Annotated in this window: 106 protein-coding genes and 2 pseudogenes (2 of these 108 only partly in view); 62 read left to right on the forward strand and 46 right to left on the reverse strand. The window is 59.1% G+C overall.

The window, feature by feature from the left end; genetic code table 11:
* Positions 1-397: the start of a GlxA family transcriptional regulator gene (locus QVF59_RS11420; protein ID WP_287879928.1), read on the reverse strand. The gene continues 632 nt to the left of window position 1, outside the view; 397 of the gene's 1,029 nt are visible here — the first part of the coding sequence; its start codon is at positions 395-397; its stop codon lies off the left edge, out of view.
* Positions 394-600, reverse strand: coding sequence for a hypothetical protein (locus tag QVF59_RS11425; protein WP_159877599.1), 207 nt, complete (start codon positions 598-600; stop codon positions 394-396). The genes QVF59_RS11420 and QVF59_RS11425 overlap by 4 nt, the downstream gene beginning before the upstream one ends.
* Positions 601-1,054: 454 nt before the next feature.
* Between QVF59_RS11425 and QVF59_RS11430 the strand changes: the two genes are divergently transcribed.
* From QVF59_RS11430 to QVF59_RS11465, 8 genes are all read left to right on the forward strand, one after another.
* Positions 1,055-2,317, forward strand: coding sequence for a quaternary amine ABC transporter ATP-binding protein (locus QVF59_RS11430; RefSeq protein ID WP_287879931.1), 1,263 nt, complete (start codon positions 1,055-1,057; stop codon positions 2,315-2,317).
* The gene (locus QVF59_RS11435; RefSeq protein ID WP_287879933.1) at positions 2,314-3,195 is read left to right on the forward strand and encodes an ABC transporter permease; all 882 of its coding nucleotides are present in this window, start codon (positions 2,314-2,316) and stop codon (positions 3,193-3,195) included. The genes QVF59_RS11430 and QVF59_RS11435 overlap by 4 nt, the downstream gene beginning before the upstream one ends.
* A gap of 108 nt (positions 3,196-3,303) precedes the next feature.
* Positions 3,304-4,185, forward strand: a complete 882-nt coding sequence (locus QVF59_RS11440) for a glycine betaine ABC transporter substrate-binding protein (protein ID WP_159877593.1) — start codon at positions 3,304-3,306, stop codon at positions 4,183-4,185.
* An 87-nt stretch (positions 4,186-4,272) separates the two neighbouring features.
* Positions 4,273-5,547, forward strand: a complete 1,275-nt coding sequence (locus tag QVF59_RS11445) for a serine hydroxymethyltransferase (protein WP_287879936.1) — start codon at positions 4,273-4,275, stop codon at positions 5,545-5,547.
* A gap of 147 nt (positions 5,548-5,694) precedes the next feature.
* The gene (locus QVF59_RS11450) at positions 5,695-6,579 is read left to right on the forward strand and encodes a dihydrodipicolinate synthase family protein (RefSeq protein ID WP_287879938.1); all 885 of its coding nucleotides are present in this window, start codon (positions 5,695-5,697) and stop codon (positions 6,577-6,579) included.
* A 5-nt stretch (positions 6,580-6,584) separates the two neighbouring features.
* Positions 6,585-7,916 (forward strand): NAD(P)/FAD-dependent oxidoreductase, encoded by a 1,332-nt coding sequence (locus QVF59_RS11455; protein WP_287879939.1) that lies wholly within the window; start codon positions 6,585-6,587, stop codon positions 7,914-7,916.
* A gap of 24 nt (positions 7,917-7,940) precedes the next feature.
* Positions 7,941-9,434 carry an aldehyde dehydrogenase gene (locus tag QVF59_RS11460; RefSeq protein ID WP_287879941.1) on the forward strand — a complete coding sequence of 498 codons (1,494 nt, stop codon included), beginning with the start codon at positions 7,941-7,943 and terminating at the stop codon, positions 9,432-9,434.
* A 153-nt stretch (positions 9,435-9,587) separates the two neighbouring features.
* Positions 9,588-10,577 carry a LysR substrate-binding domain-containing protein gene (locus QVF59_RS11465; protein WP_159877584.1) on the forward strand — a complete coding sequence of 330 codons (990 nt, stop codon included), beginning with the start codon at positions 9,588-9,590 and terminating at the stop codon, positions 10,575-10,577.
* 128 nt (positions 10,578-10,705) lie between these two features.
* On the opposite strand, the gene QVF59_RS11470 is transcribed toward QVF59_RS11465, so the two are convergent.
* The gene (locus tag QVF59_RS11470; RefSeq protein WP_287879945.1) at positions 10,706-10,999 is read right to left on the reverse strand and encodes a hypothetical protein; all 294 of its coding nucleotides are present in this window, start codon (positions 10,997-10,999) and stop codon (positions 10,706-10,708) included.
* A gap of 246 nt (positions 11,000-11,245) precedes the next feature.
* Positions 11,246-11,686 (reverse strand): winged helix-turn-helix transcriptional regulator, encoded by a 441-nt coding sequence (locus tag QVF59_RS11475; protein ID WP_287879947.1) that lies wholly within the window; start codon positions 11,684-11,686, stop codon positions 11,246-11,248.
* Between the two features lie 149 nt (positions 11,687-11,835).
* On the opposite strand from QVF59_RS11475, the gene QVF59_RS11480 reads away from it, so the two are divergent.
* The 3 genes from QVF59_RS11480 to QVF59_RS11490 all read left to right on the forward strand — a co-directional run bounded on the left by QVF59_RS11480 (position 11,836) and on the right by QVF59_RS11490 (position 13,949).
* Positions 11,836-11,997, forward strand: a complete 162-nt coding sequence (locus QVF59_RS11480) for a hypothetical protein (RefSeq protein WP_287879949.1) — start codon at positions 11,836-11,838, stop codon at positions 11,995-11,997.
* Positions 11,998-12,070: 73 nt separating this feature from the next.
* Positions 12,071-13,072, forward strand: a complete 1,002-nt coding sequence (locus QVF59_RS11485) for an NADP-dependent oxidoreductase (protein ID WP_287879951.1) — start codon at positions 12,071-12,073, stop codon at positions 13,070-13,072.
* A gap of 91 nt (positions 13,073-13,163) precedes the next feature.
* Positions 13,164-13,949 (forward strand): SDR family NAD(P)-dependent oxidoreductase, encoded by a 786-nt coding sequence (locus tag QVF59_RS11490; protein ID WP_287879954.1) that lies wholly within the window; start codon positions 13,164-13,166, stop codon positions 13,947-13,949.
* Between the two features lie 285 nt (positions 13,950-14,234).
* Here the strand turns inward: QVF59_RS11490 and QVF59_RS11495 are convergent, their stop codons facing one another.
* Positions 14,235-14,432, reverse strand: a complete 198-nt coding sequence (locus tag QVF59_RS11495) for a hypothetical protein (RefSeq protein ID WP_287879956.1) — start codon at positions 14,430-14,432, stop codon at positions 14,235-14,237.
* Here QVF59_RS11495 and QVF59_RS11500 point away from each other — a divergent pair.
* The 10 genes from QVF59_RS11500 to QVF59_RS11545 all read left to right on the forward strand — a co-directional run bounded on the left by QVF59_RS11500 (position 14,431) and on the right by QVF59_RS11545 (position 23,660).
* Complete coding sequence (locus QVF59_RS11500; protein WP_045847830.1) at positions 14,431-14,649, forward strand: TOBE domain-containing protein; 219 nt, start codon at positions 14,431-14,433, stop codon at positions 14,647-14,649. The two genes, QVF59_RS11495 and QVF59_RS11500, sit on opposite strands and share 2 nt — an antisense overlap.
* 9 nt (positions 14,650-14,658) lie before the next feature.
* Positions 14,659-15,249, forward strand: coding sequence for a malonic semialdehyde reductase (locus tag QVF59_RS11505; protein ID WP_287879959.1), 591 nt, complete (start codon positions 14,659-14,661; stop codon positions 15,247-15,249).
* Positions 15,250-15,444: 195 nt separating this feature from the next.
* Positions 15,445-16,257: a MetQ/NlpA family ABC transporter substrate-binding protein gene (locus QVF59_RS11510; RefSeq protein ID WP_287879960.1), complete on the forward strand. Its 813-nt coding sequence runs from the start codon at positions 15,445-15,447 to the stop codon at positions 16,255-16,257.
* Between the two features lie 11 nt (positions 16,258-16,268).
* Complete coding sequence (locus QVF59_RS11515) at positions 16,269-17,399, forward strand: methionine ABC transporter ATP-binding protein (RefSeq protein WP_287879962.1); 1,131 nt, start codon at positions 16,269-16,271, stop codon at positions 17,397-17,399.
* Complete coding sequence (locus QVF59_RS11520; protein ID WP_287879963.1) at positions 17,392-18,045, forward strand: methionine ABC transporter permease; 654 nt, start codon at positions 17,392-17,394, stop codon at positions 18,043-18,045. Before QVF59_RS11515 ends, QVF59_RS11520 begins: the two co-directional genes overlap by 8 nt.
* 14 nt (positions 18,046-18,059) lie before the next feature.
* Positions 18,060-19,265 (forward strand): SfnB family sulfur acquisition oxidoreductase, encoded by a 1,206-nt coding sequence (locus QVF59_RS11525; protein WP_287879964.1) that lies wholly within the window; start codon positions 18,060-18,062, stop codon positions 19,263-19,265.
* 12 nt (positions 19,266-19,277) lie between these two features.
* Positions 19,278-20,513: an SfnB family sulfur acquisition oxidoreductase gene (locus QVF59_RS11530; RefSeq protein ID WP_287879966.1), complete on the forward strand. Its 1,236-nt coding sequence runs from the start codon at positions 19,278-19,280 to the stop codon at positions 20,511-20,513.
* A 1-nt stretch (position 20,514) separates the two neighbouring features.
* Positions 20,515-21,870, forward strand: coding sequence for an LLM class flavin-dependent oxidoreductase (locus QVF59_RS11535; protein WP_287879969.1), 1,356 nt, complete (start codon positions 20,515-20,517; stop codon positions 21,868-21,870).
* Between the two features lie 44 nt (positions 21,871-21,914).
* Complete coding sequence (locus QVF59_RS11540) at positions 21,915-22,724, forward strand: MetQ/NlpA family ABC transporter substrate-binding protein (RefSeq protein WP_287879971.1); 810 nt, start codon at positions 21,915-21,917, stop codon at positions 22,722-22,724.
* A 213-nt stretch (positions 22,725-22,937) separates the two neighbouring features.
* Complete coding sequence (locus QVF59_RS11545; RefSeq protein ID WP_287879973.1) at positions 22,938-23,660, forward strand: SDR family oxidoreductase; 723 nt, start codon at positions 22,938-22,940, stop codon at positions 23,658-23,660.
* 119 nt (positions 23,661-23,779) lie between these two features.
* Here the strand turns inward: QVF59_RS11545 and QVF59_RS11550 are convergent, their stop codons facing one another.
* Together QVF59_RS11550 and QVF59_RS11555 are read right to left on the reverse strand one after the other, a co-directional pair.
* Positions 23,780-24,949 carry a sigma-54 interaction domain-containing protein gene (locus QVF59_RS11550; RefSeq protein ID WP_287879975.1) on the reverse strand — a complete coding sequence of 390 codons (1,170 nt, stop codon included), beginning with the start codon at positions 24,947-24,949 and terminating at the stop codon, positions 23,780-23,782.
* A complete protein-coding gene (locus QVF59_RS11555; RefSeq protein ID WP_045847822.1) occupies positions 24,904-26,112 on the reverse strand; it encodes an acyl-CoA dehydrogenase family protein in 1,209 nt (402 codons plus the stop codon). The genes QVF59_RS11550 and QVF59_RS11555 overlap by 46 nt, the downstream gene beginning before the upstream one ends.
* 408 nt (positions 26,113-26,520) lie before the next feature.
* On the opposite strand from QVF59_RS11555, the gene QVF59_RS11560 reads away from it, so the two are divergent.
* Both QVF59_RS11560 and ribB read left to right on the forward strand, forming a co-directional pair.
* Positions 26,521-27,702: an acyl-CoA dehydrogenase family protein gene (locus QVF59_RS11560; RefSeq protein ID WP_287879977.1), complete on the forward strand. Its 1,182-nt coding sequence runs from the start codon at positions 26,521-26,523 to the stop codon at positions 27,700-27,702.
* A gap of 7 nt (positions 27,703-27,709) precedes the next feature.
* Positions 27,710-28,390, forward strand: a complete 681-nt coding sequence (ribB, locus tag QVF59_RS11565; protein ID WP_287879978.1) for a 3,4-dihydroxy-2-butanone-4-phosphate synthase — start codon at positions 27,710-27,712, stop codon at positions 28,388-28,390.
* 154 nt (positions 28,391-28,544) lie between these two features.
* On the opposite strand, the gene QVF59_RS11570 is transcribed toward ribB, so the two are convergent.
* From QVF59_RS11570 to QVF59_RS11580, 3 genes are all read right to left on the reverse strand, one after another.
* Complete coding sequence (locus QVF59_RS11570; RefSeq protein ID WP_287879980.1) at positions 28,545-29,777, reverse strand: acyl-CoA dehydrogenase family protein; 1,233 nt, start codon at positions 29,775-29,777, stop codon at positions 28,545-28,547.
* Between the two features lie 59 nt (positions 29,778-29,836).
* On the reverse strand, positions 29,837-31,093 hold the full coding sequence (locus QVF59_RS11575) for an SfnB family sulfur acquisition oxidoreductase (RefSeq protein WP_287879982.1): 1,257 nt from the start codon (positions 31,091-31,093) through the stop codon (positions 29,837-29,839).
* A 172-nt stretch (positions 31,094-31,265) separates the two neighbouring features.
* A complete protein-coding gene (locus tag QVF59_RS11580; RefSeq protein ID WP_089084208.1) occupies positions 31,266-31,994 on the reverse strand; it encodes a GntR family transcriptional regulator in 729 nt (242 codons plus the stop codon).
* A 212-nt stretch (positions 31,995-32,206) separates the two neighbouring features.
* On the opposite strand from QVF59_RS11580, the gene ssuD reads away from it, so the two are divergent.
* The 12 genes from ssuD (at position 32,207) to QVF59_RS11640 (ending at position 43,934) form a co-directional block, all read left to right on the forward strand.
* The gene (gene ssuD / locus QVF59_RS11585) at positions 32,207-33,358 is read left to right on the forward strand and encodes an FMNH2-dependent alkanesulfonate monooxygenase (protein WP_287879984.1); all 1,152 of its coding nucleotides are present in this window, start codon (positions 32,207-32,209) and stop codon (positions 33,356-33,358) included.
* Positions 33,355-34,197, forward strand: a complete 843-nt coding sequence (locus QVF59_RS11590; RefSeq protein WP_287879985.1) for an amidohydrolase family protein — start codon at positions 33,355-33,357, stop codon at positions 34,195-34,197. Before ssuD ends, QVF59_RS11590 begins: the two co-directional genes overlap by 4 nt.
* A 49-nt stretch (positions 34,198-34,246) precedes the next feature.
* The gene (locus QVF59_RS11595; protein WP_287879987.1) at positions 34,247-35,209 is read left to right on the forward strand and encodes a sulfonate ABC transporter substrate-binding protein; all 963 of its coding nucleotides are present in this window, start codon (positions 34,247-34,249) and stop codon (positions 35,207-35,209) included.
* 303 nt (positions 35,210-35,512) lie between these two features.
* Positions 35,513-36,103, forward strand: a complete 591-nt coding sequence (gene msuE, locus QVF59_RS11600; RefSeq protein ID WP_062788818.1) for an FMN reductase — start codon at positions 35,513-35,515, stop codon at positions 36,101-36,103.
* 54 nt (positions 36,104-36,157) lie between these two features.
* Positions 36,158-37,261: a dimethylsulfone monooxygenase SfnG gene (sfnG, locus tag QVF59_RS11605; RefSeq protein ID WP_287879990.1), complete on the forward strand. Its 1,104-nt coding sequence runs from the start codon at positions 36,158-36,160 to the stop codon at positions 37,259-37,261.
* A 14-nt stretch (positions 37,262-37,275) separates the two neighbouring features.
* Entirely contained in the window at positions 37,276-38,445 is a 1,170-nt protein-coding gene (locus QVF59_RS11610; protein ID WP_287879993.1) for an AMP-binding protein, read from the forward strand.
* Positions 38,446-38,467: 22 nt separating this feature from the next.
* Positions 38,468-39,250 carry an ABC transporter ATP-binding protein gene (locus QVF59_RS11615; RefSeq protein WP_287879995.1) on the forward strand — a complete coding sequence of 261 codons (783 nt, stop codon included), beginning with the start codon at positions 38,468-38,470 and terminating at the stop codon, positions 39,248-39,250.
* Positions 39,251-39,354: 104 nt separating this feature from the next.
* On the forward strand, positions 39,355-40,236 hold the full coding sequence (locus tag QVF59_RS11620; RefSeq protein ID WP_287879997.1) for a branched-chain amino acid ABC transporter permease: 882 nt from the start codon (positions 39,355-39,357) through the stop codon (positions 40,234-40,236).
* A gap of 119 nt (positions 40,237-40,355) precedes the next feature.
* Entirely contained in the window at positions 40,356-41,423 is a 1,068-nt protein-coding gene (locus QVF59_RS11625; RefSeq protein ID WP_287880000.1) for a branched-chain amino acid ABC transporter permease, read from the forward strand.
* Positions 41,424-41,484: 61 nt separating this feature from the next.
* On the forward strand, positions 41,485-42,819 hold the full coding sequence (locus QVF59_RS11630) for an ABC transporter substrate-binding protein (protein ID WP_287880003.1): 1,335 nt from the start codon (positions 41,485-41,487) through the stop codon (positions 42,817-42,819).
* 83 nt (positions 42,820-42,902) lie between these two features.
* Positions 42,903-43,658 (forward strand): ABC transporter ATP-binding protein, encoded by a 756-nt coding sequence (locus tag QVF59_RS11635; RefSeq protein ID WP_045848236.1) that lies wholly within the window; start codon positions 42,903-42,905, stop codon positions 43,656-43,658.
* Positions 43,659-43,664: 6 nt separating this feature from the next.
* Entirely contained in the window at positions 43,665-43,934 is a 270-nt protein-coding gene (locus QVF59_RS11640; RefSeq protein WP_287880006.1) for a hypothetical protein, read from the forward strand.
* Positions 43,935-44,097: 163 nt separating this feature from the next.
* On the opposite strand, the gene QVF59_RS11645 is transcribed toward QVF59_RS11640, so the two are convergent.
* The 5 genes from QVF59_RS11645 to QVF59_RS11665 all read right to left on the reverse strand — a co-directional run bounded on the left by QVF59_RS11645 (position 44,098) and on the right by QVF59_RS11665 (position 48,400).
* The gene (locus tag QVF59_RS11645) at positions 44,098-44,862 is read right to left on the reverse strand and encodes an amino acid ABC transporter ATP-binding protein (protein ID WP_287880008.1); all 765 of its coding nucleotides are present in this window, start codon (positions 44,860-44,862) and stop codon (positions 44,098-44,100) included.
* A complete protein-coding gene (locus tag QVF59_RS11650; protein ID WP_287880009.1) occupies positions 44,859-45,539 on the reverse strand; it encodes an amino acid ABC transporter permease in 681 nt (226 codons plus the stop codon). The genes QVF59_RS11645 and QVF59_RS11650 overlap by 4 nt, the downstream gene beginning before the upstream one ends.
* Before the next feature lie 87 nt (positions 45,540-45,626).
* Entirely contained in the window at positions 45,627-46,385 is a 759-nt protein-coding gene (locus QVF59_RS11655) for an amino acid ABC transporter substrate-binding protein (RefSeq protein WP_287880011.1), read from the reverse strand.
* 206 nt (positions 46,386-46,591) lie between these two features.
* Positions 46,592-48,046 (reverse strand): SidA/IucD/PvdA family monooxygenase, encoded by a 1,455-nt coding sequence (locus QVF59_RS11660; RefSeq protein ID WP_287880014.1) that lies wholly within the window; start codon positions 48,044-48,046, stop codon positions 46,592-46,594.
* 132 nt (positions 48,047-48,178) lie between these two features.
* Complete coding sequence (locus QVF59_RS11665) at positions 48,179-48,400, reverse strand: hypothetical protein (protein ID WP_287880017.1); 222 nt, start codon at positions 48,398-48,400, stop codon at positions 48,179-48,181.
* On the opposite strand from QVF59_RS11665, the gene QVF59_RS11670 reads away from it, so the two are divergent.
* The 5 genes from QVF59_RS11670 (at position 48,399) to QVF59_RS11690 (ending at position 53,081) form a co-directional block, all read left to right on the forward strand.
* Positions 48,399-49,517, forward strand: a complete 1,119-nt coding sequence (locus tag QVF59_RS11670; RefSeq protein ID WP_287880019.1) for an ABC transporter substrate-binding protein — start codon at positions 48,399-48,401, stop codon at positions 49,515-49,517. The genes QVF59_RS11665 and QVF59_RS11670 overlap by 2 nt on opposite strands.
* Positions 49,518-49,755: 238 nt before the next feature.
* On the forward strand, positions 49,756-50,679 hold the full coding sequence (locus QVF59_RS11675; protein WP_199102634.1) for a branched-chain amino acid ABC transporter permease: 924 nt from the start codon (positions 49,756-49,758) through the stop codon (positions 50,677-50,679).
* Positions 50,672-51,619, forward strand: a complete 948-nt coding sequence (locus QVF59_RS11680) for a branched-chain amino acid ABC transporter permease (protein ID WP_287880023.1) — start codon at positions 50,672-50,674, stop codon at positions 51,617-51,619. Before QVF59_RS11675 ends, QVF59_RS11680 begins: the two co-directional genes overlap by 8 nt.
* Entirely contained in the window at positions 51,616-52,377 is a 762-nt protein-coding gene (locus QVF59_RS11685) for an ABC transporter ATP-binding protein (protein WP_287880024.1), read from the forward strand. Before QVF59_RS11680 ends, QVF59_RS11685 begins: the two co-directional genes overlap by 4 nt.
* Positions 52,377-53,081, forward strand: a complete 705-nt coding sequence (locus tag QVF59_RS11690) for an ABC transporter ATP-binding protein (RefSeq protein ID WP_287880026.1) — start codon at positions 52,377-52,379, stop codon at positions 53,079-53,081. Before QVF59_RS11685 ends, QVF59_RS11690 begins: the two co-directional genes overlap by 1 nt.
* Before the next feature lie 157 nt (positions 53,082-53,238).
* On the opposite strand, the gene QVF59_RS11695 is transcribed toward QVF59_RS11690, so the two are convergent.
* Positions 53,239-53,547, reverse strand: coding sequence for an H-NS histone family protein (locus tag QVF59_RS11695; protein ID WP_287880027.1), 309 nt, complete (start codon positions 53,545-53,547; stop codon positions 53,239-53,241).
* Positions 53,548-53,631: 84 nt separating this feature from the next.
* Between QVF59_RS11695 and QVF59_RS11700 the strand changes: the two genes are divergently transcribed.
* Positions 53,632-53,859: a hypothetical protein gene (locus QVF59_RS11700; protein WP_159877510.1), complete on the forward strand. Its 228-nt coding sequence runs from the start codon at positions 53,632-53,634 to the stop codon at positions 53,857-53,859.
* A gap of 218 nt (positions 53,860-54,077) precedes the next feature.
* Here the strand turns inward: QVF59_RS11700 and QVF59_RS11705 are convergent, their stop codons facing one another.
* The 4 genes from QVF59_RS11705 to QVF59_RS11720 form a co-directional block, all read right to left on the reverse strand.
* Positions 54,078-54,473 (reverse strand): DUF1398 family protein, encoded by a 396-nt coding sequence (locus QVF59_RS11705; RefSeq protein ID WP_159877508.1) that lies wholly within the window; start codon positions 54,471-54,473, stop codon positions 54,078-54,080.
* Positions 54,474-54,497: 24 nt separating this feature from the next.
* The gene (locus QVF59_RS11710; RefSeq protein WP_287880031.1) at positions 54,498-54,965 is read right to left on the reverse strand and encodes a MarR family winged helix-turn-helix transcriptional regulator; all 468 of its coding nucleotides are present in this window, start codon (positions 54,963-54,965) and stop codon (positions 54,498-54,500) included.
* Between the two features lie 109 nt (positions 54,966-55,074).
* Complete coding sequence (locus QVF59_RS11715; protein WP_287880034.1) at positions 55,075-55,386, reverse strand: YciI family protein; 312 nt, start codon at positions 55,384-55,386, stop codon at positions 55,075-55,077.
* Positions 55,387-55,476: 90 nt separating this feature from the next.
* Positions 55,477-56,298, reverse strand: a complete 822-nt coding sequence (locus tag QVF59_RS11720; RefSeq protein WP_287880037.1) for an alpha/beta fold hydrolase — start codon at positions 56,296-56,298, stop codon at positions 55,477-55,479.
* A gap of 114 nt (positions 56,299-56,412) precedes the next feature.
* On the opposite strand from QVF59_RS11720, the gene QVF59_RS11725 reads away from it, so the two are divergent.
* A complete protein-coding gene (locus tag QVF59_RS11725) occupies positions 56,413-57,417 on the forward strand; it encodes a GlxA family transcriptional regulator (RefSeq protein ID WP_287880039.1) in 1,005 nt (334 codons plus the stop codon).
* Between the two features lie 185 nt (positions 57,418-57,602).
* Here the strand turns inward: QVF59_RS11725 and QVF59_RS11730 are convergent, their stop codons facing one another.
* The 6 genes from QVF59_RS11730 to QVF59_RS11755 form a co-directional block, all read right to left on the reverse strand.
* Positions 57,603-58,895, reverse strand: coding sequence for an MFS transporter (locus QVF59_RS11730; protein ID WP_287880041.1), 1,293 nt, complete (start codon positions 58,893-58,895; stop codon positions 57,603-57,605).
* Positions 58,896-58,964: 69 nt separating this feature from the next.
* Positions 58,965-60,098: a tricarballylate utilization 4Fe-4S protein TcuB gene (gene tcuB, locus QVF59_RS11735; protein ID WP_287880043.1), complete on the reverse strand. Its 1,134-nt coding sequence runs from the start codon at positions 60,096-60,098 to the stop codon at positions 58,965-58,967.
* 1 nt (position 60,099) lies between these two features.
* Positions 60,100-61,500, reverse strand: coding sequence for an FAD-dependent tricarballylate dehydrogenase TcuA (tcuA, locus tag QVF59_RS11740; RefSeq protein ID WP_287880046.1), 1,401 nt, complete (start codon positions 61,498-61,500; stop codon positions 60,100-60,102).
* Positions 61,501-61,579: 79 nt separating this feature from the next.
* Positions 61,580-62,506, reverse strand: a complete 927-nt coding sequence (locus QVF59_RS11745) for a LysR family transcriptional regulator (RefSeq protein ID WP_287880049.1) — start codon at positions 62,504-62,506, stop codon at positions 61,580-61,582.
* A gap of 338 nt (positions 62,507-62,844) precedes the next feature.
* Positions 62,845-64,143 carry an MFS transporter gene (locus tag QVF59_RS11750; RefSeq protein WP_287880052.1) on the reverse strand — a complete coding sequence of 433 codons (1,299 nt, stop codon included), beginning with the start codon at positions 64,141-64,143 and terminating at the stop codon, positions 62,845-62,847.
* A 13-nt stretch (positions 64,144-64,156) separates the two neighbouring features.
* Positions 64,157-64,945 carry a substrate-binding domain-containing protein gene (locus QVF59_RS11755; RefSeq protein ID WP_287880055.1) on the reverse strand — a complete coding sequence of 263 codons (789 nt, stop codon included), beginning with the start codon at positions 64,943-64,945 and terminating at the stop codon, positions 64,157-64,159.
* 90 nt (positions 64,946-65,035) lie between these two features.
* Here QVF59_RS11755 and QVF59_RS11760 point away from each other — a divergent pair, with 90 nt between their 5' ends.
* Positions 65,036-65,962 carry a LysR family transcriptional regulator gene (locus tag QVF59_RS11760; protein WP_287880057.1) on the forward strand — a complete coding sequence of 309 codons (927 nt, stop codon included), beginning with the start codon at positions 65,036-65,038 and terminating at the stop codon, positions 65,960-65,962.
* A gap of 349 nt (positions 65,963-66,311) precedes the next feature.
* Here QVF59_RS11760 and ampC read toward each other — a convergent pair whose 3' ends face one another.
* Positions 66,312-67,490, reverse strand: a complete 1,179-nt coding sequence (gene ampC / locus QVF59_RS11765; RefSeq protein ID WP_287880060.1) for a class C beta-lactamase — start codon at positions 67,488-67,490, stop codon at positions 66,312-66,314.
* A gap of 154 nt (positions 67,491-67,644) precedes the next feature.
* Here ampC and QVF59_RS11770 point away from each other — a divergent pair, with 154 nt between their 5' ends.
* From QVF59_RS11770 to QVF59_RS11790, 5 genes are all read left to right on the forward strand, one after another.
* Positions 67,645-68,520, forward strand: coding sequence for a LysR family transcriptional regulator (locus QVF59_RS11770; RefSeq protein WP_287880062.1), 876 nt, complete (start codon positions 67,645-67,647; stop codon positions 68,518-68,520).
* A gap of 861 nt (positions 68,521-69,381) precedes the next feature.
* Positions 69,382-72,780 (forward strand): ATP-binding protein, encoded by a 3,399-nt coding sequence (locus QVF59_RS11775; RefSeq protein WP_287880064.1) that lies wholly within the window; start codon positions 69,382-69,384, stop codon positions 72,778-72,780.
* A 162-nt stretch (positions 72,781-72,942) separates the two neighbouring features.
* A complete protein-coding gene (locus QVF59_RS11780) occupies positions 72,943-73,842 on the forward strand; it encodes a transporter substrate-binding domain-containing protein (RefSeq protein WP_287880066.1) in 900 nt (299 codons plus the stop codon).
* A gap of 67 nt (positions 73,843-73,909) precedes the next feature.
* On the forward strand, positions 73,910-76,933 hold the full coding sequence (locus tag QVF59_RS11785) for a hybrid sensor histidine kinase/response regulator (RefSeq protein WP_287880068.1): 3,024 nt from the start codon (positions 73,910-73,912) through the stop codon (positions 76,931-76,933).
* 13 nt (positions 76,934-76,946) lie between these two features.
* On the forward strand, positions 76,947-79,541 hold the full coding sequence (locus QVF59_RS11790) for an EAL domain-containing protein (protein WP_287880071.1): 2,595 nt from the start codon (positions 76,947-76,949) through the stop codon (positions 79,539-79,541).
* Between the two features lie 73 nt (positions 79,542-79,614).
* On the opposite strand, the pseudogene QVF59_RS11795 reads toward QVF59_RS11790, so the two are convergent.
* The 3 genes and pseudogenes from QVF59_RS11795 to QVF59_RS11805 all read right to left on the reverse strand — a co-directional run.
* Positions 79,615-79,773, reverse strand: a pseudogene (locus tag QVF59_RS11795) (IS5/IS1182 family transposase); the annotation flags it as partial.
* 18 nt (positions 79,774-79,791) lie between these two features.
* A pseudogene (locus tag QVF59_RS11800) lies at positions 79,792-80,016 on the reverse strand (transposase); the annotation flags it as partial.
* Positions 80,017-80,116: 100 nt separating this feature from the next.
* Positions 80,117-81,361, reverse strand: coding sequence for an MFS transporter (locus QVF59_RS11805; RefSeq protein WP_353851338.1), 1,245 nt, complete (start codon positions 81,359-81,361; stop codon positions 80,117-80,119).
* Between the two features lie 110 nt (positions 81,362-81,471).
* On the opposite strand from QVF59_RS11805, the gene QVF59_RS11810 reads away from it, so the two are divergent.
* The gene (locus tag QVF59_RS11810) at positions 81,472-82,479 is read left to right on the forward strand and encodes a LysR family transcriptional regulator (RefSeq protein WP_205677417.1); all 1,008 of its coding nucleotides are present in this window, start codon (positions 81,472-81,474) and stop codon (positions 82,477-82,479) included.
* A gap of 374 nt (positions 82,480-82,853) precedes the next feature.
* Here the strand turns inward: QVF59_RS11810 and QVF59_RS11815 are convergent, their stop codons facing one another.
* From QVF59_RS11815 to QVF59_RS11840, 6 genes are all read right to left on the reverse strand, one after another.
* A complete protein-coding gene (locus QVF59_RS11815) occupies positions 82,854-83,375 on the reverse strand; it encodes an SRPBCC family protein (RefSeq protein WP_159877474.1) in 522 nt (173 codons plus the stop codon).
* Between the two features lie 368 nt (positions 83,376-83,743).
* A complete protein-coding gene (locus tag QVF59_RS11820) occupies positions 83,744-84,070 on the reverse strand; it encodes a hypothetical protein (protein WP_287880075.1) in 327 nt (108 codons plus the stop codon).
* On the reverse strand, positions 84,048-84,332 hold the full coding sequence (locus QVF59_RS11825) for a hypothetical protein (protein WP_159877470.1): 285 nt from the start codon (positions 84,330-84,332) through the stop codon (positions 84,048-84,050). Before QVF59_RS11825 ends, QVF59_RS11820 begins: the two co-directional genes overlap by 23 nt.
* Positions 84,333-84,434: 102 nt before the next feature.
* Positions 84,435-86,042 carry a CYTH and CHAD domain-containing protein gene (locus QVF59_RS11830; RefSeq protein ID WP_287880077.1) on the reverse strand — a complete coding sequence of 536 codons (1,608 nt, stop codon included), beginning with the start codon at positions 86,040-86,042 and terminating at the stop codon, positions 84,435-84,437.
* Between the two features lie 289 nt (positions 86,043-86,331).
* Complete coding sequence (locus QVF59_RS11835) at positions 86,332-87,069, reverse strand: hypothetical protein (RefSeq protein ID WP_287880080.1); 738 nt, start codon at positions 87,067-87,069, stop codon at positions 86,332-86,334.
* A 13-nt stretch (positions 87,070-87,082) separates the two neighbouring features.
* Positions 87,083-87,478 carry a DUF3224 domain-containing protein gene (locus QVF59_RS11840; RefSeq protein WP_287880082.1) on the reverse strand — a complete coding sequence of 132 codons (396 nt, stop codon included), beginning with the start codon at positions 87,476-87,478 and terminating at the stop codon, positions 87,083-87,085.
* A 318-nt stretch (positions 87,479-87,796) separates the two neighbouring features.
* Between QVF59_RS11840 and QVF59_RS11845 the strand changes: the two genes are divergently transcribed.
* Entirely contained in the window at positions 87,797-88,987 is a 1,191-nt protein-coding gene (locus QVF59_RS11845) for an MFS transporter (RefSeq protein WP_287880085.1), read from the forward strand.
* A 45-nt stretch (positions 88,988-89,032) separates the two neighbouring features.
* Here the strand turns inward: QVF59_RS11845 and QVF59_RS11850 are convergent, their stop codons facing one another.
* Together QVF59_RS11850 and norV are read right to left on the reverse strand one after the other, a co-directional pair.
* Positions 89,033-90,142 (reverse strand): FAD-dependent oxidoreductase, encoded by a 1,110-nt coding sequence (locus QVF59_RS11850; RefSeq protein WP_287880086.1) that lies wholly within the window; start codon positions 90,140-90,142, stop codon positions 89,033-89,035.
* Between the two features lie 29 nt (positions 90,143-90,171).
* Entirely contained in the window at positions 90,172-91,566 is a 1,395-nt protein-coding gene (gene norV / locus QVF59_RS11855) for an anaerobic nitric oxide reductase flavorubredoxin (protein ID WP_287880089.1), read from the reverse strand.
* 260 nt (positions 91,567-91,826) lie between these two features.
* Here norV and QVF59_RS11860 point away from each other — a divergent pair, with 260 nt between their 5' ends.
* Positions 91,827-92,282, forward strand: coding sequence for an RrF2 family transcriptional regulator (locus tag QVF59_RS11860; protein WP_159877460.1), 456 nt, complete (start codon positions 91,827-91,829; stop codon positions 92,280-92,282).
* 255 nt (positions 92,283-92,537) lie between these two features.
* Positions 92,538-93,716, forward strand: a complete 1,179-nt coding sequence (locus tag QVF59_RS11865; protein WP_287880092.1) for a radical SAM/SPASM domain-containing protein — start codon at positions 92,538-92,540, stop codon at positions 93,714-93,716.
* Between the two features lie 66 nt (positions 93,717-93,782).
* Here the strand turns inward: QVF59_RS11865 and QVF59_RS11870 are convergent, their stop codons facing one another.
* Entirely contained in the window at positions 93,783-94,052 is a 270-nt protein-coding gene (locus QVF59_RS11870) for a hypothetical protein (RefSeq protein WP_287880093.1), read from the reverse strand.
* A gap of 224 nt (positions 94,053-94,276) precedes the next feature.
* On the opposite strand from QVF59_RS11870, the gene QVF59_RS11875 reads away from it, so the two are divergent.
* Together QVF59_RS11875 and QVF59_RS11880 are read left to right on the forward strand one after the other, a co-directional pair.
* Entirely contained in the window at positions 94,277-94,609 is a 333-nt protein-coding gene (locus tag QVF59_RS11875) for a hypothetical protein (protein WP_287880096.1), read from the forward strand.
* 153 nt (positions 94,610-94,762) lie between these two features.
* Positions 94,763-95,812 (forward strand): GGDEF domain-containing protein, encoded by a 1,050-nt coding sequence (locus tag QVF59_RS11880; RefSeq protein ID WP_287880098.1) that lies wholly within the window; start codon positions 94,763-94,765, stop codon positions 95,810-95,812.
* Here the strand turns inward: QVF59_RS11880 and QVF59_RS11885 are convergent.
* The gene (locus tag QVF59_RS11885) at positions 95,809-98,247 is read right to left on the reverse strand and encodes a diguanylate cyclase (protein ID WP_287880100.1); all 2,439 of its coding nucleotides are present in this window, start codon (positions 98,245-98,247) and stop codon (positions 95,809-95,811) included. The genes QVF59_RS11880 and QVF59_RS11885 overlap by 4 nt on opposite strands.
* 210 nt (positions 98,248-98,457) lie before the next feature.
* Between QVF59_RS11885 and QVF59_RS11890 the strand changes: the two genes are divergently transcribed.
* The gene (locus tag QVF59_RS11890) at positions 98,458-99,078 is read left to right on the forward strand and encodes a DJ-1/PfpI family protein (protein ID WP_159877452.1); all 621 of its coding nucleotides are present in this window, start codon (positions 98,458-98,460) and stop codon (positions 99,076-99,078) included.
* Positions 99,079-99,106: 28 nt separating this feature from the next.
* On the opposite strand, the gene QVF59_RS11895 is transcribed toward QVF59_RS11890, so the two are convergent.
* Positions 99,107-99,844, reverse strand: a complete 738-nt coding sequence (locus QVF59_RS11895) for a substrate-binding periplasmic protein (RefSeq protein WP_287880104.1) — start codon at positions 99,842-99,844, stop codon at positions 99,107-99,109.
* A gap of 475 nt (positions 99,845-100,319) precedes the next feature.
* Here QVF59_RS11895 and ccoG point away from each other — a divergent pair, with 475 nt between their 5' ends.
* The gene (gene ccoG / locus QVF59_RS11900) at positions 100,320-101,756 is read left to right on the forward strand and encodes a cytochrome c oxidase accessory protein CcoG (protein ID WP_287880106.1); all 1,437 of its coding nucleotides are present in this window, start codon (positions 100,320-100,322) and stop codon (positions 101,754-101,756) included.
* Between the two features lie 12 nt (positions 101,757-101,768).
* On the opposite strand, the gene QVF59_RS11905 is transcribed toward ccoG, so the two are convergent.
* The 4 genes from QVF59_RS11905 to copC form a co-directional block, all read right to left on the reverse strand.
* A complete protein-coding gene (locus tag QVF59_RS11905) occupies positions 101,769-102,686 on the reverse strand; it encodes an AraC family transcriptional regulator (RefSeq protein WP_287880109.1) in 918 nt (305 codons plus the stop codon).
* A 179-nt stretch (positions 102,687-102,865) separates the two neighbouring features.
* Positions 102,866-103,933 (reverse strand): NAD(P)-dependent alcohol dehydrogenase, encoded by a 1,068-nt coding sequence (locus QVF59_RS11910; RefSeq protein WP_287880112.1) that lies wholly within the window; start codon positions 103,931-103,933, stop codon positions 102,866-102,868.
* 191 nt (positions 103,934-104,124) lie between these two features.
* Entirely contained in the window at positions 104,125-105,009 is an 885-nt protein-coding gene (gene copD / locus QVF59_RS11915) for a copper homeostasis membrane protein CopD (RefSeq protein WP_287880115.1), read from the reverse strand.
* Positions 105,006-105,371 (reverse strand): copper homeostasis periplasmic binding protein CopC, encoded by a 366-nt coding sequence (gene copC, locus QVF59_RS11920; protein ID WP_159877440.1) that lies wholly within the window; start codon positions 105,369-105,371, stop codon positions 105,006-105,008. Before copC ends, copD begins: the two co-directional genes overlap by 4 nt.
* A 378-nt stretch (positions 105,372-105,749) precedes the next feature.
* Here copC and QVF59_RS11925 point away from each other — a divergent pair, with 378 nt between their 5' ends.
* Positions 105,750-106,760: a GGDEF domain-containing protein gene (locus QVF59_RS11925; RefSeq protein ID WP_287880119.1), complete on the forward strand. Its 1,011-nt coding sequence runs from the start codon at positions 105,750-105,752 to the stop codon at positions 106,758-106,760.
* An 11-nt stretch (positions 106,761-106,771) separates the two neighbouring features.
* Here the strand turns inward: QVF59_RS11925 and QVF59_RS11930 are convergent, their stop codons facing one another.
* Positions 106,772-108,109, reverse strand: coding sequence for a PepSY-associated TM helix domain-containing protein (locus QVF59_RS11930; protein ID WP_353851339.1), 1,338 nt, complete (start codon positions 108,107-108,109; stop codon positions 106,772-106,774).
* A gap of 282 nt (positions 108,110-108,391) precedes the next feature.
* Between QVF59_RS11930 and QVF59_RS11935 the strand changes: the two genes are divergently transcribed.
* The 5 genes from QVF59_RS11935 to efeB form a co-directional block, all read left to right on the forward strand.
* Positions 108,392-110,578, forward strand: a complete 2,187-nt coding sequence (locus QVF59_RS11935; protein ID WP_287880123.1) for a TonB-dependent siderophore receptor — start codon at positions 108,392-108,394, stop codon at positions 110,576-110,578.
* Positions 110,579-110,853: 275 nt separating this feature from the next.
* Positions 110,854-111,699 carry an iron uptake transporter permease EfeU gene (gene efeU / locus QVF59_RS11940; protein ID WP_159877434.1) on the forward strand — a complete coding sequence of 282 codons (846 nt, stop codon included), beginning with the start codon at positions 110,854-110,856 and terminating at the stop codon, positions 111,697-111,699.
* Positions 111,700-111,734: 35 nt separating this feature from the next.
* The gene (gene efeO, locus QVF59_RS11945) at positions 111,735-112,643 is read left to right on the forward strand and encodes an iron uptake system protein EfeO (protein WP_287880126.1); all 909 of its coding nucleotides are present in this window, start codon (positions 111,735-111,737) and stop codon (positions 112,641-112,643) included.
* 99 nt (positions 112,644-112,742) lie between these two features.
* Complete coding sequence (locus tag QVF59_RS11950) at positions 112,743-113,114, forward strand: cupredoxin domain-containing protein (protein WP_353851340.1); 372 nt, start codon at positions 112,743-112,745, stop codon at positions 113,112-113,114.
* 40 nt (positions 113,115-113,154) lie between these two features.
* Positions 113,155-113,672: the 5' end (the start) of an iron uptake transporter deferrochelatase/peroxidase subunit gene (gene efeB / locus QVF59_RS11955; RefSeq protein WP_287880128.1), read on the forward strand. 763 nt of this gene lie beyond the right edge of the window; only the first 518 of its 1,281 coding nucleotides appear in the window; the start codon lies at positions 113,155-113,157; its stop codon lies beyond the right edge, outside the window.

The following is a 113,672-nucleotide window of genomic DNA, read 5'->3' on the forward strand; positions in this document are numbered from 1 at the left end:
CGGCACGCGCCAGAATGAAACTGCCGGTGCAAACACCGATCAGCGTTACGCCAGCCTCGTCGGCCTGTTTCAGGTAGGCAGCAATTTGCGGCGATATTTTCTTGCCGGCATGCAGTAGTCCACCCACGACCACGATGTAGTCGAAAGCCTGAGGGTCTTCCAAGCCGGTGGTCGGGATGACTTCCAGCCCGCTGCTGGACTGGATGGGCCTGCTGTCGTGGCTGAGGATTTTCCATTTGCAACGGATTTGCCGGCTGAAATCACCTTCATCTGCCGCCAGGCGCAGTACATCAACAAAATTGGAAAAAGCGCTGAGGGTAAATTCCGGCGCCAGAATAAACCCGACTGACAAGGGTTTTTGTGGCGGGCGATTATCGGCGTGGGCGGGCTGGTTCATGTTATGTCCGTTTCAAGCGGGATCATGCAATTGATGGCTGAATGAAATAAATCATCTGGCAGCCATTTCCAATGACAGTTTTCACACAATGCAATGCGGCTTTTATCTTCAGGTGCAATTAATGACGTCCGCTGTGCTGCATGGGATTCAGGCAAATCATTGCAATCGCGGCATTGCCCAGTCAAGTTGCGATCAGGTGCCATTTGCTAGTCCTCTTTCGATCGATGACGACATCACCTTGTCGGCCATACGACACAAGCCCTGCTAAAAATCGATGCAAGTCATTGTTATGAAACAATAATATTTTTTGTCGCATTGTGATGGTGCAATGCGGCGAAATCTGCACATTACTAATGCATTACCAAAAGTAGGTGAAAGGGTGCAGAAAATGTAACTGGAGGTAATGAAGAGAATTGGTAGGCTTGTTGGCAAGCGTTACACACAGATGACGATGACCGGAATGGTCAGACAAATGTGCTGCGAATGCGGTTGGCGATTCCGGTTTTATTAAGTCATGCCAGATTTGTTGCACTGCATGATAAACCACGTTGCCAACCAATGCTGAATGAAGCCCCGGATGGGATATGCATGCAGTGGGTAAGCCTGGGGGCTTCGATTTCTTGAACTTGCAAGTTGGGATAAAGAATGACCCCAAATATGGCATACACACTGAAAGAAGCCGTCGCACCCGGTGCGGTGACGCAGCTTGCTCCACCGCAAAGTACCTATGGCAGCGATATTCTGACCGTGAAGAACCTGTCCAAGATTTTCGGCCCCAAGCCGGAACGTGCAGCTGCCTTGCTCAAGCAGGGTATGGGCCGCAATGAAGTGCTGGAACAGACCGGCAATATGGTGGCGGTAAACAATGTCAGCCTCAGTGTCAGGGCGGGGGAAATCTTCGTCATCATGGGCTTGTCCGGTTCCGGCAAATCCACCCTGGTACGTCTGCTCAACCGTCTGATCGAACCCACCTCGGGCCAGGTCATTCTGGAAGGGCGCGACATCGCTCCCATGTCCACGCTGGAACTGCGCGAAGTACGGCGCAAGAAAATGGCCATGGTGTTCCAGTCCTTTGCCCTGCTGCCTAACCGTACTGTGCTGGACAATATCGCCTACGGTCTGGAAGTGGCCGGTATCCCCAAGGCCGAGCGTTATGAAGTGGCGCGCAAGGTGCTGGTGCGGGTGGGGCTGGGTTCCTACGAGAAGTTCCTGCCCAGCGAACTGTCCGGTGGCATGCAGCAGCGGGTGGGCCTGGCCCGCGCCCTGGCGGTGAACCCGTCGGTACTGCTGATGGACGAGGCCTTCTCTGCGCTGGACCCGCTGATCCGTTCCGAAATGCAGAACGAGTTGTTGCGCCTGCAGAAGGAAGAACAGCGCACCATCGTGTTCATCTCCCACGATATCGAGGAGGCCATCAAGATTGGCGGCCGCATCGGCATCATGAAAGATGGCAGCCTGATCCAGGTGGGCACACCTGCCGAGCTGATCCAGTCTCCGGCTGACGACTATGTGCGGGACTTCTTCCGCAATGTCGACATCTCCCGTTTCCTCAAGGCTTCCAGCATGTTGAGCCCTGCAGGCAGGGCACTGCTCAACTGTACGCTGGCCAGCCCGGCATCCTCCCAGCTCAATCGCCTGATTGATAGCGGTGCCGAGTGTGGCTACGTCTGTGATGACACCGGCCGTTACCTGGGCTGTGTCACCCCGGCATCGCTGCATCAGGCCGGTGATGCTGCCGTAGCAGAAGCACTGCTGGCCGATGTGCGCACCGTAACGCTGGATGCCGACCTGAACCAGCTGGCCGCCATTGCGCTGGAGCAGGAACACGATGTCCCGGTGCTGGATGGCAGCGGCAAGCTGGCGGGTGTGGTGTCCTGCCGCAACATTCTGAAACAAGTGATGGAGCGCAGACAGTCATGAACTCTTCCGGAATCGGCAAGTTTGCCGAAGATTTCGTCAATTATCTCTTCCTCCATTTTCGTGGCGTGTTCGATGCCTTCTCGGCCAGCCTGGGCGCGGTAGTCAAGCTGCTGGAAGACACGATGCTGGCGCTGCCCTTCATTGTGGTGCTGGTGGCACTGGTGGTGGTGGCACTGTGGCGGCGTGGCGTGGTGTTTGCCGTGTTTGTCGGCCTGGCCATGCAGGCCATCCACTTCATGGGCCTGTGGACGCAAACCGCCTCCACGCTGGCGCTGGTGATTGCCGCCACCTGTTTCAGCCTGGCACTGGGTGTACCGCTGGGCATCTGGGGGGCGCGCAACAACCGGGTGGAAATGGTGTTGCGTTCCTTGCTGGACTTCATGCAGACCATGCCGGCCTTCGTCTACCTGATTCCCGCAGTCATCCTGTTCGGCCTGGGGCGCGTCCCCGCCGTGATGGCCACCATCGTGTTCTCCATGCCGCCAGTGGTGCGCCTTACCACGCTGGGCATCCGCCAGGTGCGTGAGGAGCTGATGGAAGCCGGGCGTTCCTTTGGCAGTACCGAGCTGCAACTGCTGTGGAAGATCCAGCTGCCCAATGCCCTGCCATCCATCATGGCCGGGGTGAACCAGACCATCATGATGGCGCTGTCCATGGTGGTGGTGGCTTCGATGATTGGTGCCGGTGGCCTGGGTGAATACGTGCTCAGCGGCATTCAGCGGCTGGATATCGGCATCGGCTTCGAAGGTGGCCTGGGCGTGGTGTTGCTGGCCATCGTACTGGACCGTCTGACCGAAAGCTTTGGCATGAAGGCCAAAAAGAAACCCAAAACCGTGCGTGCCAGCAAACCGGCAAGTGGCAAGGCAGTGCAGGGCTGAGAAGTGGTGCAAGCAGGCAGGGCTATCCGGCTGGCCTGTGGTGGTAAACGCGCGGTGTAGAGGACAGCGCGATTCAAAAAACCAAAGCGGTGACAAAGGAGAAACACGATGAAAAAGCATTTTTCCCAATCGATGGCACGCAAGCTGCTGGTATCCATGGTAGTGGCTGCCGGTGTCGGCACCGCGTCTGCTGCATCGGCCGAACCGGTCAAGATTGCCGTGACCAACTGGGCTGACGTACTGGCGGTGGCCAATGTGGCCAAGTACGTGATGGAAACCAAGCTCAAGCAGCCGGTGGAATTTGTCCAGGCGGCCATCGGCATCCAGTACCAGGGCGTGGCACGTGGCGATCTGGACCTGATGGTGGGCGGCTGGCTGCCAGTCACCCACGGTACTTACTACGCCAAGTACAAGGACAATCTTGATGATGTGGGCATCATCTACACCGGCGGCAAGAATGGCTGGGTAGTCCCTGCCTATGTGCCGGAGTCGGAAGTGTCCACCATTGCCGACCTCAACAAGCCCGCGGTCAAGAGCAAGCTCAACGGCATCATCCAGGGCATCGAGCCGGGTGGTGGCCTGATGCAGGCATCGGAAAAGACCATCAAGGACTACAACCTGGCTGGTTACAACCTGCAGTCCTCCAGTGAAGCCGGCATGCTGGCCGGGGTATCCCGCGCCTATCAGAGCAAGCAGTGGATCGTGGCCACGGTATGGAGCCCGCACTGGTTGTTCCAGAAATGGAAAGTGCGCTACCTGAAAGACCCGAAAGGCACGCTGGGTGGCGAGGAGCAGATTCACGCCTTTGCTTCCAAGGCCTTCGCCGGCAAGTTCCCGCGCGCCAATGTATTCATGAAGCACTTCAAACTGACGCTGGCTGATGTGGAGGCCATCGAACTGGAAGGCAACAGCACCAATGACTACGCCACCGCTGCAATGAAGTTTGTCGACAGCCATCCGGAAAAGCTGAAAGCCTGGTTACAGCAATAAGCCCGCCATGGCCAGGCCTGCTGCCAGTGGCAGGCCGCTGATGATGTGATGACTGGCGCAATTGGCGTCACCCTGTGGAGTGTGTCCATGAATGAAATTTCGCGCTTCTTTGCCGAGCCGCTGCTGAGTCGAGACCCGGTCATCGCCTCGGAAGTGGCGCTGGAACTGCGCCGCCAGCAAATGCAGGTGGAAATGCTGGCATCGGAAAACCTGGTCTCCGCCGCCGTGCTGGAAGTACAGGGCACGGTGCTGGCCAGCCGGGGCAGCGAAAGCCATTTCATGCCACGCGACTACCCGGGCTGCGAGCATCTGGACCGGGTGGTGTCACTGGCCGAAGACCGGGTGAAAGCCCTGTTTGATGCCAATTACGCCAATGTGCTGCCGCATTCCGGCTCGCATGCCAGTCATGCCGCCATGCTGGCCCATGTACAGCCCGGTCAGACCGTGCTGCGCATGTCGCCGGACAAAGGCGAGGCTGCCCATCTGCCAGGCCGCTGGTATGACACCGTGTATTACGGCCGGGCTGCGGACAGCGGCCTGCTGGACTACAGCACTGTCCACGCACTGGCCATGCAGCATAAGCCTGCCGTGCTGGTGGCGGGTGGGTCGGCCTATCCACGTCAGCTGGACTTGCCACGTTTCCGGGAAATTGCCGATGAAGCCGGTGCCATGCTGGTGGTGGACATGACCCATATCGCCGGACTGGCAGCAGCGGGTTTGCATCCCAATCCGCTGCCAGCTGCCGATCTGGCGATTCTGCCCACCCACCGTACCCTGCGCGGGCCGCGTGGTGGGGTGATTCTGAGCAACCGTGCCGAACTGGCGGGCAAGACCGATGCCGCGGTGTTTCCCAGCCGGCAAAGCAGCCCGTTGATGCACGTCATCGCCGGCAAGGCGGTGGCGTTTGGCGAGGCGCTGCGACCGGAGTTTTTCCGCTATATCAAGCAGATGCTGCGCAATGCCCAGGCACTGGCGCGGGTGCTGCTGGCTGGTGGGGTCCGTCTGGTTAGCGGTGGAACCGACAACCACTTGCTGCTGCTGACGCTGCCGGGGCAGGGTGGCCATGCGCTGGCTGCCGAAAGCGCGCTGGTACGCGCCGGTATTTCCTGCAGCCTGTTCGGCATGGATGCCAGCGGGCAGCCACTGGCGGAGGCCGGCATCTGCTTGTCCACGGCAGCCGGTACCAGTCGTGGTTTTGGCACGGCCCAGTTTGAACAGCTGGGCGAGTTGATTCTGGAAGTACTCGGTGGCCTGAACGTCAGCCCGGGCGGTGACGAGCAAGTCGAACGACTGGTACGCAGCAAGCTGCGCGAGCTGTGTTGCCAGTTTCCCATCTATCCGATGACAGAAACCCATATCTGATGAGTGCGCCGGGCCAGGCGGCCCGGATGTGCTGGCATCCCTCCATCCGCATGGAGGGCAGGGATGCTGTTGTCTTTTACATGCCTCCACCGCGCTGCCGGCCTTGTTGCAAGGCCCGCCTCAGGTGGAACCACAAGGAGAAATGAAATGCGTTTTGAAGGCGTACACACCCCACTGGTCACCCCTTTTCTGCCTGATGGCGAAATCAATCACGACCTGCTGGCATCACACGCGGCTGACCTGGCTGGCAAGGTGGATGGTCTGGGCATCGGCGGTACCACCGGCGAATACTACGCGCTGAGCTTTGACGAGCGGGTGCGCACGTTTAACACCGTGGCAGAAGCCGTCGGTGGCAAGACCTGGCTGACTGCTGGCATCAACGCCACCACCACCGACGAAGTCATTCGTCTGGGGCAGGCGGCCAAGGCCGCCGGCATGTCGGCCCTGCTGGTGGCGGCACCGTACTATGCCCAGCCCACGCAGGAAGAACTGTTGCAGCATTTGTTGAAAGTGGATGATGCGCTGGACTTGCCCATCATGCTGTACAACTTCCCGGCGCGTACCGGTACCGCCATTGGCGACGAGATTCTGGAAACCCTGCTGCAACGGCCCAACTTCCAGGCCATGAAGGAAAGCACCGGCGATATCGGCCATCTGCATCACCTGTCCACCCACTTCAAGGACTCACTGGTTCTGAGCTGCGGCATGGACGATCAGGCACTGGAATTCTTTGCCTGGGGTTGCCGCAGCTGGGTGTGCGGTGCTTCCAACTTCCTGCCCGAAGCCCACGTTGCCCTGCTGGACGCCTGCGTCAAACAGGGGGACTTCCAGCTTGGCCGCCAGCTGATGGCACAACTGCTGCCGGTACTGGAACTGCTGGAACGCAGCGGCAAGTTCATCCAGTACGTGCGTTACGGTTGCGAACTGGCTGGCAAGGCAGTGGGCGTAGCCCGCGCACCGCTGGGAACACTGAACCAGGCTGAGCGTGATGCCTTTGCCGCCATTGTTTCGCCGATGATTCAGCACGGATAAGCACCATGGATCAAAAACTGGAATTCGCCCGGTTTCCGGCACCGGATGGCGTGAACGGCTGGTGGGAAAGCCTGCCGCCCGCTGCAGCAGCGCGGCAGGCGGTTTCCGGCAAGCAGTATGACTGGGTGGTGATTGGCGGCGGCATCACCGGCCTGTGCGCCGCCCGTCGACTGGCCGAACTCGCGCCGGATGCATCGATTGCCTTGCTGGAAGCCGACCGGATCGGGCGTTCTACCGCCGGGCGTAACTCCGGTTTCTTTGTCGACCTGCCACATGACATCAGCAGCGAAAGCTATTCGCGCAGCGTGGAAGAGGACCAGGCTGATGTCCGCTTCCAGCGCCATGGCATCGACTATGTCCGCACTGCGGTGCAGCAGCATGGCATCGCCTGCGACTGGCGGGATGATGGCAAGTATCACGCTGCGGTCAGCCGCAAGGGTGAAGCCGCACTCCAGCATTTTGCCGACGGGCTGGAGCGTATCGGCGAAGGTTTCGAATGGCTGGATGAGGCCGCCATTGGCCGGGTGACCGGCTCCGGCTTCTACCACCGTGCCATTTTCACCCCCGGTTGCAGCACCGTGCAGCCGGCAGCGCTGATGCGCGGGCTGGCGGCCAGCCTGTCGGCCAATGTGCAGGTATTCGAGATGAGCCCGGTACGCGACATCAGCAGCCAGCCAGATGGCCATGTGCTGCGGCTGGACAGCGGGCAGATTCGTGCCCGGCGCATCATCCTGTGTACCAATGCCTATGCCGCCAGCTTTGGCTTGCAGCATAACGGCCTGCTGCCGGTATACACATTTGCCTCGCTCACACGGGTGATGACGCCACAGGAAGTGCAGCAACTGGGTGGTCAGTCTTCCTGGGCGCTGATTCCGGCCGACCCGATGGGCAGCACCGTGCGCCGTCTGAGCACCGATCGCATCTGCGTGCGTAACCACTTTGTCTTCCGCCCCGGTGTCAGCGTCAGTGCGGCAGACCTGGCGCGCGCCAAACGGCTGCACCAGCGCTCCTTCGACCGGCGCTTTCCCATGCTGCCGGCGGTGGAGCTGCAATACACCTGGGGTGGGGCGCTGTGCTTGTCGGCCAATAACGGTGTGTTTTTCGGCAAGCGTGAAAACAATATCTACCAGGCCATAGGCTGCAACGGGCTGGGGCTGAGCCGCGGGTCTACCTCCGGCAAGCTGATTGCCGAATATGCGCTGGGTCAGGACAGCAGCCTGCTGCGCCAGTTGCTGGAGACCCCGCTTCCGCGTTCCTTGCCGCCGCGGCCGCTGATGGACATTGCCGTTTCCACGGCCATCTGGGCCAAGGAAATGGCCGCCGGCCCCGAACTTTGACACATATATAAAGGATAAAGAGAGATGAAGAGCTATCAGGAATGGCAACAATACGCTGCGGCACTGACGCTGGATGGCCGTGCGTTTATCGATGGGCAACGCTGTGGCGCGGAATCCGGCAAAACTTTCAGTACGCTCAATCCAGCTACCGGTCAGGTGCTGGCCAGCGTGGCCTGCTGCGATGCCGCCGATGTGGACCGTGCAGTCAAGGCCGCTCGCGCGGCTTTTGATAGCGGTGTGTGGGCCAAGGCCGCACCGGCCCAGCGCAAGGCGGTGTTGCTGCGCCTGGCCCAGCTGATTGACGACCATGCCGAGGAACTGGCGCTGCTGGAAGCGCTAGAAGCCGGCAAGCCGATTGCCGAGTGCATGGGGCTGGATATTCCGGAGTCTGCCGCCTGCATCCGCTGGCATGCCGAAGTGACCGACAAGCGTTACGACGCGCTGTCGCCATCCGGCTCCGGCGTGGTGTCGATGATTACCCGCGAAGCCATCGGCGTGGTGGGCGCGGTACTGCCGTGGAACTTCCCGGTGCTGATGCTGGCATGGAAAATCGGCCCGGCACTGTCGGTGGGCAATAGCGTTATTGTGAAACCAGCTGAGCAAACCTCGCTGTCCACGCTGCGCATTGCCGAACTGGCACTGGAAGCGGGTGTGCCTGCCGGGGTGTTCAGCGTGGTCACCGGCTTTGGCAGTGGTGCCGGGCAGGCACTGGGTTGCCACCCGGATGTGGATCTGATTGCCTTCACCGGTTCCACCGAAACCGGCAAGCGCTTTTTGCGCTACTCCGCCGATACCAACCTCAAGCGCGTGGTGCTGGAATGCGGCGGCAAGAACCCGCAACTGGTGCTGCCGGATGTCAGCAATCTGGATGCGGTGGCGGAGAGCGCCGTGGCCGCCGCCTTCTGGAATATGGGCGAAAACTGCAGTGCCGGTTCGCGGCTGCTGGTGCCTGCCGGCATGAAGCAAGCGTTGCTGGACAAGATCCAGTCAGTGCTGGCGACCTGGAAAACCGGTAATCCGCTGGACCCGGAGGTGAAGCTGGGTGCGCTGATCGAGCAGAAGCATTACCAGAAGGTGCTGGACCATATCGCCGTGGCCAAGGCCGAAGGCGCGAATCTGGTATGCGGCGGCAATGCCACCCTGAGTGACAGCGGTGGCTGGTTTGTCGAACCCACCATTTTTGATGGGGTCAGCCCGGCCATGCGCATTGCCCGTGAAGAAGTGTTCGGCCCGGTGCTGTGCGTGATCGAATATCAGGACGTGGAAGAAGCCATCCGCATTGCCAACGATACCTGCTACGGCCTGGCGGCCTCGCTGTGGACTGACAATGTCAACAGCGCGCACAAGGTAGCCGCCCGCATCCGCGCCGGTACGGTCACCGTCAACTGCTTTGGCGAGGGTGACCTGAGCACCCCGTTTGGCGGCTTTGGCCAAAGCGGATTTGGTGGCCGCGACAAATCCGTCTATGCTCACGACCAGTATTGTGAACTGAAAACAACCTGGCTCAAGCTGGATTGATTCCGCGCACCTGCAGACAGGGTCGGGCATGCCTGCCCGGCCTTGCCCTGTTGTGTACCTGCGGCCTCCCGCTTGCCAGCAGCTGCCCCCGCTGGGGGCGGCTGCTGTTCATAGGGCCGGGCCGGGTATGAAAAGCAGGCAAAGGTTGCATCCATGCAGAAAAGGCAGTTGTTTACCGACCGTTTACTGGCGCAGATGCCCTCCTTGCGGGCCTTGCGTTGTTTTGTCACCGCCGCACGCTACGAAAGCTTTACCCAGGCGGCCGAAGTGCTGTGCGTGACCCAGGCCGCCATCAGCAAACAGATCAAGGAACTGGAAGACTCGCTGGACGTGGCACTGTTTCAGCGCACCGGCAGGCATATCGCCCTGACCGACGCCGGACGCATTCTCTACAATGCCTCCTATCTTTCCATCATGAACATCGCCGAGGCGGCCGAAGCGGTACGGCGTACCGAAAAGCACGCGCTGACCCTCTGCGTGTCACATACTTTTTCGGCACTGTGGCTATCGCCACGGCTGGCAGCCTTCCGCCGTCTGCATCCCGGCATCCGCCTGCATGTGACGGTGACCGACCAGTTCATGGAGCTGGACGACCTGATGGAACCGGATGTCATCATTACCAAAAACCCGCCGCGCGAACCGGAATACGAGGTGGAGCCGCTGTTCCACGATGTGGTGTACCCGGTATGCAGTCCTGCGTTTTTCGAGCAGCATTTTCACGGTAAAAAGATCAAGCCGCTGGACTTGCTGGCCCATCCTTCGCTGCACCTGTCGCCGCTGGGCCGTACCCAGGTATGCGAACACGTGGATTGGCGCGTGTGGCGCAACTGGTTCCAGAAGGGCGATGATTCGGACCGGGTCAGCGAAGACAATTATCTGGAAAGCAATGACTACCGCCTGCTGGTGGCGCAGGCCGAAGCTGGGGAGGGCACCTTGCTGGGCTGGCACCATCTGGTGCACCGCCAGGTGGCGCAGGGGCAGTTGCAGCGTCCAGTCAACGAATCCATTGTCTTCAACGACCGGCATCATTATCTGATTACCCACCGCAACGCCCATCATCGCCAGGAATACCAGCAGTTGCGCGAATGGCTGCTGGCCGAGGTGGAGGGGATGATGAACGGGCTGAGTGCGCCGCAAGCCTGATTTTCTGGATACCTTCTCCTGCACAGTTATGGATGCCTGCCATTTGACGTGCTGCTGAATGACAGTGGCTGTTAGATCCTGACTGGTCCGCCATGTGCGGGCGATGCGGGGCGGCCAGATTGAATGTCCTATAAGGTCGGATCAACACATGCGATGTGACTTTCGGCGCGGATATTCTTCAAGTTGACGCTTTGAATCCATTTTCTATCGCTTTTGCACTGTCGGATACCAGCGAGCCCTTGGTAAAACAGATCTTGTTGTGCCTCGGATTGGTAGGGGGAATTCCCCCTTCTTTTTTTCCTCAGGCTTTCTGGATTCGACCGCGTGGTGGTCTCTTTGGTCTGCCATCCTTCCAGGTGGCAGTTTTTTTGTTTTGGTCCATCCATGCCCGGCATGTCCGGTCTGATGAAAGCGTCAGGCATTTACACCCCGTACAGTTCAAGCTCGATGCACTTCTGCGATGACAATACGGGGAAAGCAAATCAGCCCTCGTGCGATTGACTTCGGAATCCCTCCTGTCCGCCAGATACCTACAAAAAAGCCCTGATTATTCAGGGCTTTTTTGTTGTCCGTTGTGCTTGTATTGCATCAAAACCTGCATTGAGTTTTACGACTTTCTCCTGGCTTGTTACCAGGATTTGTGCGTCTTAGGGAAGCGTTTATGGAGCTCATTCTGTCGGGAGAATGATGCTGATCGGCCTGGTCCCGATTGGGAAGCCGGTTGCCCCATCAATGGCCACTGGCTGAATCTCGGTACCGTTCTCAGTATCCATAAAACGTATCATCTCGCCGCCGCCACGATGTTTGCGGCCCCAGGCTCCGATCATGAACAACACCGGCAAGAAGTCTATGCCTGCCGTAGTCAGGACATATTCGTCACGTGGCGGGTGTTCTGAATAACGCCTCTTCTCTAGCAAACCCTCCTCCGTCAGCTTGGCCAGCCTTGCCGTCAGCATGGTTGGCGCGATCCCCAGGCTTTTCCTGAATTGGTCAAAACGGGTCAATCCTGCATGCGCATCACGCAGGATCAGCATGCTCCAGGCATCACCAACCAGAGCAAGGCTGCGGGCGATTGGGCAGGGGTTGCTGCAACTATTTTTCTTGTCCATATCAATTTAATAGTGACTATCGGGGAAAAGGGTGTTACTGTTACTTTCAAATTGATAGTAACACTTTGGTGACCAAGAATCCATCTGCCTACCAACCCTGAAGCAAAGGGTGAAAGGTCTGCAAGCGCTAAACATACAGGAGTTTTCCCATGCTCATCCTCGCGGCCCCGCTGACTTACCTTGTTTTCACGCTGATGACTGTTGGCATTGGTCATGACCTGTCTACGGCAAAGGATGCAACTGCTCAGCAAGTTCCCTCTGGTAGCCAAAGTAGAGATGAAGCTGCAACTGCAGACGTAGTTGCTCAATGAGTCGTCCCAAAATTGAATCCGATCAAGCAAGAACCATTGCTTCTTTGCCTTTACCGAAAACTGAGAGAAATTGATGAAAGCCCTTACCTTCAAACGCTACGGAAAGAAGCCTGAAATCGGCTTGTCAGAGGTGGCGCGTCCTATTCTGAAACCCAATGAGCTACTTGTTGAGGTTCATGCCGCGGGCTTAAACCCGATAGACAATATGGTTCCAACGGGAATGTTCAAACCCGTACTGCATTTTCAGCTGCCAGCAACACTCGGCAGCGACCTTGCTGGCGTGGTGGTGGAGGTTGGCAGCTGCGTCACGCACTTCAAGCCGGGTGATGCTGTGTTTGCCAGCATTTTTGACCAGGGAACGGGCTCAATTGCCGAGTTTGCTGTTGTGCCGGAAGAGTCTGCCGCACACAAACCGGCCAATCTGGACTTTGTGCAAGCGGCATCCATTCCGATGGTGGGATTGACTTCCTGGCAAGCGCTGAAAGAACGCGCAGAGCTGAAAAAAGGACAGAAAGTATTTATTCCAGCGGGCTCGGGTGGTATCGGAACATTTGCAATTCAATTGGCCAAGTATTTTGGTGCCACGGTCGGCACCACAACAAGTACGAGCAATGTGCCACTGGTCAGCCAACTGGGTGCCGACGAGGTGGTTGACTACAGAAAGAGTGAATTCGAAAACGTGCTGCACGGCTATGACGTGGTTCTGGGAACCATCAGGGGGGATGCAATCGAGAAGTCGCTACGCATTCTCAAACCCGGCGGCAAGATCGTTTCACTCATTGGCCCGCTGGATGCCGCGTTTGCGCGCGCCAAACGCTTGAATTTTGTACTTGAATTTGTTTTTGGCCTGATGAGCCGCAGGATCACCCGGCTGGCAAAAAAACAAGGGGTCAGCTACGCCTTTCACTTTGTACGGCCTGATGGTGCTCAGCTCTCTGAAATCGGCAATCTCTTGCGGGCCGAGCGTATCCAGCCGGTTATTGACAAGGTATTTCCATTTGCACAAGCAAAGGAAGCCCTTGAGTACCTTGCTCAGGGGCGGGCCAAAGGCAAGGTTGTGGTACGGATCAGATAGCGCCTGATCCTTGCCATTCCGGCATTTCCAATCACAGTCCGCCCGACAGGCGTGACGCGTTTCGCTATTACAAGCAAGCAGGTTCCCTCAAATGAAAAATGAAAATGCTGTTGTTTTGATTACCGGTGCTTCCAGTGGCATTGGCGCTACCTATGCTGATCGGTTTGCCCAACGCGGCCACGATCTGGTTCTTGTTGCACGAGACAGAACACGACTGGATGCCCTGGCAACACGCTTGCGGAATGAATTCAATATTGCTGTTGAAGTTTTACCGGCGGACCTCACCCAGCCCAGCGACCTGCAAGTGGTGGAAGACCGCCTGCGCAATGACGCAAGGATTGGCATCCTGATCAACAACGCAGGCCTTGCCCAGGCAGGCAGCTTTGTGCAGCAGACTCCGGACAGTATCGATCAGCTGCTCACGCTGAATACGCAGGCGCTCACACGGCTTGCGGCTGCGGTCGCCCCGCGCTTTGTCCAGTCTGGCAGCGGTGCCATTGTCAACATTGGTTCAGTGGTCGCGTTCGCGCCGGAGTTCGGCATGTCGGTCTATGGTGCGACCAAGGCCTTCGTCTTGTTCCTGTCGCAGGGGCTGAACCAGGAGCTGTCCTCCCGCGGCGTCTATGTACAAGCCGTGCTGCCGGCCGCAACCCGTACAGACTTGTGGCAGCGCGCCGGCATCGACATCAATACCCTGCCTGAAGTGATGGAGGTTGGCGAGCTGGTGGATGCGGCGCTGCTTGGCTTTGATCGCCGTGAACTGATCACCATTCCGCCGCTGCATGTGGCCGAACGCTGGGATACGCTGGATGCTGCACGCCAAGGGCTGATGTCGGATATTCGGCAAGCACAAGCTGCCGAGCGCTATCGCGTCTGATGCATATGTATTTCGGAGAACAGTAATATCGGAAACTCACCTGGCCACCCCGACTCGATTTGTTGATGAGGGAGGCGCAAAAATGGCCTACCGATGCAGGGCTAATTCCAAGGCGGGCCAGCCTCCCTTGTTGTTCCTTCAGCACCTCTGTGGTGGGGGATCACTGGGATCCGCTTAATGGAGCAGGTGTCGCAGTGCGTGTTCAAGGAGGTGATATAGGTCTGAAATATGATGGATTTATCAAGGGCAATTTTTCGCCTGATGAAGTCATTTGGCATGGTCTGGTCAGGCGACCGGTTGGCTCAGCGCTCCTGATGCGCCCGGCTTGGGCGTGGTCTGACTTTGCCCATGTTTCAGATTCAGTATTCTTGATAAGAAAATCAGGTTTTCTTGCTTAGTCATCAGCCTTGCCTCTGCTAGTTTGATTGCTGTTTCCAGCGGCCGCTTTGTCCGCCTGGTACCAAACGGCAAAGGATCTGTCATGAGCATTCAATCCCTCAATGTACGCAACCAGTTCAAGGGCGTGATCAAGGAAATCCTGGAAGGGCCGGTCCTGTCCGAAGTGGATGTGGAAACCGCCTCCGGCATTGTCACCTCGGTAATTACCACCCGCTCGGTACGCGAGCTGCAACTGAAAGTGGGCTCGCCGGTGATTGCCTTCGTCAAGTCCACCGAAGTGTCCATTGCCACGCTGGCGTAAGGAGCAGGCATGAGCGCCATTCTGCCCGAAGCCGCACTGCAACAACTGTTTGTTGCCGCACGTTCCAATCACCGTTTCCAGGACAAGCCGGTTGCCGAATCCACCATTCGCCAGCTGTATGAGCTGTTGAAATGGGGGCCGACCGCCTTCAATGGCCAGCCAGGCCGTTATCTGTTCATCCACAGCGACGAGGCCCGGCAAAAGCTGCTGCCTGCGTTGTCATCGGGCAATCGCGACAAGACCGCGGCGGCGCCGCTCACCGTGGTGCTGGCCTGGGACCCGGCCTTTCATCAGCATCTGCCCCAGCAGTTTTCGGCCTACGACGCCAAGGGCTTTTACGATGGTCTGCCGCAACTGGTGGAGCCGCACGCGCGGCTGAATGCCAGCCTGCAAGCGGCGTATCTGATTCTGGCTGCCCGTGCACTGGGGCTGGACGCCGGACCCATGGCCGGGTTTGATGCCGCTGCCGTGGATGCCGCCTTCTTCCCGGATGGCCAGTGGCGCAGCTTGCTGGTGGTGAACCTGGGTTACGGCGTGACGGAAGGTTTGCCGCCGCGCGGGCCACGGCTGGAATTCGAGCAGGCTGCTGCCATCGTCTGACCGGATTACTCATGTGAAGCTGTTGGCCGCTCATGTGTATGCATGGGCGGCTTTTGTCGTCATTTGCCGGTATTTATCTGAATTTAAGATATAAAACAGCGATTTTCTTGGTTTGTTGATTCATGCCGGATGGTTAGTCTGTCCCCTGAATGTGCTGCCCACCCACTTGCGGCAGCCACCATCAGGGAGTCTGCAATGCAGTCATCAACAATCAAATCCTCACGTTGGGGCGGTGTGCTGGCCACGCTGCTGCTGGCTGTCAGCACGCTGGCCATGGCCGGTCCCAATGGCATCAAGGTGGGGGTGTCGTCCACGCCGCAAATCGAATCGCTGCAGATTGCAGTAAAGGAAGCCAAGGCCCAGGGGCTGAATGTGGAGCTGGTGGAGTTTTCCGACTGGAACACGCCCAATGCCGCACTGGCCAACGGGGATATCGATGTCAATTATTTCCAGCACATTCCGTTTCTGGAAAACGCCAAGAAGCAGGGCGGTTACGATTTCGTGCCGATTGCCCCCGGCACCATCATGAAAATCGGCCTGTACTCGCACAAATGGAAATCCTTTGCCCAGATTCCGGTGGGAGGCAAGGTGGCCATTGCCGGCGACCCGGTGAATGGCGGCCGTGGCTTGCTGCTGCTGGAAAAAGCCGGGCTGATCAAGCTCAAGCCCGGCCTGGGTTACAAGGCCACCATCCAGGATATCGTGGCCAATCCGAGCAAGCTGCAGATCGTGCAGCTGGAAGCCTCGCAACTGGCGCGCTCGCTGGATGATGTGGATCTGGCGCAAGGCTATCCGTCCTTCCTCAAGCTGGCGGGCGACAACCCGGACAATGCCTTGCTGTTTGACGGGCTGGAAAACAGGATTTACGCCCTGCAATGGGTGGTGCGCAAACAGGATGTGAACAATGCGCAAATCCGCCGCTTCATTACCATCTATCAGCAATCAAAGCAGGTGCGTGCCTCGCTGGACAAGGTGTTCGGCAAGTTGTACGCCCCGGCCTGGCTGTGAGGGAGAGGCGCATGAATGCATTGGCAGAGGCAATCCGGCCAGAGGTAGAACAAGGCCCGGCCTTGTGGCAGCGGAAGGCGGAACCCGCCGGGGAGGCGCTGGTGAGCTTCCGGCAGGTGGGGCGTCAGTTCCAGGCTGGCGGGCGCAGCGTGCAGGCCTTGCAGGATGTGAGCTTTGACATCCAGCGTGGCGAAATCTTCGGCATCATCGGCCGCAGTGGCGCGGGCAAGTCCACCTTGCTGCGCACCATCAACCGGCTGGAGTCACCCGGCAGCGGGCAGGTGCTGGTGGCAGGCAAGGATTTGTCCGGCCTGAACGAAGCCCAGCTGGCGCAGGCGCGGCGCGGCATCGGCATGATTTTCCAGCATTTCAACCTGCTGTCCTCACGCACGGTGGCACAGAACATCGGCCTGCCCCTGAAGATAGCCGGGCTGCCGCAGGCCGAGATTGACGCCCGCGTCGACAGCCTGCTGCAACTGGTGGGGCTGGAGGGCAAGCGCGATGTCTATCCGTCCCGCTTGTCCGGCGGCCAGAAGCAGCGGGTGGGCATTGCCCGCGCGCTGGTGCATCAGCCGGAACTGCTGCTGTGCGACGAAGCCACCTCGGCACTGGACCCGGAAACCACTCAGTCCATTCTGGCGCTGCTGCGCGATATCAACCGTCAGCTCAAGGTCACCGTGGTGCTGATTACCCACGAAATGGCCGTCATCCGCGAAGTGTGCGACCGCGTGGCCGTGCTGGAAGCGGGCAAGGTGGTGGAGCTGGGGCCGGTATGGCAGGTGTTTGGTGCACCACAGGCCGATGCCACCCGCGCCTTGCTGGCCTCGCTGAATCATGAACTGCCCGCCGATGTGGCCGGGCGCATTGTGGCGGAACCATCCAGTGCGCAGTCGGAACTGCTGCTGGATGTGCGGCTGGATGGCGTCAGCGGGCAGGACCCGGCGCTGGGCCCGCTGGTGGCGGCACTGGGGCCGGCCACCCGCCTGCTGCATGGTGGCGTGGAACGCATACAGGGCCGGGCGCAGGGCAGGCTGGTGCTGGCCTGCGCACCGCAGTCGCGCAACCGGCTGGGTGATCTGGCCCGTCAGCTGGCCATTCCGGCTGGCAATATCCGCATCCTGGGGTACGTCGACCATGCCTGATTCTTTTGATCTGTATCTGACTGCCGCCTGGCAGACCCTGCAAATGGTCAGCGTGTCAGCGCTGGTGTCCGCCATCTTCGGCCTGGCGCTGGCCTTGCTGCTGGTGACTACCGGTCCGGCTGACCTGTACGCCCGGCCCTGGCTAAACCGGGGCGTGGGCAGCGTGGTGAATGTGTTCCGCTCGGTGCCTTTCATCATTCTGCTGGTGGTGCTGCTGCCCTTCACCCGGCTGGTGGTGGGCACCACCATCGGCGTGTGGGCGGCGGTGGTGCCGCTGTCGGTGGCCGGTATTCCGTTTTTTGCCCGTATTGCCGAAGTCAGCCTGCGCGAAGTGGACCGCGGGCTGATTGAAGCGGTGCAGGCCATGGGCGGGCGCAAGCGCGATGTGCTGTGGCATGTGCTGCTGCCCGAAGCGCTGCCGGGCATCGTCTCCGGCCTCACCATCACCCTGGTGGCCATGATCGGCTCCTCGGCCATGGCCGGTGCCGTGGGGGCCGGTGGCCTGGGCGATGTCGCCATCCGTTACGGCTATCAGCGCTTTGATACCCAGGTGATGGTGTCGGTGCTCATCGGCCTGGTGGTGCTGGTCAGCGTGGTGCAGACCGCCGGTGATGTGCTGGCGCGTCGTCTCAATCATCGTCAATAAGCCGGAAACCATTCATGACTCAACAAGCAATCCTGCAAGAAGCTGCGCTGATCCGCAGCGATGCCGAAGCCCTGGACGTGGCACGCCAGCTGGCGGCCGAGTTTGCCGTGGAAGCCGGTGTGCGCGACCGTGAGCGCCGCCTGCCCTGGGCCGAGCTGGCGCGTTATTCCGCCAGTGGCCTGGGCGGCATTACCGTACCGCGCGAATTTGGCGGTGCCGGCGTCAGCCTGCTGACGCTGTCGCGGGTGTTCCGCATTCTGTGCGCGGCCGACCCCTCGCTGGGGCAGATTCCGCAAAACCACTTTGCCGTGCTGGAGCTGTTCCCCCTGCTGGCCACGCCGGCCCAGCTGCGCTTCATCTACAGCGAAGTGCTGTCCGGGCGTCGTCTGGGCAATGCCGGGCCGGAAAAGGGCAAACAGCCCATGCAGCAGCTCAGTACCCGTTTGAGCCGTGAGGCGGACGGGCTTTACCTGAGCGGCCAGCGCTTTTATTCCACCGGGGCCTTGTTTGCCGACTGGATTCCCACCCGCGCCCGCGATGAATCCGGCCTGACGGTACAGGTGCTGGTGCCACGGCATGCGCCGGGCGTGGAAGTGGTGGATGACTGGTCCTCGTTCGGCCAGCGCACCACGGCCAGCGGCACCGTGCGTTTTGACAAGGTGAAGGTGGAAGAGGCGCAGCTGTTGCCAGTATGGCAGCTGGCGGACCGGCCCAATCTCACCGGGCCCATTTCGCAACTGATCCAGGCCAGTATTGACGCCGGTATTGCCGAGGCCGCCTTGCGCGACGCCATCCTGTTTGTGCGCGAGCATGCCCGGCCCTGGCTGGATTCCGGCGTCAGCCGTGCCAGCGACGACCCGTATGTGATTCAGGCGGTGGCGCGCTTGCAGATCGACCTGCATGCCGCACAGGAAGTACTGGACGATGCCGCACGCACACTGGACCGCCTGCGCACGGGCGAGGTGACGGATGCCATCAGCGCCGAGGCGTCCATTGCCGTGGCGGAAGCCAAGGTGCTGACCACCGAAATTGCCCTGCAAGCCAGTGAAAAGCTGTTCGAGCTGGCCGGTTCGGCCGCCACCCGTGCGCGCCACCAGCTGGATCGGCACTGGCGCAATGCCCGCGTGCACACCCTGCACGACCCGGTGCGCTGGAAGTACCACGCCATTGGCAATTACAGCCTGAACGGCGTGTTTCCGGCACGTCATCAATGGAATTGAAAGGAGAGCAGCATGAGTGAACTGGCTGCATTGCGCCCGGTGCAGGGCCAGCAGGCCAAGCCGCAGGCGGCCCACCGTATCGACAGCGATGAAGAAGCGCTGCAACTGGCCCGCCACTGGGCTGGCGAATTTGCCCGCGACGCCGCCCGGCGCGACAGCGAGCGCATCCTGCCCTGGGCCGAGCTGGAAGGCTATAGCCAGAGCGGGCTGTGGGGCATTACCGTGCCGCGCAAATATGGTGGTGCCGGCGTGTCCGCCGTCACGCTGGCCGAGGTGATTGCCACCATCAGCGCGGCGGATGGCTCGCTGGCGCAGATTCCGCAAAACCATTTCTACGCGCTGGAAGTGCTGCGCGTGGGTGGCAGCGCAGAACAAAAGCGCTATTTCTACGGCCTGGCGCTCGATGGCGTGCGTTTTGGCAATGCGCTGGCCGAAATCGGCCACAAGGACTACCAGCGCCGCACCCGGCTGACGCCGGAGGGCAAGGGCTATCGCGTCAGCGGTCAGAAATTTTATTGCACCGGCGCGCTGTATGCGCAGTGGATTCCCACGCTGGTGGTGGATGACAACCAGGAAAGCTATCTGGCTTTCATCCCGCGCGACAGTGCCGGGGTGGAGATTACCGACGACTGGGACGGCTTCGGCCAGCGCGTCACCGGCAGTGGCTCGGTCAGCTTCAGCCAGGTATGGGTGGAGCCGGAGTGGATTGTCCCGTTCAAGGCCTCGTTTGACCGGCCCACTCCCATCGGCCCGTTTGCCCAGATTCTGCACTGCGCCATCGACCTGGGCCAGGCGCGTGGTGCCTACCAGGAAGCCCTGCACTATGTGCGCGAGCATGCCCGTCCCTGGATAGATTCCGGCGTGGACAAGGCCAGCCGCGACCCGCTCTTGCTGGAGCGGGTGGGCAATCTGCGGGTGCGCTTGCGGGCCGCCGATGCCTTGCTGCGCCGCGCCGGACGGGTGCTGGACGCGCTGCAGGCCCAGGCTTTCCCCGATGCCCGTAGTGTGGCCGAAGCCTCGGTGGCGGTGGCGGAAGCCAAGGTGCTGACCACCGAAGTGTCCTTGCAGGCCGGTAGCCAGCTGTTCGAACTGGCCGGCACCAGCGCCACGCTGGAAGCGCGCAATCTGGACCGCTACTGGCGCAATGCCCGCGTACACACCCTGCACGACCCGCTGCGCTGGAAATTCCACGCCATCGGCAATTACGTGCTGAACGATGTGCTGCCGCCGCGGCACGGAGCACTGTGACATGGCGAAAAAACAGATTCTGCTCAATGCCTTCAACATGAACTGCGTCGGCCACATCAACCACGGCCTGTGGACCCACCCGCGTGACAACTCGGTGGACTACAACACGCTGTCTTACTGGACCGAGCTGGCCAAGACGCTGGAGCGCGGCCTGTTCGACGGCCTGTTCATCGCCGACATCATCGGTGTTTACGATGTGTACCAGCAGTCGATAGACCTGACCGCGCGCGAAGCCATCCAGCTGCCAGTCAACGACCCGCTATTGCTGGTGCCTGCCATGGCGGCGGTGACCCAGCATCTGGGTTTTGGCGTCACCTCCAATCTCAGTTACGAACCGCCCTATTTGTTTGCCCGGCGCATGTCCACGCTGGACCACCTCACCGGTGGCCGCGCGGGCTGGAATATCGTCACCGGCTATCTGGACAGCGGCGCGCGCGCCATGGGCCTGCTCACCCAGGACGAACACGACCAGCGCTACGACCGTGCCGATGATTATCTGGAACTGCTGTACAAGCTGTGGGAAGGCAGCTGGGAAGACGAGGCAGTGCGGCGCGACAAGGCGGCGCGGGTGTTTGCCGATGCCAGTCGCATCCACCGCATCAGCCATCAGGGGCCGTTCTATCAGCTGGATGGCTACCACCTGTGCGAACCCTCGCGCCAGCGCACGCCGGTGCTGTTCCAGGCCGGCAGTTCGGACCGTGGCCAGCTGTTTGCCGCCCGTCACGCCGAGGGCATCTTCATTGCCGCGCAGGACAAGGACAAGACGCGCCAGCTGGTACAGGACATCCGCCGTCAGGCGGTGGCCGCCGGTCGTCGTGCCGAGGATGTAAAAATCTTCATCGGCATCGCCGCCGTGGTGGGGCAGACCCAGGCCGAGGCGCAGCAAAAGTTTGACGATTACTGGCAGTACGCCAGCGCGGAAGCGGGCCTCGCCCACTTTGCCAGCAGCATCGGAGTGGATTTCAGCCGTTACGGCCTGGATGACCCGATTGAATACGGTGGCAGCAATGCCATCCAGTCGGCAGCCAAAACCGCCGCCGCCAACCAGCTGACCCGACGCAAGCTGCTGGAGCGCTTCCGGCTGGGCAGTCGTTACCCGACGCTGGTGGGGGATGCCGCCAGTGTGGCGGACGAGCTGGAAAGTTGGGTCAACGAGGTGGGGGTGGATGGCTTCAACCTGTCCCGCACCGTGACGCCGGAAAGCTACGAAGACTTTATCGACCTGGTGATTCCGGAACTGCAAAACCGCGGCAGTTACAAGACGGCCTATGCCGAAGGCAGCCTGCGCCACAAGCTGTTTGCCGAGGGCGACCGCTTGCCCGCCCGCCATGCCGCAGCGGGCTACCGGCCACGCTGACGCGACAAGAAACCAAAACAACATCACACACTCAAGGGAAAATCATGAAGCATCATCAGAAGAAACTGGGCGCGCTGGCGCTGCTCGGCCTGCTGCTGGCGCAAGGCGCACTGGCGGCGGCATTGAAGATAGGTGTTACACCGGGGGCCTATGCCGACTCGGTGCAGGTGGCGGCGCAGGAGGCGAAAAAGCAGGGGCTGGAGGTGGATGTGGTGGAGTTTTCCGACTGGACCACGCCCAATGTGGCCCTGGCCAGCAAGGATCTGGACGCCAATTACTTCCAGCATCAGGCGTTTCTCGAAAATGTCATCAAGACCCAGGGCTATCATTTCAAGCCGGTAGGCTTGGGCATCCTGGCCAATATCGGCCTGTACTCCAGCCGCATCAGACAGTTTTCCGAACTGAAAACCGGTGCCAAGGTGGCTATTGCCAGCGACCCCATCAATCAGGGCCGTGGCTTGCTGTTGCTGCAAAAGGCCGGGCTGGTGAAGCTGCGCGACGGCGTGGGCGCACGCGGCAAGCTGAGTGATATTGTCAGCAATCCGCGCAAGCTGGAGTTTGTGGAAGTGGAAGGCCCGCAGCTGGTGCGGGTGGTGAATGATGTGGATCTGGCACAGGGTTATCCGCATTTCATCGTGGCCGCCCATGCGTTTGACCCCGGCAGCGCGCTGATCTTCTCCGGCAAGGATGACGAGCAATATGCACTGCGCTTTGTCGCCCGCGAAGACAATGCCCGTGACCCGCGGCTGTTGAAGTTTGTGCAGATCTACCAGAACTCCCCGGCGGTGAAGGCGCAGATTCGCAAGTCCTATGCCAATAACGACAAGCTCTACAGCCTGGCCTGGCAAAAGTAGGTGCTCATTCGGAACCAGGCAAAAAGGCATTGCTGCGGCAATGCCTTTTTTACGTTGCCAACCCTGGCTTGGCCTGGATGTGTCTGACGCAATGCCTGCCATTTGCCGGTGATATTTACAGACATAGTCAATTTGCAGACAGGAAATGGCTGAGATAAACCCTGCTCGCCCGGCTTTAGCATCAGGTTTTTCCAATCAGGCGGGAGCAGGGCGATGCAGGACAAAACATTGCAGGGACAAACCGTGGTGGTGGTGGGCGGCAGCTCCGGGCTGGGGCTGGCTGCCGCACAGGCTGCTGTGCAAGCCGGAGCACAGGTGGTGATAGGCGGGCGTCAGCCGGAGCGCTTGCAGCAGGCGCTGGCACTGCTGGGAAAATCTGCCATCGGCTGGCCGGTGGATGTGCTGGACGCGGCGTCGATTGAACAGTTCTTTGCCCGCCTGCCGCAGCTGGACCACCTGTTGGTGACAGCTGCCGTGCTGAGCCCGGGACGGTTGGCGGAGTCCGCTATGGCCGATTTGCAGCGTAATCTGGACAGCCGCTTCTGGGGAAGCGTGCATTGCTTGCGTGCTGCCTTGCCGCGCATGGCAGAGCTGGGGTCCATCACCCTGACTTCCGGCATGGTGGTGCAGCGTCCGCAGCCGGGCAAGGCGATGGCGGCGGTGGCTGCCGCCGCGGTGGAAACCCTGGCGCACAGTCTGGTGCGCGAACTGGCCCCGCGCCGCATCAATGTCATCAGCCCGGGCCCCATGGAAACCCCCTTGCTTGCCGCCGCGCTGGGGGACGATGCAGCGCGGTTGCAGGCACTGGCGGCCGGCTTGCCGCTGGGGCGGCTGGGGCAGGCAGCCGAATTTGCCGAAGCGGCACTGTTCCTGATGCACAACCGCAGCATGAACGGTGAAGTGCTGCACCTGCATGGCGGTGCGGCCTGGGCTTGAGTTTTGCCCGGCCTTGGCGTGGCGAACAAGAAGGTGTCGTCCCGGTAACCGGAACGGAGCGTGCCGATGCAGACACAAGCAGGACGGCAAGGACAGGCAAGGCCGCAGCAGGTTTTTGCCTAGCGCAGCGCGCTGATTTCCCCCAGGCGGATCAGCCGCGCGCGGATGATGTTGCGGCTGATGCCCAGCAAGCGGGCGGCCTGCACCTGGTTGCGGTGGCAATAGTTATAGGCGGCGCGGATGATGGTGCTTTCGATGTCTTCGTACAGATTGCTGCCATTGGTTTCAAACAGGGCCTGCAAGGCCTGCTGCAACTGCTGGTGCCCTTCGTCTGCGTCGTGGCTGTTGTGGGCCGGGTTTGACGGTGTGCTGTGGCGCTCGTTGCGGCGACTTAGCTGGAGCGAGGACAGCTGCAAGTCTTCGCCGCGCACTACATTCTGTTTGCAGATCAGCAAGGCATGGTGGATGACGTTTTCCAGTTCGCGGATATTGCCCGGCCAGGGGTGTTGCAGCAGTTTGCGCTCTGCATCGGCATGCAGCGCGACATCGCCATAGCCCAGGCGCTGGCGGTATTCGTCCACAAAATGCCGGGCCAGCGGCAGGATGTCGCCGGGGCGGTCGCGCAGGGCGGGCAGGGCCAGATGGGCCACCCGCAGGCGGTAGAACAGGTCCTCGCGGAAATGGCCGGCGGCCACGGCTTCTTCCAGTCGCACATTGGTGGCGGCAATCACCCGCACATTGATGGGAATGGGCTTGCGCGAGCCCAGCCGCACCACCTCGCGTTCCTGCAGGATGCGCAGCAGCTTCACCTGGATGTTCAGCGGCAAGTCACCGATTTCATCCAGAAACACCGTGCCGCCATTGGCTGCTTCAAACCAGCCGGGCTTGGCGGCAAACGCGCCGGTGAATGCGCCTTTTTCATGGCCGAACAGTTCGCTTTCCACCAGTGATTCGGAAAACGCGCCGCAATTGACGGCCACAAAGGGTTGGTCGGCCCGTTGGCTCAGCGCGTGCACATGACGGGCAATCAGCTCCTTGCCGGTGCCGGTTTCGCCGATGATCAGCACATTGGCGTCGCTGGGGGCAATCAGCTGTATCCGGGAAAGCAGGGCGGTGGACAGCGGGTCCTCGAACACTTGTGCCGTGGCGCGGATGGAAGTGGTAAGGCTTTGCCGGTTAGGCAGGGTGATCAGGGGCATGGCCGGGCCTTGTGCTGGCTCGGCCCTGCGGGCCGATGCGGGTTTCAGGAATAAAACGTCGGTGTCGGATAGTTGCGAATCAAAGCCCATTCCCCTAACTCCTTTAATTTGTAATCAACCGGATCGTGCAAGGTGTGGGTGCGCAGATTGCGCCAGTGCCGGTCCAGACGCAGTCCGGCATGGGTGGCGCGCGCGCCGGTGACCTCGAACATTTGACAGGCCAGGTTCAGGCCCATCCGGGTGGCGGCCACCTTGGCCGCGGCAATGTGCATGGCCACTTCGCCACGCTCGTCCTGTGTCAGTGCCTCACCCCGTGCCAGCGCCGCCACCATGCTGTTGCCGGCACGGTCGGTGAGGGCGCGCACGCTCTCCAGCCCCACCCAGAACTCGCCGTAATGGCCAAGGATGTATGGGTCTTCGTGGGTGTGGTCCACCTGTGCCGCACGCCAGGGGCGCGCCTCGTGCAAGGTGTAGTGCCGGGCCTCCTCGAACGCGCCTTCGGCAATGCCCAGGTAGATATTGGTGAGAATCAGCTGCGCCAGCAGAGGCCGCAGGCAGGAGCGTGGCGTGGTGAGCGGGCCGGGATTGTCCAGCACTTCATTGTTTTCAATGCGTACTTTCTCGAAATTCACGCTGCCGCTGTCGGTCTGGCGCTGGCCGATATTGTTCCAGTCCTGCTGCACGCTGATGCCACTGCGGCCGGTGGGAATGGCCGCCACCACCAATTGCCCGCTGTGCTGCTGACGGGCGGAAACCACCAGCATTTGCGAATCCAGCGCGCCGGAGCAAAAGCTCTTTTGCCCGGAAAACTCATGCCAGCCGTCAAAGCGGCGGCTGACCGTGCGCTCGTCCAGCGGGTTGAGGGCATTGCCCCAGAACCAGTTTTGCCGGGTGGTGATTTCATGCCAGGGCTGCCATTGTTCCGGCTGGCCGAACAGCTCCACCGTGGCCAGCATCAGGTGGTGAAAGGCAAACACATGCGCCACCGAACTGTCGGCCTTGGCAAATTCGCGCACCACCAGCAGGGTTTGCTGCCAGTTGGCACCCAGGCCACCCAGCTCGCTGGCAATGGACAGGCCCAGCAGCCCGCTGGCGCGAATGGCGTCGCGTTCTGCTTTGGGCGTGCCGCCGGCATGGTCGCGCTCTGCTGCGGTAGCCGCAAACTGGGCAGCCAGTTGCTGCGCCAGCAGCAGGGCCGAGGCGGGTGTGCTGGCGGTGGGCGAGGGTGCCAGCAGGTGGTGAGGCAGGTTCAAGCGGTCATCCTTTTATCAGGTTGTGCTATGCGGCACATTGGCGACAGTTTTAACCGCGCCAATCAGCTGCTGTAAACCAAGGATTTATCAGGAATATATGCAGAATTCGAATTAGCGGCAGATGGCAGCCGATATCCGTTTTTGAATATTGCTGCTGGTGCAGCACGGTGTTTATTGGCTGCTGGGCTGGCAGCAGCGCTGATGAATGAATTGCTGCTGCAGCAGCAATTACTGGCCGGATTCAGCCTGAATGAGGCTGAATTGCCTGGCATGCAATCTGCTAATGCCTGTCTGGCAAAACCGCACCCGGTTTAATTTCAGCCGCAGGTAATTTCATGCTTATTCATTTATTCAGCAGCAAAAATGTTTCATCAGGCGGCCAGTCGTATCGCCAGAGCAGGAGGCAGCATGGCTGATTCATCCATTGCGCCCGACAGCCCGCTGGCCATTGCCCGCGAACTGGCCAGCCGTTTTGCCCGCACAGCCATTGCGCGTGACCAGCAAGGCGGCACCCCCAAGGCCGAACGCGATGCGCTGCGCGACAGCGGGCTGCTTGGCCTGATCATTCCGCGCGAATTCGGCGGCCTGGGCGAGAGCTGGAGCACCACCTTGCACATCGTGCGCGAACTGGCGCGGGTGGATAGCTCGGTGGCCCATGTGTTTGCCTTCCAGCACTTGTTGCTGGCCACCGCCCAGCTGTTCGGCCGGCCCGATCAGTGGCAGCCCTGGTTCGAGCTGACCGTGCGCGAGCGCTGGTTCTGGGGTAATGCCCTCAATCCACTGGATACCCGTACCCAGGCCACGCCGGAAGGTGACGGCTATCGCTTTACCGGTGACAAGAGTTTCTGCTCCGGCGCCACCGACTCGGACATGCTGCTGGCCTCGGCGCTGCGCGCCGGGCAGGGCGGTTTGCTGATTGCCGTGATTCCCACCCGCCGGGCCGGCGTCCACATTCATCAGGACTGGGACAATATCGGCCAGCGCCAGACCGATAGCGGCTCTGCCCGTTTCGACCAGGTGTGGGTGGGTACGGACGAGCTGCTGCTGCAACCCGGCCCGCTATCCACACCACGCGCCTGCCTGCGTCCGCTGATTGCCCAGCTGATCCTCACCAATATCTATCTGGGCATTGCCGAAGGCGCAGTGGCCGAAGCCCGGCGCTATACGCTGGAGCAGCGCCGCCTGTGGCCCGCCTCGCTGGCGGAATCGGCCAGTAAGGACCCTTACACCCTGCTGCATTACGGTGAATTCCAGGCTGCACTGGAAGGTGCGCGTTTGCTGGCCGACCACGCCGGCCACCAGCTGGATGCCGCCTGGCAGCAGGGCGATGCGCTGGATGAGGCAGGCCGTGGTCAGCTGGCCTTGCAGATTGCCGCCGCCAAGGTGCATGCCAGCCGCAGCGGGCTGGACCTGACCAGCCGCATTTTCGACGTGACCGGCGCTCGCGCCACCAGCGCCGCCCTGCGGTTGGACCGCTTCTGGCGCAATTTGCGCGTGCACAGCCTGCACGACCCGCTGGATTACAAGCTGCAAGAGCTGGGTGACTGGGCAGTGAATGGCCAGTACCCGACCCCCTCGTTTTATTCCTGAGACCCAAATGACCCAGAACCTGCAAGCAGTTGAAGACGATTTTGACAGTGTGGAACAAGCCATTGCCGCCATTGCCGCCGGTGGCTTTGCCGTGGTGGTGGACGATACCGACCGTGAAAACGAAGGTGACCTGATCATGGCCGCCGAGAAAATCACCGCCGCGCAGATGGCTTTCCTGGTGCGCTACAGCAGCGGCGTGGTGTGCGTGGCACTGACCGGCGAGCGGCTGGACCAGCTGCAACTGCCGCTGATGGTGAGCAGCAATAATGAATCGCAGCGCACGGCCTTCACCGTGACCGTGGACTACCTGCACGGCACCAGTACCGGCATCAGCGCGGCCGACCGCGCCGCCACGCTGCGGGCGCTGGCGGACAGCCGCATTCCGGCTGGCGACTTTGCTCGGCCGGGGCATATCTTCCCCTTGCGCTATGCGCCGGGCGGGGTGCTGGCACGCCCGGGGCACACCGAGACGGCGCTTGACCTGTCGCGGCTGGCCGGGCTGGCCCCGGCCGGGGTGCTGTGCGAAATCGTCAATGACGATGGCAGCATGGCGCGCCGCCCGGAGCTGCTGCGCTTTGCCCGTCAGCATGGCCTGCCCATCATCACCATTGCCGATCTGATTGCCTATCGCGAACGTACCGAAATGGCGGCGCTGGAGGCTAGTTCGCCATTGGGTGTGGCGGCCTGAGCTGGCCCGCCGTACTGCCTCCTGCACCCGCCACGGCGGGTGTCAGGCTGCTGGTGCAGAAAGCGAGAGGGGTTTGTCAATAATCTGCACCGCGTGACAGTCATGCAAAAGGCCCGCAAGCGCGGGCCTTGTCATTATCCAATTCGTAAAACCATCAGGCCTTGCCGCGGCCAATCTGCCAGACATAAGGCGGTTCGGTGCCGTTGATGGCCCAGTCACCGGCAATACGCGCCTTGTAGATCAGCGGATTGTGCGAAGCCACGGTGCGGGCATTGCGCCAGTGGCGGTCCAGCAGCAGTTCGGCGCGGGCCGACGATGCGCCCAGTGCATTGAACAGCTGGGTGGATGCACGCAATACCAGTTCGGATACCACGATCTGCGCCTTGCCCGATTCCAGCTCGGCGTCGATATTAGCCTGGCGTTCGCGCGCGGCATCGTTGCCAAAGCGGGCTTCATAAGCGCGCTGGGCCGGGTGGGCGGCGCGGATGGCGGTGGCTTCGGCGGCATAGGCCAGGGCGGAGATTTCACCCACCACCTGCTGGATCTGCGCATCCTGACTCACGCTACTGGCATTGCCGGTGCTGAACACGCGCTTTCTGTCGCGCACGTGCTGCGCCACATCGCGTTCCACCGCCTTGCCGATGCCGGCCAGCACCGCCAGCAATACCAGCTGATAGAAGGCGGTCTGGTATTTGAAGCGGCTGGCAAAGTCGATCAGGTTTTCCGCTTCCACCGTCACGTTGGCAAACACGGTGCTGCCGCTGCCGGTGGTGCGCTGGCCAAAGCCGTCCCAGTCGTCGCTTTGCGTCACACCGGGGTCACTGGTGCGGATGGCGGCAATCACGTCCTGGTTGGTGCCATCCACCTGGGCGTAAACGTCGATCCAGTCGGCAAAAATGCTGCCGGTGCTGTAGAACTTGCGGCCATTGAGCAGCAGTTTGTCGCCCTGGCGGCTGACACGGGTAATGACCTCACCCACGGCGACCTCGCCGATTTCGGTCCAGGCATTGCCGACAATTTCACCGGCAACAAAACGCTTGAACCAGACTTCGCGTTCCGGGCTTGCCGGGGCATTCAGGCGGTCTTCGACAAAAGCAAAATGGCCACGCAGCGCTTGCGGCAGGTTGGAGTCGGCGGTGGCCAGTTCCACCAGCAGCTGGAACAGCTGCGGCAGCGAGGCACCGGCCCCGCCATATTGCTTGGGCACGCGCACCGCGCCAAAACCGGCCTGTTTCAGCCAGTTGATCGGCTCGTACGGCAGCTTGCGCTCGCGTTCGCGTTGCAGGGCGGTCTGGGCGATTTCGGCAAAGATGGGGCGAAAGCGCTGGGCCAGGGTTTCGTAGTCGGTGCCGGTGGACAGGTCGTCCGGCAGGGTGTGTTGGCTCATGGTTGTTTCCTGTTTGGCGATTTGGCGAATACCGGCAGTGCTGCACTGCCGGTCATGGCTTAGTTCCACGGATGGCGCGGCGGCGCAATGTGGTTCAGGTAGTAGTTGCCGATGTGGAAGTACTTCCAGCGCACCGGGTCGTGCAGGGTGTGCACGCGGGCATTGCGCCAGTGGCGGTCCAGATTGTGGGCAATCAGGGTGGCGCGGGTGCCGGCCAGTTCGAACAGCTTGTTGCTGGCCTCGATGGCAATTTCTGTGGTCAGCACCTTGGCTTCGGCGGTGGCGACGGTGGCCAGTGCCACGCTGTTTTCATTCGGCTGGGCCAGGGCGGCGTCGATCAGGCGGCCGGCCTTTTCCAGCAGCGCTTCGGCAGCATGCAGGCGGATTTCCAACAGACCGATGGCCGAAACGGTAAACGGGTCGTCGGCGGCCTTGTCCTTGCCGCTGTCCAGCCATGGGCGGCTTTGCGAGCGGATGAACTCGATGGTGTCGGCCAGCGCGGCGCGGGCAATGCCGCCGTCAATTGCCGCCTGGATGATTTGCGACACCGGCCCGGCTACGGTGGGGGTATCGAAGGCGGCAATCGGCAGCACGCGGCTGGCCGGTACGCGTACCTGTTCTATCTTTACGCCGCCGGAGGCGGTGGTGCGCTGGCCAAAGCTGGACCAGTTGTTGATCACGCTCAGCCCCGGGGTGTCGCGGTCGGCAAATACCAGTGCGCCCAGGCCGTCTTCACCCACCGCCACGATGGGCACGATGTGGGCCAGCAGTGCGCCGGTGGTGTAGAACTTCTCGCCATTCACCACGGTGGTATCACCGTCGATGGAATAGCGGGTTTCAAACGCGGCCACCGTCTTGCTGTTGAGTTCGGAGAAGGCATTGCCAAAGCGGTAGCCCTGCAATACCAGGCCAAACAGTTCCTGCTTTTGCGCCTCGCTGCCATCCAGTGCGATATGCAGGTTGATGGCCAGATGGTTCTGGGTGATCTGGGCGATGCTGGAGTCGGCCTCGGCAATGATCTTGATGACCTCGGCCAGCGTGGCGTAGGACACGCCTGCGCCGCCATAGGCCTTGGGCACATTGATGCCCCACAGGCCGCTTTGCGAGTAGGCGTCCACTTCGGCCAGCGGCAGCAGGCCTTCGCGGTCGCGCAGCGCGGCGTCGTGGGCAAAGCGGATGGCCAGCTGACGCGCCACGGCAATGGCTTCGGCATCGTCGCGGATGATGTGCGCCGGGGAGGTCGGGCGCGGGCGGGCGGCGAAAGGCTCGGGAGAGTTGACACGAACGGCCTCGTGGCCGGCCAGGGAGGTAGTCATCGCACATTCCTTGTGTAAGTCCGGATACCCGGGGATGCCACAGGAATGGCAATAAGCGTGCCTGACAAAATGCGTGGTTTTACGCCGTAAAACACGGCTTTTTGCTGTAAATCAGCACAAGTGTGCTGGCTGGCTGCTGCCAGCGCAGCAGGGGGCGCTGATGGCCGCGGGCTTAATTGCGCTCCACGCGCAACTGGTAGCGGAAGCGGTCGGCACGGTAGCGGATGAAGTCCAGCTCCAGCCCGGCGCCATCGGCACCACGGGTCATGCGTTGCAAGGCCAGCAGCGGGGCAGCGGGTGCCACATCCAGCAGCTGCGCCTCTTCTGCGCTGGCCAGTGTGGCTTCTATGCTGAGGTCGGCATGGCCAAGCGGCAGGCCGTAGTCGTTTTCCAGAATGTGAAACACATCACGGCTGGCCAGGTCTTCACGCGCCAGCCGCAGCCCCAGTTCCTGGGTGAAATAACTGATATCCAACGACACCGGCAGATTGTCCAGATAGCGCAGGCGGCGCAGCTCCACCATGGGCGTGCCCACGGCCACGCCAAATGCCTGGGCCACGGTTTCGCTGGCGGGCAGGGTTTGCAGGCTCAGCACCCGGTTGCAGGCGGCATAGCCCTGGCTGTGCATGGCCTCGGCAAAGCCTTGCAGCCGGGTAAGGGTCTGGGCGGGTTTGCTCTTGGCCACATAGCAGCCCTTGCCGGCAATGCGGAAGATCATGCCTTCCTGTTCCAGTGCGCCCAGCGCATGGCGTACGGTGATGCGGCTGACGCCAAAGCTTTCCATCAGCTGCTTTTCCGATGGCAGTTTGTCGTGCTGGCCGTAGTGGCCGCTGAGAATCTGGCTGCGCAGGCTTTCGCGGATGCGGGCATGCAGGGCCTGGGGCGTGGCTAATGTGGTCATGGGCGGGCAGGGCTTGATTGGATTGCGCCGAGTATAAGCCCAAACACCGGGCAAGCTGTCATGACAGGTTATGACTTAAATTGATTTGCTTTGCTGTTTTCCTTGGTTCGTGCCGGGCAGGGCGCTGACTAGAATCGGCCCATCACCTTCATGCCACAGCCGCCAGTCCGGTGCGCTGCGGCGTCATGCAATCTGCCAGCAAAGGAAGCAGCATGAGTCTCGACATTTTCTGGTTTCTGCCGACCTCCGGCGATACCCGTTATCTGGGCCAGTCCGGCTCCGGCCGCGCCGTCAGCAACGAATACCTGCGGCAGATTGCCGTGGCGGCGGACAATCTGGGTTACGACGGCATCCTCATTCCCACTGGCAGCGGCTGCCTGGACCCGTGGGTGACGGCCTCCAGCCTGGTGCCGGTCACCAGCCGCCTGAAGCTGCTGGTGGCGCTGCGTACCGCGCTGACCAAGCCCACCGCCGCCGCGCGCATGGCCGCCACGCTGGACCAAGCCAGTAATGGCCGTCTGCTGCTCAATGTGGTGGCCGGGGGCGATTCGGCCGAACTGGCCGCCGACGGCATTTTCCTCGATCACGACCAGCGTTACGAAGAAGCCAGCGAATTCCTGCATATCTGGAAGCGCCTGCTGGCCGGCGAAACCGTCAGCTACGCCGGCAAGTACCACACGGTGGAAAACGCGCAGAACTTCTTCGAGCCGGTACAGAAACCGGCACCGCCCTTGTACTTTGGCGGCTCGTCCAATGCCGCGCACGACCTGGCGGCCGAGCATGTGGAAGCCTACCTCACCTGGGGCGAACCCCCGGCAGCCGTGGCCGAGAAGATTGCCGATGTGCGTGCCCGCGCCGCCAGACTGGGCCGCACCGTGCGCTTTGGCGTGCGCCTGCATGTGATTGTGCGCGAAACCACCGAGCAAGCCTGGGCGGCGGCCAATGCGCTGATCAGCCATCTGGATGACGAAGTGATTGCCAAGGTGCAGCAGCGTTTTGCCGCCATGGATTCCGAAGGCCAGCGCCGCATGGCCGCCCTGCACGGCGGCAAGCGCGACCAGCTGGAAGTCAGCCCCAATCTGTGGGCCGGTGTCGGCCTGGTACGTGGCGGTGCCGGTACCGCGCTGGTGGGTGATGCACAAACCGTAGCTGCGCGGCTGAAGGAATATGCCGACCTGGGCGTGGACAGCTTTGTCCTCTCCGGCTACCCGCATCTCGAAGAAGCCTACCGCTTTGCCGAACTGGTATTCCCGCTGTTGCCGGGCAAGCGCTGGGTGTATGGCGACGACCGCGTGCAGACCGGCGGCCCGTTTGATGCCAGCACCGTGGTGCAGAAACCCGTGGCCGAAACGGAGGCCGCATGAAGGTGATCGACATGCGTTGCAGGCCCGCCTTCCTGCACGACTTCTTTGGTGCCTCGCCCGGCACCCAGGCTTACGAAGCAGCGCGCTGGCTCAATCGCCGCGTGGGCTCGCGTGACGACCAGCACTTTGTCAATTCGCTCACCCAGCAGGGTTTTCTGGATGAAGTGGAAAACGCTGGTCTCAGCCACGCAGTGGTGGTGGGGCGGCATACGCCGGGCCAGCATCTGCCCAATGACACTATCCATCAGATAGTGCATGGCCATGAGCGCCTGCTGGGCATTGCCGGGGTGGACCCGGCCTTGCAGGGCGAACAGGCGGCAGTGGCCGAGGCCGAGCGCGCCATCAAGGATCTGGGCCTGGCCGGTATTGATATCGAACCGGGCTTTGGCGTGCCGGCGCGCCAACCGGACGATGCGGTGTACTACCCCATCTATGAAACCTGCGCCGCACTGGGCGTGCCGGTGTTTTTGATGTCCGGCCCCACCACACCGGACCCGCGCTTTAACGACCCGGCTGGCGTGGCGCGGGTGGCGGCGGATTTCCCGCACTTGCCCATTGTCTGCTACCACGGCTACTGGCCGCGGGTGGCCGAGATTGTCGGCATCGCCTTCCGTCACGAAAACGTGCTGGTGGTGCCGGACATGTACCAGTTCCTGCCCGGTAGCCAGCTGTATATCGAGGCGGCCAACGGCTTCATGGCCGACCAGCTGCTGTTTGGTTCGTCCTATCCCTTCCGCCCCATCGGCCAGTCGATAGACGACCTGCATGGCCTGGGCCTGCGGCCCCATGTGCTGGACAAGGTGCTGTACGGCAATGCCGCCCGCCTGTTTGGCCTGTAGATCGGCTGACAAAAACCGAAGCTCATACTGCAAACAACAAGGAATCGTGATGCAACACTTCAACCCCACCCGTCATCGTGTACTGGGTCTGCTGGCTGCTGCCGGCCTTGCGCTGTCTTCGCTGTCGGCCACTGCGTTGGCCGCAGGCAGCGACACGCTGAATATCGGTTATCAGAAATACGGCACGCTGGTGCTGCTCAAGGCGCAGGGCACGCTGGAAAAACGCCTGGCCCCGCTGGGCGTCAAGGTGAAATGGGCGGAATTCCCCGGCGGCCCGCAACTGCTGGAAGCGTTGAACGTGGGCAGTGTGGACCTGGGCACCACCGGTGAAACCCCGCCCATCTTTGCCCAGGCAGCCGGTGCCGACCTGCTGTATCTGGCCAATGAACCGGCCGCCCCGGAAGGTGAAGCCATTGTGGTGGGCAAGGATTCGCCCATCCGCAGCGTGAAAGACCTCAAGGGCAAGCGGGTGGCGCTGAACAAGGGCTCCAATGTGCATTACCTGCTGGTGCGCGCACTGGAAAAAGCCGGGCTGAAATACGAGGACATCACCCCGGTATTCCTCAACCCGGCTGATGGCCGCGCCGCCTTCCAGCAGGGCAGTGTGGATGCCTGGGTGATCTGGGACCCCTTCCTGGCGGCTGCCGAGAAGCAACTGAATGCCCGCCAGCTGGCGGACGGCAAGGGCATTGTCAACAACACCCAGTTCTACCTGGCACGCAAGCCTTATGTGGCCAGCAACCCCAAGGTCATCAAGGTGGTGCTGGAAGAACTGCAACGGCTGGATGCCTGGGGCAAGAGTCATATCCCGGAAGTTGCGGCCGAGCTGTCCGGGCAGATTGGCCTGGACAAGGACATCGTGCAGGTGGCTGCCAAGCGCTCCGGCTATGGCGTCAAACTGCTGGATGGCAAGGTGGTGGCAGAGCAGCAGCGCATTGCCGACACCTTCTTCAAGCTCAAGCTGATTCCCAAGCCGCTGGTGGTGAAGGACATCGTGTGGGACGGCAAATAAGCTGAAGCCAAACCGGTCCGGCAACCGTCTTCATTATGAAAAGCACACCCTTTTGGGTGTGCTTTTTTTGTATTGGAAGTGGGCTGTTTTGCCTTGGGATTGATGCTTCCTGCATATCAGCAATCCGGCTTTGTTTTGCATGGTTTTGCCACTGCTGCCCAGGCAGCAGCCGGTCAGCATGCTGGTGCGGCAGCAGCAGTTGCGAGGTGGTTTTTGATTTGCGTAAGTCATTGAAATTAAAGAAATATAAAGCTGGCACACTTGCTGCTATGTATCAGGTGAACCCTGATGATGGAGCAAGCCATGAGCCACTCTTTTAATGTTGTTGCCGTCTCCGGCAGCCTGCAGCGCCCCTCGCGCACCCTGGCGCTGGTGCAGGCCTTGCTGGCCGAATTGTCCGGCCACCTGCCAGTTGAAGCCCGCGTGATCGAGCTGGGCGATCTGGCCCCGCACTACGGTGGCGTCACCCGTCCGGCGGATTTGCCGGAATCCGTGCGCGAAGCCATTCAGGCGGTGGAGCAGGCCGATTTGCTGATTGTCGCCAGCCCGGTTTACCGCGCCAGCTACACCGGCCTGTTCAAGCACTTCTTTGACTTCGTGCATCACGAAGCCCTGTTCGACCTGCCGGTACTGCTGGCTGCAACCGGTGGCAGCGAGCGCCATGCGCTGGTGATCGAACATCAGCTGCGCCCCTTGTTCAGCTTCTTCCAGGCGCAAACCCTGCCGCTGGGGGTATACGCCGCCGAAGCCGACTTCAGCGACTACCAGGTCAGCGATAGCGCCTTGCAGGCACGCATCCGTCTGGCGGTGGAACGCGCCTTGCCGCTGATCAGCCACCGCCAGCCGGTGATTGCCAGCGCGCAGTCCGCCAGCACGACATCTTCCCTGGCCTGAAGCAACACTGCATTGCCCTCTTGACCATTACCCGCATTTACACGGAGAAATCACATGAGCCAAGCACAAAACGCCATCAAGTTTGCCTACTGGGTACCCAATGTCAGCGGTGGCCTGGTGGTCAGCAAGATCGAACAGCGCACCAGCTGGGACATCGACTACAACCGCAAGCTGGCGCAAATCGCCGAGAAGGCCGGCTTTGAATACGCGCTGTCGCAAATCCGCTTTACCGCCGGTTATGGCGCGGAATACCAGCACGAGTCGGTTTCCTTCAGCCATGCGCTGCTGGCGGCCACCGAAAAACTGCGGGTGATTGCCGCCATTCTGCCCGGCCCGTGGACCCCGGCGGTGCTGGCCAAGCAGATTGCCACCATCGACCACCTCACCGGCGGCCGCGTGGCAGTCAATATCGTTTCCGGCTGGTTCCAGGGCGAATTCACCGCCATTGGCGAACCGTGGCTGGAGCATGACGAACGCTATCGCCGTTCGGAAGAATTCATCCGCGTGCTCAAGGGCATCTGGACCCAGGACAACTTCAGTTTCAAGGGCGACTTCTACCGCTTCAGCGACTACACCCTGAAGCCGAAACCGCTGCAACAGCCGCACCCGGAAATCTTCCAGGGTGGCAGCTCGCGTGCCGCGCGTGACATGGCTTCGCGCGTGTCCGACTGGTACTTCACCAACGGCAATACCGTGGAAGGCATCAAGGCGCAGGTGGATGACATCCGCGCCAAGGCGGCAGTCAACGGCCATCAGGTCAAGATTGGCGTCAACGCCTTCATCATTGCCCGCGATACCGAAGAAGAAGCCCGCGCCGTGCTGGCCGAAATCATCGACAAGGCCGACCCGGAAGCCGTCAACGCCTTTGGCGATGCGGTGAAGCAGGCCGGTCAGGCCAGCCCGGAAGGCGAGGGCAACTGGGCCAAGTCCACCTTTGAGGACCTGGTGCAGTACAACGACGGCTTCAAGACCAATCTGATCGGCACCCCGCAACAGATTGCCGAGCGCATTGTCGCCCTGAAGGCCGTGGGTGTGGACCTGATTCTCAGTGGCTTCCTGCACTTCCAGGAAGAAGTGGCCTACTTCGGCGAAAAAGTGCTGCCGCTGGTGCGTGAGCTGGAAGCACGTGCCAAAGAGCGCGAAGCCTTGGCCGCCTGACAGGAGCAAGGGTGATGAAGCGACATCAGGAAGCTCCGCTGCGTGACAGTGCCAGCCTGCCAGCCTGGCTGGCATGGCAGGCCGACCAACAGCCGCAGGCCATTGCCCTGCGCCACAAGCGGCTGGGTATCTGGCAGCAATGGCGCTGGGCCGACGTGCAGCAGCAAGTGGCTGCGCTGGCGGCCGGTCTGGCAGCGCATGGCTTTGCGGCCGGGCACAGCCTGGTGTTGCTCAGTCACCCGCGTCCCGAAGTATTGCTGCTGAGCCTGGCGGCGCAGTGGCTGGGCGGGGAGGCGGTGGCGCTGGACCCGCAACAGCCGGTGCGCGACTTGCAGGCCATCTTGCTGCATTTACAGCCGCGCTGGCTGCTGGTGGAGGATGCCGAGGCACTGCACAGCCTGCCGCGCGACCTGCCCACCCCTGCGCTGTTGCTCTACGCCGAAGGGCGTGGGCTGCAGCAGCGGGTAGGGCCCGGCTGGCAGGCGGTTGCGCAGTTGCAGCAAGCGGGTGCCGCGCTGTCTGAGCCGGCGGTACTGGCCAGCAATGGCGCGGTGGCCTTCCGCTTCTGGCGCGTGGATGGCCGGGGCGAGCTGCAACAACAGGCCTTGCAGCATGGCCATTTGCTGCAGGCGGGCAGCCAGCTGTTACAGGCCGAAGGCCTGACTGCCAACGAAGATGCACTGGCCTCGCGTGCCTTTGCCAGCTCCGCCCAGGTGCGCTACCTGCTGGCGCCATGGCTGCAAGCCGGTTTCCGGCTGAATTTCCCGGAAAACCTGGCCACCCGCGACAACGACCGTCGCGAACTGGGGCCCACCCTGGTGGCCGGTACGCGGGAAACCTACAGCCGGCTGGAGCAACTGGCGCGCAGCCGCCTGCCACCCACCGGCAGCTGGCAGCGTGCACTGGTGGACCGGGTGCTGCAACCGGATGCCGGGCGCTTCTGGCGCTGGGCCGGGCATTACAGCGTGATTCGTCCGCTGCGCGATGTGCTGGGCTTCAGCCGTACCCGGGTGCCGTTGCTGCTGGGTGCGCCGCTGGCAGAAAACACCCGCCACTTTTTTGCCGTGCTGGGTGTGGAAGTGCGCAACTGGCCGGACAACGCCGAGTGGCAGCAACGCCCGCTGCAAGCCGAAGCCAGCACGCACCAATGGCTGCAAACCGGCACGCCACCCCTGCAAGCCTGAATGAAGAAATGGAAACAACACTATGTCCGAGACCGTAGCGCCCTTGCTGAGCCTGGCGCACATCTCCCTGAGCTTCAAGGGCGTCAAGGCGGTGACCGACATCGGTTTTGACGTGGCCGAAGGGGAGATCTGCGCCTTGATCGGCCCCAATGGCGCGGGCAAGAGCTCCTTGCTCAATGTCATCAACGGGGTGTACCAGCCGCAGCAAGGGGAAATCCGTTTTGCCGGCCGCGCCCGCCGTGCCATGCAGCCGCACGAGGCTGCGGTGGCAGGCATTGCCCGCACCTTCCAGAACATTGCGCTGTTCAAGGGCATGAGCGTGCTGGACAACATCCTCACCGGCCGCAACCTGGCCAGCCGCAGCAGCTGGCTGGAGCAGGCCTTCCGTGTAGGCCGTGCGGTGGCCGATGAAGAAGCCCAGCGCGCAGTGGCCGAAGAGGTGATTGCCTTCCTGCGCCTGCAAGCCTGGCGGCACACCCCGGTGGGCCAGCTGCCCTATGGCCTGCAAAAGCGGGTGGAGCTGGGGCGGGCGCTCGCGGCCCGGCCACGCCTGCTGTTGCTGGATGAGCCCATGGCCGGGATGAACCGCGAGGAAAAGCGCGAGATGAGCCAGTTCATCCGCGAGGTCAACCAGGTGTTCGGCACCACCATCGTGCTGATCGAGCACGACATCGGCGTGGTGATGGAACTGTCCGACCACGTGGTAGTGCTGGACTACGGCCGCAAGATCGGCGATGGCGAGCCCGAAGCCGTGCGTGCGCTGCCGGAGGTGATTGCCGCTTATCTGGGCCAGCAGCGCCACTGACACCTGTTTATCCGTATCCACCTTTTCGTATCCACAGTCCCCGCCGGTATTCCCGCGCGGGGCGGGGACCTGTTGCGCCGGCGTTCCGGCAAGGGGGCTGTCTGATGTCGTTTTTCATGGAAGTACTGCTCGGCGGCTTGCTGGCCGGGGTGATGTACTCGCTGGTGGCCATCGGCTTCGTGCTGATCTACAAGGCCAGCGGGGTGTTCAATTTTGCCCAGGGTTCGATGGTGCTGTTTGCCGCGCTCACCTTTGTCAGCCTGCTGGAGCGTGGCCTGCCGTTCTGGGTGGCTTTTGTGCTGAGCCTATTGTCCATGCTGCTGCTGGCGCTGTTGCTGGAGCGGCTGGTGCTGCGCCATCTGGTGAACCGGCCACCCATCACCCTGTTCATGGCCACGCTGGGCCTGAGCTATGTGGTGGAAGGCGTGGCCCAGGCGCTGTGGGGCGCACAGGTGCACGGGCTGGACCTGGGCATCGAGGACACGCCGCTGGAGCTTGGCGGCCTGATGCTGTCGCGCTTCGACCTGTTTGCCGCCGGCAGCGCCGGTCTCTTGGTGCTGCTGCTGTCCTTGCTGTTCAACAAGACCCGCATCGGCCTGTCGCTGCGTGCCGTGGCCGACGACCAGCTGGCCGCGCTGGCAGTGGGCATCCGCCTGCAACGCATGTGGGTGCTGGTATGGGCGGTGGCCGGGCTGGTGGGGCTGGTGGCAGGGCTGTTGTGGGGCGCGCGGCTGGGCGTGCAGTTTTCCCTGTCGCTGATCGTGCTCAAGGCCTTGCCGGTATTGATCATTGGCGGCTTCACCTCGATAGGCGGCGCCATTGTCGGCGGGCTGATTGTGGGGGCCAGCGAAAAACTGGCGGAAGTGTATCTGGGGCCACTGCTCAGTGGCGGTATTGAAAACTGGTTTCCCTATGTGCTGGCGCTGCTGTTCCTGCTGCTGCGTCCGGTGGGCTTGTTTGGCGAACGCGCCATCGAACGGGTGTAAGACCCGCGAACAAAACCCCCGCGCCTGTGTTGCCGTACTGCTTGTACTGTCTGCGTCGGCGCGCCTTGGCTCGGGTTCTCTACGAGGTTTTGTTAGCAGTTCTAAAAAGGAGAGTAGGCATGTTTTATCAGGAATCCGGGCAATTCAGCACCCGCTACCGGCAGGATGGCCGCGCACTGCGGCTATGGCAGCAGCGTGCCGCGCTGTGGGCCTTGCTGCTGCTGGCCTTCGGCCTGTTGCCGGTGATTGGCAACGACTACTGGTTCAGTGCCATTCTGATTCCGTTTCTGGTGTTGTCGCTGGCCGGGCTGGGGCTGAACCTGCTCACCGGCTATGCCGGCCAGCTGTCGCTGGGTTCGGCCGCCTTCATGGCAGTGGGGGCGTTTGCCAGTTACAAGCTGCAATTCCTGCTGCCGGGCCTGCCGCTCTTGCTCAGCTTTGTCGCCGGTGGCGTGGTGGCCGCGGCAGTGGGGGTGGTGTTCGGCCTGCCCAGCCTGCGCATCAAGGGCTTTTATCTGCTGGTGTCCACGCTGGCGGCACAGTTCTTTGTCGAGTGGCTGCTCACCAAGTTTGCCTGGTTCTCCAACGGTAACGAGTCCGGCGTCATCACCGCGCCGCCGCTGCTGGTGGCCGGTCACGATTTTGGCAGCCCGGCCGGGCGTTACCTGCTCACGTTGAGCGTGGTGCTGCCGCTGTTTGTGCTGGCGGCCAATCTGGTACGCAGCAGCCTGGGCCGCAACTGGATGGCAGTGCGCGACATGGATACCGCAGCTGCTGTCATCGGCATCCCCATCCTGCGCACCAAACTGCTGGCCTTTGCCATCAGCTCTTTCATCCTGGGGGTGGCTGGCTCCCTGTGGGCGTTTACCTATCTGGGCACGGTGGAGCCGCATGGCTTTGATCTCAGCCGCTCGTTTCAGGTGCTGTTCATCATCATCCTGGGCGGCATGGGCAGCATTCTGGGCAATTTCCTTGGCGCGGCCTTCATTGTGTTGCTACCCATCGTGCTGTCCATCCTGTCCGGCACTTATCTGAGCGGCCTGCTGCCTGCCGGCCAGCTGGAGAACCTGCAAAAAATCATCTTTGGCGTGCTGATCATCCTGTTCCTGATCAAGGAGCCGGATGGCCTGGCGCGGCTGTGGCAAGGCTGGCGCGCCCGCGCCCGGCTGTGGCCACTGCGTTTCTGAGCGTTTTGTTTTGTTGTTTCCGTTAGCAGTTTCGTCTACTGAACCAGGGAGTTTACCCATAATGAAAAATCATCTGCACACACTAAAAGGGGCGGTCGTACTGGCATTGGGCCTGGCGGCAGCATCGGCCACGGCACAGGCGGGCGGCGAGCAGTATTTTCCGCTGCAAAGCTACCGCGTGGGGCCGTATGCGGCTGGCGGCACCGGCTTTTTCGGCGGTTTTATTGATTATTTGCAGTACGTGAATATCAAGGAAGGCGGCGTCAACGGCGTCAAGCTGACCTGGAGCGAGTGCGAAACCGAATACGTGGTGGAAAAAGGGGTGGAGTGCTACGAGCGCCTGAAAAAAGGCCTGAACGGCGCACCGGCTGCTGCTACCAACCCGCTGTCGGTGGGCATTGCCTATGCCACGCTGGAGCGCTCCACCGCCGACAAGCTGCCGCTGATCACCATCAACCACGGGCGTACCGATTCTACCGACGGCAGCGTGTTTCCCTATGTATTCCCGCTGCAACTGAACCCGTATTCCGAAGTGTCGGCAATCATCAACTATATCGGCCAGAAATCCGGCGGTCTTGCCAAGCTCAAGGGCAAGAAGATTGCCGTGCTCTACCACGGTTCGCCCTATGGCAAGGAAACCAACCCCATCCTGGAGCTGCTGTCGAAGAAATACGGCTTCCAGCTGGTGTCGCTGGAAGTGCCGCATCCGGGTAACGAGCAGCAGTCGCAGTGGCTGACCATCCGCCAGCAAAAACCGGACTGGGTGATTCTGCGCGGCTGGGGCGTGATGAACCCGGTGGCACTGAAAACCGCCCAGAAAGCCGGTTATCCGGCTGACCACATCATCGGCAATATCTGGAGTAACTCGGAAGAAGACGCCGCCCCGGCCGGTGCCGCCGCCAAGGGCTTCATCTCGATCACCACCCACCCGTCCGGCACCCAGTTCCCGGTGCTGCAAGGCATCAAGAAAACCGTGCTGGATGCCGGCAAGGGCAATCTGGCCGACGCCAAGCGCTTTGGCACGGTGTACTACAACCTGGGCGTGGTCAACGGCATCCTGAACGTGGAAGCCGTGCGCCTGGCGCAGGCCAAGTTCGGCAAGAAACCGCTGACCGGCGAGCAGGTGCGCTGGGGCTTCGAGCACCTGCACTTTGACGACAAGCGGCTGAAGGAAGTGGGCGCGCTAGGCCTGTTGCAACCGCTGCAACTGAGTTGCGCCGACCACGAAGGCGGTGGTGCGGTGCGCTTCCAGCAGTGGGACGGCCAGCAGTGGAAGGTGATTTCGCCATGGGTACAGGCCGACCGCAAGCTGCTGCGCCCCATCATCGAGGACTCCTCGCACAAGTACGCCAAGGAAAAGGGCATCACCCCGCGCGATTGCAGCAAGGAATCGTGATGGCCTGAGCCCGTCCACGCCCGGCGCGCCTTGCTGCGCCGGGTTTTTGTCACCCGGTTTTTGACGGATTGCGGAGTTGAATCATGAGCCAGCCCTTACTACAGGTGGAAGGCATTCAGGTGGTATACAACCAGGCCATTCTGGCCGTGGGCAGTGTTTCCTTGCAGGTGGACGAGGGGCAGATCGTGGCCTTGCTGGGTGCCAATGGGGCAGGCAAAAGCAGCACGCTCAAGGCCATTGCCGGCCTGGTGGCAGCCGAGCGTGGCTGCCTGCAACAAGGGCGCATTGTCTATGCCGGGCAGGATGTCAGCCATACCGCCCCGCATGAGCTGGTGCAGCGCGGGCTGGTGCAGGTGCTGGAAGGGCGGCATTGCTTTGCCCACCTGAGCGTGGAAGAGAACCTGCTGACAGGTGCCTTTGTGCGCAAACCCAGCCGCGCTGCCTTGCAGCAGGACCTGGAACGCATCTACCAGTATTTCCCGCGGCTGAAAGAGCGTCGCCGCTCGCAGGCGGGCTATACCTCGGGCGGCGAGCAGCAGATGGTGGCCATTGGCCGCGCGCTGATGGCCGCACCACGGCTGGTGTTGCTGGATGAGCCATCCATGGGGCTGGCACCGAAAATCGTCGAGGAAATCTTCGAGATACTGCAGGCACTGAACCGGCAGGAAGGGGTGAGTTTCCTGCTGGCCGAGCAGAACGCCAACCTGGCTTTACACTACAGCCATCAGGCCTATCTGCTGGAAAACGGCCATGTGGCACTGTCGGGTAGTTCGGCCGAGCTGGCTGCACGTGAAGACGTACACCAGTTCTATCTGGGTGGCAGTGTAGAGGCAGCCTGAGGGCTGTTGTGGCACAGTCAGCGGCTTGATATTCAAATCAGTTTTTCTTGGTTCGCACTGCTATTTGAATGGCATATCGTGAAGCTTCCCGACACCCTTGCCGTGCCGCTTAACGGAGTTGCCATGCCAAGCCCTCTTACTCTGCCCGTCATCGATTTCAGCCTGTTCGATGGCAGCACCGAACAAGGTCAGCAGCTGCTGCAACAGCAGCAAACCTCTCTCGCTTTCTGGAAAGAAAGCGAGGCTTGCTTCTTCAATCTGCAATTGACAGGGTAAGGGCGGGGGCGGGAACAGCTGGAAAAGCTGCGAGATCTTTTTTGGGGTCGATAGACCCGGCTTTGCCGGGTCCAGTGCCAGCGCGCCAAATCACTTGGTCAGCCACAAAAAGGCGTCCCCTTATGGCGGACGCCTTTGTTTTGCTGACTGGCAGAGCAGGGTTTTACCAGTCTTGCGGCAGGCCTTCCTTCAGCGTGGACACATAGCTGGCGGTACGCGGGTTTTGCGGTTGCAGGAACAGCTGGCGGCTGCTGCCTTGCTCCACGATGCGGCCATCTTCCAGAAACACCACAGTGTCGGCCAGCGTGGCTGCCAGTCGCAGGTCGTGGGTGGCAATCAGCATGGTCATCTTGTTGGCAGCCAGTTGGCGCAGCACGGCCACCACTTCGCTGGCCAGCTCCGGGTCCAGTGCCGAGGTGGGTTCGTCACACAGCAGCAGGCCGGGGGACTGAGCCAGTGCGCGGGCGATGGCCACCCGTTGCTGCTGGCCGCCGGACAGGGTGCCGGGCCAGGCATCCGCCTTGTGCGCCATGCCCACTTGTTGCAGCAGCTCGCGGGCGCGGGCCTCGGCCTGGGCACGCGGCCATTTCTTCACCACCAGCAGGCCTTCCATTACGTTTTCCAGCGCGGTGCGATGCGGAAACAGCTGGAAGTTCTGGAATACCATGCCGGTTTGCAGACGCAGGCGATGAATGTCCTGACGGCCCGGCTGCGCATGGCCATGGCCAAACTGCAGGCTGGCATCGCCCAGGGTAATCTGTCCGGCGCTGGGGGTTTCCAGCAGGTTGATGCAGCGCAGCAGGGTGCTCTTGCCACTGCCGGAGGGGCCGATCAGCGCCGTCACCTGGCCGGGTGCCACCTGCAGCGCAACATCCTTGAGTACATGCTGGTTGCCAAAATGCTTGTCGATGTTTTGCAGTTGAATCATTTTGTCTCCTGAGCCTGGTGCAGGTGCTGGCCAAAGCGGGCTTCCAGCTTTTGCTGGCCGGCGGACAGCACGGAGCTGAACAGCAGGTAGATCAGCGCGGTTTCGGTATACAGGATCAGCGGTTCATAGGTGACCGAGGCAATGCGTTGCGCGGCCTGGAAGATTTCCGGCACGGTCAGCACCGCGGCCAGCGAGGTGTCCTTGATCAGCGAAATAAAGGTATTGGCCAGGGGCGGCACGGCCACGCGGCTGGCCTGCGGCAGGATGGTGCGGCGCATGGCCTGGGCCCAGGTCAGGCCGATGGAGTAGGCGGCTTCCCACTGGCCGCGCGGTACGGCCAGCAGGGCGGCGCGGATCACTTCCGAGGTGTAGGCCCCCACGTTCAGCGAAAAGCCGATGACAGCGGCCGGCAGCGGGTCGAACACGATGCCGGCCTTGGGCAGACCGTAAAAAATCAGGAACAGCTGCACCAGCAAGGGCGTGCCGCGGATCAGCCACACATAAAAGCGGAAGCCGTCCGCCAGCGGCTTGGGGCCATACAGCCGCACCAGCGCGGTGACAAAGCCCAGCGACAGGCCAAAGGCAAAGGACAGCAGGGTAAGCGGTACGGTGAACACCAGCCCTGCATACAGCAGCGGCGGCAGTGATTCCACCATCAGTTTCAACCATTCTGGCATGTGCCGACTCCATTATTGTTATCGTGTTGTGCCAACAAAATTGCCCCGTAGGACGGGGCAAGCTGGCAAGTCCGGGGAGGGATGCGCTTAGTGCGACACGTCTTCGCCAAAGTACTTGAAGGAAATTTTCTGATAGCTGCCATCGGCCTTGATGTCAGCCAGTGCCTTGTTGATGGCGGCCTGCAGCTGCGGGTTGCCCTTGCGGAAAATGATGCCGGAGAAGTCAGCGTCCTTTTCGGTGGCGGCAATGCGCAGTTTGGAGTTGGGCTGGTGCTTCTTGTAATCCAGGAAGGACAGGCTGTCGTTGATGGTGGCATCCACGCGGCCGGAAGCCAGCAGCTCCAGCGAATCGTTAAAGCCTTGTACCGGGACGACTTCTGCACCGAAGGATTGCGCCAGCTTGCCGAAGTTGCTGGTCAGGGTGTTGGCGGACTTCTTGCCCTTGAGGTCGGCAAAGCTCTTGATGGGGCTGTTGCCATTCACGATCAGCGCGGCCTTGGAGGCGATATAGGCGTTGGAGAAGTCGTACTTGGCCTTGCGGGCTTCGGTAATCGACACCTCGTTGGCCACCGCGTCGTAACGGCTGGCATCCAGGCCGGCAATCAGGCCGTCCCATTTGCCTTCGATGAATTCGGCTTTCACGCCCAGCTTGGCGGCCACGGCCTGGGCAATTTCCACATCGAAGCCCACCAGCTTGCCGCTGGCATCGTGATAGGTAAACGGCGCGTATGTGCCTTCGGTGCCCACGCGGATGACACCGGCGGATTTGATCTTGGCCAGGTCTTCTGCGGCGGCAAGGCCGGGCAGGACGGTGGCGAGCAGGGCGGCAATGGCAAATCGTTTCACAAAGTACTCCTGGCTGTTGTTTTGTTTGTCATCCCGCCATCCGGCGGTATGGATGGACTATAACAAGCCAGTCTTATTCCCATTAAACAAGAGTTTTCTTAATGGTTATCAGAAAAATGAATAAGCAAGGTGGGCGATTCGCCGGACTCCGGAGGTGATTTCCTTGCCGACAAGCACCATGAGCCGGGCACTTGTCGGCAGGGGGATCAACTTGTTGGCAGACCCTTGGCAGCCTGCCATTCGTTGCCATACAGCTCCGGCTCGGCATATTGCTGCAGCCTGGCATAGTGCTGTTCGACGTCTTCTTGCAGCAAACTGGCAATCAGGCCGGAAGCCAGCCGTTGCGCACCGTCACTGACTTGTGGAATATCGCCGGCACTGGCCCCCTGCGACAGGGCTGCCGCGTAGTTGAAGCAATGAATCCGCTCCAGTCCTGGCAGGCTGCCGGGCTGTTTTTCCAGAAACTGGTACAGGCTGCCCAGATAGGGCGAACCGGCCAGCTCGCGATCCGGCGCGCCGGGCAGGCTGGGGTAGTGGTCCTGCCATAGCCGCACATGGCCGGCGATGCGGGCATATTCCGGCCGTTGCGCCCAGTCGGTGCAAAAGCCGGTGCAGAAAATCACGAAGTCGGTGGTGACTTCGCCAAGATTGGTACTGAGCACAACCCGGTCATCCTCCAGCCGGGCCGTTTCCACCTGAATGCCGAAGTGAAAGCTGGCATTGGGGTGCTGGGACACGCGCAAGGTGCTGCTGTGCGGCGGTGGCACCTGGGTGCTGTTCAGGTAATGACGGACTTTCCATTTCCATTCGTCCGACAGTAAGCGGAAACCATGCGCCATGCCGGGATTGACCGTGCCCTTGCTCTTGTTGATGCGCGGCAGGTCGTGACGGCGGATCAGCAAGGACACGCGCTTGGCACCATGCTCCAGTGCCGTGGCGGCGGCATCCATGGCCGAGGAGCCACCGCCAATCACGGTGACGTTGCGCCCGCGCAGCATCTGGCCGGACCAGGCATCGCCGGAGTGCACCCAGTGGCTGCGTGGCAGGCGGGCAGACCAGGCAGGCAGGCTGGCCCCGCCCAGACCGTCGCGCCCGGTGGCCAGTACCGCGTGGCGCGCCAGTACCCGGCGGGTCTGACCGCTGGCAGCGTCGCGGAAAGACAGTGCCACCACGCCATCGGCACGTGCTTCCACATCCACCAGTTGTTGCAGGTTATGTACCTTCAGTTGCAGTACCTCGCGATACCAGCGCAGGTATTCCGCCCAGTTCAGGCGGTGAATCTTGTCCAGTTGCTGCCAGCCTTCCAGGCCGTGCTGCGCCTCGTACCAGGCGCGGAAGGTGAGGCTGGGAATGCCCAGGCAAGGGCCGGGTAGTTCCTTGGGGGAGCGCAAGGTAATCATGCGGGCGGTGGTGGCCCAGGGGCCTTCCAGTCCGGCGGGGGACTGGTCGTAGATTTCGGCATCCACGCCATTGAAAGCCAGCGCGGCGGCTACCGCCAGGCCGGACATGCCGCCACCGACAATCACCACATCCTTTACTTCACCTGCCGGGTGGCTGGCCGGGATGGTCCAGTTTTTGGCCGGCAGGCCAAGATAATCCAGGTCTTGCCGGATACGGCTTTCAAGGGCCGCCAGGCCCTGTGTTTGTGCGCTGCTAGTCATGCTGCAAAACATCCATGGCAAAAACCATACCCTAGCATGGGTTTTTGGGCGGCCAAATATCAATTCCTGCACAGTAAATCGGAAATAAAGACAATCATTCAATATTGCGCCAATAGTATGGGGCGCATGATTTTATTGTCTGGAATTTGTATTTTGTGATTGGCTTATCGCGCCATTTTGCCGGATCTCCCTGTCAAGCATGAATAAATGATAAGCATGTGAAGAATGCGCAATCAGCCCTGGCGGCGGCAGTGCTAGATTGGCGGCATTAACCATACGGCTGCCATTGTTTGCATCATGGCAGCCTGTTTTTTGCCAATTTCCTGCCTTCAATGCCAACCAAGGATTACTCATGTTTGCCGCCAGTCAATTTCACAAGGCACTGATTGTTGCCGCTTTTTCCTCGCTTTCGCTGTCTGCGCTTGCCGCCCCGGTTGCCATTGGTTATCAGGCACCATTGACCGGTGAATATGCCCAGTATGGCAACCAGTTTCGTAATGCCGCCAATCTGGCACTGGATGAATATAATCAGACGCATAAAGCGGCACCGGTAGTCATTAAGTTTGCCGACAGCAAGGGTGATGCACTGGAAGGCGTGTCGATTGCCCACAAGTTTTCCGACGACAATTCCATTGTCGGGGTAATTGGCGATTTCTCCTCCACGGTTTCCATTGCCGCGGGCAAGGTATATGCCGAAACCCATCTGGCTCAGCTGTCACAAACCGCCTCGCATCCGGATTTCGTCAAGATCAGCCCCTGGCAATTCCGCAATATCATCACCGAGGCATTCGAAGGGCCGTATAACGCCCGCTGGATCAGCCAGAACAATATCAAGAAGGTGGCCGTCATCAGCATCCAGAACGACTGGGGCCAGACCGCCAGCAAGAACTTTGCCAAATCCTTCAAGGATGCCGGTGGCGAAGTCACCGCGCTGGAAAGCTTCAATCCGGGTACCCGCGATTTTCGCGCCATCCTGACCAAGGTGGCCCGCACCCGCCCCGATGCCATCTATCTGGCGCTGATGTATGAAGACGGCGCGGCCTTGCTGCAGCAAAAGCAGCAACTGGGCCTTAATGTGCCAGTGTATGGCTCGTCCTCGATGTACGAGAAAAAGCTGATCCAGCTGGCCGGCCCGGCTGCGGAAGGGGTGAAGATTTCCACCACCTTTACCGCCAGCAGCAAGGAGCCGAATGTACAGGCCTTCGTCAAGGCTTACCAGGCGCGCTATCACGTGGAGCCGTCCATGTTTGCCGGTCAGGCCTATGACGCCACCCGCATCATGCTCAATGCCATTGCCAAGGCCGGTGGTGAAAAGGCCAGCCGTGAGGCCGTACGCAATGCACTGGCCGCCACCAAGGACTTCCCCGGCGTCACCGGCAACACCACCTTCGACCCGGTCACCCGCGAGCCGGCCAAGAACCTGTCGCGCCTGCAAATCCGCAATGGCGACTTCACTTCGGTAGCCAACTGATTCACGGCCCGCCTGGCGGGCCTCTGGCTGCTGAAGATGTGATTTGCTTCGCTGGTGGCGGACTCGGCAAAACCGGGCATCCCGCTTGGGTCGTAGAGTCCGCAGCCTTCCCATTTACTCCCGATTCCCCGCCCTTGACCTGCCAGTTACAGAAGGGAGCGGTGCTTTCATTCCAGAAAGCGGGAGGGGTTTGTCAATAATCTGCGGCCCGCCTGGCGGGCCTTGCACGAGAATGCACATGCTGGATTTTTTTGATGTTTTCCTGGTGCAGCAGTTACTGAACGGGCTGGCGCAGGGCCTGGTGTATGCCCTGATTGCCATCGGCTTCACGCTGATTTTCGGCGTGCTCAATGTGGTGAATTTCGCCCATGGCGAAATCTACATGCTGGGGGCGTTTGCCGGGCTGCTGGCCATTCAGGTGCTGGCCCCGCCGGCTTTTGCCGTACTGCTGCTGGTGGCTGCTGCCGGACTGGTGCTGGGCGTGTTGCTGGAGCGGGTGGCTTTCCGGCCATTCCGCCGCTTCAACGACGAGGCCTCGCTCAAGTCCAAGGCGCTGCGCGAGGCCACCTTGCTGTCCTCGCTGGCCATTTCCATCATTACCCGCGAGCTGATGCAGCTGTATGTCGGCGCCGACATGCAGTCCATTCCGCAAGCCTATCTGCTGATGACGCCCATCCAGCTGGGGCCGTTGAGCATTGCCAGCGGGCAGGTGCTGATTTTCGTCACCGCCTTGCTGATGTTTGTGCTGCTGCAATGGTTGCTGTTCCGTACCCGGCTGGGCCTGTCCATCCGCGCGGTGTCCAACAACCGGCTGGGTGCCTTGCACGTGGGCATCAATGTCAATCACATCATCATTGCCACCTTTGCCATCGGCTCGCTGATGGGCGCGGTGTCCGGCATTGTGGTGGGTTTGTATTCGGGCAATATTTTCCCGCAGATGGGTTTTTCGCCCGGCATCAAGGCTTTTGTGGCCATGGTGATGGGCGGGCTGGATTCCATCCCCGGTGCCGTCATCAGTGCCATCGTGCTGGGGCTGTGTGAAGCACTGTCCACCGACTTCGTGTCGCAGGGCTGGTCCGAGCTGATCAGCTACGGCCTGTTGCTCATCACCCTGTTGTACTTCCCGCGCGGCTTGTTCGGAAAGAAGGTGGAACGTGTCTAGTCTGTCCCGTTCAACAAGGCCGCTATTGCTGCTGGCCGTTTTGTGGTTGCTGCTGGGCTGGCTGGATGCCAGCTATCTGTACCGGCTGGCCAGCATGGCGCTGGTGTTCGGCCTGCTGGCTGCCAGTGCCAACCTGATTACCGGCGTGGCCGGCATGATGACGCTGGGCCATGCCGCCTTTTACGGCGTGGGGGCTTATACCGCCGCCTTGCTGTCCAGTCAGTACCAGTTTTCGCCCTGGCTTACCCTGCCATTGGCCGGTCTGACTGCGGCGCTGCTGGGTGGCCTCACCGCCTGGCTGACGCGGCGGCTGGTGAATGTCCACTTTGCCGTGGCTACGCTGGGCATAGGCCAGGCGGTGTATGTCACCTTGCTTAACTGGGTGGATTTCACCCGTGGCCCGATGGGCATTACCGACATCGCTCCGCTCAGTACGGCCAGCCCGGCCATCAACCTGGGGCTGGTGATGCTGGTGTTCCTGCTGTGTTACCTGCTGCTGGAACGCACCATCCATTCTTACTACGGCAATGCCCTGCGCGCCTTGCGCGAGGACGAGCAGTGCGTGGCCGCCATGGGGCTGGACCCGGCGCGGCTGAAAATACAGGTGATGGTGCTGGGCTGTTTCATTGCCGGGCTGGCCGGTGCGCTGTGGGCACACTCCACCCGCTATGTGTCGCCGGGTGATTTCCGCTTCAGCGAATCCATCACCATTCTGGCCATGGTGGTGATTGGCGGGCTGGGCAGCCTGCCCGGTGCCATCATGGGGGCCTTGTTGCTCACCCTGTTGCCGGAACTGCTACGCAGCCTGGGTGATTACCGCATGCTGGTGGTGGGGTCCATCATGTTCGGCTTCATCATGTTCCTGCCCAAGGGGCTGATTGGCGAATACTCGGCGCTGCGGGTGTTCCGCAGCCATCTCAAAGCGCTGGAGCAATCATGAGCGATACCTTGCTGGAACTGAAACAGCTGACACTGCGTTATGGCGGTGTGCATGCGCTGGAGGACATTTCCCTGCGTTTGCCCATTGGCGGCATTACCGGGCTGATCGGGCCGAATGGCGCGGGCAAGACCTCCTTGTTCAATGTCATTACCGGTTTTTCGCGGCCAAGTCGGGGTGAGGTCCACTATGCCGGACAGCGCATCGACGGCCTGCCGGTGCCGCAGATCGCCCGCCAGGGCATTGCGCGGACCTTCCAGAACCTGCGGGTGTTTCCCGGCATGACGGTGTTTGACAATGTCAGCATCGGCGCACTCAGCCAGCAGCGCTTTGGCTGGCGGTCGTTGTGGAGTCGCAAGCAACAAAGTGCCGAGGCGGTGAGTGCTGCCACCTGGTCGGCACTGCGCCGGACCGGGCTGGATGGACTGGCATTCGAACTGGCGGCCAATCTGTCCTATGGCAAGCGCAAGTATCTGGAAATCGCCCGCGCCCTGGCCTTGCAACCGGGCTTGCTGATTCTGGACGAACCGGCGGCCGGGCTGAACGACAGTGAAACCGCCGCGCTGGCCGACTTCCTGCGCCAGTTAAGCCAGGAAGGCTTGAGCCTGTTGCTGGTGGAACATGACCTGAGCCTGGTCAAGAAAATCTGCGACCGCGTGCTGGTGCTGTCATCCGGCCGCTTGCTGGCCGAAGGCAGCCCGGAGCAGGTGATGCGCGACCCGGCGGTGATTACATCCTATCTTGGCAGCGAGGAGGCCTGATGGCATTGCTGGAAGTTGAAAACATCAGCGTGACGCTGGGCGGGGTGCCCATCTTGCGTGAGGTTTCCCTCACTGTGGAGCCGCAGCGCATTGTCACCATTCTGGGTGCCAATGGCGCGGGCAAGACCACGCTGTTGCGCGCCATTTCCGGTATCTATCCGCTTGGGCAGGGCAGCATACGGTTTGACGGTGCGCCCATCCATGGCCAGCCGGCCCACCGCATCGTGCAAAGCGGCTTGTCGCATGCGCCGGAAGGGCGGCAGATCTTCTCCAGCATGACGGTAAGGGAGAACCTGCAACTGGGCGCCGGAGCGCAGCGGGACTGGCAGCGGGAGCTGGCCTTTGTGCATGACATCTTTCCCATCCTGCAGCAGCGCAGCAAACAGCTGGCCGGCACCCTGTCCGGTGGCGAACAGCAAATGCTGTGCATAGGCCGGGCACTGATGGCCAGGCCGCGGCTGCTGATTCTGGACGAGCCCTCGCTGGGGCTGGCACCGCAGTTTGTGCAGCAGATTTTCCGGGTGATCGAAACCATCCGCCAGCACGGGGTGACGGTGGTGCTGGTGGAGCAGAATGCGCGCTCGGCACTGCGCATTGCCGATGATGCCTATGTGCTGGAACACGGCCGGATTGCCCTGTCCGGCCCGGCGCAGCAGCTGATGCATGATGCCGCGGTGCAGAATGCCTATCTGGGAGTGGCTTAAGCCAGGCTGATCAACCAATGCGAATGCAGGTGGGTTTTTTGACTGATCCGTTAAATTTTAACCAGAAAATGACAATATTAGTCCACGGCCAATCAAGGCTGTAAATTAAGAAAAGCGCTACTTAAAAGTAGCGCTTTTTATGCCATTGATGCTCGAATCAGATTGCCAGATCTTCCAGGCTGAAACCTTCATCCAGCTGAGCTTGTACCCAAGCAGGCTTACGACCACGACCAGTCCAGGTCTGGGATTCATCATTCGGGTTCTTGTATTTGGCTTCTACCGGCTTGCGCACAGCAATCGTAGCTTTACTTAGTACATCATCCAGGCTGAGACCATAAGACTTGGCCAGCTCCAGGATCTGCTTCTTGGCATTGGCCTTTTCTTCAGTTTCGCGATGCTTGATTTCTGCCTGAACTGTATTAAGTAGTGCTTGCAGTTCAGCCAAGCTAAGATTCAAAAGTTCCATATGGGTATCCAGGTGTGGTAAAGGAATTGCGCTATGCAGTATGCGCTTTGATCGGGATTATACGTGTTGTTTTTGTATTGTAATATGTCTCCCATTCCTGCCGACTTGCATACGCTGGATACGCCGATGTTGTCAGAGCTGCCACAGAGCTACCAGAAGCCGGATAAAGTCACGATGCTGGGCAAGGTTACTGCCGTCATGTCGCTGCTGGTTGATATCGTGGGCGACAAACCGATCGGATTGCTAAAGCAAACCGACCTTGTGGCTTACTTCGAAGCAGTTCAGACACTGTGCTCGCAAGTGGCAGGATAAGGGCTGGCCGATGACGCTGACCACAGAAGGCGTGCAATACCTTGGCTCACGCCGCAACCCTGAGGGCGGGCAATGCGTAGTCAGGAGACAGTTCACAATACTCGAACATTGCATGCCCAGTTTCATTAACACCATTCCCGATCCGGGAAAAAGTGTTGGCAGCACAGCGTCAAGGAAGAACGATTTTAGGCATGGCAGAAATCTGAAATGCGCTTAAATCAGTCAGGGAAATACTCGACATGTGTCTCACCTTTGCGCCCGTAATAGCTAACGTGCCGGCCAGTAATCCAGACGGTATAGCTGATACACCCGGCGGCCTGCGATAGTTGTTTGAATTGTGGGTACATAAGGTCACCACGCTGTGCACCGAGAATTGCCTCCTTGATTGCCGGGCCTGAAAATTCAACTGCGATTTGGTTATTGGCAGGAGCCTGCTCAAGCGTGAGCGTTTCGCCACATGGCATGTAGTAGGTTACCCGGCCTGTTCGGTAGTCAACCACGTAGGATTCAACACCTGCGCTGACCAGATTTCCGACAACTTGGCCAAAGTGAATACGCCCTTCGTTTGATGCATTCAATGTTTCTTTGATGAGAGATTCGATTGCGTGTTCCATTTTGCTTTCCTGCTTGGTTTGAGGCTATCGGGTGGGGAGTTGTGTCAACTGGTGATGCTCAACCAGTTCTCTCATCAGTGTTGCTAGGGATTGGCGCTGGGTATCGCTCATATGGCTGAAGAAATGGGCATCGTTTTCGTCTGCGATAACTGCCAACTTCGGGACCATGGCTAGTCCGGACTCAGTCAGACATAGCACCTGCGCGCGCTGGCTATCTTTGGAAAGTTGTCGCTCTGCCAATCCCTTGGCTTCGAGCTTCGAAATCACCTTCGAGGCTGCTCCCTTGGTCATGCCAAGAGCACTAATCAGGTCTGCATGGGTGCTATCTGCGCGGCCATATAGGGAACGCATCGCCACCCACTCTGCCACTGAAATTTCGTGCTTTGCTAACAGATTTTCGAAACGGCTAGAGACTTGGTTCGACACAAAACGTAACCAGAAGCCAAGGTGAGATTCGAGTTCGCTAATTTTTGAGGTGTCAGTTTTTTTCATGATCAGGTTTCCATGGAAACTATTGGAATATAGTTTCCATGGAAACATAAATCAAGGGCTTTTTATCATTAGCTAAGAGCCAGCCATACATAAATGCCACGCATCTACTTCAAGCCACTGTCTTGGCTTCACTTGCCCATCTCTGGGGGAATTGCCCGGCGCGAATGGCCGGTGCAATGGCCTGCGTGCTGAAGCCGGCCAGTTGGTGGATGGCAAAGGGGTCGGCTGCAATCATCTGCTGTATTTCCGCCTCCTGCTCGCCGTATGCCAGGATGAATCCGCCCGTGCCGTTCAGCAGCGGGCCGGCAAAAAGGATGCGACCTTGGCAGATATTGTCGGCCAACCATATCTTGTGGTCTTCCAGTTGTGCCTGGACTTCCTGCTCCGGGCGCAGATAGTTGAGGGTAATGGCAAATAGCATGTTTGTTCTCCGGTATTGAAGGGGACTGCAGGGGATGTGACTTGCCGCGATATGCAGCATGTTGATACGGATATCTAGCTGGGTGAGGGGTTAGCGACTGGCTGCTCGGGCTGCCCGGTCCAGCAGGCTGGCGATGGTGGCCGGGTGGGAAATCATCGAAAGATGGCTGGATGGCACCGACCACACGGTGGCACCGATTTGCCCGGCCATGCGTAGCTGTACCGCAGGCGGCAAGGCCTGGTCTTGCGTGGTGTGCACATACCAGCTGGGCTTGTCGTGCCAGGCCGCATGTCCCACTTTGCCGCCAAAGCTGGCGCTGGCAATGGGCTGCTGCACGGCGGCCAACAGCCGCGCCTGTCTGAGAGGCACATCTGCAGCCATCACCTGGCGGAACCGGGCCGGCTGGTCCAGCCACAGCATGCCGTGCGCGTCGGCAGCCAGCCCTGCCATCGGGGCCTGCAGGCGGGTCAGCAACTCACTCACCGATTCATCGTTATCCGGCACCAGCGCGGACAGGTAGACCAGGCCTTTCACATTGGCAGCATTGCCCGCCTGGGTGATGACGGCTCCGGCCCAGGAGTGGCCAACCAGCAGCACATCTCCCGTCTGGCGCTGCAGTACCTGTTCGGTGGCGGCAACATCGTCCGCCAATGAAGTCAGCGGGTTTTGCACCGCCGTAACGTGATAGCCCAGCCGCTGCAGCCGGCTGATGACTGGAGCCCAACTGGAGCCATCAGCAAATGCGCCATGTACCAGCACGATATTGCGAATGGCAGGCGCGGCCTGGCCCGGCGTGCTGGCCAGCGTCAGCACCACACCGGCGAGGGCCAGCAGTTGCTGCTTCCAGTTGCGGGCTTGCCGTGCGCTGGCATTCTGGCTTGAAAATCTTGTTGAATCATTTGCTTGTGACATTTCTTTCATCCGGCGAATCAATGTCATGCAGTGTAGCCGGGTGGATACAGGCAAATAAGATGGCGAATCAGACATTGTTCATGCAAAATTCGCCAAACAGGTAAGGGGAAGATCATGCAGATCGCCATCGTGGCACTGGAAGGCAGTTTGTTATCCGCCATCAGCGGCCTGGCGGACATGTTCTGGATCTGCAATCAGGCCAGCCGCAATCCGCCACCGGGAGTGGTGACAGCCCTGGCAGGCAGTCCCGGCCCGCTGTTTCATACCCGGATTGTCAGTGCCGATGGCCAGCCGCTGCGCGACCCGCAAGGGCGGTGGATTCCGGTGGATGGCGCGTTTGATGCAGAAACAGCCTACGATGCCATCCTGATTGCCGGCATGGCACTGGGGCCTGACGGCCAGCCGCCGCATAGCGCGGCACACACACAGGCTGCCCGCTGGCTGTCATTCCGCCATCAGACTGGCGTGCTGATTGGCGGCGCCTGTGCCGGTACCTTTGTGCTGGGCGAAGCCGGTTTGCTCGACCGACGCCGTTGCACCACCACCTGGTGGTTACACCATGTGTTCAAGCAGCGCTTTCCGGCTGCCTGCCATGTATGGGGCAGCGCCCTGGAGGAGCAAGACGGCATCATTACCACCGGAGGGCCGCTGTCCTGGGTGGACCTGGCGCTGCATGTCATCCGCCGTCTGGCCGGCCCGGAGCTGGCCAGGCTGGCGGCGGACATTTCGGTGGCCGACAGCCTGCCCCTGCCGCAACTGCTGTATGCCCCGCGTGGCTTCGTCAACACGGCCAACCCGCTGCTGTTGCAGGCAGAGCAAATCATCCGCCATGCCCACCCCGGAATGACGGCGGAGGCGCTGGCCCAGGCCTTGCACCTGAGCGAGCGCACCTTGCACCGCCGCCTGAAGCAACTGACCGGTGAGTCACCCAAGGCCTTCATCACCCGTGTGCGTATCGAAACAGCCTGCGTGTTGCTGGCTACGCCGGGCATCAGCATCAAGCAGGTGGCAGGCCAGTGTGGTTATGGTGATGAAACCGCCTTCCGGCGCGCCTTCATTCAGGCTATGGGCCTCACCCCGGTGGATTACCGCCGCAGGATGCACAACCAACAGTCATGAAATCACATCTCTGGTGTTGCATGCCGGGGTGTGATTGCAATTTGTGCGGCTGGATGGACTGTTATCGTCTGATGGAAAATCGCAGTAAAACCAAGCTGTCGCAGACCGTTGTCCGGGACGGCTTGGCTGCATGGCGCAATCTGAAGTCATTGAGATGATTGAAATCCAATGAATGCGTTGTTGGCTTATTTGTCGGTTTGAGATTGCTTCGATTTGAACAAGACTTGGCTGGCAATCAAGGCAGAAGCGGCGGCAAACAACAGCCACCAGGCAGGCGAGCTCTTGCTGTGCGTCATTTCCACCAGCGCGGTGGACACCGCCGGGGTCAGTCCGCCAAAAATGGCAGTGGCCAGACTGAAGGCCAGCGAAAAGCCCACGGTGCGCACATATACCGGCATCACCTCGGTCAGCGCCGCCACCATCGCACCGTTATACATGCCAAAGAAGAAAGAGAACCACAGCAACACCGTCAGCAGCCGGATAAAACTGGGCGCAGCTGCCAGCCAGGCCATGGCCGGGTAGGCGGTCAGCAAGGCCAGCAGCGAAATGCCCAGCAGCAACGGTTTGCGGCCAATGCGGTCGGACAGCGCCCCGCCAACGGGCAGCCAGCAGAAATTGGACAGGCCCACGCACAGGGTGACAACCAGGCTGTCCTGCGCGCTCAGGTGCAGCACGCTCTTGCCAAAAGTCGGGGTGTAGACGGTGATGAAGTAAAACAGCGTGGTGGTAAGCGAAACCAGAAACATGCCGGCCACGATGGTGCGCCAGTGCAGGCCGATGGTGCCAAAGATTTCACGCAGGCTGGGGCGGTGCTTGCGCGCCAGAAAAGCATCGGTTTCCTGCAAGGAACCGCGCAGCAGGAAAATCAGCGGAATGATCAGGCAGCCGATGAAAAACGGCACGCGCCAGCCCCAGGCGGCAATCTGCTCTGGGCTCAGCCACAGCTGGATGCCATAGCCGATGGCTGCCGCCACCACGATGGCCACCTGCTGGCTGGCCGACTGCCAGCTGGTGTAAAAGCCCTTGTGACCTGGCGTGGCAATTTCAGCCAGATACACCGACACCCCGCCCAGTTCCACCCCGGCGGAAAAGCCCTGCAGCAAGCGGCCCAGCAGCACCAGCAAGGGCGCAGCCAGCCCGATCTGGCTGTAATCCGGCACAAAGGCAATCAGCACCGTGCCACAGGCCATGATGCCCAGCGTCACAATCAGCCCCTGACGGCGGCCGATGCGGTCCACATAACTGCCCAGCACGATGGCACCGAGCGGGCGCATCAGGAAACCGGCCCCGAAGACGGCAAAGGTCAGCATCAGCGAGGCAAACTCGCTGCTGGTGGGGAAAAATGCCTTGCTGATATAGCTGGCATAAAAACCGAACAGAAAGAAATCGAACTGTTCGAGAAAATTGCCACTGGTCACGCGCAGTACCGCGCCCAGTCGGGACTGGGCAGGGTGCTGGCTTGCTAGCGTTTGTTGCATGAGTACTCTCCTTTGTTGCATCTGTTGCGTTGTATTTATTGCTTTTCTGGATGTTTTACTGACCGACGGTCAGCGGAGTTGACGCTTTTCGATGGCCCACTTGAGCAAGGCCGCGCTGCGGAAAATGCCGTGGGCGAACTTGCCATAGGGCAGGGTGAGGAACAGTGCTATCACCACGCCCAGATGCACCGCCAGCAGGCTGCCCAGCACATGGCTGTGGCGGGCAAACGGCAACAGCAGGCCGCTGGCGCTGGTAAGCAGCAACAGGGCAATGAAGCCGCGGTCCATCGGGCGTTGCTGTACGTCGCCATGCTGCGGGTCGCGCTGCAGGTTCAGCCACAGCAGGCCGGCCGGGCCAATCAGCAGGCCGATACCACCCGCAATGCCCAGCAGCACCGGCAGGCTGTTCAGTGCATAGGGGGCTGGCAGACCCAGCAGATAGTGGTAGCCGGTTGCCACCAGCGTGGCGGCAAAGCAGGACAGGAAACCGTAGAAGGTGAAGTGGTGAAAACGCCGCCGCCACAGGGTGTAGGCATCGTCGGCGTTATTGCAGCCCTGGCCGTGGCCGCCATCCAGGTACTTCAGCGTGGCCACTGCATGACCGGCATCCAGCACCGCCGGTACATCCGGCGCTTGCGGGCTGATGTCACGCCAGAAGCGGCGCACACCCATGCCCAGCGCCAGTACGGCAAAGCCGAATACCGGGCCGAACAGCCCGGCCAACAGATGGTGCGGGAAGTAGTCGTAGAAATTGCCGCTGTTCACTGTCGGGGCCACTGCCTGCAACAGCAGCAGGAACAGCGCGAGGCCGGCAGCCAGTGCCAGCGCAACGGTCAGCCCTGCGTGGTGATACAGCCGCCCCAGCGCGCCCGGCCAGGCAAAGCGGGTATAGCTTTGCTGGCGCACCTGAGCCATGGCTTTGGGAATGTTGACAGCAAATTCATGCGGCGGTGCGTACTGGCAGGCATGCAGACAGGCGCCGCAGTTGTGGCAGAGATTGGCCAGGTAATGGATGTCGGCCTGGCCGAATTCCAGCCGCTGGGTCATGGCGGGAAACACCGCACAAAAGCCCTCGCAATAACGGCAGGCATTGCAGATTTGCAAATCGCGCGCCACTTCGGCCTCGGCCTTGTCCAGCAGGGAGCCCGGCTGGCCGGCAGCCAGTTGTTGCGCCTCGTCGATCAGGCGGGTGAGTTGTTGCATGTCAGATTCCTTGTGAAACAGCCTGAGCCGCCTGGGCGGCACGGCTGCCGGCAATACGGCCAAAAGCCGTGCCGATGGCCATGCCGATACCGGCCACATAACCCTTGCCCAGTACATTGCCGGCCATCATTTCACCGGCCACAAACAGGTTGGGGCTGGCGCGTCCGGCAAAGTGCACGGCGGCGTCGGCATTGGTTTTCAGGCCCAGATAGGTGAAGGTGATGCCGGGGCGCAGCGCGTAGCCGTAGTAAGGCGGGGTATCCAGCGGCAAGGCCCAGTGGCTTTTGGGTGGGGTGAGGCCGTCGGTGTGGCAGTTGTCCAGCACAGTGTGGTCAAACTGCCCGGCCTGACAGGCCGCGTTGTAGCGCTGGATGGTGTCGACAAAGCGCGCCTCGTCCAGCCCCAGCTCGCGCGCCAGTTCCGGCAGGGTATCGGCCTTGTTGCCGGGGAATACCGGCGGCATGAAGCGGCCAATGGCCTTGGAATCGATGATGGAATAGCCGATCTGCTCCGGCTGTTGTGCCACCAGCCGCCCCCAGATGGCATAGCGCTTGGGCCAGAAATCCTCGCCCTCGTCGTAAAAGCGCTCGGCATGGCGGTTGAGCATGATGCCCAGCGACACGCAGTCCACCCGGGTACAGATGCCGCCATCGTAAAGCGGTGCGCGGGCGTCAATGGCTACGCAGTGCGATTGCGACGGGTCGCCCACCATGTCGGCCCCGGCCTGCTGCATGAACTTGAGCAGCACGCCCTGATTGAAACGGGTACCACGGATGAGGAAGTTGTCCGCCGGCCAGTCTCCCTGCTCGTTCTGGCCCCAGGCACTGCGCAACCATTCGCGGTTGGACTCGAAACCGCCAGCAGCCAGTACACAGCTGCGTGCGGTGATGCGCTCGCCACCCGACAGATGGGCAGCAACAAAGCGGCCATCCTGCAATTCCAGCCGTTCAACCGCGCTGTCGTAGCGAATCACCACGCCCAGCTGTTCGGCACTGCGGTAGTAGGCATTCACCAGCGCCTTGCCGCCGCCCATGAAAAAGGCATTGGTGCGCGCCGTATGCAATGCGCCGGACAGCGAGGGCTGAAAGTGCACGCCGTGACGGCGCATCCAGTCGCGACAGCTGCCGCTGGCGCGAATCACCAGCCGGGCCAGCGCTTCGTCGGTCTGGCCGCCGGTGACGCGCAGCAGGTCCTGCCAGTATTCTTCTTCCGGATACGCATCTACCAGCACGTCTTGCGGGGCATCGTGCATGCAGCGCAGGTTGCGGGTGTGCTGCGAATTGCCGCCGCGCCAGGCGCGCGGGGCGGACTCCAGCAGCAGCACCGAGGCCCCGGCTTCGCGGGCCATCAGTGCGGCGCAGAGTGCGGCGTTGCCGCCGCCGATGATCAGAACATCAAACATGGGTACAGCCTCCCTGAGACAAGCGGAGACTGTAAAAAGCCCTCAGCCCGGCCGCCAGACCGGATCGGGCAACAGGTGTTTAGCGATTGTAAACAGTAGCTCCCGGCCACTGGCCGCTGCTGGCCAGTTCGCTGGCCACCTGTTGCAGCACCACGCGGGTTGCCAGTCCGGCCGGCGACAGCTCGTCATCGGACAGGCTCACCAGCAGGTTGGGGCGGCTGACGCTGTCGTCGATGATGTCAATCAGACGGAACTCTTCCGGTGGCAGGCGGGCAATGGCAGCACCGGGCTGGATGGTGGCGCCGTAACCGGCCCTTACTGCATCCATCAACAGCGACAGGCCGTCGATTTCCGCGTTGATGTTCAGCGCGTGCGCACCCTGGGTGCTGGCGTTGTTGAGCAGGGCGCGCAATCCATGCGGGCCACTGGGCATGATCAGCGGAATGTCGCCCAGCTCGGCCAGGCTGATGTGGTCCTGCGTGGGTGCTGCAGGCAGGTCGCGGCGGCAGATCAGGAACAGCTTTTCCTCCAGCAGCGGCAGCACGCTCCAGCGCCGCGTGCGCTCTTCTTGGAACAGCACGGCCAGATCCAGCTGGCGTGCGCCCAGCATGGTGGCCAGATTGCCGGACAGGTTTTCCACCAGATGCAGGCGGATGTCCGGGTAACGCTCGCGCATGGCCGCCATGAAGGGCAGGCCCAGCACGCCGGTGGTGCTGGGGGCCATGCCCACGCTGACATGGCCGGACAGCCGCGCCAGCTGGGCGGCGCGCATGGCGTCGTCGGCATGGCGGATCGCCAGCTGCGCCTGCCGCCAGAATGCCAGCCCGGCATCGGTGGGCAGCACGCCGCTGGAGGTGCGCTGCAACAGCCGGGTAGCCAGTTCTCCCTCCAGCCGGCTGATCTGCTGGCTCAGTGCCGAGGTACCCACCCCCAGTTCCAGCGCGGCGCGCCCCATGCTGCCCTGCGCCACCACGCTGACAAAATAGCGTAATTGCCGTAATTCCATTGTTCGTCCTATTGCTGCCCGTGTGGCTGTTTATCACGCAAGGCGCAGTCTACTGCCGAATCGGCGGCAGGCGTGAAAAGCCTATGTGTTGAGCTTGCAGATTATTGGCGAATACGCTCTCGCTTTCTGAACAGAAAGCGAGGCCCCCTTACAGGGTAAGGGCGGGGGGATAGGGAATAGACGGGAAGGCTGCGGAATCAATCAGTGTGTCGAAAGGCCCGGCTTTGCCGGGTCCGGTGAAATCGAAGCAAATCACCATGTCAGCAGCCTGGAGCCTCCGTGAGGAGGCCAGGCATGTGCTGACTGGAAAGAAAAAGCACACGGAGAGAGGCTAAGGCTCAGGCGGTGGCAGCCTTGCCGACAAAGCGGCTGCGGATGTCCTTGCGGTACAGCATCAGGGTGGCGGCCAGGCCGCAGGCTGCGGCCAGCATCATCCAGTAGCCGGGCGCAGCCTTGTCGCCGCTGGCGTCAATCAGCGCGGTGGATACCAGCGGGGTGAAGCCGCCAAAAATTGCCGTGGCCAGGCTGTAGGCCAGCGAAAAGCCCACGGTACGCACGTGACTGGGCATCAGCTCGGTCAGCGCCACCACGGTGGCACCGTTATAGCTGGCATACAGGAAGGACAACCACAGCTCCACCACCAGCATGTGGCCAAAGCTGGGAGAGGCCACCATCCAGGCCAGCGCCGGGTAGGCAGTGAGCATGGCCAGCAGGCTGAAACCCAGCATCAGCGGCCAGCGGCCAATGCGGTCGGACAGCGCGCCCATGATGGGCAGCCAGATGAAGTTGGACAGGCCGACAAAGAAGGTCACCAGCAGGCTGTCGTTTTCACTGAGCTTGAGTACGCTCTTGCCAAAAGTCGGCGTGTAGACCGTAATCAGGTAAAAGCTCACCGTGGTCATCACCACCAGCAGCATGCCTCCGGTGACCAGCTGCCAGTTTTGCGCAATGGAGCGCAGGACTTCGGCAAAGCTGGGGTGATGCTTGTGTGCCAGGAAGGCATCGGTTTCCTGCAGCGAACGACGGATGGCAAAGATGAAGGGAATGATCATACAGCCGATGAAAAACGGAATGCGCCATGCCCATTGGTCGATCTGGTGATTGTTGAAGGCCTGATGCAGCAGATAGCCCAGCACGGCGGCAAACATGATGGCCACTTGCTGGCTGGCCGACTGCCAGCTGACAAAGAAGCCCTTGCGGCCCGGTGTGGCCATTTCCGCCAGATAAACCGACACCCCGCCCAGTTCCACCCCGGCAGAGAAGCCTTGCAGCAGGCGGCCCAGCAGTACCAGTACGGGTGCGGCCAGGCCGATGCTGGCATAGCCTGGCACAAAGGCGATCAGGGCCGTGCCGCAGGCCATGATGGCCAGGGTGACAATCAGCCCCTTGCGGCGGCCGATGCGGTCGATATAGCTGCCCAGCACGATGGCACCGATGGGACGCGCCAGAAAACCGGCACCAAAAGTGGCAAAGGCGAGAATCAGCGAAGCATACAGGTTACCGCTGGGGAAAAAGGTTTTGGCAATATAGGTGGCGTAAAAGCCGTACAGGAAAAAGTCGAACATTTCCAGGAAGTTACCGCTGGTAACACGTAACACCATGGAAAGGTTTGACTGGCGTGGGCTGGCAGTGGTCATGTCGTCGTCCTTGTCATTGAGCGGAGGTGCTGACCGGTGTCATCCCGGTCTGGCGAATGCTTGCCGCAACCTGCGGCGAAGCAAGAAAGCGCAGCAACTGGCGGGCTGCTGCCTGATGTCCGCTGTCACGGCTGATGCCAGCGGAAAAGGTGGTGACTTGCTGTGCCTGTTCCGGCAGCAGGCCGACAATGTCGATGCCGGCAATCGGGATCAGCTCGCTCAGTTGCTGGAAGCCAAGTTCGGCTTCACCGCGTGCCACCACCTTGCCTACCGGTTCGGCGGGAATCATGTGGCTGCGGTCTTTGATCTGCCCGGCCACGCCCAGGCGGGAAAACAGCACGGTGGACAAAAACACGCCGCTGGCGCTGTCTGAGTAAGCAATGGAATGGCTGTTGAGCAGGGTCTGTTTCAATGCGGCCAGCGTGCTGATGTCCGGCTGCGGGCTGCCGTGCTTTACCGCCAGCGCAATGCGCGATGCAGCCAGCGGGGTATTGCTGTCCGCCACCACCCGGCCTTGGGCTTGCAACTGGTCCAGTGCGCTGCCCACCATCACCAGCACGTCGATTTTTTCACCGCGCGCCAGGCGCTGCGGAATGGCCTGCGGGGTGTCGCCCATGGACGGGCCCCATTCCAGTTTCAGCTGATGGCCGGTTTCCTGTTCGAATCTGGGTGCCAGCAGCTTCAATGCCGCGGCAAAACCGCCGGAACTGACCACGGTCAGTTGATCTGCCATTGCCTGGGTGCAGGCAAACGCCAGCAGCAGCGCGGCCAGGCCGCAGCCTGGCTTCCATTTCATTGCCATGAAGATCTCCTCTTGTTGTGTATGTGTTGTGCTGAAATAATGCACAAGATGCAATAAATGTTTAATTGCTTTTATTTCATGGATTAATCGATGGCGCGCATCAATCTGGAACTCAATGAATTGCAGGCATTTCTGGCGGTGGCGGAGAAGTCCAGTTTCAAAGCCGCAGCCGAGGCCTTGTACCTGTCGCAACCGGCCTTGAGCCGACGCATCGAAAAACTGGAGCAGTCCCTGCAGGTACGCTTGCTGGAGCGCACCACGCGCAGCGTGCGGCTGACCGAGGAGGGCGCGCATTTTCTGTTGCATGCGCAGAATGTGGTGGACGAACTGGAACAGGCCATGCGCGGCCTGGGTGAGCGGGCAGAACGGCGCAGCGGCTTGGTGTCGATTGCCAGCATTCCGTCGGTGGCGCAGCACCTGTTACCCGCCGCGCTGGCCGAGCTGGCTGCCAGCTACCCGGCGCTGTGCCTGCGGGTATTTGATGAGGGCGCACAAGAGGTGCTGGAGCAGGTATTGGCAGGGCATGCCGACTTCGGCATCAACTTCATTGGTGCCGAGGACCCCAATATCGACTTTGAGCCATTGCTGACCGAGCGCTATGTCGCCGTGATGCCGCACGGTCACCCGCTAGGAGGGCGTACCACACTTGAATGGAGAGATTTAGTGGGCGAGCGGCTGATTGGCGTGTCTCAGCTCAGCGGCAACCGCCTGCTGCTGGATCATCATCTGGCCAGCCTGCCCGAGCGGCCCCGAGTCCACTATGAAGCCGGTCACTTGCACGGAGCCTACGGAATGGCCATGGCCGGTCTTGGCGTGATGATCGTGCCCGAACTCTCTTTGACACCAGCTTATATGCATAAACTGGTCGGCATCACGCTGGAAGATCCACAAATATCGAGAACAATTGGTCTTATCACTCGATCCGGGTATAAACCCAATCCAGCAGTGGTGAAGTTAATCGAACTGGTCCGGGGACAGTTCAAAAAATATTGCCAGTCCAAACGACTATCAGCTTAGCGCTAGTAACCGGTCGGCGATTGAGCAGTATAACGCTGCGATTTGAGAGACTTTTCTCAGATATCCGCTTCGGCAGTTTGGCCTAAGCAGACGGTAACTCGAACCTGGGCCAGCGCCGCTGCAAGCCACACGTCGGACGATTGAGGCTGTGCTGTTTCAAAAGCTCGCCGGTGGAAACGTTGGCAAGGCCAATCGCATCTGCCAGGTACACTTGATCGCAACCACTACTGGATACCATGTGGGTTGGCCGGCAGGGTAATATTTATCGGCCTGTTCGACAGTGGTAGCCGTGCGTGGATCAAATGGACTGCCCAGTAGCTGAGACCTCTGGTACCACCGTCTTTCTCTCTCAAGGGCGTGCGCTGCCCCCGGTGGCAAGTTGCGACATGATTTGGTACGCCACATTCACCCGTTCAGCCAGCGGGGTGTTCTTGTTGGCCAGCATCACAATACCCACGCGCTTGGCGGGTATAAACGCTACGTACGCGCCAAAACCGTTAGTCGAACCTGTCTTGTTAATCCAGACATCTGCACGCGGTGCCAGAGGTGGCTTGATCTCGGTCGCCGGTATTGCTTCTACCATGCGCGACCCGTTTCCTTCTAGCAGCGTAGGTAAAGCGACGGGATACGGATACTGTTCCCAGATCAGGTCCTGAGTCATTGGCCCGACCCGGAAGTAAGCAGTATGCGTCTCGTCAATCGCACGCTGAAGCTTTTCGTCCAGTGAGATCGCATGCATATTGGCATTTACGAAGCGCAGCAGATCCGCTGCCGTGCTCTTGACACCGTAAGCTTCGGCCGACAACACCCCATCCCTCATGCGGATCGGCACACCGGTCTTGCTATAGCCTTGCGCATAATCAGCCATTTTGGCAGCCGGAACATTGATATAACTGTTGTTCATCCCCAGTGCCGGAAACAGCTTCTGCTCGATCAGCGCAGTAAAATCCTGCTTCATGCTTTTTGCCGTGATCCAACCGAGCGTGCCGATGCCGGGGTTGGCATAGGTACGGTAGGTGCCAGGGGTATAAGTCGGTTGCCACGCCTTGAAATAATTCAGTAATTGCACGTCATTATGAATGTTGTCCGGCACCTGTAATGGCAAGCCGCCAGGCGTGTGCGTCCCCAAATTGAGCAGGCTTACTTCACCGAATGGATGCCCCCTTAGCGACGGCAAATACTTGCCAGTTTTGTCCTGCAGTGAGAGGTAGCCCCTCACTTGTGCATAAGAGGCCAGCGTGGCGGTGAACGTCTTGCTCACTGAGCCAATCTCGAACAATGTGTCGTGCGTGACTGGCTGGCGCGTTTCCAGCGATGCCACGCCATAGTTGTATATGTAGGTCTTCCCCGTGACTGTGACCCCAACGGTCATGCCGGGAATGCCGTCTTTGGCCATCAAGGTGTGGATCGCTTTGTCCACTAAACCTTTGATTCTATCTTGCGGCATATCGGACGCCTGACTGACGGTGGCGCTCGCACAGAACACTGCACAGACCACTGCGGCGAAGCGCCTGATGCTGGATTTCATGACTTTATTCCTTGCGTCTTGTTTGTGGGAGGCCACCCCGACTCATTAGCCTTGTTTATGTATTGATTGCGCCAAGGATTTTCATGTCTTGCCGTATCAACCACAAGCGAGGAAAATTTGTATTAGACAATAGAAATTCTTATACATAAGCCCAATGCGCCCACATTTACCGTTAAATGCTCTCCGGGCATTCGAGGCCTCGGCCCGGCACCTGAGCTTCACCCGAGCCGGGCTGGAATTGAAGGTTACCCAAGCAGCCGTCAGCCAGCAGGTACGAATGCTGGAAGACTGGCTTGGCACCCCGCTATTCAAGCGCCTGCCGCGCGGCTTGGGACTGACGGACGAAGCCAGGGCGATCCTGCCGGTGCTGAGCGATGCGTTCAACCGTATCGAAGCGGTACTCAAGCAATGTGAAGGTGGTCATATGAGCGAGGTGCTGACCATAGGCGTGGTCGGCACCTTCGCCGTTGGCTGGCTGATGCCTAGGCTAAAACTATTTCGCGATGCTCATCCCTTTGTGGATCTGCGGCTGCTCACCAATAACAATCTGGTCGACCATGCCGCCGAAGGGCTGGATTTTGCAATTCGCTTCGGTGAAGGAGGTTGGCCAAGCACCGAGAATGCTTTGTTGTTCGATGCTCCGCTCTCGGTGCTCTGCTCCCCGGAGATTGCCAGGCGGCTTGCCGTGCCGGCCGATTTGACCAGAGAAACCTTACTGCGCTCCTACCGTACCGAAGAATGGATGCAATGGTTCGAAGTAGCACGATTGGAACCATGGACCATCAGTGGCCCGATCTTCGACTCCTCGCGCTTGATGGTAGAAGCAGCGATGCAAGGGGCAGGTATCGCGCTGGCTCCAGCACGGATGTTCCAGCGTGAGCTGCAGTCGGGTGTGCTGGCGCGACCTTTTGAATTGGAAGTACGCACCGGCAGCTACTGGCTTACTTGGTTGAAATCACGCAGCCTGTCGCCGGCCATGCAGATGTTCCACGACTGGCTTTTGCATGAGGCCGCCTGCCCATCCGGCTAGCCGGGAGGCGAAATTATGTGTATAGCCGTGGTTTTCATTGTTGAACACCTGCTGATCAATGGCCAGTGTCCGGTCATCGGCTTTGACCACCCACAGGATCAGATCCAGTTCCGGGAGTAGCCGCTGATACCGCTCGGTGTATTCCTGATCCCTGCCGATAATTTCACCAACGCCCGGTACGTCAATCAGGGCAATGCCTTTCCCATTTTTATACGCCAGGGTGTATTCCTGCGGGTAGGATCAAACCGATATTCAGCATCAAGGTGATGTACCAGTATTTGTTTGTCTGGAGCGCAGTTGTCACTTTTTGAACCAGGGTGAACTCGCTGCTGGACATGTCACCAGCCACCATGGCTCGCAGCAGAAAACCCAACGGGAGTGATAGGTGGCTGAAAAAATCTTGATTACATTCTCATCCAGGTTGGCGGTAGTTCGGCCTTAGCGGCCGGACGATCTACCCCTGCTCTGATTCGCCTTAAAAAAAGCTGTGTTTTGATCAAAAGGCAGGCAAAAGTCTATTAAATCAGCTTGTTCTGGTTGGCTGAAACAGCTTTCCAACAGAGTTGACCCTTTGCGGCAATTGGGCTCCTGCAACCTGGCTGGTGAGATGTCAGGGCCGGGTAAACACGAGGCCTAGGGGCGCTAGATTTAAACGTCATTATTCTTCAGGAATGGCTATACCTTATTAAGGTTAAGCATTGTCGATTGCCTGGAAATCATGTGCAGGCAAAACACCGGCGGTGTGGGAAAGGTAAGTTCAATTGTCCAGATGACTACTGAAAGTAGATCATGCGCAAAAAAATAAGCAGCAAAGCACTGCAGACTTTGTCTATCAGTCGGGCCGTTGTATTGATTGTCATCATGCTGGGCGGAATCCAATTAGCGTGGATTGCCGAGTTGCTGGCCGCCTCCTGGGCTAATTATCAACAGGCCGAGCAGGTGATGCAGTTGAACAATGTCAGCAGGCAATTATTCATGACTGCCGACCTGTTGCGGCGTGAGTCCATTCAGGCTCGCCTCATGCTGAACCGCAGCATGGCACCTGATGATGCGGAACGCACCACCTTGTTGCGTTTGCAGCAGGGAGCGGATTTCTGGACCGGGCAAGTTTTGCAGTCATTCCAGAGACTGCCGGATGACCGCCATTATGGTGTGCAATTTTCAGGGCAATTGCAGAATTTCGAACGGTTGCGTAAGGAAGTGAATACCCGGCTGAACAAGTCTTTCGTTCGCGACGAGACACTGAGCTACGCGCTGGAGCTGGCGATACGCAATGTTCAGAGCACGCTGAGCACCATGATGGTGGAAATCGGCAACCGTATCGACCTCAGCGGTAACGCAGACATCAATCAGCTGGATACGATCAAGCAAGATGGTTGGTTGGTGGCACGCAGCCTGCGTGCTGCCGCGATGGGGCTGGTGCTGCGGGCGGAACTCAATGCCATGCTGAGCGAAACCGAGGAAGACGATCTGCGCGCCCGGCTGGAGCTGTCCGGCGTGTTGCTGGAAAAGCTGCGAGCAGATGCCCGTTATGTCAATGATCCACGCCTTACACAGCGCCTGCAGCAGTTTTCTGCACTCGCGTTGCAACTGAACATTCAGACCAAGCAGCAAACTCAGATTCTACGGGAGCATGGCAATAACCCCCTGGCAATGAACCAGCTGCAAAGGCAGTTGGCGCAAACGCAGGATACGGCACGCGACACATTCATGCTCTTGATGGACATGACTGAGGTACATATCCAGCAGAACCGACAGCACTATCGCCGTCTGTTACTGCGCGATAGCCTGCTGGGCATTTTCTTGCTGGCGCTAGGCGTGGCCCTGTTGTACTTCATGGTGCGCAAGGTGCTGCAGCCGCTCAATCAGCAGCAGCGCATGCTGGATGCTACCGACGATGCCATCATGACCATTACCGACCAAGGGGTGATCCAGCATGCAGCGGCTGGTGCCGAACGCATGTTTGCCTACGCGGAAGGGGGGCTTGTCGGCTTGCCGATTGCACAACTGCTGCGCATGGAGGGTGACTTGGACCAGGTCATGCAGCTTGCCGAGGGGGAGGTGGGGATCAATTTGCAGGGTTTGGGCATGGAGAGTGGCGGGCGCTGTTTTTTTGCCGGACTGACCCTGACACGATTTCAGGACAGAGCGGCCCATACGCTGTATTTGCTGATTGTCAGGGATGAGCACGAGCGCAGGCTGGCCGAGCGCTCGCTGGAACGCAACCTGGACATGCTGTCTGCTATCTCCCATGTGGAAAACCTGATGTTGTGTCGCTGGCCGCGCGAGCAGGTCATGTGCCGTCTGCTGGACGAATTCAAGCGTTTTGCGCTAGCCGCGGACGGTTTCTTGCTGGCGCTGCTCAATAACAGTAATGGATCTCTCAATATCAATTTACAGGCAGGGCAATGGCCGGAAAATTTTCCATCACTCGACAACATCAGAAAGGAGCTGGATCCTGTCAGCTATCTGATGTCAGTCTTGGCTAACGAGCCTGCGTGGATCAGTTTGCCGGTAGAGCAGGATGAGCAGATTCACGCCCTCATCTGTTTGCGCGGTACCGACCCGCAACTGGTCAATAAGGATATCCATCCCCTGGTTAGTTCCTGTGCCAGTATTCTGGGTTTCTATGACGAGGAAGATCGCCGCCTTAATTCGGAAGCGCAGTTGCGAGCCGTATTGCAGGAGGAAGAGGCAATATATTCTGCTTCGCCGGTGGGGTTGTTGCGACTGAATGCCAGCATGCAGATTATTCGTGCCAACCCGATGGCTGAGGCAATCTTCCATAACGGCAAAGAACCATTGCCAGGGCGCCATCTGATGGAACTGGTGCTGTCTGACGAGGGCTGGTTTGAACTGACCTCCCAGCTGAATGCCATGGTGCAAAACCAGACCAAGGTCGGCTGTGAGATTGAGTGCAAGACGAACACGGGCGCGTCGATATGGGTTTTGTTTGAAGGGATGACTTTATTTGCCGATCAACCCCAGCTGGGGGCGATTCTGGCATGTATCGATATTTCCGAGCGAAAACAAGCCGAGCGTGAATTGCTGGAAGCCCGTGATCAGGCCAACTCGGCCAATAAGGCCAAGAGCGCCTTTCTGGCTACCATGAGCCATGAAATCCGCACGCCGATGAATGGTGTGCTGGGCATGCTTGAGCTGCTGGCCATGACACCGCTTGATGAGGAGCAGAAGGACTCGGTGGATACGATTCAGGAGTCGGCCCGCACTCTGCTAAGGCTGATCGACGATATCTTGGATTTTTCCAAGATCGAGGCCGACAAGCTTGAGGTGGTGATGACGCCGACTGCGCTGCGACCGATGCTGGAGCAGGTGCATACCCTGTATTCGCAGGCGGCGGAGCGCAAAGGGCTGAAGTTTTTACTTGAAATCGATCCGCGGGTAGCCGCTGCGGTGGTGATCGACCCCCTGCGCGTACGACAGATTTTGCAGAACTTCGTCAGCAATGCCGTGAAGTTTACTGCACACGGCCAGATTGCATTGCGCGTGCTGCTGCTGGAGGAAGAAGGCCGTTCGCAAACCTTGCGTTTTGAAGTGCAAGACAGTGGTATCGGCATCAGTGCCGAGGGCCTGTCCAAGCTGTTTCAACCATTCACCCAGGCAGAATCCGATACGTCACGTCGTTTTGGAGGTACCGGGTTGGGGCTGACCATCTGTCGCCGTCTGGCCAAGCTGATGGGGGGAGAGGTGACGCTGGAGAGTGGGGTCGGGCATGGCAGCTGTGCCTCACTGTTGCTGGTGGTGGTCGTGGCAGATGCTCATGAACTGGAAGAACCGGCGCAACAGCTAACCCCTGCTTCTGGCGGTTTGCTAGGTAATCAAGACCAGGCTCTGCCGCCCATCCTTTTTGCTGAAGATAATCCTACCAATCGCAAGCTGGCGACCAGGCAACTGGAAAAACTAGGCTATCGGGTGGAACTGGCCGAAGACGGCGCAGAGGCCTACGCCAAATGGCAAAACGGCAACTACAGCTTGCTATTGACCGATTGCCAGATGCCGAATACCGATGGCTACCAACTGGCACGGCTGATCCGTAATTACGAGGCAGAACACCCATCCAGACCGCCCACCATCATCATTGCCTGCACCGCAAATGCCGGTGTGGAAGAACAGGAAAAAACCAGTTCAGTCGGCATGAATGACTTTCTTACCAAGCCGCTATCTATTGCTGCCTTGTCGACCATGCTGAGCAAATACTTGGGGCATGAACAACAACTTGTTGAGCAAAATGGCTTGTAGCGACAGTGTATCTCTCAGGCCGTAATTTGAGGGATTCCATCTTGTACCTATTCGAAAGTTGTTGCCCTTGGCGGCAGTTTGCCGAATGGATGCTAATGTAATATTCTTGTGGCTTCCAACTGAGAGTCAGGTGCTGATTTGTTGCCATGAAAAGGACTGCACATGAATTTCTCAACAATTAAGCAGCTAATGGTGCGGTTAGCAAAATGTCCGGTGGTTATTTGCCTTTGGCTCGGTGTGGCCGGGCAGGGAATGGCCGGGGAAACCGTGTTGCGTTATTTCCCAAGCGGGCCGATTTACGAGTATCGCTGGAAACTTCTCGAGCTGGCTCTTGCACATGTCAAGGCAGAGAAAGGGGTATTCCGCTTGGAGCCTTATGCCGAGGATGTGACCCAGAATCGCGGCATATCTTTGTTGCAATCGGGGAGTATAGATGTCATTGCGCTAGGGACGAACGCCGAGCGCGAAAGCAAGATGCTGCCCGTTCGAATTGATATCTTGCGTGGTATTGTGGGCTTCAGGCTGCTTGTCATCAGGGCTGCAGACCAGGCGCGCCTCGCAAAAATGGATGCAGTGTCGTTACGCCGGAAATTAATATTCGGCCTCAACAGCCAATGGGCAGATCTGCCCATCATGCGGGCGAATGGATTTGTTGTCACCACTTCGGCAAATTATGAAAACTTGTTTGAAATGCTTGCGGTCAGCCGCTTCGATGCTTTTCCGAGAGGCTTGAACGAAGCCCAGCGCGAACTCGATGAGCGCAAAAAGAATTACCCGCTGCTGGCAATTGAAAAAACCAAAGCTTTGTATTTTCCCTATCCCATCTATTTCTGGGTTAACAAGAACGAGGTGACATTGGCCAAGACCATTGAGCGCGGTCTCCGATTGTCATTGGCAGATGGATCATTTCGCCAGCTGTTTGAGAGCTATCATGCAAATGAGATTGCAAGTTTGAAAAAAGATAAGCGTCAGGTGCTCTTGCTCGATAATCCGACACTTCCCATCGGTGCTCAACATCCGGATACGAGCTGGTGGTGGCCTGCAGAGGGTGTGAATCGGTGACGATATTTGATCGACACACTTTTTTCATCCCGATTGGTGGTGTTGGGTTTTTCAACAGGAAGCTGCGATGAGTGCAACCCAGACACTGGCTAGACGGTTGCTTTACACCATGCTGCCTTGGTATTTGCTGCTGGCGTTCTGCGTCACTGGGGTCCAGTTGGTCGTCCAGTATTGGACCGTGAGTCATACAATTGCTGACGACTTGGCTTCGCTGGGGCGTACGATTGAGCCGGGAGTCTCCGGGGCTGTCTGGGAGCTGGATTCGGAGCAGTTAACTTCAATTGCGCGTGGGATTAGGCAAAATGCCATTGTCACCGGGGTAAGGATTGCCACGGATAAAGGCGACAGTCTAGTTAAGGATGGTGATGTACCGGCTGTTCAGGAGCAGCGCAATCGTTTTCTCCCGGATAAGTACAAACTGGAAGTTGTTCCGCTGTTCCACCATGGGCTGCAAGGAGACCGTCATCTTATCGGTTATCTAAACCTTTATTCCAGTGCTGCGGTACTGTGGGATCGTGTCAAATACAGCTTTCTGGTTGTCTTGCTCAATGCATTGATTGTCACTACCGGCCTGTGGCTCATTTTCTCCTGGGTCGTCCGCTTTCGACTATCGGATAGCGTGACAGCTGTTGCCAGAAAAGTTGCCAGCTGGCAGTTCTCTGTAGGGGAAGAGCCTGTCGAGAAGATCATTTACCCTTACCGGGACGAGCTTGGCAATTTGATAGATGCGCTCAACGATGGGCGGGTACGCTTATCCGATTCGCTGCACAAACTCAATGAGATGAACCTGAACCTCGAAAAGACGGTAGCTGAGCGAACAGGGGAGTTGCAGCTAGCAAAAAATGCGGCTGACGAGGCTAATCAGGCTAAAAGTCAGTTTCTGGCCAATATGAGCCATGAAATTCGTACTCCGATGAATGCAATTCTTGGCATGCTCTACCTTGCGCTGAAGACGGATTTGCCACCGACACTGCAGAATTACCTGCTCAAGGCTCAGGGGGCGGCGCATTCCTTGCTTGGCATTATCAATGACATTCTTGATTTTTCGAAAATCGAGGCAGGTAAGCTCGATATTGATCAGGTTGAATTCGGACTCGATACCGTTCTTGAACGGCTTACCGATGCCCTGGTCTATCAGGCTGAACTCAAGGGCATTGAATTCCTGATCCGCTACGACCCCGCCATTCCGATGACATTGATCGGTGATCCACTGCGTTTGGGGCAAGTACTACTTAACCTCTGTGGCAATGCGGTCAAATTTACCGATCATGGCGAAGTCGAGCTGGCTTTCCGTGCACTGACGACAAGCGATGCAGAAATCAATATACAGGCTTGTGTGAGGGATACCGGCATTGGCATGACGGCTGAAATGCAGACAAGGATGTTCCAGAAATTCACTCAGTTGGATCAGTCCGCCACGCGCCGTTTTGGCGGAACAGGGCTGGGGCTGGCTATCAGTAAGCAGCTCATCGAACTGATGGGAGGCCGGATCTGGGTCGAAGACTCACAACTGGGCAAGGGCACGACAATCTGCTTCACGGTCCCACTCAAAGTCGCAGAGAAGGCTCAATGCCATCGGCGCGAGCTGGTGGCTCAAGTAGGCCCGCTGCTACAAGGCGTGCGTGTCCTTGTTGTGGATGATAATGAGGTATCTCGCGCAATTCTGGCCGAGATGTTGCGGTTTTTCCATCTTGACGTCGATGTCGCTGCCAGTGGGCCATCGGCACTGGCCTTACTCGAGGCGGCCAGTGACAAACCTTTTGATCTCGTGCTGATGGATTGGCGGATGCCCGGCATGAATGGTGATGAAGTGACGCGACGTATTCATGGCAACCCGGCCATCACATCTCAACCGAAGATTGTCATGGTCACCGCTTATGGTCGCGAGGATGTGATGAAATTGGCGGAACAGGCTGGTGTTAGCAGCTTCCTGATTAAGCCTGTATCGCCTTCAACCTTGCTCGATACCATGCTTTCGGTGCTTGGTAGAGGCCGGCTGCTCAGTCGGGAACAAGGCCCGATTGCCGCGCATCCGGGAGCGGCTGCCAATTTGGCTGGCGCCAGCATCTTGCTAGTCGAGGATAACGACATCAACCGCGAGTTCGCCAGCGAGCTCTTGCGCAGCGAGGGTATGGAGGTCGACGAGGCCGTGAATGGTCAGCAAGCTGTGGACAAAGTCCAGCAGAGGACTTACGACGCGGTGTTGATGGATATCCAGATGCCCGTCATGGATGGTTTGAAGGCAGCGCGCGCCATCAGGGCGCTGTCGGGTGAACGATTCTCCAGTTTGCCTATCATCGCCATGACAGCTTTGGCGATGGCCCATGATGCCGAGAAAAGCCGGGAGGCCGGCATGAATGACCATGTGACCAAGCCGATTGCTCCTGCGCAGTTGCTGGCCGCACTGGCCAAGTGCGTGCACGTCCCCGAGGATAAACGGATGATACGGTCGCGGAAGCGTGTCGCTGCTGAGCAGCCTGGGTTTCCCGAAGATTTGTTGGCGCTAACCAGCATCGATACGCTCGAGGGTGTGCGCCGTATAGGTGGAAAGGTCGAGGCTTATCGTAAGCAACTGCGCCGGTTCCGCGAACATTACCCGAACGCTGATAGCGAACTGCAGCGCTTGATCAGTCAGCAGGATTTTGAGGGTGCTCAGGAGTATTGTCATGCCTTGAAGGGGGTAACCGGCAATATCGGTGCCGGGCTGTTGTATGAAAAAATTAGTGAAATCGGTACCTTGCTCAAACAGGGCAATGTGCCGGAAGAAGCCAAATTGCAAGAAATGAGCAACTTTCTGCAACAGGTGATTGCTGATATTGATCGTTTGACCGTCACCGAACCACCAGCGGTGATGAGACGTACTCCGCTTAGTGTGGCTGAAGTTTTAGAGCGTCTGGAGCGTTTGCGGAAGTTGCTCGATGCAGATCTGGGGGCGGCAGAAGGGCTGCTGATGGAATTGAGATCTGGTGTGATCGGCGATGACATCGAAATTGCAATGAATGAAATCGCGGCAAAAGTCGATGAATTTTCCATTGATGAAGCACAGGAATTGATAAAAATCTTGTGTGATCGCTTGAAGCCGAGTGTCTGAGCTGGATATGACCATGAACGAATCTGCCCAAGAACGACCGCGTATTTTGATTGTCGATGATGTGCATGAGAATCTGCATGTCTTGATGAATATTCTGCGAGATGAGTATGCGATCAGCGCCGCAACAAGCGGTGAAAAGGCTCTTTTGTTGGCTCGTCGACAGCCCGCGCCACAAATTATTCTGCTTGATGTCAAGATGCCGGGAATGGATGGCTATTCGGTCTTGTCTCATTTGAAATCGAGTCCAGAAACGGAGAATATTCCGGTCATCTTCGTTACCGCCTTAGCAGACGTGACCGATGAAGCGCGTGGTCTCAAACTTGGCGTTGCTGATTACATTACCAAGCCAGTCAATCCTGAGCTATTGAAACTCCGCCTGCGAACGCAACTTGAGCTGCAGCGATATCGCCATGAGTCGCTACGTTTCAATATTGTTGAACATTGCGACTCCGCGCAACCACCCACCCTGCTTGTTGTCGATGATATTCCGGAAAATATCCATGAGCTGCTTGAGGCACTTAAAGATGATTACCGGATTATGGTGGCCAATAGTGGTATCAAGGCGCTCAAGTTGATTGACGGAGAAACGCCGCCTGATCTTGTTCTACTTGATGTCGTTATGCCAGAGATGGATGGCTATGAGACATGCCAGCGGATAAAAATGACCACGATTGGCAATCGTACTCCGGTCATTTTCGTAACCGTGGCCGACGCAACGCAGGAGAAAGTCAAAGGTTTTAGCGTGGGGGCTGCCGACTACATTACCAAGCCTTTCGATATCGATGAGGTGCGAGCCCGGCTGCGTACGCATCTGGAGCTATCCCGCCTGCGTCGTTTTCTTGAGGAGCAGGTGGCGCAGAGGACGGCCTTGCTTGAGCAGAGCGAAGAAAAATACCGCATCCTGGCTGAATACTCCCCAAACTGGGAATACTGGCTGGCGCAGGATGGTAGTTTTCGTTATGTCTCACCCGCCTGCGAAACGGTATCGGGCTATGCCCCCGCCGAGTTTTTTTCCGATGCCCGCTTGATGGAGCGTGTCATCCATGCTGATGATCTGAATGCCTGGATAACCTATGGTCCGGGGGGAGGGCATGTTGAGGTGGATGTTCCACTGATCCTGCGTATTTGCCGGAAAGATGGTGGTGAGCGCTGGGTCGAACATGTTGCCCGACCGGTTTTTAACGATGCTGGTGAGATGCTCGGGCTGCGGGGGTCGTATTGCGATATTACCCAACGCCGCCATGCGGAACAAAAACTTGATTTCTATACTCATCGTGATCCTCTGACTGGTTTGCCAAATCGGGCTTTGTTCTCAGAAATGCTGGATCAGGCAATTCGCCAGGCTGAATACACGCAGTCGGAATTTGCACTTCTCATTATCGATCTCGATAATTTCAAGACAATCAATGAAAGCCTCGGACACGGAGCGGGCGACCGCTTGTTGATTGAAGTCGCTAACCAGTTGCGTACGTTGTTGCCGGGTGTTGAGGCAGTTGCTCGCATTGGTGGCGACGAGTTCAATATCATCATCGCGTGCGATGCCAATGCTCCAGGCATCGATCTTATCGCTCATCACCTGCTCGACGCATTGGGCCAGGCGCACCAACTCGATGGGCAGAGTGTCTATATCGGAGCAAGTGCAGGGGTCGCGCTTTATCCAGCAGATGGCGTCACGGCGGAAGCCCTGCAAAGCAATGCCGATGCGGCGTTGCATGAAGCCAAGATGCAGGGGCGTGGTAATCTGCGTTTTTCATCACCAGGAATGACAACGCGTGCCAAGGAGCGCCTGTCTTTGGAGGCTGATTTGCGCCATGCGTTGAGTCAAGGTGAATTGTCTCTGCACTATCAGCCTCAGATCGATTTGACTAGCGGTCAAATTATTGGTGTGGAAGCATTGGCGCGCTGGCAGCATCCAACACGCGGGATGGTGGCACCGACTACTTTCATTCCTCTGGCAGAAGAATGCGGGCTGATCGTCCAGCTGGGAAATTGGGTTCTGAAATCTGTCTGTCGCCAGATCAGGTTGTGGATTGATGCCGGTCTGGCACCTAGGCAAACTGCGGTTAACGTTTCTGCAGATCAACTCTGCCGTGGAGATTTACTTGGCGTGGTTTGTCAGGCGCTGAGTGAGAGTGGAGTTTCTCCAGAGCAGCTGGAGTTGGAAATCACGGAGAGCTCTGTCATGGCCGATCGTGATCGCTCTTTCAAGGTGATTGCCGATCTCAAGGCGCTTGGGGTTCGTCTTTCTATTGACGATTTCGGGACAGGTTATTCATCACTGGCTTACCTGCAGCAGCTGGAAGTCCACAAGCTGAAAATCGATATTTCTTTTGTACGTAACATGACAAAAAATAGTGGCAATGCCTCCATTGTCAAGGCAGTGATCGCGCTTGGTCATAGCCTCGGTCTTGAAGTGATTGCGGAGGGGGTTGAGGAGGCTGATCAAGCCCGTTACTTGCGCTCGCTAGGTTGTGATGTCATGCAGGGTTATCTGGTCAGCAAACCGATACCCGCCGAAGAAATAACGCATTTTCTTCAATCCTTTGTACCCCAGATCACTCCCATTGACGATGCCGGCATATGCACGCGGTTCCTTGGGGATGACTAGCCTGCACTTTGCTTATGTTGGAGGCTTTGTTGCCAAATCAGTTAAAGCCGAGTTATCTGATCCCTTGACGGACTTATCCCATACGGACCGTTTGCGGCGCACCCAAGGCCGTAAAACGATTCAGAATCGCGGCTCGGATTTGAAGTTTGGCAACCTGCCTGTCAAAGTTTCGTGACTGGCCTGTCCGAATTTTTGTGTAAACGGGGCTTGGGTTACGCCTGTGGAATGCGTTCTTCAAACGGAATGGTTACGGGAAACCCTTCAGGCCATCGACGCAGGTGATGAAAATGTCCTGTACGCCCCGGTTACGCAGCGCGGTCACGACCTGAAGCCAGAGCTTGGTTCCCTCCGTCTGAGCCAGCCATATGCCCAGCACTTCCTTCTCTCCAGCCAGGGTGATACCAATGGCGAGATAGACGGCTTTCATGCGTACAGCCCCCTCACGTACCTTCACGGGGATACCGTCGAGGTAAAGGGGGCAGCTTCCTGCTAAATGTCCGTTTACACAACATTCAGTACACACCCGGATCCCGGCCTCGCCATCTCCAGAAAGCGAGTCCGGCTACATAATGTGTTCAGTTACCGGTAGGTTTCAAACATCTCACGACCAAGGCCAGCAATGAGGCGATGGCAGCCAATGCCGTCACTGCACTCCAGCCATAACTTCCAAGAAGCAGGCTGGCGAGTACCGACCCTAGCGACATGCCGATAAACATGCAGACAAACAGCATGGCATTCAGTCTGCTACGCGCTGCCGGATCAATGCGGTAGATCACCGCCTGGTGCGCGATCAGGCTGGCTTGCACGCCAAGGTCGAACAGCACCGCCCCTAGCGCTAGCAGTACAAGCTGTACACTCATTGACCATAAGGGGGCCAGACTAAGCATTACAAAGGCAAGGGTGGCAAGCGCTGCACCAGCACGCGTGACGATCTCAGGCCCTCGTCGATCTGCAAGATGCCCTGCCAGTGGCGCAGCCAAGGCACCTGCTGCACCGGCCAGGCCAAACGTTCCCGCGGCGGCACTGCCCATATGAAAAGGACTGTTGTGCAACATGATGGCCAACGTGGACCAGAATGCGCTGAAACCAACCGATAGCAAGCCCTGAGCGATTGCTGCACGGCGCAAGGCATCATGCTTGCGCCACAAGGTGAACAATGAGCCCAGCAAGGATAGATAAGGGAGCGTCGTGCTGGGCTGAAAGCGTGGCAGGTAGCGGCGGATAGCCAGACCGGTCAGCAGAATGGTCGCTGCGGCAATGAAGAACATGGCCCGCCAGCCATATTGTTCAGCCACCAAGCCACTGATGACACGTGACAGCAGGATTCCAGTCAATAAGCCGGTCATTACGGTGCCAACCACTTTACCGCGCTGCTCTTCTGCTGCCAGTGTGGCTGCAGCTGGCACGATATCTTGTGCCAGCGTTGCACTCAGTCCAATCAAGAAGGAGGCAGGCAGCAGTATGGACAGCGAAGGTGATAGCCCAGCAAGTAGCAGGGCCAGAACCAGCAATGCTGCTTTGACAAGCATGATGCTGCGCCGATCATGTCGATCACCCAAGGGGGCAAGCAGGAGAATGCCCAGGGCGTATCCCAGTTGGGTCAGGGTAGGTACCAGGCCGGTCGCCTGACCCGAAGCACCGATATCGCCAGCCAGCACACCCAGCATGGGCTGGCTGTAATAAAGAGAAGCCACCGACAGCCCGGCTCCTGCTGCCATTAGCCATATACGGGAGCGTGACAAGGATTGATCCGTGGCCTTGTTAGCCACAGGCAGCGCAGCGTGCGGCAGGACTTTTGTGGATGACATATGCAGCCTCATTGATTAAGAGATAACGGCCACATCATGGCTGTGTGTTGCGTGTATGTGTAGGCGGCCAGATGGAAGATCTGTTATACGTACAACACATAAACAAGTTCAGAACCAGATAGATGCAAGACAATCAAGACCCGAACACGCCGCTACGTATGGCCATGCCGCTGCAAGCGGGTACGGGTGAGCGCATTGAGTTGATGCTGACCTTTCTCAAAATCGTCGAGGCGGGCAGCCTGTCTGCTGCCGCTGTACTGCTGGGGACGACCCAACCCACCGTCAGCCGTCGGCTGCAAATGCTGGAGCGCTCCTTGGGTTTGCGCTTGCTCCAGCGCACCACACATACCATGCGCTTAACCCAGGACGGCGAGCACTGTTATGAACGTGCCAAGGATCTGCTGGCCGGTTGGGCTAGGTTCGAGTCAGAACTGAAAGGTGCACGAGAGGAACCCGCGGGCGTTCTGCGCGTGATCGTGCCGCATGCCTTCGGCCAGGAACGGTTGATCGGCCCGTTGGCGCACTATCTGCAGCAACACGCGGGGATGTCTGTGGAGTGGTTACTGCATGATGACCGTGCCATTCAGGATTACATCGCCGCCGGTATCGATTGTGCCATTCAGGTGGGCGAAGTGACTGACCCAGGACTGGTTGCCCTTCCACTGGCGGAAGTCCCACGCATTGTGGTGGCAGCACCTTCTCTGCTTGATGGCCAGCCCTTACCGCAAGATGCTACCGATCTGGCCGCTCTTCCCTGGCTGGCTCTGCGTACCTTTTATCGCAATGAAGTATTGTTGACACATGCCGAGACCGGCAAAAGCAAGCGTATCCAGATAAGGCCGCGCTTTAGTACTGACAGCCTCTATGCCTTGCGCAGTGCGGCATTGCAGGGTGTGGGTGTCGGTATCGGTTCTCGCTGGGTAATGAGCGAGTACCTGGCGCAAGGGCAGTTAATCCAGTTGGCTCCCAAGTGGCAAGCAGCACCACTACCGGTCAGTCTGGTCTATCCTTACGCCCGTTTTTATCCAGCCCGGCTGCGCCGTTTTATCGACCTGATTCGCGCCGAAGCATCCACGATATTTGGAGCACAGCGTGATGACCAGGGGACGGATTCCAGCGAGAAGAAGTAAACAACCACTGAGTTGGCCGATAATCTGTTGGCGCTATCCGCCGGTCAACTGCAGGTCGACGGCCTTGCTGGTCCTGCGCCACCCCATCGCTGCGCATCCTTTACTGGGATAAACGTAGCCATTTTCTTTGCATAAAAGCCCAGGGTCGGCTTTCTGATTTGAGCAACACCCACCTTCGATCCCGAGCGGTTTTCTGATGTTGCTTGGCCCTGACGGCGCGTCACGAACGAGCCTCAGTCATATGTTCCACCAGCCGGTTCGCGTGAGCTGGCGATGGGTGGCGAAACCGTTGATTACTGGATGGCACTAACGCTTTTTCATCGTCATAAACGAAAGAAGCGCACCTAATGTGCGCTTCTTTTTTGTCTCTCGGTTCAGCGATCGGCTTGTTGCTGCGTGAGGTATTTGTCGAGTGCGTCCATTGCGCCCCCCCAGCCTTGAGACATGCTGGCGTGGGACGCATCGAAGACGGCTTCTTCGGTTTCACTGGCATCCAGTGCTCGCCACTCAAGATGCATTAATGTGCCACCCTCGACATCGCTGATGGTGGTTGTCGATAGCGTATACGGCGGCCACTCTGCGGCCAACGGGTGCCGCGTCACTCCGCCATCGGCATCGCTGAACTGTACGACAACCACAATCCGCTCGGGCGGCGTCAACTCTCGGAACGTCCACTTGCCCCACATCACTGGGGCGTCCGGTATACCGCTTGGTTTCATTGCGTAGTGAAAAACGCCGCCAACACGTGCATCCACAGTGCAGTGGGACATTTCCATTCCCGGAGGGCTCATCCACGCGGCCAGATGCTTGGCTTCAGTCAGCGCGGCGTACACAAGTTCGCGTGGCGCAGCGAAGCGACGCTCGATGATAAAGGGTGCAGACACTTTGTCAGTCATGATTACGGGGCTTCCTGGTTCGGGTTGAAGGAGCGTTGGAAGTCTCCGTGTCGGGCTCTTGGAGTACATCCATGACTGGCATCTAGCGTATGCAAAGGTTGTTACTTCTATTGCGGACACGCTCGATGCCTATGAGCAGACAGTACTTATCGAGTTTGGTAAACGGATTTATCCGGAAGGCAGCAGATCAGCCCCGTCATAACGTGCCGGGCGATAGCCTGCTTGCCGCACTCGATAATATTCGCGTCATATTGGCCATATAAGCTGTCGTCGCCTTGATTAAACCTGTTGTGGCCTCTCTCTGACTGGCTATGCCCCTGTAAGCAGGGGTTTTTTTTGGCTCAACAGTTTACTGGCTATGCGGGCGATCAGACTGCATGCTCGACCAATGCGTTGCCGGACATGGAAGATACCAAGCCCAGTTCGAATGCATCCAGCCATGCCATGGCCACATAGAGTGCCATCGCCAATGCCCCCTCTTTGGTCGCACGCAAGTCCAGCAGCCCCGAGTAGCTGCCAATGAAATGGTCAGCTTCCGTAAAGCTGATACCCGACCATCCCTCCCATTTGCCTTCGCCTGCGTGGTAGATGGCAAAGATCCGGATATTCCGCCCGCGATAGGATACATCGTCGGCACACATTGCCTCCTTTGCAGGCCGGGTGTCGCCGGGTTCAACGGGCTGGTTCAGATTCATTGTTTATGGCAAGTACTGCCGGCATGGCTGAGGAAATCAGCATGTCAATCAGCTTGCTGCGTGACGCAATGTGATGGTCGAAGCGCCACTCCTTGAGCAGATCCATGGCCAGATCAAAATAGCGTTGGTCAATCTGGTATAGCCTGTCGATGCTGAAGTTGTCCTTCATTTGCAAGGCAATGGCCATCTCTTTCAAGACTTGCACTTGCTCAGGACTCTCTCCCGAATCGATCAGCAAGCGGATTTTTTTGGCAGCATTCATTCAGAAACTCCATATTTCATCGCAGCAAAATGATCATTGCACAGAAAGGGTGGTCCAGGGAGGATTGCAACCTGTTTTACGTATGATGCACATGCTTGTACTTCACCAGCATGTCGGCATGTGGCTCAATTTTTTTATGACTTGAGCCTGCTTTTCAAGCTTGCAATGGGCCTCATATGCCAGCCAGCCTGCTACCAGCCCCACAGAGTTTGCCAGCTCAGCATTGTCCTCTCCCAGCCGAGCCAGCAAGGTAAGCGCAACTGCGCTGTCGTTCATTTTCCCTAGCACCAACTGCAAACAGTGCAACTGTTTGAGTGTGCGCAGCACCGCCTTGTGAGGCAAGGGTGGTGAAAAAAATTCCAAGGTGTAGCGCAGCCTCTTTGCCCGCTTGCGCAGGTCATGGCGCTGCACCTGACTCAGCGTCTCCCATTGTCCGGCAAGGCTAATCAGTGATTTCCAAGGTCTGCTCAGTGCATGTCCAGCCAGCTGACGCAGCTTGATTGGCGACCTTGCTGTATTGGTGTGCAGGCAGGCCAGCAGGCGCAACAGCAGCGTGCCGTAGCGTGGTGAGCACAACGCTGCGTGAACACTATCCCGGCAGTGTGCACGGTGACTCTGCAATGCCGCATACAGGGTTGCAAAGTCAGCCATCGGGTACATTGTGGTTTCGATAGTCGGTAATGTTTCCGTCAGGAAAACATCCACATCCCGCAACTGCCCCAGGCTGTTACTCAGCCACTGCACATCCAGCGTGATCACATGCCTGCTGTCCGGCGGCAGAATGGCCGCAAAGGCAGCCAGCACGGTTCGCAGACGACGCAGTGCCACGCGTGCCTGATGGACATACTCCATCTCCTCGCCGCGGAGTACACCAGGCACATTACCTTGCAGGTGGCGCAATATCTCTTGAACAAGTAGCTGCAGTACCTGCTGCAAGCTCATGTCTGGTGACAGGGCCGGTAGCCTTGCACCGACGGGCAGCCCGGCATTGCCAGCGGCCTGCATGCAGCCTTTTGCTACCGTGTCCTGCAGCGTTGGACACACAGGCAGCTTATCGGCAAGTCTGAGTGCGAATGCAAACAGTGCGGCATTTTTGCCCTGTTTCAGCGTGATGTTGACGGTATTGATCTGCTCTGACCAGCCTATCCCTTTGAGCTTCCCCCGTTCCAGACAGATTTCCAGCAGATTGTCCTGCTCATCGCGCAGAACCCAACAATCATGCTTCAGGCTGACGGTAAAGATGGGCTGCAGTGTTGAGGAAATGCTTTTCTTGGACAGAAAGCGTCTTGCTTTGCCGTGGGGAAATTGCTCAATTTTCAATGCAGGGTCTGGTATGGCAATGGACAGCTCACGTTGGTGATGCAGGCCATCACGCTCAGGGCCGGTCTGCAACAATAACTGTTGCCATTCGCCAGCGGTCTGTTGCAGGCATAGGGCAATGCCCTGCTGATTCAGCGCCATGGCTGGTGTGTCGTAATACTCTCGGATCTGTGTGGTCCGGGTGCCAGCAATCGCAGCACTTGCTTCGATCAAGCGACGAAAAGCCGCATTGTAACGAGGAGCCAGTTGTAGCTTCAGCATAGCTTGCGACGCCATGGAGGGGTCTCCTTCCGCATGAAGAGTCCATCTTACCCGATGCGATAGCATGCATCGTAAAAGCCTTTGTTTGTTAAAGACTTTTGTGGCCATTTGCAATGTGAATGCAGCCATTTTCCATCAGGCATGCAAAGGGTCGTGGATCGCCCCTGCTTCTCTGGACACTTCCTGATAACTGCAAAAGGGTAGGCAACATGGTCGCCAATGCTTGCTGTCGTCTGTTTCGACCGACGCTCTTCTGGTGTTTCTGGTTGATAGATGGCAGTTCTGCCGAAAAGCTCGGTGCATACAGAAGCAAAATAGTGGTTTTGGTATCGAAAGCAGACATCAAAGTTTCTGATAAACCCTGTGGCAATCAATCAATAATCCGCGCTGCAATCTGCTTGTCATCGTTGGCAACTGCTTATCGTGATGCCTCCTCGAATGACATTCCTGCCGCCATCCTGCCTACCAGGGTTGCTACCGCAGGCGCACCACCATGGGTGGCAATCCACTGGCTGGTCCGGCAAGCTGCCTTGGCGTAGAGCTGGTGGTCGGTCAGCGCCGTTTTATTCCATTCAAGCATGCCCGTCGGCATGGCGGCCGACGAGGAGATCAGGCAGCGCTTGGCCTGCCCGACTGGCAGCAGGTAGCGCAGATCATTGGATGCGTACATGGCAACCCCTTCATTGAACCAGATGGGCATCCGTTCTGTTGTGAATGCCCACATGCCAATGCGGTGATGCATCTCGTTCATCGAGAGTTCGTGCGCTGCGATGGTGACATTGCTGCCACGTGGCGATAGTACGGCAACCTTGTCATACAGTGACATCCCGCGTCGCCCGCCACCACCAAGGCGGCGAAAGCAATCCACATCCGAACACACCAGGATTCTTGGCCTTGCTTGCAGCGGCCCCCAAAAATCCGTAAGTTCCTGCCGTGCGTCCACAATCATGCTGACGATGGCTGCCTGTTGTACCTTACCGAGTGTCCGCTGCACATAGATGTCAGGCTGTACCTCCTTGAGTCCATAACAGGCGGGGCAGGTTGCGGCGGCAACTGACGGAAGCAAGTAGGTGATTGCCACCACAGCGATGGCCAGCAGCACAAGAACAGCCATGCCCAGTGCAACCAAACGCTTAGGGACGCTTGTTTCACGCATCACGCGCTATCTTTCAAGACGGCGTGAATTGATATTCAAACTGGTAATAATGCTGCCCATCGCGAATGTCTATTTCCATTGTGCCGCTTAAGCCCTGCAGTTCTCCGGTACCGGAGTCCGGCACAAGCTGAACCGTCAGCGAGCGCTGGCCTTGCGCCATCACCCCGAAGTGCATCAAGGCAAAGCTACCCGCCCGCCCCGCCAGCCGGCCTTCCACCCGCTCCAGCGCGACATAGCCTGCCGAACCGGGCTGGGTGCCGTTGCTGGCCAGCATTTCGCCCAGACTTACTGCCTCCAGGTCGCCATGGAATGTTTTGTGAATGGCCCGCCGGTTCAACTGTGCAGCCTCCGTGCCAGGTGCGGCAGGATGTACGGCTAAGGTGACGTCAAATTTACCTTTGGCTTGCATGATGTTTTCCTGAAGAAATTAAATGCGGATGCGGCTAAGCGAGTTCGACAAACCACTATTGTCATACCTATTCTTGCCGGAATAGTAAAACAGGTATTCAACTTTGCTGATTGGAAAAGCACGACCAGCTCTCTCCACGGCTTGGCTGCTCATGCAGTTTTTGCATTATCGCAAATATGACATACGGCTGGACATTGTTATGGAAAAAATCTATGCCAGAATCTGTTGGCTGTTGCTGATGAAGTAAGCCGAACGGTTTGCATCGTCCAAGCTGGTCGCACTCCTCGCCGTTACCATCAACCCGCATTAAGGACACAGATGGAAAGTCCGGTCACCACACCAAAAACGGTCTTGCCTGCCATTCCCCGGATGGTATGGGCGCTGGGATTTGTCAGCCTGTGCATGGATCTGTCGTCGGAGCTGGTTCATAGCCTGCTCCCGGTTTTCCTGGCAAGCACACTGGGGGCTAGCGTACTGTCTATCGGCGTCATCGAGGGCATTGCCGAAGCCACTGCCCTGATTGTGAAAGTGTTTTCCGGCGCGCTCAGCGATTACATCGGCAAGCGCAAAGGCCTGTTGCTGCTGGGCTATGGTCTGGCCGCCCTGACCAAGCCATTGTTCCCGCTGGCCCACTCCGTGGAGACAGTGCTGGCGGCACGCTTTCTGGATCGTATCGGCAAAGGTATTCGGGGAGCCCCCCGTGATGCGCTGGTGGCGGATGTGGCTCCTGTAGAAATTCGCGGAGCTTGCTTTGGGCTGCGCCAATCCATGGATACGGTTGGTGCCTTTCTGGGGCCTGGCCTGGCCATTGTCCTGATGCTGTGGCTGAACGACATCCAGCAGGTACTCTGGTTTGCTGTCGTGCCGGCAGCACTGGTCATGGTGCTGATTGTGGTCGGAGTAAAGGAACCGGTACAGGAGGAGGGTACAAAGCGCTTCCGTTCTCCCATTCGTCGTGAGCAGTTACGCAGGTTTGGTGCAGATTACTGGTGGATTGTCCTGATTGGTGCCGTGTTCACCCTGGCTCGTTTCAGCGAGGCTTTCCTGATTCTGCGTGCCCAGCAGATGGGGGTTGGCAGCAGTTGGGTGCCGCTGGTGATGGTGGTCATGTCGGTGTTTTATACGGCATCCGCCTATCCTGCGGGCTGGCTATCCGATCGCATCAGCCGTCGGCATCTGCTGGGCTACGGCCTGGGCTTGCTGGTGATCGCGGATCTGGCACTGGGTCAGGCTACGTCTGTTCGTGCCGTCTATGTAGGTGCCGCGCTGTGGGGGCTGCACATGGGGTTCAGCCAGGGCATATTGGCTGCCCTGGTGGCCGATACGACGCCCAGCGACATGAAGGGGACGGCATTTGGCGTCTTCAATCTGCTCAGTGGCCTGGCCATGCTGTTGGCAAGCATTCTCGCCGGCTGCCTGTGGCAGTATTGGGGTGCATCGACAACCTTTTATGCCGGTGCTGCCATTGCCGGGTTGGCCTTGCTGTTACTCCGGCAGCGCTCAGTCTGAATGAGGCCGCAGGAGTCACATGAACATGGGCAATGGCAAAGTACCCTAGCGTATCAAGGTGGGCAACAGGCTGAAACCGTTACGGCTGCCGGTGGTTACGTAGCCAACCAGCTTGTTATCACGATGGGCGAGAGCCGTCAGCCCATCATCACCTTCGTTTATCTGCCAATCCAGGTTGCTGCCCTGTGTAAGCCCAGCCAGCTGGATGGGGTAGCGTGGCGTCTTTACTGCCACCGGCAGGGGACCAAAATGCACGGGCGTCGGTTTACCGGCCAGGGTACTGGCCAATGCATTGGCAGATAGTGTGATTGGCTGCAGGTAGGGGAGGATCTGCCCCTCGATTTCGGCACAATCACCAAGGGCGTAGACATGAGCTTGTGAGGTACGCAGATAGCTATCGACGACGATGCCGCGCTGTATTTCCAGCCCCGCTGTCAGATCGAGCCGCGGCTTAAGGCCCGCCGTGCAGATGATGGCGTCTACCGTGAGTTTCACCCCGTCAGCCATTGTCACGCTGTAGCCCTTTGCCATCTTGTCTATCCGCGCCACGACGGTGCCAAAGTGTAATGTGACTTGGTCCATGACACTGTGCAGGCGCTGGCTGACAGGCTCGGGCACCAGCCGCTCAAGCAGGCGGCTGCCGATATCTACCAGGGTGACACGCTTGTGTTGTGCGATATCGTGAGCGATTTCCGTGCCGACAAGGCCGCCCCCGATAACGAGTACATGCTCACTCCGGTTGAGGGTGTCGAAGTAGCGCCGGTATTGCTCCAGATTGTTCAGCGTCAGGATATCTTGTGCACCGTCACCTTCAATGGGTGGCACGAATGGCTTGGCACCTACTGCCAGAACGAGGTCGCTGTACGGGATTTGCGCTGCTCCCGCAGTGATTTTTTGGGCTGCAAAATCAATCGCAGTGACCTGGGTATGTGGCCTCACCATGATCTTCAGTTCGGCAGCCATGCCGGTGGCACTGTTCTGGATCAGCTGTGCGGCACTGGTCTGGTGACCGAATCCGTGGCTCAACTGTGGCTTGGAGTAGTACTCGCCGCCATCCTCGGTAAGCACAACCACCGGTGTGCTTGTATCGTGTTGACGGAAGGCCCTGGCCAGGGTGTAGCCGGCATGGCCGCTACCAATAATAACGAGAGGCATTTTCATCGAATTTCTCCTGGATGGGGGCCTTATACGGGGACAAAGTCGCTTTTGCCCATGAAGCACACCGGGCAAAGAAAGGTTTCTGGTACGTCCTGCCAGGCCGTGCCAGCAGCAACACCCTGAGCGACTTCACCCTGTTGCGGGTCATAAGTCCACGAGCAAGTCTTGCAGCGCATCTTGTCGCTGCCCGAGCAAGTGCCAGCGGTATTCGCCGTACTCTGCCCAGGACTACCCAATTGCTCGATGAACGTCTCGCCAAAGCGCACGCCCTGGGTGAGGGCATCGTCAGTAGGGCGCCATTCGGCAGTGATTCCGGGGTTGAGCACACGAAAACCGGCATCGTCCAGGCGCCTGGCAATACGTTCCACCGCGCCGCCACTCCAGCCGTGGGTACCAAAAGATGCAGCTGCCTTGTTCTTGAAGCGTAAGCCGGTCATTTCCTCAAGCAGGGCGGCAACATGCGGCAACATCACATTGTTGACGGTAGGGCTGCCAACCAAAATGGCCTTGGACTTGAATACGTGGGTCAGAACGTCGTTCTTGTCACTGTTGGACAGATTGAACAGCTTGATCACAACCTCCTGGTCCGCTTTGCGTATGCCTTGTGCAATTGCTTCGGCCATCATGCGGGTACCGTTCCACATGGTGTCGTAGACCAGGGTGATCTGGTTCTCCTGGTAATCGTCAGCCCATTTCAGGTATTGCTCGACAATCTGGGTGGGGTTATCGCGCCAGATGATGCCGTGGCTGGTGGCGATCATGTCGATCGGCAGGTTCAGTTCCAGAACCTCATGAATCTTCTGGGTCACCAGTGGGCTGAATGGGGTAAGAATATTGGCGTAATACTTGATGCACTCTTCTTGCAGCTCGACCGGATCGCACTGGTCGTTAAACATTTGGGCGCTGGCGTAGTGCTGGCCGAAGGCATCGTTGCTGAACAGCACGGCGTCGTCGGTCAAGTAGGTGGCCATGCTGTCTGGCCAATGCAGCATCGGCATTTCGACAAACACCAGTTGCTTGCCGTTGCCCAGGTCCAGACTGTCTCCGGTTTTGACGATCTGGAAATTCCAGTCCTGGTGATAATGGCCGCGCAGGGATTTTTCACCATTGGCAGTACAGTAGATCGGTGTATCCGGAATGCGCGCCATCAGTGCCGGCAGGGCACCGCTATGGTCGATCTCGCCATGGTTGGCGATGATGTAGTCGATGGCTGCCAGGTCAACTTCCTTGGCTAGGTTGGCAACAAATTCTTCGGCATATGGAGCCCAGACGGTATCGATCAGGGCAATTTTTTCTTCTTTAATCAAGTAGCTGTTATAGCTGGAGCCGCGGTGAGTGCTGTATTCGCTGCCATGAAATTCGCGCAGCTCCCAGTCTTGTTTGCCAACCCACTGGATGTTGTTTTTGACAATGAAAGCCATGCAGGAAAGCTCCTTGCTCTATAAGATTCGTGTGAAATGAATCTTATAGGACATAACATTCATAGTAAATGAATCTTATGGATATCCTTGATTGGCTTGATGCGGGTCAAGCGCGGAATGGATTTGCTGCGCGACAAGGCATGGAAGGGCAGTGAAATGTAGTGGGCATGGCTACCGGCAGGAAGCCATCAGGTTAAAATGAATACCCGATCCATCTGCATGTGTGCTGATGTGAACAATCCCATGGAATCCTTCCGATCGTGCGACTGACGGCTTTTACCGACTACTGCTTGCGTGTGATGATGTACAGCGCACTAGCGGGCAATCGCTTGGTGACTATCAATGAGATAGCCCAGGCATATAACATTTCTGCCAGTCATCTGACCAAAGTCGTGTTTTTTCTCGGCCAGCATGGCTACCTGGTGACGGTGCGCGGTAAAGGAGGGGGCGTCCGCCTGACCGAGGAGCCACGCCAAGTCAACTTGGGCAAATTGGTGCGGGCAGCTGAAACCGACAACGTAATGGTCGAGTGTTTCGACCCGCAGCACTCTCAGTGCCGCATCGCCTCGGTATGCCGCCTCATGAGTGTGCTGCAAGCGGCTCAGGAGGCTTTCTACACCGAATTGTCACGCCATACCCTGGCTGACCTGCTGGTGCCGTCGGCAGGACTGGGGCGTGCATTGGGAATCGAAATCCGAGAAATCAAAATGTCATGAAGCGTTTTCGCCAGTGACAGGCATGCGCCTTGTGCTGCGGCAGCTGCCACGTCAATGTCTTGGTGGAGGATTTCTTCCCTTTTTTGCGGCTGGGCACGATCGCGCGATAAAACACGCAATCTGCTGTTTCTTGCGCAATTCAACGCCTGATCGGGGGCGTTTGCACAGCACGCTTGGTGCAGATCAAGGTGCAGATCGCATCGTGGCGACAGTATTGCCGGTTTTCCACCACGGAGTATTCCGATGACCGCAGCAATGCCACAGACCTTTCCAATCCACTTTCATGATTCCTGCCCTCCCAAAGCCGGCGCAGAGCCGCCCATCATCGGCGCACGTGTTGAGCTACAACTACTCACCACGCTGAAATGTAATCTCAAATGTACTTACTGCTCGCTGGGCGTTGGCGATGTACTGGGCTCGCAAACCGAGCTTGAATATGATGTCGATCAGCTGGCGGCTTTTATTGATACACACTTGCTTGGCAAAGATGTTTACGTAACCTTCTACGGAGGGGAGCCCACGCTCAATATGAAGCTGGTGCTGGAGGTGATGCAGCGTTTTCCCCATTTCCGTTATCAGCTGCAAACCAATGGCACCTTGCTGGACGATGTGCCGCCATGGGCGCTGGCCCGCCTATCCAATGTCCTGGTGTCCATTGATGGCGGCGAAGCCATTACCGACGGCTACCGTGGCCGTGGCATCTACCGCCAGGTGCTGCGCAATCTTGCCCGGGTGCGCAAGCAATTGGGTGGCAGCCTCACTGCCCGTGTTACCTGGGGTAATGCCGATACCAGCTTTGAGGAGCTGGACCAGCTCCTTGGCGACGACTCTCCATTTGATTATCTCTACTGGCAATTTGTCGCCGATGAAATGTATGCGGGTGATTCGATCGACAAGCGCAAGGCGGTAGTCACCCAGCTGATCACGCGCTTCTTTGCCACCCCGTCCCGGCTCTATCCCTTGATTCCGGTGATGGGCATCGTCCGCAACAAGTTGTTTCCCGACCGCGCCCAGGAGTTATACGCAGGCCGTACCCAATGCCGCGTTTCCACCCATCTGCTTAATATCATGCCGAACGGGGAGATCTATCCCTGTCCTGACATGATGTATTTACCAAACATGAAAATGGGCGATATCAAGAACAACAGCTTGCGTCACAGTCCCTTGCAGCACACCGCCGCCATGCCGTGCCAGGGGTGTGAAGCCTTCAGCTGGTGCCGGGGCAACTGCATGAAGAACCTGCACCTGGGGTATGAGAAAGGCGATGCCCGGTATCGCAGCAATGTGGTTGAGCCGATTTGCGAACTGCTACGCTTCATGGGGCAGGAAATCGACAGGCAGAATCCCCAAGACTGGTTCGACACCGCCAGCCTGGAGGTGCGCAAGCAAGTGCGTGATTGCGAAGTGTATGAGTATGTCGAAATCATGCCATAGGCCGATCCAGTGACCGGAGCAGCTCACCAGGTCTGATCCTGGACGAAGAGCTGCTATTTACACCAGTCAGGGCGTAGCATCAGCGCTGATGATGACGCTGCTGGAGTTGACGCGCAGGCCTGGATTTGTCGGGTCAAACACCTCCAGCAGCATCATGTAAGGCTGGTGTGCGGTTCTCCTCAGCCATGCGGGGTTTTTATGCCAGCTGCGAGATGCATTCACTTCCTTGACCACCAGCAGCTTGACTGGCACGCCGATACGGCCCAGATGGGTCAGGTGGAAAGGTCGGGTGGTATTGGGAATGCCCGGTTGCTCGCCGCTGGCAATTGCGTTCATGCCTTCGGAACTGGCTCCACCAGCAGGCGAAGGATGGCGAGGTGGGGCTCATGCCCTGGAGCAGTAAGGATATGGGCAGCGTTTTATAATTCCATATTTCCATTGTCATGAAAGTATGGAGTTGAATCAAAAGCTGCGGAGTAGATGTATGTAGCGGGCGGATTTTGACAGTGCAATGACATAGTGCTAATAATTAACAAAACACATTTAAATTGCGCCATGTTATGTATAAAACGATTACAAATGTAATTGCAAAACACATGCCTCCGGCAGCCAGTGTGATCGGGTATGGCAACGGTCATCGCACCTGGTTGTTCAATGTGAGCTGGCCTGTCGAAGCAAATGCCGATCAGGCCGGCATGCGGTATATCGTTTTCATCCGGATAGAACATGACGTGATCGAAGATGGCGTGCGTTTTGAACTGGAGGATATGGAGTACAAAATCGAGCAGTTTCTGAAATACCAGTTTGAACATTTCATGCCAAACAGCAATCCCTACCGCCCGACCGACTCACCGCATGCGCTGTGGTCGGTAAGCTGCTCAGTGCTGGGCTGATCGTGTAAAACTCCATATTGGCAGGATGAGGTTTTGCATATACTGCAACGCCCCCTCGGCAAGCGGGCGTTGCAGTATATGCAAAATGCAAAATGCCAAACTGTTTCCTATACTCGCTCTGTACCACGCGGATGTCGGAGGCAGAGTGATTGCATGGATCTCATCTTTACACAGCTGTCCTCCTCGCTATCAACGGCGCAGACGATAGAACAATTGGTGCGTCCCATTCTCGATATGCTGGGCAGCGTAACGGGGATGGAGTCTACCTATCTCACCAGCATAGATCTGGATTTGCAGACCCAGTACGTCAGCTTTGCCAACAACAAGGACAAGCTGCAGATTCCGGAAGGCCTGACCGTACCCTGGCAGGATACCCTGTGCTGCCGGGCGCTGGCGTCCGGCACGTTGGCCACTGATTGCGTACCAGCGTTGTGGGGGGATTCGCAGGCAGCCAGCGAACTGGGCATCCGCTCCTATGTCAGTGCGCCGATCAGAAGCAGTAGTGGTGATGTGCTGGGTACGCTCTGTGCCGCAAGTACCGGACAGCATTCTGTTTCTGCCCAGGTGAAAGCGCTGTGCCAGTTGTTTGCCAGCATTGTCAGCAATTTTATCGAGCGGGAAATCCTGGTTGAGCAATTGAAAGTTGCTAACGAACAGCTGGCTTCATATGCGCTGACGGATTTGCTGACCGGGCTACCTAACCGACGCGCCATGTTTGACGAACTGGAGCACCTGTTTGCCCAAGGCCGGCGGAACCATTACACCATTCTGGTCGGGGTGATTGATCTGGATGGTTTCAAGCTGATCAATGACCAGTTTGGCCACCAGGGTGGTGACAGCTTTCTGCAAGGCATGGCACAGCGGCTGAGCAATGGTTTGCGTGCCGGTGACCGGGTAGGCCGGCTTGGTGGTGATGAATTCCTGTTTATCGGTCCCGGCCCGGCGCGTGCCTATGTGTCGGAAGGGCAGGCCGGCGCAGAGCAGGAGGACCCGACTGGTGTCGCGCAGCGCATGCGACAGCGCCTGTCCGATGCGACAACGGGTTGTTTCTGCCTGGCCGGGCAATCGGTCAGCTATGCCGGGGCTAGTGTCGGCGTGGTGGCTGTTGCGCCGGATATGCTCAGCATCGAGGAGGCCATTTCACTGGCAGACCGGCAGATGTATGCCGTCAAGAATGCCCGCAAGGGCGTATCGCTGAATTAGGCACCGTGCGGCGGCTGGTTTGGCGTCATGTGCTCGCCAGCGGTTGTCGCAGGGTTTGGACGATCGGCACTTCTCACGCAATTGCGACCGCTGTGTTTGGCGGTGTACAGGGCGTTGTCAGCCAGTTTCAGGGCCAGGCCTTCAGCAATATCTTCCAGCCGTGCCGTTGCCAGGCCGATGCTGAGGGTGATTTTGCCCACGCCGGGCATGGACTCGGCTTCTATGGTCTGCCTTAGCTTCTCGGCAACACGGATGGCATTCTCTGCCAAGGTGTCCGGCAACAGCAACAGGAATTCCTCGCCGCCATAACGCGCCACAAAGTCAGTGGCGCGCACGGTATGCAACAGCAGCTGACCTAGCCGGCGTAGTACCGCATCGCCGGTTTCGTGGCCGTAGTTGTCATTGATTTTCTTGAAATGGTCGACATCCGCCATCAGGATGGTATAGGCATGGCCGCTACGCTTCATGCGCAGAAACTCCTCACGTAGCCGTTCATTCAGCGCCAGGCGGTTGTGCAATCCGGTCAGGGCATCGCGTCGTGCCAGTTTTTCCAGTTCCCGGTTTGCGGTTATCAGCTCGGATACATCCTTCACTACCACCAGCAGCAGCTTCTCGCCGTCATGCTGCAGTGGAATCAGCGTGACGATGGAGTCCACCGCCTTGCCAAAGCTGCTGGTGGTGCTGAGCAACAGATGAACTTCCTCTCCGGTCAGTGCCTGCAGGGCTGCAGCATGGCAGCCGGACACTTTCCAGGAATCGATATGGTGGAAGTTCTGCTGCAAGAGGTTTTCCACCGAGGTGCCGATGATTTCCGCTGCAGCCTTGTTGGCCAGGATGCACTGGCCGTCATCCCGGTACAGCAGCAGGCCGTTGGCCGTGGCATGAATGATGGCCTGGCTTAGCGCTTCCTGTTTGTGCAGGGCGACTTCCAGCTCCCGCTGCTCGGTAACGTCCATCACGGCCGTACGGGACATGACAAAATGTCCGGCGGCATCAAGCACTGCCGACGAGCTGGTACGTACCGGAATCTGCCGCCCGTTTTTGCCGATCAGCTGGATATTCAGTGGAGGCAGCTGCTCCCCTGTCAGCATGCGTTGCTGGCGCTCCAGGAAAATTGCATCACAATCCGCGGGCAGCAACTGGCGAATCGACATCTTGCCGATGACCTCATCCCGCGTATAGCCAAGCCAGTGCAGTTCGCGGTCATTCATTTGGACGATGACACCATCCCGGTCGATGGCGTGATAGCCTACCGGGGCTTGGTTGTAGAGATCGGCCAGTTCCTGTGTGCGTTCGGTGACTTTCTGTTCCAGCGAACGGTAGCTTTCTTCCAGTGCATGTCTGCGTGCCTGCAGGGTAACCGACATGCGTTGCAAAGCCTGGGCCAGATTGTTGATTTCACGGGTATTGCTGCTGGTGTGAAAGTCGGCATGTTCATCGCCGCTGCTGACACGCTGGGCGGAATCGGCCAGTTGCTCCAGTGGCCGGCAGAAATTGCTTACCAGGCGATATACCAAAGTCATGAACAGGATGGTGGCAATCAGGCCTGCCACCAGCAGGGTGACATGCATGGCATGCACCGTTGCCAGGGCTTGAGACATGGGCTGCCGTGCCAGTACATGCCAGGCCGGATTGGTTGCCGTCAGCGGGTTGACTGTGGATTGCGCGGTGAGAAAGCGTCCCTCTTTTCCCCAGCTGATTTCTCCTTCTTCGTGGTTGGCAGGCAAGTTGGCCGGGACTGAAATCTGTCCGATGGCTGTAAATGGATAAAGAATTTGCTTGTTGTTGCCGATGAGGAAAATTTCCACGCCATTAGCCATGCCATCTTCGCCAATGGCACCGGCAATCACATCTCCCACCCAGGACCAGTTGGCATGACTGCCCAGTACACCGCGCAACTTGCCATCCACTCCCAAAATGGGCGAAGAAAAATCCACAAAGCGCAAGGGTTCCCTGGGGTTGGGATTGTTAAGCTTCTTGGCCAGCAAGACAGCCTCATGCACATCCCCGATATAGCTTCCTTGCTTGCCAGCGGTAAACCAGAGGCGGTTACCGACATTTTCTCCTTCCAGCAGCCCGTTGACTGCCGACAATACCGTGCCGTCGGGGCCGGCAACGCCGAGCCAGTCGTAATAGCGGTAGCTGTTCTTGGTGAGGGCAAGCCGCTCGCGCAGCAAGCTGCCACGCAGGTCACCTTGGGTCAGCAGGGCGGTTTTGCTTAGCAAGGCTATTTCGCGGTCGCGTTCGCGCAGGTTTTCCGCCAGTGCATACGATATGGCGCGTACCCGGTTTTGCAGCGATTCGCGCTGGTCTTGCGTAATGCGCGAGCTGGCAACCTGGCTGAGAAAAAACACAATGGCAGCACCAAGTGCAAGCGAAAGGCCGCCAACCGCCAGGGTCAGCCGCATGCGGAAGGTCATCAGGGGAGAAGCCATGATCCAGTACTCAGAGACAATACTGGAAGCCTAATCCATGAAGTATGAAATGGCCATCGGGGTGAACTGCCGACATTGCTTTAAATAATGCCATGGACATTTCTTGCCGTGTGCGATGCTGCCCAGGTGCAGGGCTGCATGATTTCTTTGCTGTCATGCCGCAAGTGTCTTAGGCTGTTGACGGAAATATTGACTATCACGGGGGACAATATGCATATCGCCATTCTGACTTTTGATGGCTTCAACGAACTGGATTCGCTGATTGCGCTGGGCATTCTCAATAGGGTGAAAAAACCGGGATGGAAGGTGTCCATTGCCAGCCCGGCTGCACGGGTGGAGTCCATGAATGGTGTGGTGCTGGAATCTCATATTGATCTGGCCGGGGCCAGTCAGGCCGACGCAGTGATTGTCGGTAGCGGCATGAAAACACGAGAGGTGGCGGCGGATAACAGCCTGATGGCACAGCTGCAACTGGACCCCGCCAGGCAACTGCTGGGGGCGCAATGCTCCGGCACACTGTTATTGGCAAAGCTGGGTTTGCTGGGTGGTGTACCTGCCTGTACTGATCTGATTACCAAGCCCTGGGTCGAGGAAGCCGGGGTGAGCGTGCTGAACCAGCCTTTTTTTGCTCACGGCAATGTGGCCAGCGCCGGCGGATGTCTGGCTTCGCAATACCTTGCTTTTTGGCTGATCGCCCGGCTGGAGGGGCTGGATGCGGCAGAAAGCGCACTGCATTATGTCGCTCCGGTGGGAGAGAAGGAGCAGTACCTGACGCGTGCCATGGAAAACGTGATGCCGTTTCTGGATAGTGCTGATTTGGCTGTGCATTGATGCCTGTTTTGTGTCATGCAGGCGGGTCTTAGGGGAAATATCTGCTGATGATCTGGCTGATGAAGCCATCCTGCTTCATGCGGCTGATGGCGTCGGCAATTTTGGCGGCATCCTCACGCGGGAATGACGGACCTGATGCAATCCAGTTCTGGTCGCTGTACATCCGCGCGCCAACCACGGGCGATGTGCCGGTTTGCCGCTGATATATCGGCCGGAAGGTGCTGGCTGCGCCAAAAAAACTGGCTACGCGGCCTGCCTTCAGCATCTTGGCCATTTCTTCCAGCGGGCTTTCCGCCAGCTGTTCGGTTTTTATTCCCTGGCGCAGCAGCCAGGCGCGTACGCTGGAGCCAGCACGAATACCGATCAGACCTGCCGCGGTGGCCTGATCCAGGCTATCGAGTGGCGGGCTGCCATCCCGGGTGATGAAGCCGAAGTCTGTGGTATTGGTCACGGCAATCCAGCGGAACAGCGTTTCCCGCTCCGGGGTGCGGGCAAAGTAGACCATCAGGGCGCTGGCACTGCCAGTCACTTCCTGCATGGCCCGTTTCCACGGACGAATCTTTACATTGGGCACGAAGCCGGCGCGGCGAAGGGCCTCGCTGCCGATTTCTATCATCATGCCTTCCTGCGGCTCGCCTAGCTGGTTGCACATGGGTGGCAGATGGTCACATTCCAGGTCGATGACCCGGGCTGCGTCCTGCGCCTGGGTGCCCAGGGAAAACAGCATGATGCTGCTGGCAGTCAGCCTGGCTGATAGTGCGGACATTGCTCCCGGCTCCTGCAGCAAGAAAACCTGTGATTAAACCCATGCTTTATACATAGCTGAGCCAAATGGAAATGCCAGCGTCTGTTTTGGGTTGCCAGAGCACTGGTTTTGCTGTGCGAGTGTTTATCTTTGTCTTGCGCTTCGGCAAGTGCTGTCACGTGCTGGCGGATTGGTTTTATGTTGTATTTGAAATACACATTTATGAGCGCGGCGTAGTCAGAGCTGGGCGATAACCCTGAGATATACCCGGTTTTGCATTGAATATGAGCGGATATGCAGGCACTTGCTGCATGATGGCGTCTTTCTGCGCTTGGTTGGCCGTGCTTGGCAGCGCATGGTCTTGCTTGTCAATTCAGGTGGTAAATAATATCGTAATGCGATATTGATGAGCGCATGGCTGTCATGCGCCCAGATGACGTGCCGCTGGTGCAATGCCCGCTGCACATTGTCGTTAGCCCTGCCCACCAAGGAAAGTATGTCCGGCTCATTCAGGAAAATCCCCATCGAGGTCGCCCCCGCAAAACCTGCCGCCGAGCAGGAAGTGGTGTCGCTGTATGCTGCGCAGAAGAAAATCTACCCGCGCAGTGTTCATGGCCGTTTCAACAACTGGCGCATTGTCTTTGTCGTGCTCACCCAACTGGTGTTTCTGGGCCTGCCCTGGCTGCGCTGGGACGGGCGGCAGGCGGTGAATTTTGATCTGGTGGAGCGCAAGTTCTACCTGTTTGGCCTGATTATCTGGCCGCAGGACTTTATCTATCTGGCGGCCTTGCTGATCATCTCGGCCTTCGGCCTGTTTTTGTGGACCACCATCGCCGGTCGCCTGTGGTGCGGTTATTCCTGCCCGCAGACGGTGTATACCGAAATCATGCTGTGGATAGAGCAGTGGACCGAGGGCAGCCACAGCCAGCGCAGCAAGCTGGACAAGCAAGGCTGGAGCGTGCGCAAGCTGCGCATCAAGCTGATCAAGCACAGCCTGATGCTGACCTTTTCCCTGCTGACCGGCTTTACTCTGGTGGGCTATTTCACTCCGATTCATGATCTGCTGGCGGCCTTGCCCCGCTTTGATTACGGGCCGTGGGAGCTGTTCTGGATCTTCTTCTACGCTGCCTGCACCTATTTGCTGGCCGGGGTGATGCGCGAGCAGGTTTGCCAGTATATGTGCCCGTATGCGCGCTTCCAGAGCGTGATGTTCGATGCCGACACCCTGGTGATTTCCTATGACACCGCCCGTGGCGAACCGCGTGGCGCGCGCAAGAAGGGCAGCGATCCACAGCAGCAGGGGCTGGGTTCCTGTATCAATTGCAATATCTGCGTGCAGGTGTGTCCGGCTGGTATCGACATTCGCAATGGCCTGCAGCATGAGTGCATAGGCTGTGCCGCCTGCATTGATGCCTGCGACGAGGTGATGGACAAGATGGCCTACCCGCGCGGCCTGATTCGCTACACCACCGAAAGCGCCCTGGAGGGCCTGTATCCGGACAGCGCCATTCTGTCGCGACTGTGGCGTCCGCGCGTGGTGCTATATGCCTTGCTGCTACTGGTAGCCACCAGCGCGGCGGGCATTTCGTTTGCCCTGCGCAAACCCTTCAAGGTGGATGTATTGCGCGATCGTGCGTCGCTGGTGCAGGAAACCGGTGATGGCCGGCTGGAAAACAGCTATATGCTGAATATCATCAATACCACCAGCCAGGATCAGGTGTTCAGCGTCAGCGTGAGCGGCCTGCCCGAGATTGCCATTTCCACGCCGCAGCGCTTGTCCATCAAATCGGCTGACAGCAAGAGCCTGGGCGTGCGGGTGGTGGTAGATCCGCAATACGCCGACCGTGGCAGCCATCCCATCCTGTTTCGGGTGCAGTCGCTGGGCAACCCGGCGCTGGTGGTGGAGGAAAAATCCAGCTTTATCGGCGAGTGAAAACGGGTAGTGTCAGGTATTCAGCTGCGCTAACTGGCTGATGTCACGCTTGGGCGGCAGGCCGAACAGGCGTACGTATTCGCGGCTGAACTGTGAGGGGCTTTCATAACCCACGCGGAAGGCCGCGGTGGCGGCTTCCAGCTTGTCGCTCAGCATCAGCCGCCGGGCTTCGTTCAGCCGCAGCCATTTCACGTATTGCAGCGGACTCATGGTGGTGAGCTGGCGGAAATGGTGGTGCAGGCTGGAGCTGCTCATCTGCACCCGCGTTGCCAGCTCGTCAATACGTAGCGGCTCGGTGTAGTGGGTTTTCAGCCAGTCGATGGCACGGGCGATGCGCTGGCTGTGGCTGCCGGTGGCCAGAATCTGCCACAAACGTGAAGCCTGGTCACTCATCAGCAGGCGGTAGTGGATTTCCCGCTTGATCAGCGGTGCCATCACGCTCATGTGCTGTGGCTGCTCCAGCAAGGCTAGCAGGCGGCTGAAGGCATCCAGCAGTTCTGCGGTCACCGTGCCCAGTGCCATGCCCGGCTGGCTGGCTTGTTCGGCTGGTGGGCAAATGCCGCCCTGGGCAATCAGCTCGGCCATGATGCGCAGATCCAGCCGCAGCACCAGCCCCATGCAGGGCTGCGCCGGGCTGGCGGTGAGCACTTGCGAGCTGGCCGGCAGATCAATGGAGTTGAGCAGAAAGTGCCGGGCGTTGTAGGGGTAGCGGGCATCCCCCACCAGCATCTGTTTTTCTCCCTGCACCACCAGCACCACGCTGGGTTCCACCATGCAGGAGCACGGTTGCGACTGGTGCTCGCGCCGGAAGAATCCCAGGTCGGCAATGTCGGTATTCTTGTCTTCCTCGCCATGGGTATGCGCGCTAATGATCTGACGCAGCTGGTTCAGCGTGTTGTTGTCTGCAAGTGGGAGAGGGGTGCTGGGCATGGGACAGTTTCCTGAGTAAGCCCTCCCAGCCTACTGGCTGGACAGGCTGCTGTCTGCCTGATTTTCGCTGTGCCGCAGGATCAGGCAAGCATTGCAGCCTATCGGGCAAGCAGGCTGGGCCGGCAGGATGGCACAAGGCCCCCGCCACGGTGGGGGCCTTGTTGCGTAACCGGCTGTACTTAGCCGGCGTTTCTCAGCGATGCCATGTCGATGACGAAGCGATATTTGACGTCACTGGCCAGCATGCGCTCATAGGCCTGGTTGATGTCCTGCATGCGGATCAGCTCGATATCCGCACCAATGCCGTGCTGGCCGCAGAAGTCCAGCATCTGCTGGGTGGCGGCAATGCCGCCTATCATCGAGCCGGCCACGCTGCGCCCGCCCATGATCATCACCACCGAATCCAGCGCCGGTTCCAGCGGCCCCAGATAGCCGATCAGTACCAGCTTGCCCTTGTGGCTGAGCGTGGGCAGATAGGGGTTGAGGTCGTGGGCGTAGGGCACGGTGTCCACGATCAGGTGAAACTGATTGGCTACCGCCGCCATCTGCGCGGCATCGCTGCTGAGTACTACCTTGCTGGCACCCAGGCGCAGCGCATCGGCTTCCTTGCCCGCCGACCGGGTGATCAGGGTAACTTCGGCGCCCAGGGCGCGGGCCAGTTTGATGGCCATATGGCCCAAACCACCCAGGCCTACCACGGCCACCTGGCTGCCAGGGCCGATGCCGGCTTCCTGCAGCGGTGCCCAGGTGGTGATGCCGGCACACAGCAGCGGCGCGGCGGCGGCCATGTCCAGCGTATCCGGCACGCGCAGCACAAAGTTCTGGTTCACCACGATCTTTTCCGAATAGCCGCCCTGGGTGATGCCACCTTCCTCGCTGCTGTCCGGCCAGCCGTAGGTGTAGGTGGCACCGGTATGGCAATGCTGCTCGAAGCCTTCGTCGCAGGCGGCGCAATGACCGCAGGAGTTCACCATGCAGCCCACGCCTACGGTATCGCCCAGGCGGTAATGGCTCACCTTGCTGCCAACGGCGACTACCTTGCCGATGATTTCATGCCCCGGCACGATGGGGTAGACCGTCCAGTTCCAGTCATTGCGCGCGGTATGCAGGTCGGAGTGGCACACCCCGCAGTAATGGATGTCGATTTCCACATCATGATCGCGCAGCTGGTGGCGCTTGATCGGATAAGGCCCCAACGGTGCAGTGGCCGAGGTGGCGGCATAGGCTTTGACTTTGCGTTCTGTCATGGGATTTCCTTGAAGGTCGGCACCGGAAGTCATCGGTGCAGCGGCTGCCTTGTCCGGGTGGCAGGGCAGACAACAGGTTTTTTTCAGCCATGCAGTGTAGGAGGGGGCGAGGACGGGGCGGTATCACAGTCCTGCGGTGTTCTTGCCTGATTCTGCAAATCAGGGCAGGTTTTGTTGTCAGCTGGCGGAATTCAGTGCGGGTCCAGCGTACCCAGACTGGCTAGCAAGGCGAGCGCCAGCAGGCTGAGGGCAATCTGCACCCGTACGGCGCGACGGAAGCAGGGCAGGGCGTGGGCGTCGCGGGCCATGCGCGGTACCAGGTAGTAGCGGTTGTACAGCGCCAGCAGCGTCATGCCGGCCACCATCAGCAGCTTCAGACCCAGCAGGGTGGTGTAAGGCGACAAGCTGTCCGGCAGCAGGCTGCCGTTGATGAGGTATAGATTGCCCAGGCCGCTGGCAATCACCACCAGCACCACGCCATGGCCGATGCTGGAAAAACGCAGCATGATCTGCCGCAATACGGTTTGCGGTGCCGGCGCGGGCTGGCGCAACAGCTGTCGCACCAGTGGCAAGGCACCCAGCCAGGCGCCACTACTGAGCAGGTGCAGCAGGTCGTTAAACCTGTGGGCGAGACCCAGTCCGCCGCCATGCATGGCGGCATGGCCGCTGAGGGTAAGGCTGGCCAGTACGCTGGCACCGGTCAGGGTAGTAAGGCCGGGAGAGGACACGCCAGCACGGTGGCGACCGGACAGCCACAATGTCAGGGCGGCTGCCAGTTGCCAGCACCATGCCTGGCCCATGCCGGTATCGCGCGCCACGCCCAGCAAGGTGGCAGGCTGCCAGCTGTCAGCCCAGCCATCAGTCAGAATGGCACTGTGCAGGGGCAAGACGCACAGGGTGGCCAGCAGGATGGCCAATCTGGCCCGCCGGTAAGCAACAGCCTGTTCCTGCCAGATGCGCATGCGCAAATCGGCAGGCACCAGCGCCAGCAGAAACAGCGCACTGCCCCACAGCCACAGGGCTGCGCCATCGATCAGCCAGCGGCACAGCCACAGCAGGTAGTCTGCAGTGCTCACTTGCCCACGCTGAAGCTGTAAGTACCCTTGGTTTTATGGCCATCCACCGACAGCACATGCCATTCCAGCTGATAGCTGCCCACCGGCAGGGGCTGGGCCGGTTTCACGATAAGGGTTTTTCCGCCATTACTCAGCACGGCCTCTCCCAGGGTGATGTCCTGTTTTTCGGCATTGCGCAGTTTGACGCCGCTGAATTTCACATCCAGCGCTTCGGTAAAGCTCAGGCTCAGGCTGGCCGGGGTGCTGACCACGCTATTGGCTGCCGGGGCGGTGGTTTTCAGATGAGCATGCGCCCAGGCAGACGTGGTGGTGAGCAGGCTGGCAGCAACAATCAGCATGGATGAACGGATAAAATGCAGCATGACAACTCCTGTTGGGTCAAAAGGCATGGATGATGCGGCATGGCGCCAGCCGAAGAGGCAGGATGCTAACGCATCAGCCACTGCTCTGGTAGTCAGCCCGGGGATGGGATGGCAGAAAACTGATCTGGAGCAAGCCGGACTCAGGCATCAGGCCGGTGCTGCCCGCAAGGAAAGCGGAAAAGTGCCATTTTAGGCAAGTAGCTGCGCTGCCGCCTGTGGCAAATTGTCGCAGCCGGAGAGGGTATGTACCGCATGGCAGGCAATGCCAACGGGGCTGCCAGGGGTGAAGCAAGCCGGCACTTGCCCTATAATGCAGGCATTCCGATGCATGATGTATCCCAGTTTTTCTCATGCCCACCCTTCCATTCCAGGTGCTTTATGGATCGCATCCTGAAACAGCTTTCCTCCTCGTTGAATACCGCGGAGACCATCGATCAGCTGGTGCGGCCCATGCTGAGCATGCTTGGCACCATTACCGGCATGGAGTCGACCTATCTGACCGGTATCGACCTGGAACAGCATACCCAGCGCATCCGTTTTGCCCGTAATAGCGGCACATTGCAGATTGCCGAGGGCATGGAGGTTCCCTGGGCGGATACCTTGTGCAAGCGGGCGCTGGAGATGGGTCAACTGGCTTGCGATGCCGTTCCTGCCCTGTGGGCGGATTCGGCAGCGGCGGCACAGTTGCAAATCCAGACCTATGTCAGTGCGCCCATCAATAACGGTGACGGCGAACTGATGGGGACTTTGTGTGCCGCCAGCACCAGCAAGCTGGCCATTGCGCCGAATGTCGAGGTACTGTTCCAGCTGTTTGCCAATATCGTCGGCAATTTCATTGAGCGGGAAGTGCTGGTGGAAAAGCTGCAGGCTGCCAATGACCAGCTGGCTGCGCATGCGCTGACCGATCTGCTGACCGGCCTGCCCAACCGCCGCGCCATGTTTGCCGAACTGGAGCATATGCTGGCGCTGGCCAGCCGCAGCCGCATTCATGTTCTGGTGGGGGTGATCGATCTGGATGGTTTCAAGGACATCAATGACCGTTACGGCCATCAGGGCGGTGATGATCTGCTGCGTGCCATAGCCCTGCGGCTGCAGGCTGGCATGCGCTCGGCCGACCTGATCGGCAGAATGGGTGGGGATGAATTCCTGTTTGTCGGCCCCGGACCGACAGTGGGCGAAGCCGATGCCGACGCGGCGGCATGGCACATGCAGCAGCGGCTGTCTGCGCTGTTGGTGGGCCATTATGAGTTTGCCGGCCAAACCGTCAGCTATGGCGGTGCCAGCGTTGGCGTGGCGGCGCTGCCGCCGGACCATGTCGGGATCGAAGCCGCCATCCACCAGGCGGATGCGCTGATGTATCAGGTAAAACACAGCCGCAAGTTGCGTTAGCCGACACAGCATCAGGGTTGTGCCGCGCTTTCCTGCCGGCTGGCCGCCTGTACTTTTCCCCGTTCTCCTGCCTTACGTTCCATCGCATTGTGCGCTGCCTTTTTCCGCCCTTGCCGTTTTTTCCACCAGACGGCCACGCCGGTCGCGCTGAGCGATGCCACCACCAGTCCCAGCAGCATGATGAATACCTTGTAGGGCAGGCCGCCTATTGCCGCCATGTGCAGGCTCACCAGCCAGCTGTGAATGGTATCGCCGCTGGCGCGGCCTGTAGGTAGCCAGGCACCCTGGTCGCGGCCGGTATCGCCATCAAAATACACCACGGTGCTGCCCCAGCGGCGGCTGACATCCAGGCTGCTGCGGCTGCTGAAACCATACAGGCCGGTGCGGCTGTCATAAAACAGGTCGTCTTCTTCCAGAATGGCAAAGCCCTTGCTGGCAGCCAGCCGGGTCATCAGCTCGCGTCCCCGGCTGCGGGCGGCTTCCCAGTCCAGCCGTGGTGGCAGCTGGCTGGCGCGGCCTGGCGCTACCTCATCCGGCTCGGTCTGGGTGGTAAACAGTGTTGCCATCACCGGCTTGTACACAGACGGCAGGTTGAATGACACGCTGCTCCAGGCCAGCACCAGCAGCATGGCCCACAGCCAGAGTGATGCCGCACGGTGCCAGTCAAACACCAGCTTGTAGCTGCCGCCGCCACGGCGGATTTTCCATGACACCGCCCAGCGTTGCAGCCAGCTCTTGCGTGTTTGCTGCACATCAGCCGGAACGGGCTTGCCGGCTTTGCGTTGCGGTGCCGGGAAGGTGAGCCAGGCACCGGCAAAGCAGTCGGCCGTCCACAGCAGGGCGATGATGCCGAAGATGGTGGTGGCCAGGTCACCCAGCGCCAGCGAGTAGTGCAGGCGGTAGATAAAAGGAATCAGGTTCTTGCTGCCCTGGCTGATGTCACCCCATTTGCGCGCGCCCTGAATCCTGCCGCTGTACGGATCGACAAACACCTGGTTATTGGCGGGCTCGGACAGGGTGCCGTCGGACTTGGGCAGGCCGGACAGCCAGAAAATCATGCTGCGTCCTGCTTGCTGTTCCAGCGGCACCATGGCCGCCACCGCATCCGGAAAGGCGGCTGCCACCGTCTGACGCAGTTGCAGCGGGTCTAGCGGGCGGGTGCCGGCTGCGGCGGGCGGGGTGAAGAACAGCTCCGGGTTCAGCCAGTGATCCAGCTCCTCGTTCCATGCCAGGATGGCACCGGTGAGGCCGGCCAGCAGCAGAAAGCCTGCCATTGTGAGGCCAAGCCAGCGGTGGATGAGGACAGCGCTTTGTCGGAAATGCGGTTTCATGCCTTGTGCAGTCGTCATGGGTAAGGGGCGGGTGGGTGGGCCGATGCAAGCCGGTTCGGCAGACAGGCCGAACCCTTTGGTGAGAGGGTCTTGTGCTGTGGCGTGCAGTTTATATGCAAATGCGAATCATTACTATATTGATTGGAATTTTCCTGCCCTGCCCAGGGGGATGTCTGTTGCCGCTATGTAAAGGCGATTGACAATGCTTAGTATTTCTACTGAGAATGTAAATCAGAATCATTATCATTAACAAAAAACAGACGGCTCGCTCTGATTTTTAACACTCTGGATTCCCACATCATGCAAGTTCACCGGCCTGCTGCCGCACATGCTCCCTTTACTTCCGGTTTTACTCTGCGCCCGCTTTGCCTGGCTGTCATGCTGGCTGCGACTGGTGTTGCCAGTCAGGCTTACGCAGATGATGCCGCCACGGCTGCTGCCACAGGCAAGGCTGCGGATGTAGCCGTGTTGCCAGCGGTAACAGTTTCGGCAGAAGTGCCCACCGCCCAGTTGCCCACGGAAAAGCAGGATACCTACACCATCAAGCACAGCGATTCCGCCACCCGGCTGAATCTGAGCCCGCGTGAAACCCCACAGGCGGTATCGGTGGTGACGCATGCCAAGATGGAAGATTTCAACCTCAATACCATCAACGATGTGCTGGCCAATACCACCGGGGTGACGGTGGAGAAGGTGGAAACCAACCGTACCTACTACACCGCACGCGGCTTTGACATCACCAATTTCCAGATGGACGGCATTGGCGTGCCGATGACCTACAGCCTGCAATACGGCGATATCGATACCGCCATGTTCGACCGTATCGAAATAGTGCGCGGGGCCAACGGCCTGTCCAGCTCCACCGGCAATCCGTCGGCCACGGTCAATTTCATCCGCAAGCGCCCGACTGATGATTTCCAGGCATCCGCCGGCCTTACCATTGGCTCATGGGATACCAAGCGGCTGGACGTGGATGTTTCCGGCCCGCTGAACCAGGAGGGGACAGTGACCGGTCGTGTGGTGGCCGCACATGAGGATGGCCATTCCTATCTGGACCGCTACAAACCGTCCCGCGATGTGTTTTACGGCGTGTTGGAAAACAAGCTGAGCGACAAAACCGTGCTGACGCTGGGCTACAGCTATCAGAAGGAAGACGGCAAGGGTGCGATGTGGGGTGCGCTGCCGATGTCCTACAGCGATGGTTCCAGCACCAACTACCCGGTCGGTACTAGTACGGCCACCGACTGGTCCTATATGGATACCACCGAACAGCGTGTTTTTGCCGAGCTGGCCCATGCGCTGGACAACGGCTGGCAGTGGAAGAGCACGTTGGGTTACAACCAGTTTGATACCGACAGCGCACTATTCTACGTGTACGGCACGCCAAACAAGACGACCGGTGGCGGACTGTATGCCTATCCCTCGCGCTACGAAAGCAGTAACAAGCAGGTGTATTTCGACAGCAATCTGGGTGGCAAGTACACACTGGCCGAACGCCAGCATGACTTTAACCTTGGGGTGAATCTGTCGCGTTCGCGCCTGACGGATGTCAGCCATTACGGCGCAGGCATCGGCACCGAGCTGTTTGGCTCCACCGCCTTCAACGGCAGCTATGCCATGCCCAGCTTCGACGCCAGCGTGGACGGCAGCAGCTATGTCGATACCCGCAAAACCCTGTACGCTGCCACCCGGCTGAATCTGGCTGATCCGCTAAAACTGCTGCTGGGGGCCAATTACACCCAGGCCAGCTCCAGCGGTTACAGCTATGGCGTTGGCCATGCGCTGGACCAGTCGGCCACCTCGCCTTACGTTGGCCTGGTGGTAGACCTGACCGAGCAGATTTCCGCCTACGGTAGCGTGGCCAAGATTTTCAACCCGCAAACCCAGACCGACGCCAGCGGTGCCACCCTGGCTGCCGCCCGCGGCACCGGCAAGGAAATCGGCCTGAAGGGCGAGTTCTTCCAGCGTCGTCTCAATACCTCGCTGTCGCTGTTTGAAGTTCAGCAGGACAATATTGCCGAACAGGCCGGTTACGTGGGCAGCAAGGCTTACTACCGCGGGATTTCCGCCAAGTCCAAGGGCGTGGAGTTTGATGTTTCCGGCGAGCTGGCGCACAACTGGCAGGCTAGCCTGGGCATGGTGGCACAGCAGATCACCGGCGAAAACGGCGACGATGTACGCCTGTACGTGCCGCGCCGTCAGGTACGGCTGTCCACCACCTGGCGCGTGCCGCAGCTGGAGCAGCTGAAACTGGGTGCCAGCCTCAACTACCAGAGCGAAACCCGCTACAGCAGCACTTCGGCAGCCTATCAGGGCGGCTACTCGGTATGGAACCTGATGGCCAGCTACGAGGTGGACAAACACCTGACGGTGGCCGCCAATCTGTACAACGTGCTGAACCGCAAATACCTGACCAGCGTGTACTGGGATCAGTCCTACTACGCTGCCCCGGTGAATGCCAGCGTATCGGTGAAGTGGAAATACTGAGTTTTATTCCGCTACGGAGCCCTGCGCCCCGTCTATTCCCAATCCCCCCACCCTTGCCCTGCAAGGGAGCCTCACTTTCTTTCCGGAAAGCGAGATGGCGTTTGTTAACAATCTGCAGCCAGCCGGCCTTGTGCCAGCTGGCTTTTTTCATGGCAGGGCGGGTAGGGGTGCTGGCTTTGTTAAGGAGTATTGCGCTGCAGGCGGCGTGACAGGTATTTTCGTTGACAGTTCAAATGCGAATGAGCATGATTCTCATTTTAAGAATATTCACAATCATGCTCATCCCATTTCTCATCATGTTGCGCGAAGGCATGGAAGCCGCGCTGATCGTCGGCATTATCGCCAGCTATCTGCGCCAGTCCGGCCAGCAGCGCTGGATGCCCGCCGTGTGGCTGGGCGTTGTGCTGGCCTGCCTGCTTAGCCTGGGCGTGGGTTTTGCCCTGGAAATGACCGAGCAGGAATTCCCGCAAAAGCAGCAGGAACTGTTTGAAGCCGTGGTAGCGCTGATTGCCGTTGGCATCCTCACCTCCATGGTGTTCTGGATGAAGCAGGCCGCCCGTTCCATCAAGGGCCAGCTGCACAACTCCATCGACGCTGCCCTTGGCCGTGGCCGCGGTCAGGCTTACGCGCTGATCGGCATGGCCTTTTTTGCCGTGGCGCGCGAAGGGCTGGAATCGGTGTTTTTCCTGCTGGCGGCATTCCAGCAACAGGCGGAAAACCCGCTGGCCTGGCTGGCTGCCCTGCTGGGACTGGCGGTTGCCGTGGCCATAGGCTGGGGCATTTATCAGGGCGGGGTGCGTATCGATTTGCGCCGCTTCTTCCGCCTTACCGGCATGTTCATCATCCTGGTGGCAGCCGGCCTGCTGGCCGGTGCCATCAAGGCCCTGCATGAGGCCGGGCTGTGGAATCAGCTGCAAAGCGTGGTGTTCGACCTGAGCCACATCTTACCCATCGACACCCCGCTGGGGGTGATTCTGTCCGGCATGTTCGGCTACAACGACACCCCCACCGTCAGCGAGCTGCTGGCCTGGGTGCTGTATCTGCTGCCGGCGCTGTTCCTGTTCATGCGCGGCAGCAAGCCAGCCGCCAGCTCGTCCCGTGCCACGCTGCACTCCCATTGAAATCACCGCTCACCAATCCTGAAGGAAATTCATTGATGGCAAACCATGCCCTGTTCAAGTTGTCCGTAGTGGCGCTGCTGGTATCCACGCTGGCTGCCTGCGGCAAAACCGAGCAAGCACCTGCGGCCCAGGCCGGCAGTGCGCCGGTTGCTGAAGCTTCTGCCGCAGCAGCATCGGCCCCTGCCGTGGATTACACCGCCCAGTTGGCCGGCCCGATTGCCGACTACAAGCAATATGTGAGCACCGAGCTGGACGGTTTGCTGACCCAGTCCAAGGCGTTTGCCGCCGCCATCAAGGCTGGCGAGCTGAAGAAGGCACAGAGCCTGTACGCCATTACCCGCCAGCATTACGAGCGCATCGAGCCGATTGCCGAATTGTTCTCCGACATGGATGCCGCCATCGACGCCCGTGAAGACGACTTCAAGCAAAAGGCTGCAGATCCCAAATTCACCGGCTTCCACCGTCTGGAAAAAGCCCTGTTCGGCGACCACACCACCAAGGGCCAGGCCCAGTACGCCGACAAGCTGGTGGCCGACATCACCGAGCTGAACAAGCGGGTGGCCACGCTGGATATTCCGCCGGCCAAAATGGTGGGCGGCGCTGCCGGCCTGATCGAAGAGGTGGCAAAGACCAAGGTAAGCGGGGAAGAGGACCGTTACAGCCATACCGACCTGTGGGACTTCCAGGCCAATGTCGACGGCGCGCAGAAAATTGTAGAACTGCTGCGCCCGCTGCTGCAGAAGGCCAACCCGGAGTTGCTGGCCAAGGTGGATGAAAACTTCAAGACCGTGGACAGCCTGCTGGACAAATACCGTAGCGAAGACAAAAAAGGCTTTGTCAGTTACGACAAGGTGACCGACGCCGACCGTACCGCGATGAAGGGCCCGATTACCGCCCTGGCCGAAGACCTGTCCAAGCTGCGCGGCGTGCTGGGCCTGGATTGATCCACCTCATCCTGCCCCGTTGCCGCGCATGGCACGGGGCAGTTTCTGTCAGCCAGTCAGGGCGGCCAGCGGCTGCCCGGCTGCATTCAGGACACCTTCATGATCAAAGCATTACCCCTGTGCCTGCTGCTTGGTTTGCTGGCTGCCTGCAGCAAGCAAGGCCCGGCTCCGGCCACCGCCAGCCAAGCCAGTGCGGCCCCGACCATCCCTGTTGTCAATGTCGGGGTGACGGATGAGGCCTGCGAGCCGATGCAGCTTACCGTCAAGCGCGGCAAAACCCAGTTTCTGATCAAGAACAACAGCGCCCGCGCCGTGGAGTGGGAAATCCTCAAGGGCGTGTACGTGGTGGAGGAGCGCGAGAACATCGCCCCCGGCTTCAGCCAGAAGCTGACCGCAAAACTGGAACCCGGCAAATACGAAATGACCTGCGGCTTGCTGAGCAATCCGCACGGTGTACTGATTGTTGAATGAACACGCTGCCCGGCAGCACCACATAGACAGACCTTACGTCATGACAGAACAAGACAAGCCCGCCATTGCCAACTCCTCCACCATCGCCAACCCCCAGCGCCGCAAGCTGCTGCGCGGTGCCGGTTTGTTTGGCGGCGGTCTACTGGCTGGCGGGCTGGGAGCCGGGGCCTGGTTTGGCAAACTGGCCAGCCCGGCTGATCCGGCAAGCGAAGTGGTGCCGTATCGCGGCGCACATCAGGCCGGCATTACCACGGCTGCGCCGCAAGAAGCCATTTTCATTGCCTTCGATGTACTGGCCAAAGACCGCCAGGGCCTGCAGCAAACCCTGCAACTGCTGACCGAGCGCATTGCCTTTCTCACCCGTGGCGGCCCGGCTGCCGTTAGCCCGCCCAAGCTGCCGCCGCCGGATTCCGGCCTGCTGGGCGATACCGTGGCCCCGGACCGGCTCACCATCACCGTGGCGGTGGGCGCTACGCTGTTTGACGGGCGTTTCGGCCTGCAGTCACAGCGACCACGGCATCTGGGCCAGATGCAGGCTTTCCCTAATGATGCGCTGGA

It is taken from the genome of Aquitalea sp. (assembly GCF_030150775.1).
GTDB classification, from domain to species: domain Bacteria; phylum Pseudomonadota; class Gammaproteobacteria; order Burkholderiales; family Chromobacteriaceae; genus Aquitalea; species Aquitalea denitrificans.

Bases quoted from the DNA above. Each gene is read 5' to 3' on its own strand.
- QVF59_RS11535 (WP_287879969.1), top strand. From the start codon at position 20,515: ATGGCGAAAAAACAGATTCTGCTCAATGCCTTCAACATGAACTGCGTC.
- QVF59_RS11645 (WP_287880008.1), bottom strand. From the start codon at position 44,862: ATGATTCAACTGCAAAACATCGACAAGCATTTTGGCAACCAGCATGTA.
- QVF59_RS11810 (WP_205677417.1), top strand. From the start codon at position 81,472: ATGCAAGACAATCAAGACCCGAACACGCCGCTACGTATGGCCATGCCG.
- QVF59_RS11865 (WP_287880092.1), top strand. From the start codon at position 92,538: ATGCCACAGACCTTTCCAATCCACTTTCATGATTCCTGCCCTCCCAAA.
- QVF59_RS11495 (WP_287879956.1), bottom strand. From the start codon at position 14,432: ATGACAGATCCTTTGCCGTTTGGTACCAGGCGGACAAAGCGGCCGCTG.
- QVF59_RS11450 (WP_287879938.1), top strand. From the start codon at position 5,695: ATGCGTTTTGAAGGCGTACACACCCCACTGGTCACCCCTTTTCTGCCT.
- QVF59_RS11825 (WP_159877470.1), bottom strand. From the start codon at position 84,332: ATGAATGCTGCCAAAAAAATCCGCTTGCTGATCGATTCGGGAGAGAGT.
- QVF59_RS11875 (WP_287880096.1), top strand. From the start codon at position 94,277: ATGTATAAAACGATTACAAATGTAATTGCAAAACACATGCCTCCGGCA.
- QVF59_RS11650 (WP_287880009.1), bottom strand. From the start codon at position 45,539: ATGCCAGAATGGTTGAAACTGATGGTGGAATCACTGCCGCCGCTGCTG.
- QVF59_RS11910 (WP_287880112.1), bottom strand. From the start codon at position 103,933: ATGACAGAACGCAAAGTCAAAGCCTATGCCGCCACCTCGGCCACTGCA.
- QVF59_RS11665 (WP_287880017.1), bottom strand. From the start codon at position 48,400: ATGAGTAATCCTTGGTTGGCATTGAAGGCAGGAAATTGGCAAAAAACA.
- QVF59_RS11750 (WP_287880052.1), bottom strand. From the start codon at position 64,143: ATGACCACTGCCAGCCCACGCCAGTCAAACCTTTCCATGGTGTTACGT.
- QVF59_RS11885 (WP_287880100.1), bottom strand. From the start codon at position 98,247: ATGGCTTCTCCCCTGATGACCTTCCGCATGCGGCTGACCCTGGCGGTT.
- QVF59_RS11815 (WP_159877474.1), bottom strand. From the start codon at position 83,375: ATGACTGACAAAGTGTCTGCACCCTTTATCATCGAGCGTCGCTTCGCT.
- ampC (WP_287880060.1), bottom strand. From the start codon at position 67,490: ATGAAATCCAGCATCAGGCGCTTCGCCGCAGTGGTCTGTGCAGTGTTC.
- QVF59_RS11790 (WP_287880071.1), top strand. From the start codon at position 76,947: ATGAACGAATCTGCCCAAGAACGACCGCGTATTTTGATTGTCGATGAT.
- ssuD (WP_287879984.1), top strand. From the start codon at position 32,207: ATGAGTCTCGACATTTTCTGGTTTCTGCCGACCTCCGGCGATACCCGT.
- QVF59_RS11425 (WP_159877599.1), bottom strand. From the start codon at position 600: ATGGCACCTGATCGCAACTTGACTGGGCAATGCCGCGATTGCAATGAT.
- QVF59_RS11715 (WP_287880034.1), bottom strand. From the start codon at position 55,386: ATGCTATTTGCCATTACCCTCAACTATCTGCGCCCGGAGCAGGAAGTC.
- QVF59_RS11550 (WP_287879975.1), bottom strand. From the start codon at position 24,949: ATGGGCTTTGATTCGCAACTATCCGACACCGACGTTTTATTCCTGAAA.
- QVF59_RS11590 (WP_287879985.1), top strand. From the start codon at position 33,355: ATGAAGGTGATCGACATGCGTTGCAGGCCCGCCTTCCTGCACGACTTC.
- QVF59_RS11455 (WP_287879939.1), top strand. From the start codon at position 6,585: ATGGATCAAAAACTGGAATTCGCCCGGTTTCCGGCACCGGATGGCGTG.
- QVF59_RS11615 (WP_287879995.1), top strand. From the start codon at position 38,468: ATGTCCGAGACCGTAGCGCCCTTGCTGAGCCTGGCGCACATCTCCCTG.
- QVF59_RS11675 (WP_199102634.1), top strand. From the start codon at position 49,756: ATGCTGGATTTTTTTGATGTTTTCCTGGTGCAGCAGTTACTGAACGGG.
- QVF59_RS11925 (WP_287880119.1), top strand. From the start codon at position 105,750: ATGGATCGCATCCTGAAACAGCTTTCCTCCTCGTTGAATACCGCGGAG.
- QVF59_RS11755 (WP_287880055.1), bottom strand. From the start codon at position 64,945: ATGGCAATGAAATGGAAGCCAGGCTGCGGCCTGGCCGCGCTGCTGCTG.
- QVF59_RS11720 (WP_287880037.1), bottom strand. From the start codon at position 56,298: ATGTCACAAGCAAATGATTCAACAAGATTTTCAAGCCAGAATGCCAGC.
- QVF59_RS11685 (WP_287880024.1), top strand. From the start codon at position 51,616: ATGAGCGATACCTTGCTGGAACTGAAACAGCTGACACTGCGTTATGGC.
- QVF59_RS11830 (WP_287880077.1), bottom strand. From the start codon at position 86,042: ATGGCTGCATTCACATTGCAAATGGCCACAAAAGTCTTTAACAAACAA.
- QVF59_RS11435 (WP_287879933.1), top strand. From the start codon at position 2,314: ATGAACTCTTCCGGAATCGGCAAGTTTGCCGAAGATTTCGTCAATTAT.
- QVF59_RS11460 (WP_287879941.1), top strand. From the start codon at position 7,941: ATGAAGAGCTATCAGGAATGGCAACAATACGCTGCGGCACTGACGCTG.
- QVF59_RS11660 (WP_287880014.1), bottom strand. From the start codon at position 48,046: ATGACTAGCAGCGCACAAACACAGGGCCTGGCGGCCCTTGAAAGCCGT.
- QVF59_RS11820 (WP_287880075.1), bottom strand. From the start codon at position 84,070: ATGAATCTGAACCAGCCCGTTGAACCCGGCGACACCCGGCCTGCAAAG.
- QVF59_RS11835 (WP_287880080.1), bottom strand. From the start codon at position 87,069: ATGCGTGAAACAAGCGTCCCTAAGCGTTTGGTTGCACTGGGCATGGCT.
- QVF59_RS11560 (WP_287879977.1), top strand. From the start codon at position 26,521: ATGGCTGATTCATCCATTGCGCCCGACAGCCCGCTGGCCATTGCCCGC.
- QVF59_RS11850 (WP_287880086.1), bottom strand. From the start codon at position 90,142: ATGCCTCTCGTTATTATTGGTAGCGGCCATGCCGGCTACACCCTGGCC.
- QVF59_RS11785 (WP_287880068.1), top strand. From the start codon at position 73,910: ATGAGTGCAACCCAGACACTGGCTAGACGGTTGCTTTACACCATGCTG.
- efeO (WP_287880126.1), top strand. From the start codon at position 111,735: ATGGCAAACCATGCCCTGTTCAAGTTGTCCGTAGTGGCGCTGCTGGTA.
- QVF59_RS11870 (WP_287880093.1), bottom strand. From the start codon at position 94,052: ATGAACGCAATTGCCAGCGGCGAGCAACCGGGCATTCCCAATACCACC.
- QVF59_RS11760 (WP_287880057.1), top strand. From the start codon at position 65,036: ATGGCGCGCATCAATCTGGAACTCAATGAATTGCAGGCATTTCTGGCG.
- QVF59_RS11840 (WP_287880082.1), bottom strand. From the start codon at position 87,478: ATGCAAGCCAAAGGTAAATTTGACGTCACCTTAGCCGTACATCCTGCC.
- QVF59_RS11570 (WP_287879980.1), bottom strand. From the start codon at position 29,777: ATGAGCCAACACACCCTGCCGGACGACCTGTCCACCGGCACCGACTAC.
- QVF59_RS11430 (WP_287879931.1), top strand. From the start codon at position 1,055: ATGGCATACACACTGAAAGAAGCCGTCGCACCCGGTGCGGTGACGCAG.
- QVF59_RS11445 (WP_287879936.1), top strand. From the start codon at position 4,273: ATGAATGAAATTTCGCGCTTCTTTGCCGAGCCGCTGCTGAGTCGAGAC.
- QVF59_RS11890 (WP_159877452.1), top strand. From the start codon at position 98,458: ATGCATATCGCCATTCTGACTTTTGATGGCTTCAACGAACTGGATTCG.
- QVF59_RS11620 (WP_287879997.1), top strand. From the start codon at position 39,355: ATGTCGTTTTTCATGGAAGTACTGCTCGGCGGCTTGCTGGCCGGGGTG.
- QVF59_RS11635 (WP_045848236.1), top strand. From the start codon at position 42,903: ATGAGCCAGCCCTTACTACAGGTGGAAGGCATTCAGGTGGTATACAAC.
- norV (WP_287880089.1), bottom strand. From the start codon at position 91,566: ATGGCTTTCATTGTCAAAAACAACATCCAGTGGGTTGGCAAACAAGAC.
- QVF59_RS11705 (WP_159877508.1), bottom strand. From the start codon at position 54,473: ATGGAACACGCAATCGAATCTCTCATCAAAGAAACATTGAATGCATCA.
- QVF59_RS11540 (WP_287879971.1), top strand. From the start codon at position 21,915: ATGAAGCATCATCAGAAGAAACTGGGCGCGCTGGCGCTGCTCGGCCTG.
- copC (WP_159877440.1), bottom strand. From the start codon at position 105,371: ATGCTGCATTTTATCCGTTCATCCATGCTGATTGTTGCTGCCAGCCTG.
- QVF59_RS11625 (WP_287880000.1), top strand. From the start codon at position 40,356: ATGTTTTATCAGGAATCCGGGCAATTCAGCACCCGCTACCGGCAGGAT.
- QVF59_RS11510 (WP_287879960.1), top strand. From the start codon at position 15,445: ATGCAGTCATCAACAATCAAATCCTCACGTTGGGGCGGTGTGCTGGCC.
- QVF59_RS11545 (WP_287879973.1), top strand. From the start codon at position 22,938: ATGCAGGACAAAACATTGCAGGGACAAACCGTGGTGGTGGTGGGCGGC.
- tcuA (WP_287880046.1), bottom strand. From the start codon at position 61,500: ATGTTTGATGTTCTGATCATCGGCGGCGGCAACGCCGCACTCTGCGCC.
- QVF59_RS11490 (WP_287879954.1), top strand. From the start codon at position 13,164: ATGAAAAATGAAAATGCTGTTGTTTTGATTACCGGTGCTTCCAGTGGC.
- QVF59_RS11465 (WP_159877584.1), top strand. From the start codon at position 9,588: ATGCAGAAAAGGCAGTTGTTTACCGACCGTTTACTGGCGCAGATGCCC.
- QVF59_RS11880 (WP_287880098.1), top strand. From the start codon at position 94,763: ATGGATCTCATCTTTACACAGCTGTCCTCCTCGCTATCAACGGCGCAG.
- msuE (WP_062788818.1), top strand. From the start codon at position 35,513: ATGAGCCACTCTTTTAATGTTGTTGCCGTCTCCGGCAGCCTGCAGCGC.
- QVF59_RS11745 (WP_287880049.1), bottom strand. From the start codon at position 62,506: ATGGAATTACGGCAATTACGCTATTTTGTCAGCGTGGTGGCGCAGGGC.
- QVF59_RS11730 (WP_287880041.1), bottom strand. From the start codon at position 58,895: ATGCAACAAACGCTAGCAAGCCAGCACCCTGCCCAGTCCCGACTGGGC.
- QVF59_RS11805 (WP_353851338.1), bottom strand. From the start codon at position 81,361: ATGAGGCTGCATATGTCATCCACAAAAGTCCTGCCGCACGCTGCGCTG.
- tcuB (WP_287880043.1), bottom strand. From the start codon at position 60,098: ATGCAACAACTCACCCGCCTGATCGACGAGGCGCAACAACTGGCTGCC.
- QVF59_RS11480 (WP_287879949.1), top strand. From the start codon at position 11,836: ATGCTCATCCTCGCGGCCCCGCTGACTTACCTTGTTTTCACGCTGATG.
- QVF59_RS11845 (WP_287880085.1), top strand. From the start codon at position 87,797: ATGGAAAGTCCGGTCACCACACCAAAAACGGTCTTGCCTGCCATTCCC.
- QVF59_RS11525 (WP_287879964.1), top strand. From the start codon at position 18,060: ATGACTCAACAAGCAATCCTGCAAGAAGCTGCGCTGATCCGCAGCGAT.
- QVF59_RS11905 (WP_287880109.1), bottom strand. From the start codon at position 102,686: ATGCCCAGCACCCCTCTCCCACTTGCAGACAACAACACGCTGAACCAG.
- ribB (WP_287879978.1), top strand. From the start codon at position 27,710: ATGACCCAGAACCTGCAAGCAGTTGAAGACGATTTTGACAGTGTGGAA.
- QVF59_RS11580 (WP_089084208.1), bottom strand. From the start codon at position 31,994: ATGACCACATTAGCCACGCCCCAGGCCCTGCATGCCCGCATCCGCGAA.
- QVF59_RS11780 (WP_287880066.1), top strand. From the start codon at position 72,943: ATGAATTTCTCAACAATTAAGCAGCTAATGGTGCGGTTAGCAAAATGT.
- QVF59_RS11690 (WP_287880026.1), top strand. From the start codon at position 52,377: ATGGCATTGCTGGAAGTTGAAAACATCAGCGTGACGCTGGGCGGGGTG.
- QVF59_RS11770 (WP_287880062.1), top strand. From the start codon at position 67,645: ATGCGCCCACATTTACCGTTAAATGCTCTCCGGGCATTCGAGGCCTCG.
- QVF59_RS11475 (WP_287879947.1), bottom strand. From the start codon at position 11,686: ATGGACAAGAAAAATAGTTGCAGCAACCCCTGCCCAATCGCCCGCAGC.
- efeU (WP_159877434.1), top strand. From the start codon at position 110,854: ATGCTCATCCCATTTCTCATCATGTTGCGCGAAGGCATGGAAGCCGCG.
- QVF59_RS11440 (WP_159877593.1), top strand. From the start codon at position 3,304: ATGAAAAAGCATTTTTCCCAATCGATGGCACGCAAGCTGCTGGTATCC.
- QVF59_RS11775 (WP_287880064.1), top strand. From the start codon at position 69,382: ATGCTGGGCGGAATCCAATTAGCGTGGATTGCCGAGTTGCTGGCCGCC.
- QVF59_RS11725 (WP_287880039.1), top strand. From the start codon at position 56,413: ATGCAGATCGCCATCGTGGCACTGGAAGGCAGTTTGTTATCCGCCATC.
- QVF59_RS11610 (WP_287879993.1), top strand. From the start codon at position 37,276: ATGAAGCGACATCAGGAAGCTCCGCTGCGTGACAGTGCCAGCCTGCCA.
- QVF59_RS11950 (WP_353851340.1), top strand. From the start codon at position 112,743: ATGATCAAAGCATTACCCCTGTGCCTGCTGCTTGGTTTGCTGGCTGCC.
- QVF59_RS11710 (WP_287880031.1), bottom strand. From the start codon at position 54,965: ATGAAAAAAACTGACACCTCAAAAATTAGCGAACTCGAATCTCACCTT.
- QVF59_RS11930 (WP_353851339.1), bottom strand. From the start codon at position 108,109: ATGACGACTGCACAAGGCATGAAACCGCATTTCCGACAAAGCGCTGTC.
- QVF59_RS11575 (WP_287879982.1), bottom strand. From the start codon at position 31,093: ATGACTACCTCCCTGGCCGGCCACGAGGCCGTTCGTGTCAACTCTCCC.
- QVF59_RS11670 (WP_287880019.1), top strand. From the start codon at position 48,399: ATGTTTGCCGCCAGTCAATTTCACAAGGCACTGATTGTTGCCGCTTTT.
- QVF59_RS11470 (WP_287879945.1), bottom strand. From the start codon at position 10,999: ATGCCTGACGCTTTCATCAGACCGGACATGCCGGGCATGGATGGACCA.
- QVF59_RS11500 (WP_045847830.1), top strand. From the start codon at position 14,431: ATGAGCATTCAATCCCTCAATGTACGCAACCAGTTCAAGGGCGTGATC.
- ccoG (WP_287880106.1), top strand. From the start codon at position 100,320: ATGTCCGGCTCATTCAGGAAAATCCCCATCGAGGTCGCCCCCGCAAAA.
- QVF59_RS11700 (WP_159877510.1), top strand. From the start codon at position 53,632: ATGTCTCCCATTCCTGCCGACTTGCATACGCTGGATACGCCGATGTTG.
- QVF59_RS11505 (WP_287879959.1), top strand. From the start codon at position 14,659: ATGAGCGCCATTCTGCCCGAAGCCGCACTGCAACAACTGTTTGTTGCC.
- QVF59_RS11530 (WP_287879966.1), top strand. From the start codon at position 19,278: ATGAGTGAACTGGCTGCATTGCGCCCGGTGCAGGGCCAGCAGGCCAAG.
- sfnG (WP_287879990.1), top strand. From the start codon at position 36,158: ATGAGCCAAGCACAAAACGCCATCAAGTTTGCCTACTGGGTACCCAAT.
- QVF59_RS11895 (WP_287880104.1), bottom strand. From the start codon at position 99,844: ATGTCCGCACTATCAGCCAGGCTGACTGCCAGCAGCATCATGCTGTTT.
- QVF59_RS11695 (WP_287880027.1), bottom strand. From the start codon at position 53,547: ATGGAACTTTTGAATCTTAGCTTGGCTGAACTGCAAGCACTACTTAAT.
- QVF59_RS11595 (WP_287879987.1), top strand. From the start codon at position 34,247: ATGCAACACTTCAACCCCACCCGTCATCGTGTACTGGGTCTGCTGGCT.
- QVF59_RS11520 (WP_287879963.1), top strand. From the start codon at position 17,392: ATGCCTGATTCTTTTGATCTGTATCTGACTGCCGCCTGGCAGACCCTG.
- QVF59_RS11515 (WP_287879962.1), top strand. From the start codon at position 16,269: ATGAATGCATTGGCAGAGGCAATCCGGCCAGAGGTAGAACAAGGCCCG.
- QVF59_RS11935 (WP_287880123.1), top strand. From the start codon at position 108,392: ATGCAAGTTCACCGGCCTGCTGCCGCACATGCTCCCTTTACTTCCGGT.
- QVF59_RS11485 (WP_287879951.1), top strand. From the start codon at position 12,071: ATGAAAGCCCTTACCTTCAAACGCTACGGAAAGAAGCCTGAAATCGGC.
- QVF59_RS11630 (WP_287880003.1), top strand. From the start codon at position 41,485: ATGAAAAATCATCTGCACACACTAAAAGGGGCGGTCGTACTGGCATTG.